Source organism: Klebsiella sp. R390 (assembly GCF_051131745.1).
Taxonomy (GTDB): Bacteria; Pseudomonadota; Gammaproteobacteria; order Enterobacterales; family Enterobacteriaceae; genus Klebsiella.
In genome coordinates this window covers 3,380,068-3,493,527 of record NZ_CP180445.1, presented here as the reverse complement: position 1 = coordinate 3,493,527, position 113,460 = coordinate 3,380,068, and the positions used below count along the sequence as shown (strand labels likewise).

The following is a 113,460-nucleotide window of genomic DNA, read 5'->3' as shown; positions in this document are numbered from 1 at the left end:
TGCTGGGCTCAATGATGCACATCGGGATCCACTCTGCGGCTGCACAGTACTTCTCCGTGCTGATGCTGCTGATGTTTATCGTTGGCTTCGCCATGAGCGCCGGTCCGCTGATCTGGGTGCTGTGCTCTGAAATTCAGCCGCTGAAAGGCCGCGATTTCGGTATCACCTGTTCAACGGCGACCAACTGGATTGCCAATATGATCGTCGGTGCGACCTTCCTGACCATGCTTAACTCGCTGGGCAGCGCGAACACCTTCTGGGTTTACGGTGGTCTGAACGTGCTGTTTATTTTCGTGACACTGTGGCTTATCCCGGAAACCAAAAGCGTTTCGCTGGAGCACATCGAACGTAACCTGATGAGCGGGCGTAAGCTGCGCGAAATCGGCGCTCGCAACTAACCTTCTACGCTTCCTCCCTCCCCCGGGAGGAAGCGTCTTTCCCTTGCTCTCCCCGCCACAGCGCACTATCCTCTGGCGCTATGAAAACACCCCGCATCCCCATCGCCATTCAACAGGCCGTCATGCGCAGCCTGCGGGAAAAACTTGCCCAGGCGAACCTCAAACTGGGCCGCCAGTACCCAGAACCAACGCTGGTCTATCAGCAGCGCGGAACCTCCGCCGGCACCGCCTGGCTGGAAAAAAACGAAATTCGCCTCAACCCGGTGCTGCTACTGGAAAACCAACAGGACTTTATTGACGAGGTAGTGCCCCATGAGCTGGCACATCTGCTGACGTGGAAACACTTCGGCCGCGTGGCGCCACACGGGAAAGAGTGGAAATGGATGATGGAAAGCGTCCTGGGCGTCGAAGCCAAACGCACCCATCGATTCGAACTCGACTCCGTTCGTCAGAACACCTTCCCCTATCGCTGTCAGTGCCAACAGCATCAGCTCACCGTTCGCCGCCACAATAGAGTGGTACGGGGCGAAGCGACCTACCGCTGCGTGCGCTGCGGCGATCTGCTGGTCGCTGAAGAGTAAATATCGGGTATAACTGGAAATTTTCTGATCTGGCTGATTGCATCTGACAATCGCATTCGCTACGTTGCGGGCTCGTTTTGACACGGAGTTTACGATGTCCCGTATTGATGTTATTGCCGCGGCGTTATTGACCGCGGCGTTCAGTGGCCAGGTTGCGGCCGAAGGAATCAACAGTTTTTCTCAGGCCAAATCCGCCGGTGTGAAAGTGAATGCCGACGCGCCCGGTGATTTTTACTGCGGCTGTAAAATTAACTGGCAGGGGAAAAAAGGTGTTATCGATCTGGAGTCTTGCGGTTATAAAGTGCGTAAAAATGAAAACCGCGCCAGCCGGGTAGAGTGGGAGCACGTTGTCCCCGCGTGGCAGTTTGGCCATCAGCGCCAGTGCTGGCAGGATGGCGGGCGTAAAAACTGCGCCAAAGACCCGGTGTATCGCAAAATAGAAAGCGATATGCACAACCTGCAGCCGGCGGTCGGTGAGGTGAACGGCGATCGTGCAAACTTTATGTATGGTCAATGGAACGGCGGCGAAGGCCAGTACGGCCAGTGCGCCATGAAAGTCGATTTCAAAGACAAAGTTGCCGAGCCACCAGCCCGCGCTCGTGGTGCTATCGCCCGCACCTACTTCTATATGCGTGATACCTATCAGCTGACTCTCTCGCGTCAGCAAACCCAGCTGTTTACCGCCTGGGATAAGATGTATCCGGTGACCTCCTGGGAGTGCGAACGCGACGAACGTATCGCTAAAGTTCAGGGCAACCACAATCCATATGTCCAGCAAGCTTGCCAGGCGCAAAAGAGCTAACCTACACTAGCGACAATTGTTAATTTGCAGGTTCATCCTCCGGCCTTTCGGCAACGGTGAGCCTGCGCGTAGAACGGAATATCAAGCATGCGCATCCCTCGCATCCACCACCCGGAGCCTATTACGGTAGGTAGCCAAATCGCCCTTTCTGATGATGCCGCCAACCACGTTGGTCGCGTATTACGTATGGGTAAAGGCCAGGAGATTCAGCTTTTTGACGGCAGCAATCAGGTGTTCAACGCGGTAATAGCTGAAGCGGGCAAAAAAAACGTGTTGGTTGAGGTGCTCAGCGCTGAGACCGACGATCGCGAGTCACCGCTGCATATCCACCTCGGCCAGGTGATGTCGCGCGGCGAAAAGATGGAATTCACCATTCAAAAATCGATTGAACTCGGTGTAAGCCTCATAACGCCACTGTTTTCCGAGCGCTGCGGCGTTAAACTGGATGCCGAACGTTTGCAGAAAAAGATCCAACAATGGCAAAAAATTGCCATTGCCGCCTGTGAGCAGAGCGGCCGCAACGTGGTGCCGGAGATTCGCCCGGCGATGCAGCTGGAAGCCTGGTGTGCCGAGCAGGATGATAGCCTGAAGCTCAACCTGCACCCGCGTGCCAGCGCCAGTATTAACACGCTGCCGCTGCCGGTCGAGCGCGTTCGTTTGCTGATTGGGCCGGAAGGTGGTCTGTCGGCGGAAGAGATCGCGATGACCGCTCGCTACCAGTTTACTGATATTCTGTTGGGACCGCGCGTTCTGCGTACAGAGACAACTGCGCTCACTGCCATCACCGCCCTGCAGGTGCGTTTTGGCGACTTAGGTTGAAGCGTTAACGGAGAATAACAATGATCAAGCTCGGCATCGTGATGGACCCCATCGCAACCATCAACATCAAGAAAGACACCAGCTTCGCCATGTTGCTGGAAGCGCAGCGTCGCGGCTATGAACTCCATTATATGGAGATGAACGACCTGTACTTAATCAACGGTGAAGCGCGCGCACGCACGCGTACGCTGAGCGTGGAGCAGAATTACGATAAGTGGTACGACTTCACCGGCGAGCAGGATCTGCCGCTGGCGGACCTCGACGTCATTCTGATGCGCAAGGATCCGCCGTTCGATACCGAGTTTATTTACGCCACCTACATTCTGGAGCGCGCCGAAGATAAAGGGACGCTGATCGTCAACAAGCCACAGAGCCTGCGCGATTGTAACGAGAAACTGTTCACCGCCTGGTTCGCCGACCTGACGCCGGAAACCCTGGTGACCCGCAATAAGGCCCAGTTGAAAGCCTTCTGGGACAAACACGGCGATATTATTCTTAAACCGCTGGACGGGATGGGCGGCACCTCCATTTTCCGCGTGAAAGAGGGCGATCCTAACCTGCCGGTCATTGCGGAAACGCTGACGGAGCTGGGTAGCCGTTATTGCATGGCGCAGAATTATCTGCCGGCAATCAAAGAGGGTGATAAGCGCGTGCTGGTTGTTGACGGCGAGCCGGTTCCTTACTGCCTGGCGCGTATCCCGCAGGGTGGTGAAACCCGCGGCAACCTGGCCGCCGGCGGTCGCGGTGAAGCGCGTCCGTTAAGCGAGAGCGACTGGGCTATTGCCCGCCGTGTCGGCCCGACGCTGAAGGCCAAAGGTTTGATTTTCGTCGGCCTGGATATCATCGGCGATCGCCTGACGGAAATTAACGTGACCAGCCCGACCTGCGTGCGTGAAATCGAAGCCGCCTTCCCGATCTCCATCACCGGTATGCTGATGGACGCTATCGAAAAGCGCCTCGGCAAATAGGGAATTTCAGGCTATATGTCCATATCTGTAGCCTGTAAGATCGCCAGATTCAACGAAAGATTTCAGCTGACAGAAAGGCGATGACGCAGCGAGAGACCGGGAGCATAGTTTACTATGTGACCGGTTCGAGCGAGGAAATCAACGCATCTGTCGGCTGAAAGATAATCGCCAGATTCAACGAAAGATTTCAGCTGACAGGAAGGCGATGACGCAGCGAGAGACCGGGAGCATAGTTTACTATGTGACCGGTTCGAGCGAGGAAATCAACGCATCTGTCGGCTGAAAGATAATCGCCAGATTCAACGAAAGATTTCAGCTGACAGGAAGGCGATGACGCAGCGAGAGACCGGGAGCATAGTTTACTATGTGACCAGTTCGAGCGAGGAAATCAACGCATCTGTCGGCTGAAAGATAATCGCCAGATTCAACGAAAGATTTCAGCTGACAGGAAGGCGATGACGCAGCGAGAGACCGGGAGCATAGTTTACTATGTGACCGGTTCGAGCGAGGAAATCAACGCATCTGTCGGCTGAAAGATAAAGTTGAATCGACAGGTCCAGGGTTTACCCGCATACTGGATGCTGCTTTTTGAACCAGGAACAGAACCTCTGACAATGAATTTACAGCATCACTTTCTGATTGCCATGCCTGCTCTTCAGGATCCTATGTTCCGCCGCTCCGTGGTCTATATCTGCGAATATAACGAGGATGGCGCCATGGGGATTATCATCAATAAGCCGCTGGAAAATCTGCAGATTGACGGAATTCTGGAGAAGTTAAAGATTGTCGCTGAGCCGCGTAACCCGGATATTCGCCTGGATAAGCCGGTGATGCTTGGTGGCCCTCTGGCAGAAGATCGCGGTTTTATTCTGCACTCACCACCGTCTGATTTTTCTTCCAGCATTCGCATTTCCGATAACACGGTGATTACCACTTCCCGTGACGTGCTGGAAACACTCGGTACGGATAAGCAGCCAGACAACGTGCTGGTCGCCCTCGGGTATTCCTCCTGGGAGAAAGGACAGCTTGAGCAGGAGATTCTGGATAATGCCTGGCTGACGGCCCCGGCTGATCAGAATATTTTGTTTAAAACCCCGATTGCCGACCGCTGGCGCGACGCGGCTAAGCTGATTGGTATCGATATTGTGACGATGTCTGGCGTAGCGGGGCACGCATAATGAGCGGAACATTACTGGGTTTTGATTTCGGCACCAAAAGCATCGGCGTCGCCGTCGGTCAGCGAATTACCGGGACTGCCCGCCCTCTTCCGGCCCTGAAAGCACAGGACGGCAAACCGGACTGGAACCTGATCGAAAAACTGCTTAAAGAGTGGCAACCAGAGGCCGTTATCGTTGGGCTGCCGCTCAATATGGACGGCACCGAGCAGCCACTGACCGCGCGGGCACGTAATTTTGCCAATAAAATTCATGGCCGTTTTGGGGTGAAAATCACCTTACACGACGAACGCCTGAGCACCGTGGAAGCCCGTGCCGGGCTCTTCGAGCACGGCGGATTCCGCGCCCTGAACAAAGGCAGTATTGATTCGGCCTCTGCGGTGATTATCCTCGAAAGCTACTTCGAGCAAGGTTTCTGAATCACCCCGGGGCGGATGGCGCCTTTTTCTGCACATTGCCTGGCGCCATCGCTTCCTGTGACCGTTCGAACACCTTAGTGACGCAAATGTTCATTTGCCCAGCTGACGGCCTGGGTACGGTTTTTCACGCTCAGCTTACGGAAAACGTTGTACAGATGCGTACGTACGGTGTTTTCGCTGATGAACAATGCCCGGGCAATGTCCATATTGGTGGCGCCACAGCGTAGCTCATTCAGAATTTCGCACTCACGCTCGGTCAACGGCGAGCTCTCCGCAGGGATCGATGCATGATCCGCGGCATACATCGCCGGGTGCATCACGCTCAATTCAGCCGTCTGTTCGCCATTTAGTACGGCCTTAACGCCCTCAATTAAGCGCGATTCATCATCGTCATGGCGGAAGACACCGTACAATGCCGGCCACTGCGCCATTTCATAGAGTTCATATTTTTGCGCGCTGTTGATAATCAGTAAACGCGGGCTGTCAGCATAAGATCGAATAATATCCCGCCACAGGCCATTCAGCTTTTTATTAGACACGGCAATATCAAACAATATTACAGCCTCTTTCGGCAAACGCTGAGTCAGCGGCTTATTGATATTATGAATCGTCACCATAACCGACAATGAATCTGTCAGATACGAGGCAAATGCCTTACTCTGAATTGACGGATGGGTAATAAAAACAACCTGACGAGAACCAGAATAATTACCTGATAAATTAATCACTTAAAACTCTCCTTAGCAAGCAACCCACCATCTTGGCGGTTAAGTTAATTAAACTTAAAATTACAAAAAATTAATAAATTTACAAATTAAAACAATATTTCATGGGAAAAGTCCTATTCCCACAAACAGCATAAGTCGAACCTACGAAAAGTGTCAAAAGATAATCTTATTTTTTTCCTGAATATGAGAGAACAATGCACTACGAGCATGACTATCATCATTCATTTGGCCTGGTCATTTACGCTGAGTAATATTCAAATACAATAGCCGCAAACATTAATAAAACATTGCGGTAACACTCAACTGGCATGACAACTGAATGATAAACAAACGCTTATAACAGACCGGATGCCGCACGCTGTTGAAAACTTTGAGTAAAAGTCTGCATTCCGGTTTGCTGCCCGGTTTGCATCACGCCAGGCAGTTGGTGAGTTTTCCCTTCACGGATCAAATTTGCCACCGCCTGGGTATTCACCAAAAGCTCGTATAGCGCAATTCTGTCGCCTGACACAGTAGGTAACAATTTCTGGGCAAGGACGGCACATAGGCTTCCCGCCAGCTGGCTGCGGACCTGCTCTTTCTCCTGTGCAGGAAAAACATCAACCAGGCGCTCGACGGCCTGCGCCGCACCACGGGTATGCAACGTCGCCATCACCAGATGGCCGGTCTCTGCGGCGGTCAATGCCAGACGAATAGTTTCGCTGTCGCGCAGCTCCCCCAGCAAAATAACGTCGGGATCCTGGCGCAGCGCTACCCGCAGAGCGGAAGTAAAGGAGGGGCAGTCACGTCCGATTTCTCGTTGCTGCACCAGGCACCGCTCGCTGCGGTGTATAAACTCCACCGGATCTTCGAGGGTCAGAATATGGCCATCACGCTGCTGATTAAGGTGATGAACCATCGCCGCCAGCGTGGTGGACTTCCCGCTGCCGGTGGCGCCGGTCACCAGAATCAAACCGCTCTCTTCATTCAGCAGTTCCGTCAGCGCATCCGGGACCCGAAGCGCGGGGAGCAGAGGACAGCTTTCCGGCAGCAGGCGCAGCGCCAGCGATACGCCACGGGTATGGCAAAAAGCGCTGGCGCGCAGCCGTGGTCCGCTGGCCAGCGTTAACGCAAAGTCGACCTGTCCGTTGACCTGCCAGTGCACGCGCTGCTTATCGTTGAGCCGCTCATGAAGCAGCTGCACGATATCCGGCGTATGAAATGGCGCGGGTTCCAGTTTTCCCTGGCGCCGCCAGCGGGGTGGTGACGCATTGCACAGGTGTAGATCGGAGACGTTATGCTTTACACTAAGGGCCACAATTTCTTCCAGCTCCATAACTCATCCTCGGAATATGAACGATATTGCGCATAACCTGGCACAGGTCCGGGACAAAATCTCAGACGCTGCCGCACGTTGCGGCCGCGATCCAGCAGAAGTGATGTTGCTTGCAGTGAGTAAAACAAAACCTGCGAGCGCGATTGAAGAGGCGATGGCAGCAGGCCAGGTGGCCTTTGGTGAAAACTATGTTCAGGAAGGAGTGGAGAAAATTCGCCACTTCCAACAGGCCGGAGCCAGCCATCTGCAATGGCACTTTATTGGGCCATTACAGTCCAACAAAAGTCGTCTGGTGGCGGAACATTTTGACTGGTGCCACACCGTCGATCGTCTGAAAATCGCCACGCGATTAAGTGAACAACGCCCTTCGCACCTGCCGCCGCTGAATGTATTGATTCAAATAAATATTAGCGACGAGCAGAGCAAATCTGGCATTCTTCCGGACGCGCTGGATGCCCTGGCGGCAGAGATTGCCGTGCTGCCAAACCTGCAGCTACGCGGGCTGATGGCAATTCCGGCACCAGAGTCAGAATATGTAAGGCAGTTTGCCGTGGCCCAACAAATGGCGGTAGCATTTGCGCGATTGAAAACGCAATACCCTACGGTCGATACATTATCTCTGGGCATGTCGGACGATATGGAAGCCGCAATCGCGGCGGGAAGCACCATGGTGCGCATCGGTACCGCAATTTTCGGTGCGCGCGACTATAGCAATAATTAAGGAATCTGAGGAACGCCATGAAGACGTTGACTTTCCTGCTGGCAACCGTCATTGAGCTTTACACAATGATTATGTTGCTACGCGTCTGGATGCAGTGGGCACGCTGCGACTTTTACAATCCCTTTTCGCAGTTTATCGTTAAGGTCACCCAGCCTGTCGTCGGGCCGCTGCGCCGCATTATCCCGGCGATGGGTCCCATCGACAGCTCATCGCTGCTGATCGCATTTATTCTCTGCGTGGTGAAAGCCATCGTGCTGTTTATGGTGGTCACCTTCCAGCCGATAATCTGGATCTCCGCGCTGCTGATTCTGCTTAAAACCATCGGCCTGCTGATTTTCTGGGTGCTGTTGCTGATGGCGATCATGAGCTGGGTGAGCCAGGGCCGCAGCCCGGTGGAGTTTGTATTGATGCAGTTGGCTGACCCATTGCTGCGCCCAATTCGCAAAATGTTGCCATCGATGGGCGGCATCGACTTCTCGCCGATGGTACTGGTTCTGCTGCTGTACGTTGTCAATATGGGCGTCGCTGAACTGCTGCAGGCAACCGGCAACGTTCTGCTTCCGGGGTTATGGATGGCGCTATGAGTGCCGTCGAACTCTGCGCTGACGGGCTGGTGTTGCGGCTGTATATTCAGCCCAAGGCCAGCCGTGATAGCATTGTTGGGTTACATGGCGACGAACTCAAAGTCGCCATTACCGCACCACCCGTTGATGGCCAGGCTAACGCTCATCTGGTTAAATTCCTCGCCAAACAGTTTCGTGTCGCGAAAAGCCAGGTACTTCTTGAAAAAGGGGAGCTTGGCCGCCATAAACAGATAAAAATCATCAACCCGCAACAGATCCCGACCGCGGTCGCGGCGCTGACAGAATAAACAGGATTAATGATGCAAAAAGTTGTTCTCGCCACCGGTAACGCCGGGAAGGTCCGCGAGCTGGCCTCGCTGCTGGAAGATTTTGGTCTGGATATCGTCGCTCAAACCGAGCTGGGCGTGGATTCCGCCGAGGAAACCGGGCTGACCTTTATCGAAAACGCGATACTGAAAGCCCGCCATGCCGCTCAGATCACCGGCTTACCGGCGATTGCTGACGACTCCGGTATTGCAGTCGATGCCCTGGGCGGCGCGCCGGGGATCTATTCGGCACGTTACAGCGGTGAAGACGCCAGTGACCAGCAGAATCTGGAAAAGCTGCTGGATGCCCTGCAGGACGTTCCGGACGACAAACGCCAGGCGCAGTTTCACTGCGTGCTGGTCTATCTGCGCCATGCGGCTGACCCGACGCCGATCGTGTGCCACGGCAGCTGGCCGGGCGTGATTACCCGTCAGGCGGCCGGTCAGGGTGGCTTCGGCTACGACCCGATCTTCTTTGTACCTACTGAGGGTAAAACCGCAGCGGAACTCAGCCGTGAAGAAAAAAGCGCGATCTCCCACCGTGGACGCGCGTTGAAACTGTTACTGGAAGCATTACGTAATGGCTAATTTGCCGCCTCTGAGCCTGTATATTCATATTCCCTGGTGCGTGCAGAAATGCCCGTACTGCGACTTCAACTCGCACGCGCTGAAAGGCGAGGTGCCGCACGACGATTACGTGCAGCATCTGCTGAGCGACCTGCGGGCCGATGCCGCCTACGCCCAGGGTCGTGAAATCGGCACTATTTTCATCGGCGGCGGCACGCCGAGCCTGCTTTCTGGCCCGGCAATGCAAACCCTGCTGGATGGTGTACGCGCCTGCCTGCCGCTGGCCGCCGATGCGGAGATCACCATGGAGGCCAACCCTGGCACCGTGGAGGCCGATCGCTTCGTTGAGTATCAGCGCGCAGGGGTCAATCGCATCTCCATCGGGGTACAAAGTTTTAGTGAACCTAAGCTGCAGCGCCTTGGCCGTATTCACGGCCCTGACGAGGCCAAACGAGCGGCACACCTGGCCCGCGGCCTCGGGCTGCGCAGTTTTAACCTCGACCTGATGCACGGCCTGCCGGATCAGTCACTGGAAGAGGCGCTGGACGATCTACGCCAGGCCATCGCGCTCAATCCGCCGCATCTCTCCTGGTATCAGCTGACCATTGAACCAAATACGCTGTTCGGCTCCCGTCCGCCGGTGCTGCCGGATGACGACGCGCTGTGGGACATCTACGAGCAGGGCCATGCTCTGCTAAGTGCTGCGGGCTACCAGCAGTACGAAACCTCAGCCTATGCCAAACCTGGCTACCAGTGTCAGCACAACCTGAACTACTGGCGCTTTGGTGACTACCTTGGCATCGGTTGCGGCGCGCACGGCAAAATCACCTTCCCGGACGGACGAATTCTGCGTACGGCGAAAACCCGCCACCCGCGCGGTTACATGGAGGGTCGTTACCTCGAACGCCAGCATGATGTGGAAGCCTGTGATAAGCCGTTCGAGTTCTTTATGAACCGTTTTCGTCTGCTGGAAGCGGCGCCGCGCGATGAGTTCAGCCGCTATACCGGCCTGGACGAGCGTACGATCCGCCCACAAATCGAGGCCGCCCTCGCGCAGGGTTATCTGACCGAAGATGCGCAATACTGGCAGATAACCGAGCACGGCAAGCTGTTTTTAAACTCGCTGCTGGAGCTGTTCCTCAGCGAAGCGTAACCCCTCGGGCGGTTCCCTACCGCCCGTTTTTTCGTACACTTTTCCGCCCTCACCCCACCGTTTTTGTCGCCCGCGTTTCGGTCAAATGAGTCGCTGTTTTTTTATTCAGTTCTTTGCGACCAGTCACAGATCTGCATCGACATTTTTCCATTTCTTGACTCCTTTTTTCGCCAATGGTAATCCTGCTTCATCGGTTGAGCAAATGTAAAACCGAAGTATCCTACATGTGAATTATTGGTAACTCTTATTAAAAAAGTCTGAGTGACGCCGGCTCAACCCCGGCGGGAACACGCCTATAAAAAAGAGGGTAATACAATGAATTACCGTAATATTTTTATCGCACTCGCAACAATCTCCGGCAGTCTGGCCGCCTCGGCGCAGGCGGCAGAATCCGCGACCGTGGCTTTTTTAATGCCCGATCAGGCCTCCACGCGATACGAGCAGCATGATTTCCCGGGCTTCAAAGCCGAAATGAGCAAGCTGTGCGCGGACTGTAAGGTTATTTATCAAAACGCCAACGCCAGCGCGACGCTGCAACAACAGCAGTTCAACTCGGTCATCGCTCAGGGGGCAAAGATTATCGTACTCGACCCGGTTGACTCTTCTGCCGCCGCTGCGCTGGTGGAAAATGCCCAGGCGCAGGATGTGAAAGTGATCGCCTATGACCGGCCGATCCCCGGTAAACCGGCGGATTTTTACGTCTCTTTTGATAACGAAGGTATCGGCTACGCCATTTCCCAATCGTTGGTTAACCATCTGAAAGAGAGCGGCGTGCCGAAAGGGGCCGGGGTTCTGCAGATTAACGGCTCGCCGACCGATGCCGCCGCGGGGCTTATCCGCGATGGTATTCATCGCGGGCTGAAAGAGTCGGGCTACGCTACGCTGGCGGAGTTTGATACCCCGGAGTGGGCGCCGCCGAAAGCGCAGGAGTGGGCTGCCGGACAGATAACCCGCTTTGGCGACAAGATTAAAGGCGTGGTTGCCGCCAATGACGGCACCGGTGGTGGCGCGATTGCCGCCTTCAAAGCCGCCGGCGTTCAGCCTGTCCCGCCGGTCACCGGTAACGACGCGACCATCGCCGCACTGCAGCTCATTATTGCCGGTGACCAGTACAACACCATTTCCAAACCGTCAGAAATCGTTGCCGCCGCCGCGGCAAAAGTGGCCGTGGAGTTAATCCAGGGTAAGAAACCACAGGCGAGCACCACGCTGTACAACACACCTTCACAGCTGTTTACCCCGGCGGTGATCACCGCCAAAAATATCAAAGCGGAAATCTTCGATAAAAAGATCCAGACCTACGCTCAGGTTTGCAGCGGCGACTATGCTGCAGCCTGCCAGAAATTAGGTATCGAGAAACAGTGATGTCCCTGCGCCCGCCTTCTGCGGCGGGCGTAGTTTCGCCATGATTGAGGTCTCTTTTATGTTGCAAGCACAGTCGCACGAACACACGCAAAAACAAGACAATGTCGCCAGCACCAGGCAACCCATTTTGAAACTGAGTCAGGTCTCGAAACACTTCGGCGCGGTCAGCGCATTGACCGATATCGAGCTGGAAGTCCACGCCGGAGAAGTGGTCGCGCTGGTCGGCGATAACGGCGCAGGTAAATCAACGCTGGTGAAAATCCTCGCTGGCGTCCACCAGCCCACCGCCGGAACCATTGAGTTCGACGGCAACATCATCACCCTCGACAGCCCCGGCAAAGCGCTGGAATACGGCATTGCCACGGTCTTCCAGGATTTAGCGCTGTGCGAAAATCTCGATGTGGTGGCCAACCTGTTTTTAGGCCACGAGATCTCGCCTTTCCAGCTTGATGAAGTCGCGATGGAGGTTCGGGCGTGGACCCTGCTGCAGGAGCTGGCGGCCAGGATCCCGTCGGTGCGCGAGCCAATCGCATCGCTCTCTGGCGGCCAACGTCAGACCGTGGCGATTGCGCGCTCGCTGCTGATGAACCCTAAAATCATCATGCTCGATGAGCCCACCGCTGCGCTCGGCGTCGCGCAAACCGCGGAGGTGCTGAACCTGATCGAGCGCGTTCGCGAGCGTGGGCTCGGGGTCATTATTATCAGCCACAACATGGAAGACGTGCGCGCGGTTGCCGATCGGATTGTGGTCCTGCGGCTGGGGCGCAACAAAGGCATTTTCACCCCCGATGCATCAAACCAGGATCTGGTGGCGGCGATTACCGGTGCCACCGAGAATGCCGTGTCACGCCGTGTCGAACGGAAATCACAGTTACGTTCTACAGAAGTGAGCTAACGTTATGAACAGCAAGATAGAATCTCGCCCTGCCCTGGATCGTAGCGATGAGCGCGTCAGGCACAACGATGGCCTGTTCGGCGTGGTGCGTGCGCAAATCAATCGCATCAGGACCGGCGATCTCGGCACCGCGCCGGTCATCGCCGGCCTGATCGTGATCTCATTGGTTTTCACTTATCTTAACCCGGTGTTTATCGCCCCCAATAACCTGGTCAACCTGCTGTTTGATTGCGCCACCGTGGGCTTTATCTCGCTGGGTATCGTCTGCGTGCTGATGCTCGGAGAGATCGACCTCTCCGTCGGTTCCATGAGCGGCCTCGCCTCGGCAATAGTCGGCGTACTGTGGGTGAATGCCGGTTGGCCGGTGGCCGCAGCGATTGCCGTCGCGCTGCTGTGCGGGCTCGGCGTCGGCCTTATTTACGCCCTGCTGTATACCCGCGTCGGGATGCCGAGCTTCGTGGCGACGCTCGCTGGCCTGCTGGCGCTGCTCGGGCTGCAGCTGTATATCCTCGGTCCCAGCGGCAGTATCAATCTGCCCTACGCCTCACCGCTGGTGCGTTTCGGTCAATTGATGGTGATGCCCGGCTGGTTCTCCCACCTGATGGCGCTGTTGCCCGGACTGGCAATGGTGGTTTTTGGCCTCAAAACGCGAACCCGCCGTCTGGCAGCGAATCTCTCGGCAGAAGCCGTCGGCTCGCTGTTGCTGCGCGCCATTGTGTTGACGGTGATTTTTGAAGCCGCCGTGTTCTATCTTAACCTTGGGCGCGGCGTGCCGTGGATTTTCGGCCTGTTCGTGGCGTTTGTGATGATACTCAACTATGCGCTCAAGCGTACTCAATGGGGGCGTTCGATGTTTGCCGTAGGCGGCAACCGCGAGGCCGCTCGCCGTTCGGGAATCAACGTGCGGACCATTTACGTCAGCGCCTTTATGCTCTGTACCACCCTGGCGACCTTCGGTGGGATTCTGGCGGCGTCTCGTCTCGCCTCCGCCAGCCAGCAGGCGGGGACCGGTGATGTGAACCTGAACGCGATTGCCGCCGCGGTCATCGGCGGCACCAGCCTGTTCGGCGGACGCGGTAGCGCCTGGTCCGCACTGCTGGGGATCATCGTGATTCAGGCAATTTCGAATGGTCTGACGTTATTGAATCTGCCGTCGTCGCTGCGCTATATCATTACCGGCTGCGTACTGGCGATTGCGGTGATTATTGACTCTCTGGCCCGCCGTTCTCGTGTTTCCCACGGGCGTGCCTGAGTGAACTGAATGCGGTGTGTCCCGGCGCAGGCCGGGGCACTCCGCGAAGATGTTATTTCAGGGTACTCACCAGCGCCTTGCGGCTGTCTTCCAGAGAGACCACCCGGCTGCACACGTCTTTACCAAACTTCTGGAAATCCGCTTCCTGGTTTTTCCACTCTTCCTGAATCGCCGTTTGCAGGCCGCCGAGACTGCCGAGGATCCCCTGTAACGGGTTGCCGCCGCCTTTCAGCACCGCTTTGGCACCCATCTCGTTAATGCTGTCCTGCAGGATGCCGCCCATCGCCTGGTTCACCAGCTGTTGGCCGTCGGCCCGCACCTGATCAATCGCTTTATAGTGGAAGGTCAGACCGTCGCTACGATGTTCGATAATCCGGTTCATCTGGGTTTTAAGCTGCGCGTCGAGTTTGGTCAGGCGGCCATGCATGCTGCTGCTGGCGCCCACCTGCTCGGTGATGATTTTATCCAACGCCTGACGCCCTTTTTCGACTCTGGTGCGTGCGCCTTCATCAATCCACGGCAGGCTGCTGCGCAACCCGGCCTGATAATCTTGTGCCTGCTCGCGTTGGGCCGCGGTCAGGGCATACGACTTTCCGTTCCAGGTGAGGTTACCGTCCGGCATTATCACCAGGTCGCCGTTCTCCCCTTTAACCTGTACTTTTTGCGGACTGAGGATCACATCGTCACGCGGCGTGACGCTACACTGGTAGTCCGCATGCGCGGACAGAGCGGTAACGGACAATGCCACCGCCAACAGCGTTTTGCGCATCATAAAGCTCCCTTAAGACAAAACGGGTCGGCAATTGCCGACCCTTGTCAAACTTAGTCCCACCAGACGTCAAAAAGTTCGCTGGTGCGTACATCGGCGAGCTGGCGATCTTCCAGCCACTTGCGCACGATAGCCTGATGCTCTTCCGTGCACTTGCCGATTTCCTGCATGCAGATCAGACCTTCCCAGGAGAGGTAGCCGCTGCCGTCAAACGCCAGCTTGTTCGGCTCGATCACTTCCTCGATCAGATCGTTAACGGTCTGGTCGATATGATCTTCAGTGCTCCCTTCCGGGAAACGCCATGCAACGGAAAAACCGATCTCCTGAAACTCATCGATATGCATTTTTTTACGCAGACGACGGCTACGATTTTTTGCCATTATTTTACCCTCTCGAACATTAAGTCCCATACGCCGTGGCCAAGACGATGACCACGCTGTTCAAATTTGGTTACCGGACGTGATTCCGGGCGCGGTACGTAATCGTTGCTTTCCGACTGGTTACGATAGCCATCAAGCGATGACATCACTTCCAGCATATGCTCTGCATAGGCTTCCCAGTCGGTCGCCATATGGAAGACGCCGCCCAGTTTCAGCTTACTTTTTACCAGCTCAGCGAAAGGTGCCTGGACGATACGGCGTTTATTATGACGCGCTTTATGCCACGGGTCAGGGAAAAACAGCTGCACCATATTCAGGGAGTTATCCGGGATCATGGTGTGCAGCACTTCCACCGCATCGTGACACATGACGCGCAGGTTCTGGACACCCTCTTCTTCTGCGGAGGCCAGGCATGCCCCGACGCCAGGCGAGTGGACTTCGATACCGAGGAAATTCTGCTCGGGCTTGGCCTTCGCCATGGTCACCAGCGAGGCGCCCATGCCGAAACCGATTTCCAGGGTCACCGGCGCTTCGCGGCCAAACAACGCGGAGAAGTCGAGTGGTGCTTCGTTGAATTCAACGCCCATCACCGGCCAAATGTTATCCAACGCGTGCTGTTGCCCTTTAGTCAGGCGCCCCTGGCGGCGGACGAAGCTACGAATGCGGCGCAGCGGGCGGCCGTTTTCATCGAATTCCGGAGATATGACGTCGTTTTTCATAAAAGTTAAGTCTGCTTGTGAAAGTGTTCGGAAAACGGGCATTATCCAAAGTTACCCGACGGATGCAAGGGTTTACAGCCTGTCGCCCTTATGCTGCAATCTGCCACCCTGTTCTCGCGATTCCGGAGCTGTACCTTTGACTTTTCTCGCCGCGCAATTTTCAACCCAGGTGTTGGACTGGTACGACAAATACGGCCGTAAAACCCTGCCGTGGCAAATCGGCAAAACGCCTTACAAAGTATGGCTCTCCGAAGTGATGTTGCAACAAACCCAGGTCACAACGGTTATCCCTTATTTTGAACGCTTTATGGCGCGCTTCCCGACGGTTACCGATCTGGCCGAGGCGCCGCTGGATGAAGTCCTGCACCTGTGGACCGGGCTGGGCTATTACGCCCGCGCGCGTAACTTACATAAGGCCGCACAGCAGGTGGCCAACCAGCACGGCGGTCAATTCCCACAAACCTTTGACGAAGTGGCCGCGCTGCCCGGCGTCGGGCGCTCGACGGCGGGTGCGATTTTATCGCTTTCTCTCGGCCAACATTTCCCCATTCTGGATGGTAACGTGAAGCGGGTACTGGCACGCTGCTACGCGGTCAGCGGCTGGCCGGGGAAAAAAGAGGTAGAGAAGCGCCTGTGGCAGATAAGCGAAGAGGTTACGCCAGCCAACGGGGTCGAGCGTTTTAACCAGGCGATGATGGATCTCGGAGCGATTGTCTGCACCCGATCGAAACCTAAATGCGAAATTTGCCCGCTGCATAATGGCTGCATTGCCTATGCAAACCATTCCTGGGCGCAATATCCAGGCAAAAAACCGAAACAGATTATTCCGGAACGTACCGGTTATTTACTGCTGATGCAGCACGGCAATGAAGTGTTCCTTGCTCAGCGTCCGCCGGTGGGATTATGGGGCGGATTATTCTGCTTTCCTCAGTTTGAGGAGGAGTCCGCACTGCGTGAATGGCTGGCTCAGCGGCAGATTAAGGCCGATAATCTGACGCAGATGACCGCGTTCCGCCATACTTTCAGCCATTTTCATCTGGATATCGTCCCGATGTGGCTTCAGGTAGATTCATCCGGGTCATGCATGGATGAAGGCAACGCACTCTGGTATAACTTAGCGCAGCCGCCGTCGGTCGGACTGGCCGCTCCCGTCGAGCGCCTGTTGCAACAACTAAAAGCCGGGGCACTGGCATAGTTTTCTGGCGAATAAAGAGGATCACTAATGAGCAGAACAATTTTTTGTACTTTCCTGCAGCGTGAAGCAGATGGCCAGGATTTCCAGCTGTATCCGGGCGAGCTAGGCAAACGTATCTATAACGAGATTTCTAAAGAAGCCTGGGCGCAATGGCAGCATAAGCAGACCATGTTAATCAACGAGCAGAAGCTCAACATGATGAACGTGGAACACCGCAAGCTGCTGGAACAAGAGATGATCAAGTTCCTGTTTGAAGGGAAAGATGTGCACATTGAAGGCTACACGCCGCCAGAAAAATAGTCGTCGTCAGATGACCCTTAAGCACAACAAACACAACGCACACTCCCGGAATGATGAAAAAATATTTAGCGCTAGCGCTCATCGCGCCTTTGCTCGTTTCGTGTTCCAGCTCTAATAAAAAGGGCGCCGGGTATAACGAAGCCTGGGTCAAGGACACCAACGGCTTCGATATTCTGATGGGTCAGTTCGCCCACAATATTGAAAATATTTGGGGTTATAACGAAGTTCTGCTCGCCGGGCCGAAGGACTACGTCAAATACACCGACCAGTATCAGACCCGTAGCCACATCAACTTTGATGAGGGGACCATTACCGTCGAGACCATTGCAGGTACCGATCCGACCGGCCGTTTACGCCAGACGATCATCAAGACCCTGCTGATGGGCGACGATCCGGGTTCCATCGATCTCTACTCCGATGCTGACGACATTCAGATCTCGAAAGAGCCGTTCCTGTACGGCCAGGTGGTCGATAACCACGGCGATCCGATCCGCTGGGAGTGGCGCGCGTCACGCTATGCTGACTATCTGCTACAGACGCGACTAAAAAGTCGCAGCAACGGCCTGCGCATTATCTACAGCATTACCATTAATCTGGTGCCCAATCACCTCGACAAACGTGCGCATAAGTACATCGGCTACGTTCGTCAGTCGGCGCGGAAATATGGCGTGGATGAGTCGCTGATTCTGGCGATTATGCAGACGGAATCGTCCTTTAACCCGTATGCCGTCAGCCATGCTGATGCGCTGGGCCTGATGCAGGTGGTTCAGCACAGCGCCGGGAAAGACGTCTATCGTTCGCAGGGTAAATCGGGGCTGCCAAGCCGCAGCTATCTGTTCGACCCGGCAAATAACATCGATACCGGCACCGCCTATCTGGCAATGCTGAATAACGTGTATCTGTCAGGCATCGATAACCCGACCTCGCGGCGCTATGCGGTGATCACCGCCTATAACGGGGGAGCGGGTAGCGTTCTGCGCATCTTCTCCAGCGATAAGGTTCAGGCAGCTAACATCATTAACAGCATGACGCCGGGTGATGTTTACTCCACCATCACCAACCGCCATCCGTCCGCAGAGTCTCGCCGTTACCTGTATAAGGTAAATACCGCGCAGAAGTCCTACCGCCGGAAATAAGCCTCGCCCTCACCCGCCCTTTCAAGACCAGAAAGGGCCGGGTATTCCATCGCCCTTGCCGGCACTTCATACGAAAATGTTATTTGCATCACAATTTAATCTGCAAGCTAATGTGGATTGCATTTTTTTGCGGAAGGTAACAAAACATAACCACCGGGACTGATAGAATCGCATCAAACAGCAACCCTGTATGTAATTAACAAAACAAGAACCCCGCCATTTTGTGAGGAAAATAACATGAACCTTAAGCTGCAGCTTAAAATTTTGTCGTTTCTGCAGTTCTGCCTGTGGGGTAGTTGGCTGACAACACTCGGCTCCTATATGTTTGTGACGCTCAAGTTCGATGGTGCGTCTATCGGTGCCGTGTACAGTTCACTCGGCATTGCGGCGGTCCTGATGCCGACGCTGCTTGGGATCGTGGCGGATAAATGGGTCAGCGCAAAGTGGGTGTATGCGCTGTGTCACCTGGTGGGAGCCGGTACGCTGTTTATGGCGGCCCAGGTCACTACGCCGGGAGAAATGTTCTTTGTCATCCTGCTTAACTCGCTGGCCTATATGCCAACGCTGGGCTTGATCAACACCATCTCCTACTACCGGTTGAAATCCGCCGGGCTGGATATCGTGACCGATTTCCCACCGATCCGTATCTGGGGCACCATCGGCTTTATCATCGCCATGTGGGGCGTGAGCTTTGCCGGCTTTGAACTGAGCCATATGCAGCTGTATATCGGCGCAGCGCTTTCCATTATCCTTGCGCTGTTCACCCTGACACTGCCGCATATTCCGGTCTCTAATCAGCAGAAAAACCAGAGCTGGAGCACCATGCTGGGCCTGGACGCTTTTGCCCTGTTCAAAAACAAGCGCATGGCGATTTTCTTTATCTTCTCCATGCTATTAGGCGCTGAACTGCAAATCACCAACATGTTCGGGAACACCTTCCTGCACAGCTTCGATAACAACCCGCTGTTCTCCGGCAGCTTTATCGTTGAACACGCGTCGGTGATGATGTCGATCTCGCAGATCTCCGAAACCCTGTTCATTCTGACCATCCCGTTCTTCCTTAGCCGCTACGGCATCAAGAATGTGATGATCATCAGTATCTTCGCCTGGATGCTGCGCTTTGGTCTGTTTGCCTATGGCGACCCGACACCGTTCGGTACCGTGCTGCTGGTGCTGTCGATGATTGTCTACGGCTGTGCTTTCGACTTCTTTAACATCTCGGGTTCGGTGTTTGTTGAGAAAGAAGTGCGTCCGGAAATCCGCGCTAGTGCCCAGGGGATGTTCCTGATGATGACCAACGGCTTCGGCTGTATCCTCGGCGGCGTGGTGAGCGGGAAAGTCGTGGAAATGTATACCACCAATGGTATCACCGACTGGCAGCCGGTATGGCTGATCTTTGCGGCATACTCACTGGTGCTGGCTATCGCCTTTATCGCCCTGTTTAAGTACAAACACGTACGAGCACCGGCAGGCGCGCAGGCTACCATCGCGCATTAATACGCCACCGGGTGGCAATACCAGAAAGCAACAACATGCAGCGCCCCGTCTTCCCGACGGGGCGTTTTTTTTAAGCCTTCAGCACGTAACCATATAGCCGTTTGATGCCATCAGAGTCCGTTTCACTGTAGACCCCCTGCAGCTCGGGTGAGAAACCGGGTAGCATATTGACGCCCTCTTCCAGTGCCAGGAAATAGCGCAGCACCGCACCGCCCCAGACTTCCCCCGGCACCACGCACAGCACGCCCGGCGGGTACGGCAGCGCCCCTTCTGCGGCAACGCGACCTTCGGCCTCGCTCAAACGCACCAGCTCAACGTTACCGCGGATAAACTCGCGGTTTGCATCCTGCGGGTTCATGACTACACGCGGGAAGCTGTGTTTGCGGAACATCTCTTTTTGCAGGTCTTTCACCTCAAAGCTGACGTACAGGTCGTGCATCTCCTGACACAGTTCACGGAGGGTATAGTCGCGATAGCGAACCGGATATTTGTTATAGATGGTCGGCAGTACGTCGGCCAGCGGGGTATCGGCTTCGATATGCTGCTCGAACTGCGCCAGCATCGCCACCAGCTGAGCCAGCTTTTCGGCGCTTTCGGCCGGGGTGAGCAGGAACAGTATCGAGTTGAGATCGCACTTCTCCGGCACGATGCCGTTCTCCCGCAGATAGTGCGCCAGAATCGTCGCCGGGATCCCAAAGTCGGTATATTCGCCGCTTTCAGCGTCGATGCCCGGCGTGGTCAGCAGCAGCTTGCAAGGGTCGACGAAGTACTGATCCTGGGCGTAGCCTTCAAAACCGTGCCAGCGGGCGCCGGGCTCAAAGCTGAAGAAATGGCGTTCAGCCGCGATCTCTTCGGTGGGATAGTCCTGCCACGGGCGTCCTGCCACCTGCGGCGGCACAAACGGCTGGATCATTTTGCATTGGGCGATAATCGCTTTACGCGCTTCAATCCCCAGCGCCACACACTCTGCCCACAGGCGACGGCCGCTCTCTCCTTCGTGGATTTTGGCGTTAACGTCCAGCGCTGCAAAGAGTGGGTAAAACGGGCTGGTAGAGGCGTGCAGCATAAAGGCGTTATTCAGCCGCTTGTGCGGGCAAAAGCGCGCCTGGCCACGCAGGTGGTTATCTTTCTTGTGGATCTGCGAGGTTTGCGAGAACCCGGCCTGCTGCTTATGCACCGACTGCGTGACGAAAATGCCCGGATCGTTTTCATTCAGATCGAGCAGCAGCGGTGAACAGTCCGCCATCATCGGGATAAATTGCTCATAGCCTACCCAAGCGGAATCAAACAGGATGTAATCGCACAGGCCACCGATCTTATCGACGACCTGACGCGCGTTGTAGACCGTGCCGTCGTAGGTGCCCAACTGAATTACCGCCAGGCGGAACGGGCGCGGCGCATCGGCTTTCTCTGGCGCAACTTCCTCAATCAGCTTACGCAGGTAGCTTTCGTCAAAGCAGTGGTCGTCGATACCGCCGATAAAACCAAACGGGTTGCGCGAGGCTTCGAGATAGACCGGCGTCGCCCCGGCCTGAATCAGCGCACCATGGTGGTTGGATTTATGGTTGTTGCGGTCAAACAGCACCAGGTCACCGCGCGTAAGCAGCGCGTTGCTCACCACTTTATTCGCCGCCGAGGTGCCGTTAAGGACAAAATAGGTTTTGTCGGCGTTGAAGACCTTCGCCGCGAATTTCTGCGCGTGCTTGGCCGACCCTTCATGGATCAGCAGGTCGCCGAGCTTAACATCGGCGTTGCACATATCGGCACGAAACACATTTTCGCCAAAGAAATCAAAGAACTGACGACCGGCTGGGTGCTTTTTAAAGAAAGCGCCATGCTGATGTCCCGGGCAGGCAAAGGTGCTGTTATCCATTTCAACGTACTGGGTCAGGGTGTCGAAAAACGGCGGCAACAGGCGTTCTTCGTAGCTGCAGGCGGAGGCTTCCAGCTCGAGCCACTCCTGCTCTTTACCGGTGATGACGGCGGTCACGCCCTGTGGCTTTGCCGGGCTGGCATCGCTCAGCAGATAGACGGGTAGATTAAAACCGCTGCGATTAAGCAGTGTAAGGATGCCGCTGCGGCTGTCCGCTTCGGTAATGACGACTGCCGCCACATCGGTAAAATCAGTACTGTCCAGCGCCACCACGCTGCGGTGGGTGGAAAGATGAGAAACCAGCGCGTGGCTGGCGGCAATGTGCATGGATTTCATTAGCGCGAATACCCGTTTCGGGAGAGTAAAAGGCTTCAGGCAAGGCGCTTACGCCTTGCCCAACGAACTGTCAGGGTCTGACTGGATCCCAGCTCCGACCGCCCGACATCAGTAAAAACAGACCTGGTCCGCTCTTACTGTTGTCCTGCAGTGAGCATGCGCTGCCGTCACCGCATGGGTGGCTGGTCATCAGAAGATAGCGTAGCAAGATGAGGCAGCTGATGCACCTGTGCGCTGCGGCAGTGGCGATCTACAGACGGTATTAGCATCCCAGCGGCCTCATGGTTGAAGAGAAGAAAATTCGCGCAATAATGTCACCTTTGACATACCCGCGCAAGATGAAATCTGTATGCGATGAGCGGGCATATTCGCAGGCCTTTGCCGCACTTTCGGGTCATAATAACGCGGTGATCGGGATGATGAACAGGAGCTTGAAAGTGGTTACAGGACCTTTTATTAACGCCGGCGCGGTCCTTTTGGGCGGCGTACTCGGTGCACTATTGAGCCAGAGACTGCCGGAGCGGATCCGCACGTCAATGACCTCTATTTTTGGTCTGGCCTCATTGGGGATTGGTATTCTGCTGGTGATCAAGTGTGCCAACCTGCCGGTGATGGTGCTGTCGACGCTGGTGGGAACGCTGCTTGGCGAAGCCTGTAACATGGAAAAAGGCGTCAATAGCCTGGTGAGCAAGCTCCAGCAATGGCTCACGCCGAAAGGCAAAACAAAGGCCCCGGTAAATACGTCGTTTATTCAGAGCTACGTCGCCATTATTGTGCTGTTTTGCGCCAGCGGTACCGGGATTTTCGGTGCCATGCGCGAGGGCATGACCGGCGATGCCAGCATTCTTATCGCTAAGGCCTTTCTCGACTTTTTCACCGCCACGATTTTCGCCTGCACCCTCGGGTTTGCTGTTTCCGCGATTAGCGTGCCGATGCTGCTTATTCAGCTGTCGCTGGCGGCCTGCGCCTCGTTGATTATGCCGCTGACGACGCCGATGATGATGGCAGATTTTACCGCCGTCGGCGGGATGCTGCTGCTGGCAACGGGCCTGCGAATCTGCGGAATTAAAATGTTTGCAGTGGTGAACATGCTGCCTGCCCTGCTGCTGGCAATGCCGATATCACTGGCCTGGACGACCTTTTTCGCCTGAAGATGCGTGCTTTTAATTCGAACTGGTGATAGATTGTGCAGTCTGCATCAAATTGAATAAATTTCGTTGACGCAGCGAGGCGAATCGGTTTTAATGCGCCCCGTTGCCCGGATAGCTCAGTCGGTAGAGCAGGGGATTGAAAATCCCCGTGTCCTTGGTTCGATTCCGAGTCCGGGCACCACTTATTTAAAGAAACCAGCCTAAGGGCTGGTTTTTTGCTTTCTGAGATACGGACTCTCCATCGAACTCCGTTCGATTATTCGCGGCAGGCCGCTCACCCCTTCGGGGCCAGCGCGACAAGCGCGCTGTTCAAACGCCTGCGGCGTTAGTCCGAGTCCGGGCACCACTATTTAGAAGAACCCGCCTATGGCGGGTTTTTTGCTTTCTGCGATACGGACTCTCCATCGAACTCCGTTCGATTATTCGCGGCAAGCCGCTCACCCCTTCGGGGCCAGCGCTGGTTTTACAGTTTTTTCAATGACGTCTGTTAACGCGCAATTTTCCAGACTCAGGTCGGCAAACAGCTGGCTGAAGAAAACACCTACGCGTAGATGTAGGTGTTTTCACTTTCATTGATTAATTTTCAAAGTTGAACACTCTGGCCCAGTCAAAATCACGTGATTTTTCGATGCTATCTGGCCAATCGACTCCATTTTGAGTGTGCTCATAATCCCTCGCTAAAAATTAACAATTTAATCAATAGGTTAGTTAAAAACAGCGCTGTAAAATTAGTGTAGGGAAACTTTATAAATGGTGGAAGGATTATTTTTATAAAAAGGCTAACTGAACCCATCTTTTAATAATGGCATACGCGTGATCTTACCCAGCAATAGTGAATACCGGCCGTGGCGGGTAGTACTGTTCTTCAGATTATCAGGCACGGCATAATCAGCGTGACAGCATAAGTGGCAAAGGGGAGTCAAAGCTGGGGTTAAGAAGGGAAAGTTCAAAGTGCTTAAATTGAGCCATGATGTTTAGTTATCTCAACTGGTGCATGACGACATCTCAAAATTATAGCAAAAATACCAATAGAATCTATGCATTAGAAAGAACACAAATTTTTATTATCTCAAAAACCTTTATTTCAACATATCAAATGTAAGTTTGAACGATGTTCAATGCGAAGAAAGGTGCACGGATAAAAAACCCGCCTGTCAGGCGGGTCTGTGCGTTCATGAATACAGGGCCAATAGCAAATGCCGTGCGACGATCTGCGGCACGCCACTTACCCCGCCCCCATTCTTAGCCGAACAGCTTACCTTTAAGCAGGTTCATGCCTTCTGACAGCAGGTCCTGCTGGGCAGGCTCCTCGCCGTTGGGTGATAAGCCATCGACGATTTTAGGCAGATACTCAGAAATCACCGACGATGCTGTTTGCGGATCGATCCCCAGCTTATCACTCAGATCCTGCAGCGCGGAGGATCCTAACGCCGACGACACCTGATCGCTGGAAACCGGCAAGTTGTTCTGCTGGCCGATCCACGATTCGACTATCTCTCCCAGCCCGCCACTGCGCAATTTCTCCAGTACGCCCTGAATACCGCCCTGCTGCTGGATCCAGCTCATAATGGCCTGCAGCTGCTCCGCTTTACCGGCCTGCCCACCCAGCATGCCGCCAATCTGATCAAGTAACCCCATGACAGACTCCGTGAACTGTGTCGTGAATGAATGACGGGATAAGCGTAGTTCATAAATCACGTTCCGACGCGGTCATCACGTGCTGCACAAAGCGGCTCAGCTTCGGCAACGGGCGCAGATCCTGACGCCACAGCAAATGGACCGGTCGTGACTGAGGCGTGTAGGCGTCCAGTACCCGCACCAGTTTACCACTGGCAAGCGCCTCGCTGAGCAGGACTTCCGGCTGTAATAGCAACCCGGCACCGGCGATGGCCGCCATTCGCAAGCCGTGCCCGTCATTGCAGCGCAGCACCGCATCACGCTTCCAGCGCACTGCGTCCTGTTCGCCCGGCAATATCCACTCGTTGCGCGCGGTCCATACCGTATGGGACAGACAGCGATGGCTGGCCAAATCCGCCGGGGTGAGCGGCGTACCGTAGCGGGCCAGATAATCGGGAGCGGCGCAGATCACCATGCGGTATGGACAGAGATATTTCGCCACCAGATCGCGGTTGTGAATATCGCCGATACGGATCGCCAGATCGATGCCTTCATCCACCAGATCGACCATCCGGTTGGTCAGATCCAGCTCGATGCGTACATCCGGCCAGCGCTGCAAAAAGCTGGCGGTGAGCGGCGCGATCACACAGGCGCCAAAGGAGGTTGGCGCGCTAATACGCAACGTCCCGGCGGGCGCCAGCCGCAACCGTTCGACCGAACGTTCGGCAATGGCGACCTGTTCCACGACCCGCCTGGCTTCCTCATAATAGACCCGTCCGGCATCGGTCAGGCTCTGACGGCGGGTATTGCGCTCAAGCAGTCGGGTGCCGAGCTGGCGCTCGATGTTGGCGATGTATTTCCCGACCATCACCGCCGACATCTCCAGCCGCGATGCCGCATCGGTGAAACTGCCGCATTCCACGACGGAGATAAAGATCTCCATGCCGCGCAGCTTATCCATATTGCAAACCCCTGGTTAGTAATCATCTAACTTTTAGCCAGTTTATCCGATTCCTGTTTCATTAAAGAATAGAGGCTCACCACAGATAAGGAGTCAGCCATGAAAATTATCGTTATCGGAGCCAGCGGTACCATCGGACAGGCGGTCAGTGAAGCACTGAGTCACCAACATGACGTGATTCGCGTGGGTCGTACCCACGGCGATTTCCTGGTTGATATCACCTCGCAGTCAAGCGTCGAGTCTTTGTTTGAAAACGTCGGCCAGGTCGATGGCATCGTCTCGGCCACCGGCAACCTGTTCTTTGGCCCACTGGCGACCATGACCGACCAGGATTTCAATCACGGTTTGCAGGATAAGCTGCTGGGGCAAATCCGCCTGGCGCTGACCGGACAACACTACCTGAATGATGGCGGATCGATTACCCTGGTCAGCGGAATTGTGGCCCACGAACCGATTGCCCAGGGCGTCAACGCCACCACGGTGAACGCCGGGCTGGAAGGATTTGTCCGCGCCGCCGCCTGCGAACTGCCTCGCGGGATCCGCATTAACCTGATAAGCCCCACCGTACTGACGGAATCGCTCTCGGCCTATGACAGTTTTTTCCCCGGCTTCGACAGCGTTCCCGCCACAACCGTCGCCCAGGCCTATCGCCGTAGCGTGGAAGGGGTGCAGACCGGGCGGATCTACACCGTCGGCTACTGATTCACACCATCACCGGGAGCGGCTGCCAGGCCGCTTTTACCCGCCGGGATAAACAGAACATGTTTAAATATTGATCCGCTGCACACTCTCACTAAATAGCGCGGAGTGTGAGCATCTTCGCATTCTTAATTTCCGCTGCCGCTTCCCGTTTCAATTCAACTCATACAAAAAACAAACTAATTCATTGATTTATTTGAAAATAATAATTTCACATTTAATAATTATGGTGCAGACACCTCGCCACAAATTCCCCACAAAATAATCAGGCCTTTTATACCGTGACTGACAATCAATCATTCCGGACAATTTTCACCCTGCCGGAGTTTTATCTGCCTGAAAATAACCTTCCAGCGAGTTAATTATTAAATCTCCGCTTACATAGCAGAAACCGCTAAAAAATGGTTTTACCGGTTTATTCGCCCCGTTGAATCAGGCGCCAGGACAGAGGTAAAGCATTTTTTTTATATCGACGTTAGACATTTTTAATAATTTCTTAAATGCTGCGAGATTGTGACAATAGTAAACGAAATGTTATGATGAGTAGATTAGCTGTACTCCTCATTGGAATATCCATCTATACCCTAAATATTTCGAGTTGCAGGACAAGAGGCGAAGCCGAATTGAACCACACTTGCGCTGGCCCCGAAGGGCTGAGGCCGAAGGATGGGCCGAGTATTGCCAACGCGCATGCAACTTGAAGTATGACGGGTATAACGCTGACTTAGCCTCGCAGTGATGAGAGAGCCCATGACTAAACATCAATCTGTGCCTGTTGAAAATCTTGAAAGTAATACCATAAGACCTATTCCCCTTAATATGCGACACGGTAAACCCAGCGATCTTTTTACCATTTGGTTTGGTTCTAATATCATGCTGCTCACCGTTATTACCGGTGCCATGTCCGTCACTATTTTCCATCTTTCCTTTTTCTGGTCAGTGATTGCATTACTTATCGGCAGTCTGGTTGGCGGCCTGTTTATGGCGCTGCATTCTGCTCAGGGGCCAAAACTGGGCGTGCCGCAAATGGTGCAAACCAAAGGGCAGTTCGGCTCCTATGGTTCCGTACTGGTGGTATCGATAGTCGTCTTAATGTATATCGGTTTTACCGCCTCCAGCCTGGTATTAGGCGGGCAGTCGATGCATGCTATTTATAAACCGATGAACTCAGATATCGGTATTATTGTGGTGGGTGCGCTCAGCTTATTCGCCACCATTTTTGGTTATAAAATCATCCACTCTTACGCCAGAATTATGTCGTGGATTTCAGGGATTGTGCTGGCGGCGACCTTTTTATGGATCGTCTTTGTGCACGGCCTGCCGGTCGATTTTCTCGATCGCGGAGGCTTTAACGGCGTCGGCTTCCTCGGGGCCGTCTCCATTGCCGCGCTGTGGCAGCTGGCCTACGCCCCGTATGTCTCTGACTACTCACGCTATATGCCCTACAGCACCAACGACAAGAGCGTGTTTTACGCCAGCTATTTTGGCTGTATTTTAGGCTCTTATCTGCCGATGATCCTCGGGGTACTGGTCGCCACCTGCATTGGTAATGATGATATTATTCAAGGCATTATCGACCTTACCGGCGGCATGGGTGCGGTGGTGATTGTGGTTCTGGCCTTAGGGATCGCCGCCACCAACTCAATGATGCTCTACTGCGGCGTGCTGTGTACGCTGACCCTCGGCCAGACCTTTATTGATGGCTGGTCGCCGATGGCGCGGGCCAGAATCATTACCGCCATTCTGACGATGCTCCTCGAAATCGCGCTGGCAATTTATGGTCAGGAAAACTTCTTATTAATCTATACCAACTTTATTACCGTGCTGTTGTATGTGCTGGTGCCGTGGACCGCCATTAACCTTGTGGATTATTACCTGGTGGCCCATGGTGAATATGATGTTGAATCGTTCTTCAAACGTGACGGCGGAGTTTATGGTTATTTTAATGCGACCGCCATCTTCTGTTATTTATTAGGTATTGCGGTGGAAGTGCCGTTTATGTCAACGGCGATTTATACCGGGCCGATTGCGCTGTCATTCGGCGGGGCTGATTTATCCTGGATTATTGGCCTGCTGGTGGTTTCTCCTGTCTATTACACGCTCTCGAAAGCGAAGACCGTCAAGAAGATGGCTTTTGCTAAAGAGAAAGCTTAAGCAATACATTCCCTCAGGTGATTATTTCGCTCCGGATAAATTCCGGAGCTTTTTTATTTTCAGCGTGGGAGATAATTAAAATGGCAGGATCTAATAACTACAGGAACGGGCAGCCAGAACATCAATAAGAGAAAAGATACGGGCAAGAAGTCGGTGAAAATGCGCCCGAACACGGGCGCCAAAGGTTCAGGAAGCGGCCATCCAGTGGCGCAGGTTATCCAGCATTGTCAGGCATTGTTCCAGCTGAGTCAGGGCAATAAACTCATCGGGCTTGTGCCCCTGATCCATACTTCCCGGACCACAGATCATCGTCGCTACGCCTGCCTCGTCAAACAGACCGCCTTCGGTACCAAATGCGACGGTAGCAAAGTCATCATTACCCGCCCACTGCGCCAGCCAACCGGCAAACGCCGACTGCGGGTCGCTCAACAGGCCAGGATACTGGCTGAGAGGATGAAAGCGAATGGTGGCGTCTTCCGCCACCGCACGCATCGCCGGCACCAGTTCTTCTTCAGCATAGGCCTGCAGCCCGGCAAGGGTATCGTCGAGGGAGACATCCGGCAAATGGCGAATTTCAAAATCGAACTGGCAGCGTTCAGGCACGATATTTAGCGCCGCGCCGCCGCTAATTACCCCCACCTGCACCGTGCTGTACGGCGGGTCGAAACGCGCATCCTGGCGCAGCGCCAGCTTTTCACCCAGCACGCCTAAACGGGTCATCAGCTTCGCCGCATACTCGATGGCATTCACCCCTTCCGGGGCATAGGCCGAATGGCAGGCCTTGCCGTGAATATGGCAGCGCATCGCTAACTTGCCTTTATGACCGTATACCGGACGCATTCCGGTGGGCTCGCCGATAATACACAGCGCGGGCTTCTCCGCTGATGCTTTCAGATGATTGACCAGGCTCCGGACGCCGAGACAACCCACCTCCTCATCATACGAGAAGGCGAGATGCAGCGGCATGGTTAATGGCTGGGCGAGAAAAGCAGGCACGGAGGCCAGAACGCAGGCAATAAAGCCCTTCATATCGCTGCTGCCGCGGCCGTAGCACAGGCCGTCGCGGAGGGTCAGTTCAAAAGGTGGGACCGTCCAGCGCTGCCCGTCAACCGGGACCACGTCGGTATGGCCGGAGAGCATCACCCCACCCGGCCCCGAGGGCCCCAGGCGGGCATAGAGATTCGCCTTTTTGCCCTCCTCGTCAAAAAACAGCCGGGATTCAATGCCAAAACCGCTCAGAAAGCGGTTTATGTAGTCGATCATTGCCAGATTAGATTCGCGACTGGTGGTATCAAAAGCCAGTAGCGTTGCCAGTATCGTAGTGGCCTGATTATTCATCGCCTGGAACTCCGTAACTGGGGGCCTCCCGCGGGTCGAGCGCGCGCGTGATATAAGCCTGCATCTGCGGTTCATACGCCTGCCAGAGCGCGGACAGCTCCCCGATGGGGTCATCATCGCTCCAGTCCACCCGCAGGTCGACCAGCGGCCATGAATAGTCGTCCACCACTTTAACCGCCGCAGAATGCACCGGGCCGGCTTCACCGCCGCAGGCCAGCCCGGCCTGCAGGGCGGCAACCAGCCGCGTCGCCATTTCGCCTTCGCTACGCTCGAACCCGCTCACCATCGCCTCAACAACCGACGGGCTGGCCAACATATTGCCCCCCGCGATGCAGCTCTGCCCTTCAGCAACATGGTAAATTCCGAGGGTTTTATCCCCGCTGAACGAGGCGGTCTTGCCGTTAGCATCAATGGCGATAATTTGCCGGTAGCGACTGAAATCATCCTCTGCCAGCGCACGGCGCAGCGCCTTTTCAGGCTCAACGCCCTGCTCCAGCTGGGCCAGGGCGATCTGACCCAGCGCCGGGAGGGTAATATTCTGACTGGACACCGCCCCTACGCCGGCCTGGAGCCACGGGCAACGCGCGCCGACGGCAATACTGGAGGAGCTGATGGCAATACCAAACTGCCCGCTCTCCGGGCAATAAGCAGCAATAGAAAAAGTCATGGCGGCTCCTTATTTCACGTAGTCATCGGGGATCACGGCAATCACATCGATCTCCATCAGCCATTGCGGCTGAGCCAGCGCGGAAATCACCAGTCCAGTGGAGATCGGGAAAACCCCCTTCAGCCACTTGCCCACTTCCTGATACACCGGCTCGCGGTAGCGCGGGTCAATAATATAGGTGGTGGTCTTCACAATGTGCGACAGCTCGCTCCCGGCCTCTTCCAGCAGCTGTTTAACGTTTTTCATCGCCTGCTCGGCCTGGGCCTGCGGATCGCCAAGCCCCACCAGATTCCCGGAGAAATCGGTCCCCACCTGACCACGAACATAAACGGTATTGCCGGCGCGAACCGCCTGGCATAAATCGTTATCCAGGCTCTGATTCGGGTAGGTCTCTTTGGTGTTAAACATGCGAATACGGGTATGTGTTGGCATCTTGTTTATCCTGTTCAATGGGCGAAGGTTTAGCGCTGACCGGCGGACTGGTACTGGCTGTATTTGCGTTGGGTGGCGATATGGTCCGCAATGTGTTTTGCGTCATGCCAGACGCCCCATATAAAGGTCGAGCCACGGCGTGACAGCCACGGCAATCCAAGGAAATAGACCCCTGGTTCACTGGAGACACCGCGCTGGTGCTGCGGACGACGCTGCTCATTGAAGGCGTTGACGTTCAGCCAGCTGTAATCCACCGCATAGCCGGTGGCCCAGATAATGGTAGTGATCCCGGCGTCTGCGAGATTCAGCGACAGAATCGGGGTAGTCATGCACACAGGGTCAGGTAAAAACTCGCGCGCCTGCGGCTCCGGTGGCAGATCAAGGCCGTTTGCCTCAACGTAGCGATCCGCAGCATCCAGCAACGCCAGGTAGTTTTCATCTCCGCGACGGATGTTGTCACACAGATCCGGCTGGAAGGTAGCCGTACCGTTTTCAAAAGCTTTGGTGAGCCCCACCAGGGTGATGCCGCGCTGCGCCAGCTGGCGGAAATCGACGGTGTGGCCGCCGTGGGCGCCGCTTACCGCAATGGTGACATGCTCTTTTCCCGGCGCGCTGGCAGGCGCATCCCACATGCCCAACACTCCCAGCCACCAGCAGAAATCCCGATCGCGGTAGGCGCGTGGTGGGCGATCGTGGGCGCCAACGGATAAATAGACCTGGCGGCCTGCGCGTTGCAGTTCGTCAGCAATCTGTACCCCGGAGGAACCCGCCCCCACGACCAGCACCCCACCAGCAGGCAGCTGTTCGGGGTTGTAGTAGCGGGCAGAGTGGATCTGATGGATCTCGCTCTCTTTCGGCGCAATCGCCGGGATCACCGGCTTCTGAAAAGGCCCGGTCGCGGCCACAATGCGCTGCGCTTCAATCACGCCGTCAGTGGTCTCGATGGTAAATCCAGGGCGCCCGCTGTTGCGTACCGCGCTCTTAACCTCTACCCCGGTACGCACCGGCAGCGCGAATTTCCTGACGTAATCTTCAAAGTATTCCGCGACGCCTTCCTTGGGAATGAAGCTGTCGGGATCCCCCCCCTTAAACTCCATGCCGGGAAAGCGGTCATGCCACGCCGGACCATTCGCCACCAGCGAGTCCCAACGCCCGGTACGCCAGGCTTCCGCAATGCGGTTTTTCTCGATCACCAGATGAGAAATGCCAAGCTTTGTCAGATGCTCGCTCATGGCAATACCGGCCTGGCCCCCGCCCACAATCAGCGTATCAATAGTTGTTTTTTCTACGGTCATAAAATGTGTCCTTCGAATGGTGTTCAATCGCCAGGAATAAACCACTGCGCAGGACCGAGGTTAATAAACCGTAACAAGCAGGTAAATTATTATAAATTTAGAACCTGAGAATAAAATAGTGATGCAGAACGCAGCACCTTGAATAGACAGGATAAACATAAAAAAACCGAGGTTATCGCGCCGGAAATCACGCAATAAAAGTCGTCAAATAAAAATAACGCGCTAACGTTCAGCCAATAAAAAATATATTAAGAGCCTCGCTTTTTTATATTTAAGCCGCCTGCTTAAAATAATCAGACGGCTGTCTGTTATTTGGCGGAATCAGGCTACCTTCGCCTCGACGTCCGGCGGGCTAAGCACCGCGTGACGGCAATACTCCATAAACAGCTGCGTCGGTTTGGTTGGTTCGCTGCTGCGCAAGTGCGCCATGACCAGCGTGGAGTTGGCCATCTCATCCTGAATCTCAACGCAGCGCACCCGCTGGCCATCATAGGTCAGGTCCGACACCGGGCGGGTCACCAGCACCGAAAAGCCCAGGCCCTGGCCGACCATACAGCGCACCATTTCAATCGACGGCGAGCTGTAGGCAACCTGCGGGTTGTAACCTTTGTCTTTGAAGATACTGATAAAATAGTTGCGGCTCGGCACCACATCCAGCAGCACCATCGGCAGAGTATGCAGATCGGCGAGCTTCACCGTCGCCCGCTGCGCCAGCGGATGGTTCGCTGGCAGCAGGGCATAGGGTTTCTGTGGTGCATTGAGGCTCTCCGTCTGGATGGAGGTATCCAGCTCCAGGTCGTACAGAAACGCCAGGTCGAAGCGACCGCGATGCAGGCCATGGGCGATTTCATGCTGCTCGCCGTCGTAAATCTTAATGGTGATATCCGGATAAATTTTTTTAAATCCTGCAATCAGCGCGGGCAAATAGAGCGGCGCCGCCGTTTCAAAACAGCCAAGCGAAATAATGCCAGAGACCAGTTCGTTATCCGCTTTCGAATTTTGCTCAAACTGATGCGCCAGGCGCAGCAGCTCTTTGGCCTTCTCATAAAAGCGCTGCCCGCTGGGGGTCATCGACACGCCCTGGGCGTGATGGCGAATAAAAAACTGCTGCTCAAACATATCCTCCAGCGTTTTTACCGCAATGGAGACGGACGGTTGCGCGATGTGCAGCTGGCGGGAGGCTTCCGCAATACTCTCGGCTTCGACAACGGCCACGAAGTATTTCAGCTGTTTCAGGGTGAAGTGGGGCATGAGGGGTTACCTTATTTTTTATTCTCAGAGAGATAAGCTCGTTAGCATTAAACGATGCTCCCCTGCCCCCGCAACCCCGCCAGTGGAAAAAGATCAACAATCCGACACGGGTCTTATTTTTACAAAAAATTAACAGACACCCCGTAAACCATGGCACGACGACGATCGTCGGGCGGTGCCCGGCCTGCCTGACATTAAGGCCATCACTTTTTTTTGTAATCTGCTCGCCTTATAAACAACATTAAATATTGCCAAAGCACACCGATGACAATAATTGCCTTGCTGAAGAAAAATAAAATAAAAACTTTAAATACAATTAATTACCTACCTTTCACGGCGATTATGGCGAAAACCATTCCTGTCACCGTCGTCCCGTGAATCGTCGGCTTTTTTCCCGCCTGCGGGACTAACACAGTTTTTTATGGAGGTTACCTAGATTTTTAGTCCTTTCTCGTCGTCCTCCCCTCCTGCATCATGAATCAACAGCAACAAATAAATAACAAACCAGCAACACACTAAGGGAGAGTCGGATGTCTGACAGAAACTTTTGGCAGCATAAACTGCGGGAGCAACGCTTTATCAGCCACGCGATCGTCGATGGCCGCCCCTGCTTCGCCCACAGTCGCGCAGTGTGCCCGGCGATCAACCCGGCGACCAATACCGTACTGGCAGACGTCACGGCGTTGCAGGCGGAAGATATTGATCTCGCGGTGAAATCGTCCCGCGATAGCTTTAACGCTGGGGTCTGGTCCGGACTGTCGCCACAGGATCGTAAAACCGTGCTGCTCAGACTCTCCGCGCTGATCCTCGAACACCGTGAAGAGCTGGCGCTGCTGGAGAGCGCCAGCATGGGTAAACCGGTCAACGATGCGCTGAATATTGATATTCCCGGTGCCGCGCACGTCATCGCCTGGTACGCCGAGAGCATCGACAAAATGTACGACGAGGTCGCCCCCACCCGCAAAGGTTCGCTGGCCACCCTCACCCGCGAGCCGGTAGGCGTCGTGGCAGCCATCGTCCCGTGGAACTTTCCGCTCGACCTGGCCTGCTGGAAACTGGGGCCTGCGCTGGCCGCCGGCAACAGCGTGATTCTGAAACCGTCCGAAAACTCGCCGTTCTCGGCGCTGCGCCTCGGCGAACTGGCCCTCGAAGCGGGCCTGCCGCCCGGGGTGCTGAACGTGGTCACCGGCCTCGGTACCGAAGCCGGCACCGCGCTTGGGCTGCATCACGACATCGACGTGATCACCTTTACCGGCTCGACCGCCGTCGGTAAGGCCTTTATGGCCTATTCCGCGCAATCCAATCTGAAACAGGTGTGGCTGGAGTGCGGCGGTAAAAGCGCCAATATCATCTTTGCCGACTGCCAGGATCTCGATCTGGCCGCCGAAAAAGCCGCGTTTGGCATCTGCTTTAACCAGGGCGAGGTTTGCTCCGCCAACTCGCGCCTGCTGGTTGAACGCGCGATCTACGCCGAATTCATCGCCCGACTGCAGGTGAAAATGCAGGCCTGGGCGCCGTCTCACCCGCTCGATCCCGAGGCCAAAATGGGCGCGATGGTCAGCGCTGCCCATGCGCAGAAGGTGATCGACGCTATCCGTTGTGCCGAAGAGGCGGGCGCTCGCGTGCTCACCGGTGGCCAGCAGGTTGAGATTGACGGGATTGCCAACTACGTGCAGCCCACCTTGCTGGAAACGGTCAGCGAAGAGATGGCGCTGTGGAAAGAGGAAATCTTCGGCCCGGTGCTGGCGGTCCTGCCTTTTGATGATGAGCAGCAGGCGGTCCATCTGGCCAACAACCATATTTACGCCCTCGCCGCCTCAGTCTGGACGGATGACCTGCACCGCGCGCACCGCGTGGCCGCGCGTCTAAACGCCGGAACGGTGTCGGTCAATACCGTCGATGCACTGGATGTCACGGTGCCATTTGGCGGCAATAAACAGTCAGGCTTCGGTCGGGATCTGTCGCTGCACGCCTTCGACAAATTCACCCAACTTAAAACCACCTGGTTCCAGTTTCGCTAGCAGGCAGCGGCCGTTGCCGCGCGCTGATTCCGCTTAAAGGAGAAAAAAATGATCGATTCTGTTCGCCCGACGCGCTCTACCACCGAGTATCAAAGCGCAGATGCCGCACACCATATCCATGCCTTCCTTGACCAGAAAGCGCTGAATGCCGAAGGGGCTCGCGTGATGGTGCGCGGTGAACGCCTGCATCTGTGGGACAACGACGGTAACAAATACCTCGATGGCATGTCCGGACTATGGTGTACCCAGTTGGGCTACAGCCGTCAGGATCTGGCGGATGCCGCAGCGGCACAGTTCGCCAAACTGCCCTATTACAATATGTTCTTTCACACCACCCATCCCACGGTCATCGAGCTGTCAGAACTGCTGTTCAGCCTGCTGCCCGGGCACTACAGCCATGCTATTTACACCAACTCCGGTTCCGAATCGAATGAAGTGCTGATCCGCACCGTACGTCGCTACTGGCAGATCCTCGATAAACCACAGAAAAAGGTGATGATTGGCCGCTGGAATGGTTATCACGGCTCAACTCTTGCCGCGACCGCCCTCGGCGGCATGAAAGCGATGCATACCATGGGCGGGATGATCCCCGACGTCGCCCACATCGATGAACCCTACTGGTATATGCACGGCGGCGACCTGACGCCGCAGGAATTCGGGCTGCGTTGCGCCCGCCAGCTGGAAGAGAAAATTCTGGAGCTGGGGGCGGAGAACGTCGCCGGCTTTATCGCCGAGCCGTTCCAGGGCGCAGGGGGAATGGTGTTCCCGCCGGAGAGCTACTGGCCTGAGATTCAACGAATTTGCCGGCAATATGACGTGCTGCTGTGTGCGGATGAAGTCATCGGCGGCTTTGGCCGAACCGGCGAATGGTTCGCCCATCAATATTTTGGCTTCGAACCGGATACCCTTTCCATTGCCAAAGGGCTCACCTCCGGCTACGTGCCAATGGGGGGCCTGGTGTTGAGCAAGCGCATGGCCGACGTGCTGGTCGAGAAAGGCGGCGTGTTCGCCCATGGACTGACCTACTCCGGCCATCCGGTGGCCGCCGCCGTCGCCATCGCCAACCTCAAAGCGCTGCGTGATGAGCAGTGGGTGACGACGGTACGTAACGACAGCGGTCCCTATTTGCAAAAGACGTTGCGCGAAGTGTTTAGCAACCACCCGCTAATCGGTGAAATCCAGGGAGCGGGCCTCGTCGCGGCCCTGCAGTTCGCCGAAGATAAGCAGACTCGCAAACGCTTTGCCAATGAAAACGATCTGGCCTGGCGCTGCCGGACCATCGGCTTCGAAGAAGGCGTGATTATCCGCTCTACCCTGGGGCGCATGATTATGGCACCGGCGCTTATCGCCAGCCACAGCGAGCTGGATGAGCTGGTTGAGAAGACCAAAAAAGCCGTCGACCGCACCGCCCGAGAGATCGGTCTGCTGTAACCCCTCTTCTGCTGTTCCATGAGCCCGCTTCACCGCGGGCTCATCGCTATTTCCACCGTCATTTCTCCCGCGCCCGGCGTTTATTTTTAAACAGCTAATAGCACTAGGTGCTTAGTTTATAATAAGCGTGCTAACTATATTATCCGTTATCAACGACCCCTTGCGGTAGCCGTTCGCCATTCATCCATTATCCCTGCAAGGCACAGATGGTTCACATCGCATGTCATCGCGTGCCATCAACATTCACATACCGGACAAACCGGAGCGTACACGTCGTACGTGAGGATTTGGAGCACTGCCCTGGACCAAAATGGCAAATAAAATAGTCTAGTGGGACAGGCTCTTATCGGTATCGCTATTAATGAAGAGATCTGCAATATGAATATTAAAAAGCTGCGTGTCATGCTGTTACTCGTTGTGCCTGCTCTGGGGCTGGCCGCGGGTGGCTGGTATTATTTAGCCAACGGTCGTTACGTCGAAACTGATAATGCGTATGTCAAAGCGGATAAAACCGGAATTAGTGCGGAGGTGGCTGGCCGGGTTGAAAATGTCGCGGTGAAAGAGAACCAGCACGTAAATAAAGGCGACCTGCTGTTTAGCGTCGATCCGAAGCCCTATCAACTGGCTGTCGCCCAGGCAGAATCCGATCTGAATACTACCGTCATCGATTTGAACACCATCAAATCGCAATACCAAAGCAAGCTGGCGAATATCGCGGTGTCGCAAAGTCAGCACCAGTATGCCCAGCGCGAAGAAGACCGCCTGCATCGTCTGAACGGGCCTGGCTATGTTTCGGCCTCGGATCTCGACGGCGCGCATCAAAAAACGCTGCTGATGGCGCTGGAAGTCAACATGCTTAAAAAACAGCTGCAGGAAGTCGCGGATAGTTTTGGCGGCGATATTTCGATGCCGGTTGAACAACACCCGCGTTATAAAAAGGCGCTGGCCGAGTTAAATACGGCCAAAAATAATCTGTCGCACGTGCAGGAATATGCCCCGGCCTCCGGCACCATTACCAAAGTGCTGCAGAAAGGCGAATATGTGCAGAACGGTACCACCACCATGTTATTAGTCTCCGATAAGAACTTATATATCGAAGCGAATTTCACGGAAAAAGATCTGGCGCATATCCGCAATAACCAGCAGGCGGAAATTAATGTCGATTACGCCCCTGGGGTGACCTGGCATGGCAAAGTGAGCAGCATTAGCCCAGCGACCGGCGCGGAATACTCGGTGATCCCGGCCGAAAACGCCACCGGCAATTGGGTGAAAGTCACCCAGCGTGTCCCGGTACGTATTCGTCTGCAAACCGACGCCCGACAGCCGCAGCTTCGTGCTGGCCTGAGCGCGGCGATCAAAATCGATACCCAATCTGACGTCAACAGCGCGTCGTAAGGGGGAGTTGTGTCCGATGTAATAGCGGCATCGCCGCCGAAAAACAGCGCCGTCGACCGTCGTCTGCTCATCACCTTTTCGGTGATGCTGGCGACGATCATGCAGGCGCTGGACACCACCATCGCCAACGTTGCCCTGCCCCATATGCAGGGCGCCATGGGAGCCACCCAGGACCAGACCTCGTGGGTATTGACCTCCTACATCGTCGCGGCGGCCATCGCCATGCCGTTGACCGGGTTTATCTCCGCACGTATTGGGCGTAAACGGTTGTTTGTCATTGCGGTGATTGGCTTTACGGTCGCCTCGATGCTGTGTGGTGCCGCGCAGACGCTCAATCAGATCGTGCTGTTCCGTCTGCTGCAGGGGATATTTGGCGCCAGCCTGGTGCCGCTGTCGCAATCGGTGATGCTCGACAGCTGGCCGCCTGAGAAACATGGTTCCGCCATGGCCATGTGGGGCATGGGGGTGATGGTCGGCCCGATCCTTGGCCCGGCGTTGGGCGGCTGGTTAACCGAGTATTACAGCTGGCGGTGGGTGTTTTATATCAACATTCCTTTTGGCGTCCTGGCCTGGCTGGGCATTAGCACCTTCGTCAGTGAAACGCCCGTCGACCGCACTCGGAAGTTTGACCTGCTGGGATTCTTTTTCCTCAGCGTCGCTATCGGCAGTCTGCAGCTGTTTCTTGACCGCGGCGAGTCAAAAGAGTGGTTTGCCAGCGGTGAAATTATTATCGAGGCGGTACTGGCGGCGCTGGCGCTCTATCTGTTCGTGGTGCATATCTTTACCATCAAAAAGCCGTTTATCGACCCGGGGATTTTCCACGATAAGAACTTTGTCGTCGGCCTGCTGTTTAGCTTTGTGGTGGGGACGATCCTGCTGGCAACGATGGCGCTGATGCCACCGCTGTTGCAAGGCATGATGGGCTATCCGGTGATTGACGTCGGGCTGCTGATGACGCCACGCGGGTTCGGCACCATGTTGAGCATGATGCTGGTCGGGCGTATCGCGGGCAAGGTCGACATGCGTTACGTGATTAGCGTCGGCATTATGATTATGGCGCTTTCCCTGTGGATGATGACGCGTTACGCCATGTGGATGAGCCCGTGGGATATAATCAGCTCTGGCGTGGTCCAGGGGATTGGGATGGGGTTAACCTTCGTGCCGCTTTCCACGCTGACCTTCTCGACGCTGCCCGCGCAGTATCGTACTGAAGGGACCTCGCTGTATTCGCTGATTCGTAATATCGGCAGCAGTATCGGGATTTCGGTGGTGACCACCTACCTGGCGCAGCAGGTCCAGCGTAACCACATGACCTTCTCCGGCTTTATTAACCCGTTCAACAAGGCGCTGCAACACGATATGCAGTCCGGCGCCTACAATATTCATCACCTGCCGGGGCTGCTGGCCATCAATGGCGAAGTCACGCGCCAGGCGACGGTGCTGGCTTACTATCAGGATTTCCGCCTGATGATGTTCTTATGTTTTCTGTTATTGCCGCTGGTGTTTTTATTTTCTCAGCCATCGGTTAAGAACAATTAATATATTTAGTACCGTTGGGAAAATTCAAAATTAAATGTAAATGCATGCCTTTAAATACCATACAACCTGTACAGTTATTGGTTGTTGTTTAATTAAGACATGACAATTGTCACCCTGGATATTAGTAATGCAAATGAAATACCTCCCCCTGTTAACCCTGTGCATCGGGCTGTTTTCCGGTGTTCCTTTCGCCAAAGCGGGAGAAGTTAAAACCAACGCTGAAAAATCAGCGGACGATCCGACCAAAGTCACCACCAAAGTCGGCGTCTCCTGGTCCGATAACTATGAGATGAACGACAGCAACGTCTCATTCTCAGGCTCGCTGGCCTTCGATCAGGTTAAGAAACTGAACGTCCGGGTCAATAGCGATGCGTCAGAGTGGCGCGTCGGTGGCTCATGGCTGTTTCCGATTGGGATTTTGAATTTCAACTTTGGTAAAAACGAGTTTCCCGATGATTCATCGCAAACCAACTATTCCGTCGGCACCTTTGTTCCTCTGAGTTTCTTTGGCATCGAGCCGGCCGGCTTCCAGATATTCCCGATGGCGGGGTATACCTATAACGATGGCGACCATATGGCGTGTAATACCGATAAACACAAAGCCTGTTCGCAGCCAGGCTTTAGCGGCATGCCGTCGCCGGATAACGGTTTTGAATCCACCAATGTGACCGGCAGTAGCGGCTACCTGGGGGTATTCACGCTGAAACCGCTCAGCGAAAATCTACGCCTGCTGGGTTTTGTCGCAGGATCCTACGGTTCGAAGAACGATGCCGGCGACAATTACAAAGGCTACTTTGCGGGTATCGGCCTCGGCTATAACCTGACGGAACATAACTCGGTCAAAGTCATGACCTATGTTCAGGATAACAATACCTATCTGGATGAGGCGGATAAGCGCATCCTGCTCGGCTGGCAATATCAGCTGTGATCCTGCGGTGGAGGCCACGACGGCCTCCTCTATTCCTCCGCAATAACTGCAACAACGAAGGATTAGCTGGCTAACGATTGGATAAAACAACATTCTGCTTTCCCGCCGCCAGGACCCCCGTGTAAAATAGCGAAAAATTAAAAAATAGCTCACTATTTTGTTTTTTAATATTCCGAACATTTCACATAACGGGTTGTTGCGAATCATAAAAACCTGAACAGAAATAATTCTGCAACAATTCACACCTATATTTCCAGGCCTCAACAAAAAGTCAGTTTCATCCATATATAACTGAGGCTCATTGTGAATCGCTATATTCCATTTTCTTTGTCTCTGGTCGCCAGCACCCTTTCAGGTGCGCTCTACGCTACGCCGATTAATACCCCAATACTTTCCAGCATTGATAATTTCCGCGATATCGCGGGGACCACCTCGATTTATACCACCAGCCACGATGGCACCATGCGCACCGGAGTGTTTTATCGCGCCAACGCGCTGACGCTCTCTGCCGCGGACCAGGCGACGCTCAGCTCGCTAGGCATCAGTGACGTTTATGATTTGCGTACTCCCAGCGAAATCGCCAGCGCCCCGGACGTGCTGCCGGATGGCGCCACCTATACCAATATCGACATCATCGGGAGCGGCACTTCCGGCAGCAACATCACCAGCGTGTCCGTCACCAGCGCCGCCGCCGCGAAAGCCATGATGCAGCAGGCTAACGTCTCGTTCGTCAGCGATGCGGGAATGCGCGCGCAGTTCACTACCCTGTTCAACGATTTAGCCAGCGCCGATGGCGCCGCCCTGTTCCACTGCACCGCCGGCAAGGACCGGACCGGCTGGACCGCGGCGATGCTGCTGAGCATTGCCGGCGTCGATAACGCCACCATCATGGAAAACTACCTGGCGACCAATGATTATACCCGCCAGCGTATTGCGGCGACCCTCGCGGCGATGCCACCGGCGATGGCGGCGATTTACGAGCCGCTGCTTGGCGTCGATGCCAGCTACCTGCAGGCCGGTCTCGATGAGATCACGCTGCAGTACGGCACGGTAGATAATTACCTCAAGGAAGGGCTGGGGCTGTCGCAGGAGACCATTTACGTGCTACGCGGCAAAATGGTCCACTACGCGCAGCTGCCGGGTCAGAGCGATCTGCGCGGCAACGCCGCCCAGGGCGCGGCGCTGCTGAATGCGCTGCAAAATAGCGAGCTGTCAGGCCACTACACCGCTTACAACAACTACCTGCAATCGGCGATCGATGCCGGGACGCTCGGGGGCGTGGAATCACAGGTTGGCGGGCAGATTTATGCCGATACCGCCAGCTATCTGCTGCGCAGCGGTTCGCGACTGGACAAGGCGCTGGCACCGAATACTGACAGCCGTCAGCTGCGGGATGGCGAAGGTAAGCTCTGGCTGACCGCACTGAACGGTTATCTGGGGACCGACGGTTCTGCCCGTGCCGCCAGCAGCAATGAACACTCCACCGGGACGTTGCTGGGCTATACCCAACGCGTAAACGCACAGCTCAGCGCTTACGGTACCGTAGGCTATAGCTGGGGCTCGCTGAGCAGTGCCAACGCTGAGGCCGACGCCAATACCACGCTGGTAGGAATTGGTACGCGTTACGCGTTTGAGGATCTTGCCCATGGTCCCTTTGCCGCCGCTGACCTTAACGCTGGCTGGGTCGATTACAGCAGCACCCGTCGGCTGAATGGCGGGTTAGGCACCGCCTCCGGCGATACCCACGGTCAGGTGGTGGGCGGTACGCTGCGCCTGGGTTATGTCAGCGCGTTTGAGGCGGTCAGCGTGGAATCCTCCATCGGTACCCGGCTTACCCATCTGCGCATGGATGCCTTCCACGAAAGCGGCAGCGAGCTGGCGCTGGACGTCGATAGCGTGAGTGAAAACAGCAGCAGCGGACTGGCCGGGATGAATCTCGCCTTTAACCCGCACAGCCTCGGCAGCTGGACGCTCTCACCGGCGGTCAATATCGGCTACGAGCACTTCTTCAGCGGCCCGTCGGTCAGCACCGGTGGACAAGTTTATCGTTATGAGGTGTGGCAGCACTCTGCCTATGATAGCCGCGATATTGTCAACGCCGGGGCCAATATTGGCCTCACCCGCGGGGCGCTCAGCCTGAATCTTGGCGGCCAGGCGGAAATCGCCAGCGGCGGCGACAGCCACGGCTACAGCGGAAATCTCAGCGTGGCTTACGCCTTTTAACGCGCCGGGGCAGAGCGTTAAATGACGTTTTGCCCCGTTCATTTCTCTCGCCGGCTGTTTTCCTTCGAAATAATAAGGAAATAATATATTTCCCACTGCTATCAAAAAAGAGTTGATCTGATATGCACAAGCTCTTACTTTGCTAACCAGTTTTCATACGAGATAAGACGATGCCGACAATAACAGCCAGTAGTATGCAAGAAGCAAAGGAATTAATTCACTGCGGGAATTACCGGGAAATTGTTCTGAACTTTGATATTGATGCTGATGATTTCTTCACCCTCGCGACGTCCCAGAATACGACTAAAGTGACCATGCGCAACACCAACCACCACTCACCGGTAACAGCAGAAAAATAATAAAACACCTCTGAGGGATTCTTTTATGTGGCTCTTCATTGGCACGCTTGCCGTGGCCTTTCTCTCTTCATTAATGCTGATTTGGCTTGATGATCGTATTGCCGAAAGCGATTAAACCGTATTAAAACTCTGCGCCGCCCGGCGGCGCGGAGTTAATTATTCAGACCTACAGCGACTTCGCCAGACGTTCGACGGCAGTCATCAGCCCTTCTTCCGACACCGTAGAGTAGGACAGACGCAGCGTGCGGGTGTCCGGATTGTCGTGATAAAACGCTTCACCCGGGACGTACACCACGCCGTTTTCCAGCGTTTTCTGCAGCCATGCCATGGTATCAAACGGGTAACGGAATCGGGCCCACAGGAACATACCGCCCTGGGGTCGGCTGAACTCGATGTGTTCTCCGAGACGCGATTCCAACGCATCCGCCAGCGCCACACACTTCTTACGATAATCTTCACGGATCAGCGCGATCTGGCTATCCAGCCGGTTCATCGCCAGGTATTCCGCGGTAATCACCTGCGACAGCATATTGGTGTGCAGATCCGCCGCCTGCTTGACGATCACCGTCTGGTGCGCCAGCCAGTCCGGCATGACGATCCAACCGATGCGCATCCCCGGCGCGAGGATTTTGGAGAATGTCGAGGTATAAACCACCTGATCTTCACAGCCCAGCTCCAGCGCGTGCTGATACAGCGGACGGCGAACTTCATCGGTAAAGCTGATTTCGCCGTAGGGGTCATCTTCGATGATGACAAAATCGTGCTGCTTCGCCAGCTCAACCAGACGGCGGCGGCGATCGTCGCTCAGGGTCTTTCCACCTGGGTTTCCGAAGGTAGGCACCAGATAGACCGCTTTCACCTGCGTGGTGGCCAGCAGGTCCGCCAGTTGCTCAACCAGCATCCCGTTATCGTCGGTATCCACGCTGAGAATATTGGCCTGCGCCAGCTGGAATACCTGCAGCGCCGCCAGATAGGTCGGGCGTTCCACCACGATTGCATCGCCCGGATCGAGCAACGTGCGGGCCACGATATCCAACGATTGCTGCGAACCGGAGGTGATATAGACGTGGCTGGCCTGGCAGGCAACACCGCGCGCCTGACACAGTTCGCTCACGGCCTGACGCAGCGGCGGGTAGCCTTCGGTCAGCCCATACTGGAATGCATCGTTGAAGCGCCCGCTCATCACCTGCTGCACCGCCAGATTCAGACCTTCGGTATCAAAAAGTTCCGGAGCCGGAATGCCGCCGCCCAGCGAGATGACGCCGGGGAGCTTACTGTGCTTGAGAAGTTCGCGGACGGCGGAGGGCTTGAGTTCACCCGCGCGAACGGCGAGTCGCCTATCGTGCATACTATTTTCCTTTTCTGTCTTGTTGTTGTGATGTGTTATCTGTTTCTTACTGCATATTCCCCGGCCGTGCGATGCTGGCCGGGGCTTCAGTACGTATCGTTCAGTCCGGGTTGAGGTTAACGGTTATCGTGGTCGCTCAGCACAATTAACGGCTCGATATCACTCTCTTTTTTGACCACCAGAGAATCATCGCCACGCAGGCAGGTCCCGCCGTAATTGCCACCCACGGTAAACGTACATACCTGAATGTATTTACCATCCACCTTCGGCAGGCACCAGAGTTGCTGGTAAATATTTTTACGATCGACAAACTGCCCGCTGGTTTTATCCAGCACCTCGTCTTTCGGGCCAATCAGGTCGATGTTATTACCGCAACGACCGGAGATCGGTTTTACCGCATAACCGGTTTTCGCCAGTTCGTCGTTGACCACAAAGTCAGTGTCCAGCAGATAGCGATGGTTCGGGAACAGCGACCACAGCACCGGCAAAATCGCCTTGTTGCCAGGGATAACCGTCCACAACGGCTCAAACACCAGCACTTCAGGACGCAGCAGGACGTCGATCAGCCGCACCTCGTTTTGCGGATGCCCGGTACGAATCGGCACGGCGGCGTACTCATCGGCGCTCACTTCGCGCACCTGTTCGATGGCGGTTTCCCAGGCCCAGGTTTTCCAGACGCAGTTCACCAGCCGTCCGTCGGCGTCGATCAGCTGCCCGGCGGCGTCCCAGTGCAATTCATCGAGGCCGAACAGGATCTTGCTTTCAAAGCCCGCCTGAGTCAGCGAACGCTGGATAAACTGGGCGTGATAGTTCTCTTCCAGATCCTTGTCCTGCATGATGTGCACGAAAGGACGGGCGCGGCTGTGCTTCCACGCCCCCGCCAGCTCATCCAGCAGATTTTCCGCCGGATTATGACCGGTGCCGTAGTAACCCTGCTTCAGCCACTGTTCAAGAATCAGCCCGCCTTCGGTATGGCAGGAGGCGGAGTCGGCATTGTATTCATAAACCTTCAGCCCGCGCTCATCCATACAGAAATCCATGCGGCCGGTAATCATATGATGACGACGACGCTGCCACGAGAGGCGCAAACGCGGCCAGAGGATTTTGGGGATATCAAACAACGCCAGCAGGTTGTCATCTTTCATCACTTTATCGGTGGCGTGCAGGTACATCAAATGCAGCTCGTTGGTGGCTTTGATCAGCTCCTGCTCGGCGCTTTCGGTGATGGTGAAATACTGGTAGGGATCTTTATTAATGACGTGGCCGTTGGCGGCGACGTAGGCTTTCTGCAGCGAGTCTTTCTCGTTCAGCCAGCGGCCGCGGAACTGGCCTTTGTTCGGCAGTCTTGCGCCGCGGATAGCCATCGCTTCACCCGGCAGCACCGGCTGCGGCAGGCTGTGCTCGGTGTCGGCGGTCTGGATCATCCAGCCTAATATTTCGGTATCGGCAAAGGTGTCTTTAATGGTGTAGAGGCCATTTTTCACCTCCAGCGTCAGTTCGCGGGTCCATTGCTGGCCCTGCGGCAGCGGCGTGTGGATGACGTTCTGCTCGGCGATTCTGACCTTATTCCCCACCAGCTGCGTGATCACCGCGACGTGGCCGGTATGTTTAAACTCACCGCCTTTTTGCCAGATCAGCAACGATCCGACCATCGGCGCGCGGCGAGAGCCGTTGGCGAAGGCCTGGAGCGGCAGAATATTGTCATTCACCACTTCGCGCAGGAAGCGCAGGGAGAAGATTTCATAGGCCATGCCGACATCGGTAAAGACAAAGCCGTAGGTGAGGAACAAAAAGCGACGCGCGAATTCAACGCACTGCCATTTGTGCCCCATATACTCGCTACCGATATAGCTGCGGAACGTCGCGTCATCCGGATAGTCTCGCGGATTTAAGCTACTGTAATTCGATGAATAGATTGCTACGCCGCCCGGCGCGTAGCCTAACAATGTACCAAAAGGGGCATCACTGCTTGTCGATCCTTTGCTCATTAGCCTGACCTCAAATTAATGCAGCCTGGGCAGTTGGCGGAACAAAACTCCCTCTTCTTATCCTGCCGCAGGCACTTACCAGACAGAGGTGGGATGATAATACCACTCATTGGATTCACCGATCGTGCCCTGCGGGAAAATAACCCTGCGCCCTCGGGTAAAAGTGATATCGTTATTGATAACCTCTCCCCGTCATACTTCAGGTTGCACGCCGTTGATAACAATCCGGGTTTTTCAGGGAAAAAACAACGAACAACAGAACAACATCAGGAGTTGAGTATGAGCACACAACCGCATCTGCAGGCTCAGCCGCTGGTCTGGGGCCACGGTCCACGGACATTTGAGGTATTCCTGGAGCCAACCTGCCCCTATTCTGTCAAGGCGTTCAGGAAACTGGACGACCTGCTGGACGAAGTCGGCGCCGATAATGTGACGATCAAAATTCGTCTGCAGTCCCAGCCCTGGCATCTGTTCTCGGGCGTGGTCGTGCGTTGCATTCTTGCTGCATCGACGCTGCCGCACGGCAGAGAGCAGGCGCTCAGAGTGCTAAGAGCGGTCGCCGACCATCGCGAAGAGTTTGAATTTACCGACCACTGCAGCGGGCCGAATATGGATACCACGCCGCAGCAGATTGTCCAGCGCATCGAACGCTACAGCCAGGTACTGCTGTCCACCGCCTTTGCCCGCCCTGAGCTGCAGACGGAAATCAAATGGCACTGCAAATATGCCCGGCAGAATGGTATCCATGTTTCGCCGACCTTTATGGTTAACGGTCTGGTACAGCCGGACCTCGGCAGTGGGGACGATATTAGCGTGTGGGCCGCGCGGATTATGGCCTGAGCCTATCTGTTCTGTTCCCCGGTGAGCGGCGCTTGCCGGGGCAATTAGAGCCTGATAAGACAGGCTCTAAGCCTCGCACGGTTAAACCCGGCATCTAACTCCTGCTACACTCCCTCAATCTCTCACTAAAAAGGCAGGTCATCATGTCAGAGAATAACTACCAACCACCCAAAGTGTGGGAATGGAAACAAGGTAACGGTGGAGCATTCGCCAATATCAACCGTCCCGTTTCCGGTGCTACCCACGAAAAAACGCTACCGGTAGGCACACATCCGCTACAGCTGTACTCGCTGGGCACGCCAAACGGCCAGAAAGTGACGATTTTGCTGGAAGAGCTGCTGGCACTGGGCGTGAGCGGTGCGGAATATGATGCATGGCTGATCCGCATCGGCGAAGGGGATCAGTTCTCCAGCGGTTTTGTTGAGGTGAACCCTAACTCAAAAATCCCGGCGCTGAGCGACCATTCCACCACCCCGCCAACCCGCGTGTTCGAATCCGGTAGCATCCTGCTCTATCTCGCCGAGAAGTTTGGTTTCTTCCTCCCAAAAGATCCCGCCGGGCGAACCGAAACGCTGAACTGGCTCTTCTGGCTACAGGGCGCAGCCCCGTTCCTCGGCGGCGGTTTTGGTCACTTCTATCATTATGCGCCGGTGAAAATCGAGTACGCGATCGACCGCTTCACGATGGAAGCCAAACGTCAGCTCGACGTGCTGGATAAACAGCTGGCCCGTACCCGCTATGTATCCGGGGAAGAGTACACCATCGCCGATATGGCTATCTGGCCGTGGTATGGCAATGTGGTGCTCGGTGGTGCCTATAACGCCGCGGAATTCCTCGATGCCGGCAGCTATAAAAACGTTCTGCGCTGGGCGCAGGATATCGGCAATCGCCCGGCAGTGAAGCGCGGACGCATCGTTAACCGTACCAACGGCCCGCTTAACGAGCAGCTGCATGAACGCCATGATGCCAGCGACTTCGATACCCTGACCGAAGACAAACGCCAGGCATAACCAAACGCCTACCGAAGGCTGTGGCCTTCGGTAGTTAACTCTCCAGCCGATATCCCGCCATAAAGTAACGCACCGCCGTACAGGATTGCCCCTCTTTGAAGAAGTCCATCACCATATTGCGGTCGAGTCCATAGCGACGAGTCAGGATCCCCGCTTCCCAGGCGCTAAGCTGGCGGTCGCCGGTTTTTTCAAACATGCGCTGCGAATAACCAAGAACAAACCCGCGTTTGTAATCCGCGCAAAAACCGGCTGCATTGCTGGCGCTTTCAGCCTGAGAGGCTTTTAGCCCCGCCATTAAACCTTTGCCAAAATGGTTATCCATCGCTTTCACCCTCAATCGTTATATACAAAATTATATAGCGATTTTTTGAACGAGTGCCAGCGCTATTTCACCCCTTTTTAGCTCAGATATTTGGCAAACCACGCCAGCGTACGCTGCCAGGCAAGTTCGGCAGCAGCCCGGTCGTAGCGCGGTGTCGAGTCATTGTGAAAACCGTGATTGGCCTGCGGATAGATGTAGGCCTCAAACACTTTATTGTGCGCCTTCAGCGCCTGCTCATAGGCGGGCCAGCCGTCGGTAATAGATTTATCCAGCTCAGCGTAGTGCAGCAGCAGCGGCGCATGGATTTTCGCGACATCCGCGACCGGCGGTTGACGGCCATAAAACGGTACCGCACAAGCCAGCTCCGGGATGGCCACGGCAGCCGCATTGCAGACGCCGCCGCCGTAGCAAAAACCGGTGATCCCCACCTTGCCGTTTGCCTGCGGATGCTTTTCCATAAAGGCGATGGCGGCAAAAAAATCGTTCATCAGCTTTAGCGGATCGACTTTTTTCTGCAGCTCGCGTCCCTCGTCATCGTTGCCGGGGTAGCCCCCCACGGAGCTCAGGCCATCCGGCGCCAGCGCGATATAGCCTGCTTTTGCCACCCGTCGGGCAACATCTTCAATATAGGGATTCAGGCCGCGATTCTCATGCACCACAATCACCGATGCCGGTTTCACGGTCACGGTGGTCGGCACCACCAGATAAGCGCGCACCTCGCCGTGGCCGTCGGGAGAGGGATAGCGAATATATTCCGCACGAATATCCGGGTCGGTAAACAGCACCTGCTCTGCCAGCGCATAGTTGGGTTTCAGCAGGTTAAACAGCGCCAGCGCGGTCATGCCGCCGACGGCATATTTACCGGCCCGCTGCAAAAACTCCCGCTTGGTGATTTTGCCGTGCGCGTAATAGTCGTAATACTCCAGTAACTCTTGCGGAAAATCTTTCGCCGTCAGTCGCGTCATCGTCTTTTCTCCGGAAATGAAGCCCTATTAAGCAAAGCATAAGCTCACTATGTCGCCAGCAATCTTACGCATTGTGATCCAGCAAACGTCACCAGAGTGCCATACCAGATAAAATAGAAACACCGTTTTAATTCATGAGGAGAGAACATGTCCTGGTTAGCCGCCCCTACCCGCTACGACCAGATGCAGTACCGCTACTGCGGTAAAAGCGGTCTGCAACTGCCCCTGCTGTCGCTAGGACTGTGGCACAACTTCAGTCACGGTCACGCGCTGGACGACCAGCGTGCTCTGTTACGCAAAGCGTTCGATCTGGGGATCACCCACTTCGATCTGGCCAACAACTACGGACCGCCGCCCGGCAGCGCTGAAGAAAACTTTGGCCGCCTGCTGCGCGAAGATTTCGCCGCCTACCGCGATGAGTTGATTATCGCGACGAAAGCCGGCTATTCCATGTGGCCCGGCCCTTACGGCAACGGTAGCTCACGCAAATACCTGCTTTCCAGCCTCGACCAGAGCCTGAAGCGGATGGGGCTGGATTACGTCGATATTTTCTATTCACATCGCGTCGATGAAAACACCCCGATGGAAGAGACCGCCGCCGCGCTGGCGCAGGCGGTACAGAGCGGTAAAGCGCTGTATGTCGGGATCTCTTCCTATTCACCGGAGCGTACCCGGGAGATGGCGGCGCTGCTGCGCGAATGGAAGATTCCGCTGCTGATTCACCAGCCCTCCTACAACCTGCTTAACCGTTGGGTCGACACCAGCGGGCTGTTGGATACGCTGGAGGAGAATGGCGTTGGCTGCATTGCCTTTACGCCGCTGGCGCAAGGTCTGCTGACCGGCAAATATCTCCAGCAGATCCCGGAAGGCTCGCGGATGTACTACGAAGGGAAACGCGCGCGTGGGCTGACGGAAAATATGCTTAGCGACGCCAACCTCAACAGCCTGCGGTTATTACAGGAGATGGCGAATAGTCGTGGCCAGAGTATGGCCCAGATGGCCCTCAGCTGGCTGCTGAAGGACTCGCGGGTGACCTCGGTCCTGATTGGCGCCAGTCGTGCTCAGCAGCTAGAGGAGAACGTTCAGGCGCTGCAAAACCTGACCTTCAGTGCAGAAGAGCTGGCGCGGATTGACCAACACGTTGCCGACGGGCAGCTCAATTTATGGCAAACATCGTCGGATCAATAAGTGACCGGCCCGGCGGTCACGCGCCGCCGGGCCTGACTATCAGTGCTTATCCTTAGTCAGACGATCAAGATAGCCCATCACAAACGCCGACAGTACAAAGGTCAGATGGATGATGACGTACCACATCAGTTTGTTGTCCGGTACGTTTTTGGCATCCATAAAGACCCGCAGCAGATGGATCGACGAGATAGCAACGATCGACGCCGCCACTTTGTTTTTCAGCGACGTCGCGTCCATTTTGCCCAGCCAGCTGAGCTTTTCCTTGCCTTCGTTGATATCCAGCTGAGAGACAAAGTTTTCGTAGCCGGAGAACATCACCATCACCAGCAGGCCGCCCACCAGCGTCATATCGACCAGCGATAGCAGCGTCAGAATCAGGTCCGACTCACCCACGCTGAAGATATGCGGCAGGATGTGGAATATCTCCTGAAAAAATTTGATCGACAGCGCAACCAGCCCGAGCGACAGGCCAAAATAAATCGGTGCCAGCAGCCAGCGTGAGGCATACATAGCATTTTCCAGAAAGCGTTCCATAGGATCCTGTAAGTTAATAAAAACGGGGGGCATTATATCGTAACCTGTCAGCGCCATGGCAATACAAGCACCGTGCGTCAGGCATAAAAAAGGCTGGCACAAGGCCAGCCTGAGAAGCGTTATCGGGAGGGTTACTGCGCTTTGACGGTTTCTTCGCCCACCAGACCAATCTTCAGATAACCCGCCTGGTGCAGGGTATCCATCACTTTCATCATCGTTTCGTAGTCCACGGTCTTATCGGCGCGGAAGAAAACGGTGGTGTCTTTCTTGCCTTCCGTCAGGGCATTCAGCGCGTTAATCATGCTCTCTTCCGTAATCGGATCGTTACCGAGGAACATGGTTTTGTCCGCTTTCACCGACAGATAAATCGGTTTTTCCGGACGCGGCTGCGGCTGACTGGAAGAGGCTGGAAGGTTAACCTTCACGTCAACGGTGGCCAGCGGTGCCGCCACCATAAAGATGATCAGCAGCACCAGCATAACGTCGATAAACGGCGTGACGTTGATGTCATGCATCTCGCCGTTATCATCAAGATTTTCGTTAAAATGCATCGCCATGGGGCATCAACCTACTCGTAATTTCTGCGCGGAACGGACCGGCTTAACGCCGCTGGCGCTCAGGTCAAGATCACGGCTTTGCAGCAGCAGCACCTGCGCGGCAACGTCGCCGAGAGAGGCTTTGTAGCTGCCGATCATACGGGCGAAAATGTTATAGATAACAACGGCAGGAATAGCCGCAAACAGGCCGATAGCCGTTGCCAGCAACGCTTCTGCGATACCCGGAGCCACGACCGCCAGGTTGGTGGTCTGGGTCTGTGCAATCCCGATAAAGCTGTTCATGATGCCCCAGACGGTACCGAACAGGCCGACGAACGGCGAGATTGCGCCGATGGTCGCCAGGTAGCCGTTACCACGGCCCATGTAACGGCCGACGAACGCCACGCGGCGCTCAAGACGGAAACCGGTACGTTCTTTAATGCCTTCGTTATCTTCGACACCTTCGGACAGCGTCAGCTCGTTCTGTGCTTCGTTGATAAGCTGCGTGCTCAGGCTCTTCGGGTGAAAATTATTTGCGATATCGCTGGCCTGGTCGAGGGAGCGAGCGTCAGCAAGCAGTTGCTGTTCACGCTTGAGGCGGCGTTTGCTGGAGAGAATTTCAGCCCCTTTGCCAAAAAAGATAGCCCATGTGACTACCGACGCCAGAATCAGGCCGATCATCACTACCTTAACGACAATATCGGCATGATGATACATACCCCAAACGGACAGGTCCGCCTGCATCAAATTATTACCCACGCTGAATCTCCAGGACGTAAATCACAAAATCTGAGCACAATAATATCAAAAAAGCATCGAATTGATAGTGGTTCTCATTAGTATTTACACTGTGCAGCAAATCACGTTTAGATTCTTTGCGCTTACGCAGTAAAAAAGCGGCCATCAGCGGATTTCGCGATATTTTTACCCGTATCAACCATTCATCAGTACACGATTGTCCATTCATGCTAGTTTAGACGTCCAGACGTATAAAAGCAGGTAATAAAAACATGGCGGACAAACATCTTGATACCGCGCTGGTGAATGCCGGGCGCAGCAAAAAATATACTCAGGGCTCGGTCAACAGCGTGATTCAGCGTGCCTCGTCGCTGGTTTTCGATACCGTTGAAGCCAAAAAACAGGCCACCCGCAATCGGGCAAAAGGCGAACTGTTTTACGGCCGCCGTGGCACCCTCACCCACTTCTCCCTACAGGAAGCAATGTGTGAACTGGAAGGCGGTGCCGGCTGCGCGCTGTTCCCCTGCGGGGCGGCGGCGGTTGCTAATACCATTCTGGCATTCGTCGAACAGGGCGATCATGTGCTGATGACCAACACCGCGTACGAACCAAGCCAGGACTTTTGCACCAAAATTCTTGCGAAGCTCGGCGTCACCACCAGTTGGTTTGACCCGTTAGTCGGCGCGGATATCGCCCGTCAGGTGCAGCCAAACACTCGTGTGGTGTTCCTGGAATCACCCGGCTCTATCACCATGGAAGTTCATGACGTTCCGGCTATCGTTGCCGCCGTGCGCCGCGTGGCACCAGAGGCGATCATCATGATCGACAACACCTGGGCGGCGGGCGTGCTGTTTAAGGCACTGGATTTTGGCGTTGATATCTCCATTCAGGCCGGGACGAAGTACCTGATCGGCCACTCCGATGCGATGGTCGGCACCGCGGTATCCAACGCGCGCTGCTGGGACCAGCTGCGGGAGAATGCCTACCTGATGGGGCAAATGGTCGATGCGGATACCGCCTACATGACCAGTCGCGGCCTGCGCACCCTCGGCGTTCGCCTGCGTCAGCACCATGAAAGCAGCCTGCAGATTGCCGAATGGCTGGCGCAACATCCGCAGGTCTCATGCGTCAATCACCCGGCACTTCCGGGAAGTAAGGGCCACGAGTTCTGGAAACGCGATTTCACCGGCAGCAGCGGGCTGTTCTCTTTTGTCCTCAACAAACGCCTGACCGACAGCGAGCTGTCAACCTATCTTGACAACTTTAGCCTGTTCAGCATGGCTTACTCCTGGGGCGGCTTTGAATCGCTGATTCTGGCGAACCAGCCGGAGCAGATTGCCGCCATCCGCCCGGAAGCGGAGGTCGATTTCAGCGGCACGCTGATTCGCCTTCATATTGGATTAGAAAATGTTGACGATCTGCGGGCGGATTTAGCGGCAGGCTTCTCTCGTATCGTGTAAAGTGACGGTGAGTGGCAATAATGGCGGACGCTCTGTATCGGCGGCCGCTTTTGTTGCGCCCGAGATCAAGGTGTTCGGGGCTCTTCAGGAGTACACTACTCGTAAATACGGTACCACTTAGGAAAGTCCATGGTTGTCATTCAAGAGATTGTCGCCGCCCTGTGGCAACATGATTTTGCCGCGTTGGCAAACCCCCAGGTTGTGGGCGTTGTTTATCTGGTCATGTTCACGACATTGTTTCTGGAAAACGGTCTGCTACCCGCTTCATTTTTACCCGGGGACAGCTTGCTGCTGCTCGCCGGGGCGCTCATTGCTAAAGGCGTCATGGACTTTGTGCCGACACTTGCCATTCTCACCGCGGCGGCCAGCCTCGGCTGCTGGTTGAGCTATCTGCAAGGGCGCTGGCTGGGCAATACCGCCACCGTGAAAGGCTGGCTGGCGCATCTGCCGCAAAAGTATCATCAACGTGCGACCTGCATGTTTGATAAGCATGGCCTGCTGGCGCTGCTCGCCGGGCGTTTTTTGGCATTCGTGCGCACCCTGCTCCCGACGATGGCCGGGATTTCCGGGCTCTCAAACCGCCGTTTCCAGTTCTTTAACTGGCTGAGCGCGCTGCTGTGGGTGAGCGTTGTTACCGGTCTGGGCTATGCGCTGAGCATGATCCCGTTCGTCAAGCGCCATGAAGACCAGGTGATGACCTGCCTGATGATTCTGCCGATTGCGCTGCTGGTAGCGGGTCTGGTCGGCACCCTGGCTGTGGTTATTAAGAAAAAATACTGCAGCGCCTCATAAATCATCAATAAGAGAGGATCTCCTCTCTTATTTCACCTCGGCCACGAGCCTGCCATTGCGCAGCATCAATTGCTTATCTGCAAGCGCCTCGGCCTCTTCTGGATCGTGCGTGACCATAACGATTGTTACCGCCTGACGGCGAAGCATGCGAACCACCTCCCACAGACGGCTACGTGTTTCCCGATCCAGGCTTGAGAATGGTTCGTCCAGCAGCAGGAGTCTCGGGTGAGAGATCATCGCCCTGGCGAGCGCCACCCGTTGCTGCTCGCCGCCAGAGATTTGCTGCGGATAACGCTGCGCCAGGTGAGCGATCCCCATATCTTCTAATAGTGCTATTTGCTGTTTTTTGTCCCGCGGCAGGCCTGCCGCATACTGTGCCAGCGCAAGATTTCCTCGCACCGTCAGGTAAGGAAACAAATAAAGCCGTTGATTCAGATAACGGCACGGTCTTTGCCATGGCGAAAGGCCATCAATCCGTTGCCCATCCAGATAAATGGAACCCTGATCAAGTGCTCCCCCAGCGATAGCATTCAGCAAAGTGGTTTTCCCGCTACCAGAAGGCCCGACAATTGCCGCACAGCCTCCCTTCCGAACGTGGAAACTTATCTCCTGCAAAATCTGCGTAGCAATTTGTTCAACGCGTAACATATTCCCTCGTTTTATGCAGGCGCTGTATCCGATGCAGAGCCACAAGCAGCAACCCCGCCAACAACATCAGCAGCAACGCACAACCTATTGCTAACGAGAAATCGCCACTGGCGATATTCAAGTACACGGCCATCGGTAAAGTTTCCGTTTTGAAGCGGATAGCTCCCGCCAGCATCAGGGTTGCACCAAACTCTCCCAAAGCTCTGGCTAACGCCAGCACACTGCCGCTAAGCAGAGAGGGCCAGCAAAGCGGAATTTCCACCAACAGTAGTGTACGAACCGGCGTCAGGCCGAGGTTATGCGCCGTGGCAATATATGCCGGATCGAGTGATGCAAACGCAGCGCTCGCAGAACGCACAACTATCGCGCTGGCGACATAGGTCTGACCGATAATGACCCCCACCGGAGAAAAGAGCAGTGTGGGCAGTTGCGGAAATATCCCGCTCATCGGTCCACGCTGTCCCAGAAGCAGTAGCAAGCCAATTCCGACGATCAGCGGGGGCGTCACCAACGGAATATCCAGCAGCGCGTCAATAAAACCCTTTCCTCTGAAATTTGTTCTCGCCATCATCCACGCGGCAGGCACCCCGATAAACAGCGACAACAGCAGTGACAGCGATGCCGTAACCACTGACATTACTACGGCAAAATGCAGTTCCGGCTCCCGCAGAACCTGGACGAACGTGGAAAAATCCAGCTCGACTATCAGCGACAGCAGCGAGCCAACAACCAACATTAACAGCAGACAGAGCGGTGCAAACATCAGCCAGGACAGCGAGTTCCCCTTTCGATTACACATCCTGATTTATTTTCCCAGCGGCAGATAACCGAGGTCGGTAAACGTTTTAATCCCCTGCGGGGAGGTAAACGCCTTAGCCAACTCGCGGGCAGCTTCCGGATGCCTGCTGGTTTTCAAAACCGCCAACGTAGCGACTTCATCGGGCGTATTCGCCGGTACTGGCAGCAGCATCAGGCGCTGCTGATTTTTCACCGCATCCGTCCTGCCGATAACCGCAGCATCTACATCACCATTCAGTAAATAGAGCACCAGCTGTTTTATCGTCGCGGTACGGACAACCACCTTCTGACGCAACGCGTCGCCATATCCGGTGGCTTCCAGCAGTTTTTCACCGCTTTTACCCAGTGCGATACTTTGAGGATCTCCCATTCCTAGTTTTAGTGAACTTTTAGCCAGTGCCTCATAGGAATTAATACCCGCAGCCCTGTCCTTGCGCACGGCCATTACCGGCGTGTGATGGACGAGTGGAAAAGCAGACGTGACTTTGCCCTGCTGCTGTAATTTGTCGACATAATCGGCCGAGCCGGGGAGGAAAAGATCGCCCTGCTGCGTTAGCTGGTAACGAGTCAGAATTTGTCCGGAACCACCGTACTCGACCGTCACACTGTTTCCGCTCTCTTTTTCATATTGAGCAACGATGAGGTCGACCGGAACACGCAACCCGGCCCCAGCATACAGATGCAATTCCGTGGCGGCGGACAACTGACAGCCAGATAGCGCCAAACTGATAAGTAGCCATTTTATTATTTTCATATCGTGTTCTTCCTGCTTATTGTTATTGTGCTGACTGAGGCAGGCCGCATTTCGCCCGATGGACGCCATGCGACAAAGAAGGTTTGCTGGTGGTATTGTGCAGAACAGGTATATCCCCGTCATACCTCAAGTTGCATGTGCATTTGGCAGCTCTGCAACTTAAATTACTTAAGGTATAAAACTGCATAAAAAACCACCGGTATATAATCATGTATATATCGATATAAATATGGGTTGAAATCAAAAGAGAAGTAAAAAATGCTCGCGGGTAGAAAAGAACGCTGGGGATATCGTGCCGATGGCAGCGAGAAGGGGTCTCGGTACGTCAGGAAAACCATGAATACAGGAAGGGGATAAAATGCCCTTCCCGGTTCTGACAATTAAATCCCCTGAATCATACGGATCCGCGCTGCGTCTTCCCCCGGCGTCATGCCAAAATAGCGCTTAAACTCCCGGCTGAACTGCGACGCGCTTTCGTACCCCACGCGCATCGCCGCGGCGCTGGCTTTCATGCCGTCATGGATCATCAGCATCCGCGCTTTATGCAGTCGATAGCTTTTCAGGTATTGCAGCGGCGATGTGCTGGTCACCGATTTGAAATTATGGTGAAAGGCCGAGACGCTCATATTCGCTTCCGCCGCCAGCTGGTCGACGCTCAGGTTTTCGGTGTACTGGCTTTCGATGCGCTTCAGAACCCGGCTAATCAAACTGAAATGGGTCTGCCGGCTCACCAGCGCCAGCAGTGCGCCGCCGCACGGCCCGGTGAGCACGTAATAGAGCATCTCGCGGATAATCTGTTTCCCGAGGATACGTGCATCCAGCGGGCGCTCCATCACGTCCAACAGCCGCTCCGCCGCGCAGAGGATCTCCTCTGATAATGCCGCCGAGTTGATACCGCTTGAGGCCATCGCTGGCTGAAACTGCTCGTCCTCGCCGATATCCATCAGCAGCTCCTGCAGTTGCAGAATGTCCACATTCAGACGTAGCCCCGCCAGCGGCACCTCCGGCGTGGCGAAGGTCTCGCACTCAAACGGCAGCGGTACGGTCAGCAGCAGGTATTCATTGGTGTCATAACGAAAAGTTCGTTCATTGATGTAACCTATTTTATGGCCGGAAAAGAGAAAAACGATGCCGGACTGGTACATCACCGGAGTGCGGGTGCCCGGCTGCGTGCCGTACAGCAGACGGATATCTGGCAGTAGCACATTGAGAATTTCTTCTTTGTTTTTCAGCATATTAACTTTATCAGTCAGCAGCTGACATATCTCGGCACGGTTCATTTTCGGTGACTCTCCAGCGGTTTTCTCACCACTGCATTGTGCGCACATTCCTGTCTTTTCTCCAGCACCATGGAGAAATGGGCAAGACAACGGCAGGAATGTGCATTGAGAGGAACAGGCGACAGGACCACAATGACCGTCATCTGGCCGAGGCATTATCTCTGTCGGCAGTTTTTATTTTTTGAGGACACGCATAATGAACAATTTCGATCTATATACCCCAACCCGCATCCTGTTTGGCAAAGGCGCTATCGACAACCTGCGCGATCAGCTCCCGGCAGATGCCCGTATTCTGGTGACCTACGGCGGCGGTAGCGTGAAGAAAACCGGCGTGCTCGATCAGGTGCTCAGCGCCCTGAATGGTTTTGACGTGCTGGAGTTTGGCGGTATTGAGCCTAACCCTTCCTATGAAACCCTGATGAACGCCGTCAAAATCGCCCGTGAACAAAAAGTCACCTTCCTGCTGGCCGTTGGCGGTGGTTCGGTACTGGATGGCACGAAGTTCATCGCCGCTGCGGCGCACTATGACGAAAACGTCGACCCGTGGGAAATCCTCGAAACCTACGGCAGCAACGTCAAAAGCGCGATCCCGATGGGTTCCGTGCTGACGCTGCCAGCCACCGGTTCCGAATCTAACAAAGGTGCCGTGGTTTCCCGTAAAACCACCGGCGACAAACGCGCCTTTATGTCTTCTCACGTGCAGCCGGTGTTTGCGATCCTCGACCCGGTTTACACCTACACCCTGCCGCCGCGCCAGGTGGCTAACGGGGTGGTTGACGCCTTTGTCCATACCGTTGAACAGTACGTCACCTATCCGGTTGATGGCAAAATTCAGGATCGCTTTGCCGAAGGCATTCTGCTGACCCTGATTGAAGATGGCCCGAAAGCGTTGCAGGAGCCGGAAAACTACGATGTGCGTGCCAATATCATGTGGGCGGCTACCCAGGCATTAAACGGCCTGATTGGCGCTGGCGTGCCGCAGGACTGGGCAACCCATATGCTGGGACACGAACTGACGGCAATGCATGGTCTTGACCACGCGCAGACTCTGGCCATCGTGCTGCCGGTGCTGTGGAATGAAAAACGCGATACCAAACGCGCCAAACTGCTGCAGTATGCCGCGCGCGTCTGGAATATCACCGAGGGTTCTGAAGACCAGCGCATCGATGCAGCTATCGCGGCGACGCGTCAGTTCTTCGAACAGATGGGCGTCCCAACCCGTCTTTCTGATTACGGCCTGGACGGGAGCTCCATTCCGGCGTTACTGGCTAAACTGGAAGAACATGGTATGACTCAGTTGGGTGAAAATCAGGATATCACCCTCGACGTCAGCCGCCGGATTTACGAGGCTGCACGCTAAGTTTGTCCGCGTTCGTCGCGTCTCCATCGCCTGAACCGGGGCGATGGAGAAGAGTTTAACTACCGTTTTGAGCTATTTCGTCCAGACTTAATGCTACCCCCTGGCGGAATGAATACCGCCAGGTTTCATTAACAGGAGGAAGGCATGACACATCCCACCGTTATAAAACTGCACGACGGCAATCTGATGCCACAGTTGGGTCTCGGCGTGTGGAAAGCAGGCAACGAGGAAGTCGTCTCCGCCATTCATAAGGCGCTGGAAGTCGGTTATCGCTCCATTGATACCGCCGCAGCCTACCAGAATGAAAGCGGCGTCGGCACGGCGTTAAGCAGTGCAGGCGTCCCACGCGATGAGCTGTTCATTACCACCAAATTGTGGAATGACGATCAAAAACATCCGCGTGAAGCACTGCAGGAGAGCCTGCGTAAACTGCAGCTCGACTATGTCGATTTATACCTTATTCACTGGCCCGTTCCGGCCGTAGACCACTACGTTGACGCCTGGAAAAACCTGATCGCGTTGCAACAAGAGGGGCTAATCAAGAGCATCGGCGTCTGTAATTTCCAGGTCCACCATCTGCAGCGGCTGCTCGATGAAACCGGCGTAGCGCCGGTGATCAATCAGGTGGAACTCCATCCCTTGTTACAACAGCGTCAGCTCCATTCCTGGAACGCTACCCATAAGATCCAGACTGAATCCTGGAGCCCGCTGGCACAGGGTGGTGAAGGGGTGTTTGATCAGAAGATCATCCACCATCTGGCAGATAAGTACGGGAAAACGCCGGCGCAAATTGTCATTCGCTGGCATCTGGACAACGGTCTGGTGGTCATTCCTAAATCCGTAACCCCGGCGCGTATCGCTGAGAACTTTAACGTCTGGGACTTCCGTCTCGATAAAGACGAGCTGAGTGAAATGGCAAAACTGGACCAGAACAAACGTCTGGGTCCGGAGCCGGATCAGTTTGGCGGGTAGAAACCTGGCGAATCAAAAGTAAAAAAGCCGGACTGGCATTCACGCCAGTCCGGCTTTTTTTCAGCTTTTTCAGCTTTTTCAGCTTTTTCAGCTTTTTCAGCGTATCGCCTGCCCGGCAAGCAACACGCCGCCGGGCAATACCGCCGTCTTAGCGACTGGCGATCTTAGCGCGTTTTACCGGCTTCTTCGCCGTCGCCTCACCGTTCGAACGCTGATGCACAATTGGCGTATGTTTGGTTAACGCCGGGCGTGTATGGCGGTTCTGACGGCGTGCTTCACGCATTTCATCGAGGGTCGGTGCCGGCACCAGGCACTCGCGGCGTGAGCCAATCAGGTGTTTCTTGCCCATCGTCTCCAGTGCCTGGCGAATCAGCGGCCAGTTTGCCGGATCGTGGTAACGCAGCAAGGCTTTATGCAGGCGGCGCTGTTTGTCCCCTTTCGGTACCACAACCTCTTCACTCTTATAGCCAATTTTACCCAGCGGGTTCTTGCCGGTGTAATACATGGTGGTCGAGTTGGCCAGCGGCGACGGATAGAAGTTCTGAACCTGGTCGAGACGGAAACGGTTTTTCTTCAGCCACAGCGCCAGGTTCACCATATCTTCGTCGCGGGTGCCAGGGTGCGCGGAGATAAAGTACGGGATCAAGTACTGCTCTTTACCCGCCTGTTTCGAATAGGTATCGAACAGCTCTTTAAAGCGGTCGTAGCTCCCCATTCCCGGCTTCATCATTTTCGACAGCGGGCCTTCTTCGGTATGTTCCGGCGCGATCTTCAGATAGCCGCCCACGTGGTGGGTCGCCAGCTCTTTGATATAACGCGGATCCTCAACGGCGATGTCATAGCGCACACCTGACGCGATCAGGATTTTTTTGATCCCTTTAAGATCGCGAGCGCGGCGATACAGATTGATCGTTGGCTCATGGTTGGTGTCCATGTGCGGGCAGATATCAGGATAGACGCAGGACAAGCGGCGGCAGGTTTGCTCGGCACGCGGCGACTTGCAGCGCAGCATATACATGTTGGCCGTCGGGCCACCAAGATCGGAGATAATACCGGTAAAGCCCGGCACCGTGTCGCGAATAGCTTCGATTTCGTTAATGATCGAATCTTCGGAACGGCTCTGAATAATGCGCCCTTCATGCTCGGTGATCGAACAGAACGAACAGCCACCGAAACAGCCGCGCATGATGTTGATCGAGAAGCGGATCATCTCGTAAGCCGGGATGCGTTGATTGCCATATACCGGATGCGGAACGCGCTTATATGGTAGTGCAAACACGCTATCCATCTCTTCCGTCGACAGCGGGATCGCCGGTGGGTTAACCCAGATATAACGCTCACCGTGCTTTTGCATCAGCGCACGCGCACAGCCAGGGTTGGTCTCATGATGCAGAATACGTGATGCATGGGCGTAAAGTACCTTGTCTCCTTTGACCTTCTCGAAGGAAGGCAGCAGAACGTAGGTCTTTTCCCATGGTTTCGGGCGCGGCGGTTGAACCGTCACCTGTTTGGCTTCTTGTTTTGGCGGCGCCACGGTTTTGTTGTCGGCACACGGCAGATCTTCACCGTAAGGGTGCGGAATCGGGTCGATTCTGCCCGGCGTGTCCAGACGCGTGGAGTCCACGCCGCTCCAGCCAGGTAGCGCCTCTTTGACCATAATGGCGGTGTTGCGCACATCGCGAATGTGGCCAATCGGCTCACCGGCGGCAAGACGATGCGCCACTTCAACCAGCGGACGTTCGCCGTTGCCAAACATCAGCATATCGGCCTTCGAGTCCACCAGCACCGAGCGGCGTACGGTATCAGACCAGTAATCGTAATGCGCGGTGCGGCGCAGGCTGGCTTCGATGCCGCCGAGGATCACCGGGACATCTTTCCACGCCTCTTTGCAGCGCTGAGTGTAAACCAGGGTGGCACGGTCCGGGCGTTTGCCGGCAACGTTGCCCGCGGTGTAGGCATCGTCATGACGCAGTTTACGGTCGGCGGTGTAGCGGTTGATCATCGAATCCATGTTGCCGGCGGTGACGCCGAAGAACAGGTTCGGTTTACCCAAACGCATAAAGTCATTTTTATTGTTCCAGTCCGGCTGGGAAATAATCCCGACGCGGAATCCCTGCGCTTCCAGCATGCGCCCGCAGATAGCCATACCAAAGCTCGGATGGTCAACATACGCATCGCCGGTCACCAGGATAATGTCGCAGCTATCCCAGCCGAGTTGATCCATTTCTTCGCGTGACATTGGTAAAAACGGCGCGGGGCCAAAGCAGGCGGCCCAGTACTGCGGCCAGGAAAAAAGGTCACGATCCGGTTGGATCAGGGATATTGCGCTCATATTGCTTCCGGAAAAATGATAAAAAAATAATCAAAGGCCGGCGATTATAAGCCGGATCGATGATAGAAATGAAGGGAGATTTTCTTTTACCCCAACCATGATGCGGTTGGGGTAAGAGGCATTACGGTGCCGGATTTACCAGGATCTGACCGATGGATCCACGGTCGGCAAGTTCCAGCGTCTGGCTTAGGTACTGGAACGGGAAGTGTGGCCAGGAAGGCTGCGCGTAGTACACCAGCAGCTCCACCTGCCCGTCGATCCACACGGTATCTTTCCAGCCGCGATCTTCCGGGAACGGAACAGAACCGTTAACGTTGCGCACCTGGAACATCACGCCTTCAATGTGGAACGACTGTGGCCGATCGGCACGTACCGTCCAGCGCTCCCATGTTCCCTGCTGCGCGGTAATATCAATACGCTGCGGATCCCACAGATTGCCATTAATACCCGGATCGTCACCCAGCGTAATATCGCGGGTGCGGGTCGGCGTCCCGCTGAGAATCTCCGTCGGCAGCAGGCGCACCGGCAGGCTATCGGTCACCAGCGGCAGCAGGCCCGTCGGGCGCAGCGTTAATAACAGGGTGGAAATCAGGATGCTTGAAGGTTCGAAGAAGCCCCGAATACGGTCAACGATGCTGGCCGCTTCCCCGCAGGTGATCGACACTTCATCGCCGTTGGTCATATCGACCAGAATTTCGCGCCGTTCGCCGGGAGCCAGCGACAGCTGCTTCAACGATACCGGGGCCGGTAAAAAGCCCTGGTCGCCAGAGATAACGTGTATCAGCCGGCCATCGCTCATTTGCAGCTGATAGCGACGGGAGTTAGAGGCATTCAGCAGGCGCAGTCGCACCCAACCGCGTGATACTTCCACATACGGGCTCTGCGCGCCGTTCACCAGCAGCGTATCGCCAACAAAACCACCGCTGCCCGGCTCGCTATATTCCGGCGTACCGAAGTTATCCAGCCGCTTATCCTGAATGATCACCGGGAAATCATCGACGCCGTAGTGGTTCGGCACGGGGAGATTTTTGCTGACCTCATCTTCTATCAGCCACATCCCGGCAAGACCGTTGTAGACCTGTTTGGCCATATGGTTGGGGGTGTTCGCCTGATACCAAAGAGTGGAAGCACTCTGGCGAATCGGCAGCACCGGCGCCCAATCGGCGTTTGGCGACATCATGCGTGCTGCACCGCCAATCAGCGGGCCGGGAACCTGCAGGCCGCGAACGGTCATGGCGACGTTTTCCGTCAGACGGTTGCTGTAGATCAGCTTAACATCATCACCATTCCACACGCGGATCGTCGGCCCAAGATAGCGACCATTCACACCCCATACCGACGCACGCGTGCCGGGAGTAAATGACCAGTGCGCCCGCTGCAGGGTTAAAAACAGCGGCTGGCCGCGGCGCGACTCCAGCAGCGGCGGCACCGGCAGTGCAGGCTGTTGGCCGGCGGCATGTGCGTTCAGCGGCACGGCTCCCGCGCATAGCGCTACGCCTGAAGCCTTAATAAACTGACGCCGACTGAATGACATATTAACTCCATGAAATACAAACAAATCAAAATGGGAATTCGTTTCCCGCTAGCCACGTGCACGCGTTATCGCGGCAGTTCCTGTTTTATTTCTTTGCCGCCGCTTCACGCTCGGCAACTTCACGATCTAACTCTTCAATCTTTGCGGCCATCAGCTCGCGGCAGTGCGTTGCCAGAGCGCGAACGTTCTCTTTGCCATACTGGCTGGTATCGACAGGCGGCAACATTTCAACAATCACCAGGCCGTTGTTCAGGCGATTGAGGTTAATTTTATTCGAAGTATTAGAAACGCATACCGGAATAATCGGCACGCCAGCAGCGATTGCCGCATGGAAAGCGCCCGTTTTAAACGGCAGCAGACCACGGCCACGGCTTCGGGTACCTTCCGGGAACATCCAGAAAGAGATGTTGCGCTTTTTAAACGTATCGGCGACCTGCGAAATCGTTCCGTGCGCTTTCGCCCGGTTATTTCGGTCAATCAGCAGATTGCCCGTCAACCAGTACAGCAGGCCAAAGAACGGGATCCACACCAGGCTCTTTTTACCCACGGTGACGGTCGGCGGCTGCACGATATTGGATGCCGTCACCATATCATAGTTGTTCTGATGGTTAGCGATGTAGATCGCATTACCATACTGCTCAGCATCGGCTGGTTTGCGCGTTTCTACTTTCAGGCCAAATACCGGGGACAGTCGGCCAAACAGATGCCCGAAGGTGGCAACATGTTTTGGATTCCGTGGGCTGAACAAGCAGTAAATACAGCCAAATATGCACACAAAGATACAATAAATAACAACAACAATTAGTCGAAAAATAAATAGCATAGCTACCTCTAAAACCCAAACCGCCTGGAATGATACCCGTCAATCTTCAGCGTATATGCGTGCGAACGGCAACATCATCCGGCCCCGCAGGACCGCCACGTGCGCAACACGCCCGGCACGCTCATCGTCGCTCTGGTACACGACTCAAATGTATAGGGTACTGACTCGTTGTTTAGCAGATTGCTGGCGCCGGGGTCATGCCGTGGTCATGTGCTGGGCACCCCGGCGTATCTTGAATGATTTTGCGCCTATTGTTAATCGCAACACCTGAATAAACAACGATTTTGCGGCAAATTTTAGCATCCCCTGTTTTGCGCCAGGAGATGCTCATCTTACTCTTCGCTATCGCCTGCCGATGCACGACGCGGGGAATCAATCTCCACGCGGTCGATTTTCTGCAATCCGCGCATCAATGAGCCACGACGACCGCGTTCACCGGTGACTTTTTGCAGCTCTTCCGGACGAAGTTTGATCTTACGTTTGCCGACATGAATCGTCAGCGTGCTCTGCGGCGGCAGCACAAACAGGTGCGCCAGACCATCCTGCCCGGAGGCGGCTTCCGCCGAAGGGATATTGATAATCTTATTCCCTTTACCTTTGGACAGTTGCGGCAGGTCGCTGACCGGGAACATCAGCATGCGTCCGGCCATGGTTATCGCCAGCAGCATATCGGACTCATCCTCAATGACCAGCGGCGCCATTACCCGGGCATTATCCGGCAGCGTAATCAGCGCCTTGCCCGCACGGTTACGTGCGACCAGGTCGTTGAAGGTGCAGACGAAGCCGTAGCCGGCATCGGAAGCCATCAGCAACTTACGATCGTCGTTTTCCATCAGCATGTGTTCCACGCTGGCGCCCGGCGGTAGCGTCAGCTTACCGGTAATCGGCTCGCCCTGACCGCGCGCCGAAGGCAGCGTAATCGGATCGATGGCATAACTACGCCCGGTCGTATCAATGAACACCACCGGCTGGTTGCTCTTGCCTTTCGACGAGGCTTTCCAGCTGTCACCGGCTTTATAGCTCAGGCCCTGCGCGTCGATGTCATGGCCCTTGGCGCTACGCACCCAGCCCATTTGCGACAGCACGATAGTCACCGGCTCGGACGGCAACATGTCGTGCTCGCTCATTGCTTTCGCTTCTTCACGCTCGCGCAGCGGTGAACGACGATCGTCACCAAAAGTGTCGGCGTCGGCCTGCAGCTCTTTCTTCAGCAGGTTATTCATTTTGCGTTCTGACGCCAGGATCGCCTGCAGCTGATCGCGTTCTTTTTCCAGCTCGTTCTGCTCGCCGCGGATCTTCATCTCTTCCAGTTTGGCGAGATGGCGCAGTTTTAACTCGAGGATCGCTTCCGCCTGGGTTTCGCTGATGCCAAAGCGTGACATCAGCGCCGGCTTCGGTTCATCCTCGTGGCGGATAATTTCAATGACTTCATCGATGTTCAGGAAGGCGACCAGCAAACCTTCGAGGATATGCAGACGCTTGAGCACTTTTTCCAGACGATAGCTCAGACGACGACGCACGGTATCGCGACGGAAGGTCAGCCACTCCGACAGGATCTCCAGTAGGTTTTTCACCGCCGGGCGATTGTCGAGGCCGATCATGTTCAGGTTAATGCGATAGCTTTTTTCGAGGTCGGTGGTGGCGAACAGGTGATTCATCACCTGCTCCATATCCACGCGGTTGGAGCGCGGGACAATCACCAGACGGGTCGGGTTTTCGTGATCCGATTCGTCGCGCAGATCGTCAACCATCGGCAGCTTTTTATTGCGCATCTGGGCGGCGATTTGCTCCAGCACACGCGCACCGGATACCTGATGCGGCAGCGCGCTGATCACCACCGCGCCGTCTTCTTTCTTCCATACCGCACGCATGCGTACCGAACCGCGACCATTCTGGTAGATTTTGCGGATTTCAGCGCGCGGAGTAATGATCTCCGCTTCGGTCGGGTAGTCCGGCCCGTGGACGATATCCAGCAGCTCGTCGAGCGAGGTCTGCGGCTTTTCGATCAGGGTGATGGCCGCCTGCGCCACTTCACGCAGGTTGTGCGGAGGAATATCGGTTGCCATCCCTACGGCGATGCCGGTGGTGCCATTGAGCAAAATATTTGGCAGGCGCGCAGGCAGCATTTTCGGCTCCTGCATCGTCCCGTCAAAGTTCGGCACCCAGTCGACGGTTCCCTGGCCCAGTTCGCTTAGCAGCAGTTCTGCATACTTCGATAAACGGGATTCGGTATAACGCATCGCGGCGAAGGATTTAGGATCGTCCGGGGCACCCCAGTTTCCCTGTCCATCCACCAGCGGATAACGATAGGAGAACGGCTGCGCCATCAGCACCATGGCTTCATAGCAGGCGCTATCGCCGTGCGGGTGATATTTACCCAGCACGTCACCAACGGTGCGGGCGGATTTTTTGAACTTAGCACTGGCGTTCAGTCCCAGCTCGGACATCGCATAAACGATGCGACGCTGGACCGGCTTCAGACCATCGCCAATAAACGGTAATGCCCTGTCCATGATGACGTACATGGAATAGTTCAGGTAGGCATTTTCCGTAAATTCATGCAGCGCAAGGCGCTCTGCCATATCGCTCATTAATCGTGAATCCTCAATCTGCGTACCGACCGTGCGGGCGGCAAAACTACCGGCGATAATACCCGATCTCACGCCCTGAGTCACAGGCCGTGAGATCGGCTGAGGATTCCGTTAGGGCTAATCAGCGCAGCGGCAGATAAATATCGGTCTGCAGCTCGTGTTCGCCGACGTCATGCACGAAGTTGAGGTAACGGAAAAACACGGGAAAATCGCGTAGCGTCTCGCCCGACGTCGGTAGCCAGTCACGGTAAAGCGACCAGATACTTTGCGCGAGCGTATCCAGAGAACCGTGATGGCGTGCCACAGCACATCGTCCGCCCGGAATATTGCCATTCACAACGCCAAAGGTGTTTTCCGCTATCGGTTCACTGACGGACCCGCAGATATCGAAGCGGAATTCGTCCGCGGGAGTGGTCGCGGGATCGTCCCACGAGACGCCCCAGGTCGCGCAGGTGACGACCGGCGATAACCCGCTCGCTTTGCGCCAGGCGATAAACTGCGCCGCCGTCGCATTGACCAAATCAGGACTGCCGCGGTGACGTAACATCGCCACCAGCGTGTCGGGGAACTGGACTATTTTAACCATCATAGGATGTTGCTCCTGTAACCTGTGTTTCGGTACGCGTCGATGCCACTCCTGCCAGTCCGGTTGTTGACGGAACTGGCTGGGGCTTTGAGCGAACGCGGTACGGAAGGCACGACTGAACGATTCCGGATTCTGAAATCCGGCATCCAGGGCAATATCGATAATTTTATCCTGTGGCTTGAACGCCAGGCGCCAGCAAGCGCGGCGCAGACGTAGCCACTGGATATAGCGATACAGCGGTACGCCGCTATAGGCAGTGAATTGCCGGTGAAAGTGGTACGGCGAGCTATGCGCGATCGCGCTCAGCGTCTCCAGCGACAGGGATTCATCCAGATGGCGCTCTATGTATAAACACACGCGTTGAAAACGCCCGGCGTACACCGGGCTCGTCCTGGTTTCGTTCATCGTATCCTCCTCCCGACATACTCTGGCAGAGCGAGAATAGCGATTCCTGACCGATCTTGCGCGATGTCGCGGTTACGGAGCGACTTTCGTGATTTGCTTGACGTCGATCTCCACCGAGTTCCAGTCTTTATCGACCTCTCCCTGAATTTCAACGGTGTCCTGCGGCGTCACGGTCAGGCCGTTCCAGCGTTTATGATCGATATCCACATTCACGGTTCCGGAAGCATCCTGGAATTTATACAAATCGTCGGAGATACGCTGAACGATTTTACCGCGCAAGGTAACCCAGGTGTCATCGCGCAAAGATTTGGCATTCTCTACCGTCGTGACGCTGCCGTTGGGGCCAATGAAGCCGCCATTTTGCGTTGACGTCTGGCTGGATTGCGTGGCAGCAGGTCCGTTGAAACCACCCTGCTCCGCCGCCAGTACCGGCATGGAAATTAAGGCCACGATAGCGGTCATTGCAGCAATTTTCTTCATGATAGGTTCTCCCTTTATGTTTATATCGTCACGATTACATCAGGCAAAACTTAACAACTTCTTAAGCGGTAAAAAGAAATTTTATTGCTGTACAGCGGCGGTTGCAACGCGGTTTACTGCGCGTATTGATGATAGCCACAGGAGTGACCAATGCGCATTTTACTGGTGGAAGACGATAAGCTCATCGGTGATGGCATTAAGGCCGGGCTGGCAAAAATGGGCTTTAGCGTCGACTGGTTTACCGGCGGCGAAGCGGGACAAACCGCGCTCTATACCGCCCCTTACGATGCGGTGATCCTCGACCTGACGCTCCCCGGTATCGACGGATTAGATATCCTGCGCGAGTGGCGTAATCAGGGCCATCATGAGCCAGTGCTGATCCTCACCGCCCGTGATGCGCTCAATCAGCGGGTAGAAGGGTTGCGTCTCGGCGCCGATGATTATCTGTGTAAACCCTTTGCGCTGATTGAAGTTGCCGCCCGTCTGGAAGCCCTGGTCCGCCGCGCGCACGGCCAGAGCAGTAGTCAACTGTGCCATGGAGGCGTTACGCTCGATCCCAGTGGCCTGACGGCGACGGTGAACGGCGAAAATCTGCCACTAAAACCCAAGGAGTTCGCCTTGTTGGAACTGCTGATGCGCAATGCCGGACGCGTCCTGCCGCGTAAGCTGATTGAAGAGAAGCTTTATAACTGGGACGACGAAGTTTCCAGCAATGCGATCGAGGTACACGTACATCACCTGCGGCGTAAGCTCGGCAGCGAATTTATCCGTACCGTGCACGGTATTGGCTATACCCTCGGTGATGCATGAAACGTCTGAGCCTACGTCTGCGCCTGACGCTGCTCTTTTTCCTGTTGACCAGCGTCGCCTGGGGCATCGCCAGCTTTATTGCCTGGCAACAAACCACGGAAAAGCTGGATAAGCTGTTTGATACCCAGCAGCTACTGTTTGCCCGCCGCCTGAGCACCATCAATTTTGACGAACTGCATACCTTGCCTGCGCAGATCAGGGCCAAAAAGAAGGTCAAACACGGTCATCTTGATGATGATGCGCTGGCGTTCGCAATTTTTACCGCCGATGGCAAGAACATCATGCACGATGGCGAAAACGGCCAGGATATCCCGTGGAATAACCGCCGGGAAGGGTTCAGCGATGGCCATCTGAATAACGATGACGACGAATGGCGCTTTCTCCAGTTGACCACCCACGATGGTCGCTACCGCATTGTCGTCGGGCAAGAGTGGGACTACCGCCGGGAAATGGCGCTGGATATCGTCACCTCGCAGCTGACGCCGTGGCTGGTGGCGCTGCCGCTGATGTTCCTGCTGTTGATTGTGCTGTTAAGCCGCGAGCTGGCGCCGCTGAAACGGCTGGCCCACACCCTGCGCCTGCGTGCACCAGACTCAGCCGAATCGCTGGACGTCGACAAGGTGCACAGCGAAGTCAGGCCGCTGGTCGAGGCGCTGAATCAACTGTTTACCCGCACCCATGACACCATGATGCGCGAGCGGCGGTTTACCTCCGATGCCGCACACGAGTTGCGCAGCCCGCTGGCGGCACTGAAGGTCCAGACCGAAGTCGCACAGCTGTCAACGGATGACCCGCAAGGGCGCGACCGGGCGCTGGCGCAGTTACATGAAGGGATTGACCGTGCAACCCGGTTGGTAGACCAGCTCCTGACGCTGTCGCGTCTGGATTCACTGGCCCAGCTTGATGACGTGCAGACCCTTGCCATAGATGAGCTGCTGCAATCGTCGGTAATGGAGATGTACCACATTGCGCAGCAGGCCGGGACTGAGCTGCGCCTGCATCTGCACACCAGCCATGTCACCCGCCAGGGGCAGCCGCTGTTGCTGAGCCTGCTGGTGCGTAACCTGCTGGATAATGCGGTACGCTACAGTCCGCGCGGCAGCCAGGTGGATATCACCCTCGATGCCCGCCAGTTTACCGTCCGTGATAACGGCCCTGGCATTAGCCCTGAGGCGCTGGCGCGCATCGGCGAGCGCTTCTATCGTCCTCCGGGCCAGGATGCTCCCGGCAGCGGGCTGGGGCTCTCCATCGTCCGCCGCATCGCCGCGCTGCATCAGATGACGGTGGATTTCAACGCCGTCCACGAAGGCGGTTTCGAGGCGCGGGTACGCTGGTAGCCGTTATTATTGCGAATACAGCAAAAGACTTTGCACATTTTGCTCATTTTACCGCTTCGCCCTACGGGGTAAAATTGACGACAAAATCGAACATTGAAGGATAAAAAATGAGCAACATCCTGATTATCAACGGCGCGAAAAAATTCGGCCACTCCAACGGCCAGTTGAATGACACCATGACCGAGGTCGCGGATGGCTATCTGCGCGACGCCGGGCATGATGTTAAAATTGTACGTGCCGATAGCGATTACGACGTCAAACAAGAAGTGCAGAATTTCCTGTGGGCGGACGTGGTTATCTGGCAGATGCCGGGCTGGTGGATGGGCGCGCCGTGGACCGTGAAGAAATACATTGATGATGTCTTCACCGAAGGCCACAGCTCGCTGTATGCCAGCGATGGACGTACCCGCTCCGACGCCAGCAAGAAATATGGTTCCGGCGGTTTAATCCAGGGCAAACAGTACATGCTCTCCCTGACGTGGAACGCGCCGATGGAGGCCTTTACCGATAAAGACCAGTTCTTCCATGGCGTGGGCGTTGATGGCGTTTATCTGCCGTTCCATAAAGCCAACCAGTTCCTCGGCATGACCGCCCTGCCGACGTTTATCGCCAACGACGTGATTAAACTGCCTGATGTTCCGCATTACATCGCAGAATATCGCAAGCATCTGGCGCAAATTTTTGGTTAACTAAAGACCTACATACAGAAGGAGTTGAGTTAATCATGTTGACAGTGATCGCAGAAATTCGCACCCGCCCTGGCCAGCACCATCGTCAGGCGGTACTTGATCAGTTCGCTAAACTTGTTCCTGTGGTTTTACAGGAAGAAGGCTGCCACGGCTATGCGCCGCTGGTTGACCACGCCGCAGGCGTTAGTTTCCAGAGCACCTCTCCGGATTCCATCGTCATGGTTGAACAGTGGGAAAGCGTTGCCCATCTCGAAGCACATCTGCAAACGCCGCATATGAAAGCGTACGGTGAAGCGGTAAAAGGCGACGTGCTGGAAACCAGCATCCGTATTCTGCAGTCCGGCATTTAAGCCAGCGCGCAGGAAAAGACAAAAAGAAGTGAATCAGAACTGGCGGCAGCGCCAGTTCTGCTTAAGCAACAGGTCAGGCTTCCAGATCCGCCATATCCCCTTTCTCCTGCAGCCAGTTACGGCGATCTTCCGAACGCTTCTTGGCTAACAGCATATCCATCATCGCCGTGGTCTGCTGCTCATCTTCATCGCTGATAATAAGCTGCACCAGGCGGCGGGTATTCGGATCAAGCGTGGTTTCGCGCAGCTGCATCGGGTTCATTTCACCCAGCCCTTTAAACCGCTGGACGTTAGGTTTGCCCTTCTTGCGTTTCAGCTGCTCCAGCACTCCGGCTTTTTCTTCCTCGGTCAAGGCGTAGTACACCTCTTTGCCGAGATCGATACGGTATAACGGCGGCAAGGCAACATGCACGTGGCCGTGTTTCACCAGCGTACGGAAGTGCTTCACAAACAGGGCGCACAGCAGCGTGGCAATGTGCAGACCATCAGAGTCGGCATCCGCCAGGATGCAGATTTTGCCGTAACGCAGCTGGCTTAAATCGTCGCTATCCGGATCGATACCGATCGCCACCGAAATATCGTGGACTTCCTGCGATGCCAGAACCTCATCGGAAGAGACTTCCCAGGTATTCAGAATTTTGCCTTTCAGCGGCATGATCGCCTGGTATTCACGATCGCGTGCCTGCTTGGCTGAGCCGCCTGCCGAGTCCCCTTCGACGAGGAACAGTTCGGTACGATTCAGATCCTGAGCGGTACAGTCCGCCAGCTTGCCCGGCAGCGCAGGGCCGCTGGTCAGCTTTTTACGCACCACTTTTTTCGCCGCGCGCATCCGGCGCTGGGCGCTGGAAATGGCCATTTCGGCCAGTAGCTCTGCCGCCTGGACGTTTTGATTGAGCCACAGGCTGAAGGCATCTTTCACCACGCCGGAGACAAAAGCCGCGCACTGGCGCGAAGAGAGACGCTCTTTGGTCTGGCCGGCGAACTGGGGATCCTGCATTTTCACCGACAGCACGTAGGCGCAACGATCCCAGATATCTTCCGCCGACAGCTTCACGCCACGCGGCAGGATATTGCGATATTCGCAGAACTCACGCATGGCTTCGAGCAGCCCCTGACGCAGGCCGTTCACATGGGTTCCGCCCTGCATGGTTGGGATCAGGTTGACGTAGCTTTCCGTCAGCAGCTCGCCGCCTTCCGGCAGCCACAACAGCGCCCAGTCTACCGCTTCGGTTTCCCCTGAGAAGTTGCCAACGAACGGTTTTTCCGGCAGCAACGGCAGGCCGTTCACCGCTTCGCACAGATAGTCCGTCAGACCATCCTGGTAACACCAGCGCTGCTCGCTGTTATTGACCTGGTCGCGGAACACAATCTCAACGCCCGGGCAGAGTACCGCCTTGGCTTTCAGCACATGCGTCAAGCGCGTGACGGAGAAACGCGGGCTATCAAAGAAGCTTTCATCAGGCCAGAAATGCACGCTGGTCCCGGTGTTGCGTTTGCCGCAGGTGCCGGTGACGTGGAGATCTTCGACTTTATCGCCGTTCTCGAAGGCAATGCTGTAGACCTGACCATCACGACGCACGTTCACTTCAACGCGTTTCGACAAGGCGTTGACCACCGAAATCCCCACCCCATGCAAACCACCGGAAAACTGGTAGCTCTTATTGGAGAATTTGCCGCCCGCATGCAGCCGACAGAGGATCAGTTCAACGGCCGGAACCCCTTCTTCCGGATGGATATCAACCGGCATTCCGCGCCCGTCGTCGATCACTTCCAGCGATTGATCGGCATGAAGAATGACCTCCACGCGTTTCGCGTGGCCAGCCAGTGCTTCATCCACACTGTTATCAATAACTTCCTGACCGAGATGGTTAGGACGTGTTGTGTCAGTGTACATCCCCGGACGGCGGCGAACCGGCTCAAGCCCGGTGAGGACCTCAATGGCATCAGCGTTATATGAAGATTGCGTCATGGTGTGTATTCGTAGGTGATCCAGGGCTGCTTAACGCAGACCCAGAAAATCGATAATCTGAGTGAAATGATCTTCAAAGCCGACAAATGCGTGGTTGCCGCCCTCTTCGACCGTCTGCCGGCATAAAGCGTAATAAGCAACGGCCTGGCGGTAATCAAGCACCTCATCGCCCGTTTGCTGTAGCAGCCAGAGTAAATCGGGCGCTTCCAGTGGGTCGATTTGCATGACTTTGAGATCGTAAATATGGCGAGACTCTAGCACATATTGCTGCCCGGTGTACGGATTCTCATTGAGGCCAAGGAAATTGTTCAGCAGTTCAAACGGGCGTACCGCCGGGTTAACCACCACGGTTGGCAGCATAAAACACTGCGATAGCCAGGTGGCGTAGTAGCCCCCGAGGGAAGAGCCGACAACCCCCAGCGGTTCCCCGCCGTGTTCCAGCACTATCGCCTCAAGTAACTCTGCGGCTTCGGCCGGATAGGCAGGCAGTTCTGGCACCACCATGTTTATTTCAGGAAAGGTCTGCGCCAGCCACTCCTTCAGCGCCGTCGCTTTTGCCGACCGCGGTGAACTGTTAAAACCGTGCAGATAAAGGAGCGTAGCCATCAGTATCCTTCTGAAGCAATATCCGGGTGAAACTTCACGCCCTTAAGGCGGCAGACTTCGGTGGTCAACGTCCCATCAGCATGGAGATCCAGCCAGCGCCAACCGGGGGAAATCGTGTCCAGCGTAAAATTGGCGCAGTGGGGCTTGAACTGTACGCAGGTTGATGGGGTCGCCATCATCCGCCGTCCGTTCCAGTTGAGGTCCAGTTCCTGATGAATATGGCCGCAGAGCAGATGCTTCACCCGTGGAAAAGCGGTCAGTGCGCGGTCCAGCGCGCCGGCGTTGCGCAGGCTGTGTTGATCCAGCCAGCTGCAGCCCGAAGGAAGCGGGTGGTGATGCAACAACAGTAGCGTGTATCGCTCAGGTTCTTCTGACAGGCGCTGCTCCAGCCATTCCAGCTGAAAGTCGCTCAGTTCGCCGTGCGGCACGCCGAAGACCTGGCTATCCAGCAATAATATCTGCCAGTGTTCGCCCAACAGAACCCGTTTGGCGGGGGAGATACCGGACTCCTGCAGCGTACTGTACATCGCTGGCTGGAAGTCATGATTGCCCGGCAGCCAGACGCAGGGCACGGCAAAACTCGCGATACCTTCAGCAAAGTGCTGATAGGCCGCGGCTGAATGATCCTGCGCCAAATCGCCTGTTGCCACAATCAGATCGCATTCACGCTGTGAAGCATGGATGGCATCCAGCACGGCCTGGTAGCTTTCCCAGGTATTGATGCCTAACAGCGTTTCATGTTTTTCAGCAAACAGGTGAGTATCAGTAATTTGTAATATCCTGACTCTGGTCTCACCAGCCAGAGGCAGATTTAACAGGCTTTCCAAATGGTGTCCTTAGGTTTCACGACGCTAACAAACCGGAATCGCCATCGCTCCATGTGCTAAACAGTATCTCAGCCAGTCCGCCAGGAACTGATTAATTTGATGCTTTTCGTCGCGTTGATGCAACTTTTTATTAGGATAATCATACTTTGCTTTGAAGCGAAAGATCTGCTGAGTCGAACACACTTCAGCCACCATCGCATCATGATAAAGACGCACCGTCATCGACGGTAAACTCCAGTAGCTTACCGCTGGCGCCGTCTGTTCAATCGTGACTAATGTAGTGTAGCGAGTCGATTCGATGATAGTGAGTCGATACTGCGCATTACCCACCTGATAACCCGCGACATCGCCAGCCGTATCGGTTCGAGGCAACAGGCGGCGCAGCTGAGCAAAATTGGTTTCGCACAGGCGCATCATTTCCGGGAAGTCAGGTGTATAACGCTTCATTTTGTCCACTCGTTACGTAAATGGTGATAATGCAATTGCAGCCATTGCAAGGCGATGACAGAGGCCGCGTTGTCGATTTTCCCCTCTTCTACCCACTGATAAGCCTGTTCCCGGCTTACCACATGCACCCGGATGTCTTCGTTTTCTTCCGCCAGGCCGTGGATCCCTTTTGCTGTCGTCGCATCGACTTCGCCAACCAGAATCGACAGTCTTTCGCTGGTGCCGCCAGGGCTGGCCAGATAGCTCAGCACCGGTTTTGTCCGCCCGACTTCCAGCCCGGCTTCTTCTACCGCTTCACGCCGGGCAACATCTTCAGGGGATTCGCCCTCTTCAATCATACCGGCGACCATCTCAAGCAACCACGGGCTTTTACTGGTATCATACGCCGCGATGCGAATCTGCTCGACCAGCACAACCTCATCACGTATCGGGTCAAAGGGTAGCAAGACTGCAGCATGCCCGCGCTCAAAAATTTCGCGCGTCACCTCTCCGCTCATCTCGCCGTTAAACAGACGATGGCGAAAACGGTACAAATCCAGCGAAAAAAAACCACGATAAAGCGTTTCGCGTGCAATAATTTCTACATCGTTTTTAGAGAAGGTATTTCCTTGCTGATTGGGCTTGCTCATTGTCTCTGTCCTGCGAATCCGAAATGAAGGATTTATAAGCCGTTTGGCTACCGTTTTACAGTCTGTATGTTAGATTGGTGCAAATTACCGCCCGATGGCACGTAACGCCAACTTTTTACCGCGGCAGAGTCGATACAATCAGCAGATAACTTTAAAATTTGGGCTGCACTTTATGCTTCACAACAAGGAATGCAAATGAAGAAACTTCTCCCCATCCTCATCGGCCTTGGCCTGACTGGCTTCAGCGCCATGAGCCAGGCAGAGAACCTGATGCAGGTTTATCAGCAGGCGCGCGTCAGCAACCCTGACCTGCGTAAATCAGCAGCCGATCGTGATGCTGCATTCGAAAAGATCAACGAAGCACGTAGCCCGTTACTGCCTCAGCTCGGTCTGGGTGCTGATTATACCTATACCAATGGCTACCGCGACAGCAACGGCGTGAACTCTAATGTCACCAGTGGTTCGCTGCAGTTAACACAAACGTTGTTTGATATGTCGAAATGGCGTGCCCTGACGCTGCAGGAAAAAGCAGCCGGTATTCAGGATGTGACCTATCAGACCGATCAGCAAACGCTGATTCTGAACACCGCGACAGCCTATTTTAACGTCCTGAGCGCGATTGATACGCTGTCCTACACCGAAGCGCAGAAACAGGCTATCTACCGTCAGTTAGATCAAACCACCCAGCGCTTTAACGTGGGCCTGGTGGCGATCACCGACGTGCAGAACGCCCGTTCACAGTACGACTCTGTACTGGCTAACGAAGTCACCGCGCGTAACGACCTCGATAACGCGGTAGAAGCGCTGCGTCAGGTTACCGGCAACTACTATCCGGAACTGGCATCGCTGAACGTTGACGGCTTTAAGACCAACAAGCCGCAGACCGTGAACGCGCTGCTGAAGGAAGCGGAAAACCGCAACCTGTCGCTGTTGCAGGCACGTCTGAACCAGGATCTTGCGCGCGAACAAATTCGCCAGGCGCAAGACGGCCATATGCCGACGCTGGATTTGACCGCATCGACCGGGGTATCCAACACCTCCTACAGCGGTTCCAAAACCCACAACAGCCAGTATGACGACAACGACGCCGGGCAGAACAAAGTCGGCCTGAGCTTCTCGCTGCCGCTGTATCAGGGCGGGATGGTGAACTCGCAGGTCAAACAGGCGCAGTACAACTTTGTTGGCGCCAGCGAACAGCTGGAAAGCTCGCATCGTAGCGTTGTACAGACCGTTCGCTCTTCCTTTAACAACATCAATGCCTCTATCAGCAGCATCAACGCCTATAAACAGGCGGTGGTCTCTGCTCAGAGCTCCCTTGATGCCATGGAAGCAGGGTATTCGGTCGGTACGCGTACCATTGTCGACGTGTTGGATGCAACCACCACGCTGTATAACGCGAAGCAACAGCTCTCCAGCGCGCGTTATAACTACCTGATTAACCAGCTGAACATTAAGTCTGCGCTCGGTACGCTGAACGAGCAAGACCTGGTGGCACTGAACAACACGCTGGGCAAACCGGTAGCAACATCGCCAGACAGCGTGGCACCGGAAACTCCGCAGCAGGATGCCAACGCAGACGGTTACAGCAGCAATGCGGCACCGGCGGCGACCCCGGCATCAACCACTCGCACGACAAAAACCAGCGGCACCAATCCTTTCCGTCAGTAATCGCCGCGGTATGATAGCGCTTCGCTTAACGAATTCAGCTAAGCGAAGCGCTAAACGTAAGACAACGTAAAGATCCCCTGCTTTCCCCTCCTTTCCGTCCCTATTCGCTTCATTTTCCACCACTCATCCTCTATCCTGAGCGTTAACAAAATGCCATACCACTGGGTCCTGGAAGACAAATATGAAACGGACAAAAAATATCAATCATGCCTCGTTCCGTAAAAGCTGGAGCGCACGTCATTTGACGCCGGTCGCCCTTGCCGTTACGGCCGTATTTATGCTTGCCGGTTGTGAAAAAACCGACGAGACGGTTTCTCTGTATCAAAACGCCGATGACTGCTCTACCGCCAACCCGGGCAAGAGCGCAGAGTGCACCACCGCGTTCAACAACGCGCAGCAGGAAGCGGTACGTACCGCGCCGAAATACGCCACGCGTGAAGATTGCGTCGCGGAGTTCGGTGAAGGCCAGTGCCAGCAGACGCCAGCTCAGGCGGGCGTAGCACCGGAAAACCAGGCTCAGGCGCAAAGCAGCGGCAGCTTCTGGATGCCGTTGATGGCCGGCTACATGATGGGCCGAATGATGGGCGGCGGTATGGGCGCACAGCAACCGCTGTTCAGCTCGAAAAACCCGGCCAGCCCGGCCTACGGTCAATATACCGATGCCGGTGGTAAGAGCTACGGTGCCGCGCAACCGGGCCGGACAATGAACGTGCCGAAGACGGCAATGGCGCCAAAACCGGCGACCACCAGCACCGTTACGCGCGGTGGGTTTGGTGAGTCGGTGGCAAAACAATCCACCATGCAGCGCAGCGCTGCGGGCACTACCTCGACTAAACGCTCAATGGGCGGCTAAATACCATGGAAAGAATCAGCATCACGGAGCGCCCGGACTGGCGTGAAAAGGCGACGGAATACGGCTTTAACTTTCATACCATGTATGGCGAGCCCTACTGGAGCGAAGAAGCCTATTACAAACTGACGCTGGCCCAGGTTGAAACGCTCGAAGAGGTCACCGCCGAGCTGCATCAAATGTGCCTGCAGGCAGTGGAAAAAGTCATCGCCAGCGATGAGCTGATGGCGAAATTCCGTATCCCGAAACATACCTGGGGATTCGTGCGCCAGTCGTGGAAAACCAACCAGCCGTCACTGTACTCGCGTCTCGATCTGGCGTGGGACGGTATCGGTGCGCCTAAGCTGCTGGAGAACAACGCCGATACGCCGACTTCACTGTATGAAGCCGCATTCTTTCAGTGGATCTGGCTGGAAGATCAGATCAACGCCGGGCAGTTGCCGGAAGGCAGCGATCAGTTCAACAGCCTGCAGGAAAAGCTGATTGAGCGTTTCGGCCAGCTGCGCGAGCAGTTTGGCTTCCAGCTGCTGCATATGGCCTGCTGCCGCGATACCGAAGAAGATCGCGGCACCGTCCAGTATCTGCAGGACTGCGCGGCGGAAGCCGGCGTTGCCACCGAGTTTCTGTATATCGAAGATATCGGCCTGGGTGAAAAAGGGCAGTTTACCGACCTGCAGGATCAGGTGATTGGCAATCTGTTCAAGCTCTACCCGTGGGAATACATGCTGCGCGAAATGTTCTCCACCAAGCTGGAAGATGCTGGCGTACGCTGGCTGGAACCGGCCTGGAAGAGCATCATCTCCAACAAAGCCCTGCTCCCGCTGCTGTGGGAGATGTTCCCTAACCACCCGAATCTGCTGGCGGCCTACTTCAGCGAAGATGCGCACCCGGAGATGGAGAAGTACGTCATCAAACCGATCTTCTCCCGCGAAGGCGCCAACGTGTCGATCGTCGAGAACGGCAAAGTGCTGGAGGCCGTTGAAGGCCCGTACGGTGAAGAAGGTACGATCGTGCAGGAGTTCTATCCGCTGCCGAAGTTTGGCGACAGCTATACGCTGATCGGCAGCTGGCTGATCAACGACCAGCCCGCCGGGATCGGCGTGCGCGAGGATCGGGCGCTGATCACTCAGGATCTGTCACGCTTTTACCCGCACATTTTCGTCGAATAAGCATCACCCCGGCAGCGCAGATGCCTGCCGGGGTGATGTATTGCCGCCATCGTTACGCCCCAATCAACACTGACAGCATACTCAGCGAACCCATCTCAATACCGTCTACCGGGATAGAAATCGGCTCTTCGCCGTCCCAGGTGCCCAGCACATACAGCAGCGGCAGGAAGTGTTCCGCCGTCGGGTTTGAAAGCGAGCCACCTTCATTCGCCAGATAGTTCACCAGCGGATGTTCGGCCACCGGCCCTTTCCAGCTGAGGTTGGTTTTCACGTAATCGTTAAAGGACTCCGCCCACGGATATGGCGTGTTTTCGCCGTGCCAGCGTGCGGTTCTCAGGTTATGGACCACGTTACCGCTCGCCACCAACATGATGCCTTCATCACGCAGCGCCGTCAGCTTGCGTCCCATCTCCAGATGCCATGCCGCCGGTTTGGTGCTGTCGATACTCAGCTGCACCATCGGGATATCCGCATCGGGGTACATTTTAATCAGGACACCCCATGAACCGTGATCGAAGCCCCAGGCTTCTTTATCCAGCGTGACGGGAACCGGCGCCAGCAGCTCAACCAGGCGCTGCGCCAGCGCCGGGGAACCGGGAGCCGGATAATGCGTATCGTAAAGCGCCTGCGGGAAACCGCCAAAATCGTGGATCGTCTTCGGCGTTTCCATGGCCGTCACCCCGGTGCCACGCGTAAACCAGTGCGCAGAAACCACTACGATCGCTTTTGGACGCGGTAATGTGTCGCCCAACTGGCGCCAGGTACGGGTATAAATATTGTCTTCCAGCACGTTCATCGGGCTGCCGTGGCCTAAAAACAACGCTGGCATTCGGGTACGGGACATGGTGATATCCTTAATAACTAGAGAGGAATTGTGATGCCTTCACATTACGCGTTTTTGCGTCAGGAATAACTCAGATAAGCATGATGATGATCGTCAGAAAATTTGAATGTAATTCGCTGTAAAGGGGCACTTCACCCTCTCGCCGTTATCGAACAATCTCGATATTATTAATGATAATCATTATCAAAGGAGGGGAATGATGTCGTCACCCTTAATATTGACGCTACTCGCCGGGAGCGCGACGTTCATCGGTGCTGTTTTTGGCGTCCTGGGTCAGAAACCGTCCAATCGCCTGCTGGGATTCTCCCTTGGATTTGCCGCCGGGATCATGTTGCTGATCTCACTGATGGAGATGTTACCCGCAGCGCTGAACGCCGAAGGGATGTCGCCGCTGCTCGGCTACGGTATGTTTGTCATCGGCCTGCTGGGCTACTTTGCACTCGACCATCTGCTGCCGCACGCCCATCCGCAGGACCTGATGTCTCCCGGAATTGCACGCCCGCGTAATCTACGCCGTACCGCGATTTTGTTGACCCTCGGTATCAGCCTGCATAACTTCCCGGAAGGGATCGCCACCTTTGTGACCGCCAGCAATAACCTCGAGCTGGGGATGGGCATCGCGCTGGCCGTCGCGTTACATAATATTCCTGAGGGGCTGGCGGTTGCCGGCCCGGTGTATGCCGCAACCGGCTCGCGCTCGAAAGCCGTGCTCTGGGCTGGGCTTTCCGGACTGGCGGAAATCCTCGGCGGCGTGCTGGCGTGGCTGGTTCTTGGCAGTCTGGTGTCGCCGGTGATCATGGGCGCCATTATGGCCGCCGTTGCCGGCATTATGGTGGCGCTCTCGGTCGATGAGCTGATGCCGCTGGCAAAAGAGATCGATCCCCAGAGCAACCCCAGCTATGGCGTGCTGTGCGGGATGTCGGTGATGGGATTAAGCCTGGTTGCCCTGCAGGCAATGGGAATAGGCTGACCTGAAAACAACAAAGCCCACGCTGGCGTGGGCTTTGAGATGACGTCGGTCGTTATTAGCTGGCTTTACGCTCATGCTCACGACGGTAGGCCACCAGGTCTTCGATGGTGACAACGGCCATATTGTGCTTCTGAGCAAAGGTAATGCACTCTGGCGCACGCGCCATGGAGCCATCGTCGTTTGTCAGTTCACACAGGACGCCAGCCGGCTTGAAGCCCGCCAGGGTCACCAGATCGATGGTCGCTTCAGTATGACCGCCACGGGTCAATACGCCACCAGGCTGCGCGCGCAGCGGGAAAACGTGGCCCGGACGATTCAGGTCGGAAGGTTTTGCGCCGTCGGCAATGGCCGCACGTACGGTGGTCACACGGTCAGCGGCGGACACGCCGGTGGTGACGCCTTCAGCGGCTTCAATGGTCACGGTAAAGCCGGTGCCATAGGCGCTGGTGTTGTTTTCCACCATCATCGGCAGATCAAGCTGCTTGCGGCGTTCGTCGGTCAGGCACAGGCAGACAATGCCGCTGCCGTGACGAATGGTCAGCGCCATCTGCTCAACGGTCATGGTTTCGGCGGCGAAAATCATGTCGCCTTCGTTTTCACGGTCTTCATCATCAAGCACCATCACACCGCGGCCTTCGCGCAGTGCATTCAAAGCGTGTTCCACACGTTCAAAAGCGGTACCAAAAGAGGAAAGGAGCGTCTGATTCATGGTAAAAAAACCTCATTAAAATTATGGTTACCAGAATCAGGGCAGTCTTAGGAGTGCCGGTTAAGCGGCAAAAGTCAACGCAAGCGGATCGCAATCCGGCTGAGCCGTTACTCTCTCCCATCCGGACTCTAACCGTCGGCCCCGGAATTACACCGGATCTGCTGACCTTTCTGCTTTCGCAGAAAGCGCTCGCGGGCTTTCAACGCATGGTTGATTTACCGCCGGTGGGGAATTTCGCCCCGCCCTGAGAATAAGCGAAGTAACTATAACGCTATTGATTATCATCGGCAACGTATAAGCTTCAAACATTTCTGGTTTATAGCGCACGCCGTTCGCACTACAATAAGCGACAAATCGACCAGAGCAGGAAACCACCATGATTGACCCGAAAAAAATTGAACAAATCGCCCGCCAGGTCCATGAGTCAATGCCGAAAGGCCTGCGCGATCTTGGGGACGATGTGGAGAAAAAAATCCGCCAGATCCTCCAGTCGCAGCTGACCCGCCTGGATTTGGTTGGTCGCGAAGAGTTTGATGTACAGACTCAGGTGCTGCTGCGTACCCGCGAGAAACTGGCTCTACTGGAACAGCGTATCAGCGATCTGGAAAGCCGCTCGGCGGCCCCGGATGTCGAAGAGAAGCCGTAAAAAATAACGGGCCCGCTGCGGCCCGTTATTGCTTCAAAGCCTATCCAGGTAGGCGTAGATTGTTGCAACCAGTTTGCCCACGGACAGCGCGGAACCACCGAAGCTTACACGCAGTACGTGAGGATGGTGAGCACTGCCCAGGGCCAAAATGGCAAATAAAATAGCCTAATGGGTCAGGCGCTTAGTGTTCCAGTTCCGACGCTACCTCTTCATCGACCTGACGGCAGTAGAGTTCATACCGTTGACAAAACCATTCACGATGTTCCTCGTCCATATTGCCGACAATGGCCTGGAGATCCACGCTATGGCCTTGTGCGCGCATTCTGGCAAAACTCAGCGCCAGAAAATCAAAGTTATTCATTGAATACAGTTCGTGATGATTCATCCGCATACTCCTTCAACCGTGAGTGTTCTGTTAGGTCATATGCTTTTACTGACTTCAGTATTTATTCTTACGCTACCGCTTTTTGTACGAAAAATGCGCCTGAATAGCTTATTTATTGCGCTGAATCATTTCTCTCATGATTAAATAAAAAAAAGCCCACGATCTCGCGATCGCAGGCCTTTTTAACGGGCTTAATCCTTACGTCGTCGACCGTTTCACTGGCCTTTCAACGTCAGTCATTACTTGCCGCTATCTTTCTGAATCTTCTTGATGATATTGGTTGTTGAGCAGCCATCTTCAAAGTTGAGCACCAGTACTTCGCCGCCGTTGGCCCAGACTTCCTCGCTGCCCGCAATCTCATCCGGCTTATAATCACCGCCTTTCACCAGCAGATCCGGCAGGATCCCGGCGATCAGGCGCTGCGGGGTATCCTCTTCAAACGAGACCACCCAGTCGACGGCCTCCAGCGCGCCCAGCACGATCATGCGCTGCTCCAGCGGGTTAACCGGTCGGGTCTCGCCCTTCAGACGTTTGGTCGATGCATCGCTGTTAACCGCCACAATCAGGCGATCGCCCAGCTTGCGCGCATTGGCCAGATACGACACGTGACCGGCATGCAGAATGTCAAACACGCCGTTGGTCATCACCACTTTCTCGCCGCGCTTACGCGCCGCCGCCACCGCCAGCTTCAGCTCGTCTTCGTTCATCACACCGAATCCGGTCTCGGCACGCCCGCGGACCGCGTTTTCCAGCTCGATAGGCGATACGGTGGAGGTCCCCAGTTTGCCGACCACCACGCCCGCAGCAGCGTTGGCGAAGTAGCAGGCCTCTTCCAGGGTGTTGCCGGAAGCAAGCGTCGCCGCCAGCACGCCGATCACCGTGTCACCGGCACCGGTAACGTCATACACTTCCTGCGCCTGAGTCGGCATATGCAGCGGCGGACGGCCCGGCTGCAGCAGCGTCATCCCCTGCTCAGAACGGGTCACCAGCAAGGCGGACAGCTCGAAATCAGCAATAATTTTCAGGCCACGTTCGACAATCTCCGCTTCGTCTTTGCATTTGCCCGCCACCGCTTCAAATTCAGACAGGTTCGGCGTCAGCAGCGTCGCGCCGCGATAACGTTCAAAATCGGTGCCTTTCGGATCGATCAGCACCGGCACGCCGGCATCGCGTGCCAGTTTAATCATGGTCTGAACGCTGGTCAGAGCGCCTTTGGCATAGTCAGACAGCACCAGCGCCCCGATGGAACCCAACGCCTGTTGAATACGTTCATGCATCGGCTGCGGATCAACGCCGGAGAAACCCTCTTCGAAATCAAGACGGATCAGCTGTTGGTTGCGCGACAGCACGCGCAGCTTGGTGATGGTCGGGTGCGTCGGCACGGAGACGAAATCACACTTCACATTGACGTCAGCCAGCGCTTTGCTCAGCGCCCGCGCAGCATCATCAATGCCGGTGAGCCCGACCAGGCGGGAGGTCGCGCCGAGGGAGGCGATATTCATTGCCACGTTTGCTGCGCCGCCAGGACGTTCCTCAATATTTTCCACTTTCACCACCGGTACCGGGGCTTCAGGGGAAATACGGCTGGTGGGACCATACCAGTAGCGGTCCAGCATCACATCACCAACCACCAACACTCCTGCACGTTCAAACTCCGGCAGCGTTACTTTCATGACTCTCTCCTGCGAGATGCAAACTTTGCGCGCGATAATAGCACACCCGGTTTTTTAGTTAATCCATCAACCACTTCTGCCAGCTGGCGCTCACCAGCTCGCGCTCATGGGTAAAGGCATCAGGGGCGACATTGCCCGGCAGTTCTTGCAGAGCCAGATGATGCAGCGCATCACGTAGCGTGGTGTAGGCATGGGTCAATGCCCGCGCTTCGCCTTCATCCATAATGTCGTTTTGTGCCAGCAGTTCCAGAATGCGCACGTTATCCGACCAGCGCGTCAGCTTCGGTTTTTCATGCGCATAGCGTAGGACCAGATACTGGGTGATAAATTCAATGTCGGTAATGCCTCCGGCATCGGCTTTAATATCAAAGCGGTCGCGTTGCTTATTCCCGAGGTGAGCGCGCATCTTCTCGCGCATCTCCCGCACTTCAGTCTGCAGCGTCGCCCCGTCACGCAGCGTGCTGAGGATATCGCGACGGATGGTATCAAACTGCACCTGGAGTGCCGGGTCGCCATAGACCACACGAGCGCGCACCAGCGCCTGATGTTCCCAGGTCCAGGCTTCATTTTTCTGATAGTCGGCAAAAGAATCGGCGGTGGTAACCAGCATGCCCGCAGCGCCGGATGGGCGTAAGCGAGCGTCCACTTCATAGAGAATGCCCGACGATGTGCGGGTGCTGAACAAGTGCATGATGCGCTGAGCCAGGCGTAAATAGAACTGGCGACCATCAATCTCACGCTCGCCATCGGTCATCACCTCAACCGGGCAGTCATGCAGGAATACCAGATCGAGGTCAGAACTGTAACCCAGCTCCCAACCCCCCAGTTTGCCATAGCCGACAACGGCAAAACCGCGCCCCTGGCGATCATGCAGATGGGTTGGCTGACCATAACGCGCCACCATCTGCATCCAGGCCTGTTGTACCACCGCATCAATCATCGCTTCAGCCAGCCAGGTTAAGTGATCGCTCACTTTCATCACCGGCAGCGTTCCGGCGATATCGGCAGCGGCAATATGCAGCAATTGCGCCTGCTTAAACTGGCGCAGTGCTTCCAGTTGTTGCTCCTCATCCTCTTCCGGCACGCGCAGTAGATACTGGCGCAGCTCATCGCGGTAGGCATCGGTTGCCGTCGGTTGATAGAGGGTGTGAGGATCCAGCAGCTCATCCAACAGCAACGGGTGACGTGCCAGTTGGTTGGCCACCATCGGTGAGGCGGCACAGAGGCTAATCAGGTGTTTCAGTGCACCGGGGAATTCACTCAGCAGCTCGAGGTAGGTCGTACGGGTGACGATGCCGGTCAACAGCGGGGTAATACGCGCTAGCGGTACCGGCGCATCGGCGCGGGAACACACTTCGCTGAGCAGATGCGGCATCAGCTGATCCAGCACCTGACGCCCGCGCGGGCCGATGGTACGCTTATCCAGCTCTTTGCGGAAATCGGCAATTAGCGCCAGCACGCTGCGGCGATCGCTATCCTCAAGATGGGCCAGCGCCGGGCTGGTGTCATCTTCATCCAGCGCATCCTGCCACAGCTCGCGCCAGTACTCTTCCAGTTGTTCATCCGGTGACTGAGCTTCGTCATCGCCAATCAGCTCGTTAAAGACCTGACGCACGTTGGCCATTTTTTCCGCCAGCCGCGTAGTCAGCATCTCCCAGTCATCAGTCTGCATCCCCCATGCCAGACGGGCGCGGTTGAGATCGTCCTGTGGCAGCGTTTGTGTCTGCTCGTCGTTGATGCTCTGCAGCAGGTTTTCCAGGCGTCGCAGGAACAGATAGGCCTCGCGCAGCCGGGTGGCGTCGCCTTCCGGCAGCAAATGCAGCTCTTCGATGGCGGCCAGTGTCGGAAGCAAGGCCCGGAGCTGCAGCGCCGGTTCGCGTCCGCCGCGGATCAGCTGGAAGACCTGGACGATAAATTCGATTTCGCGGATGCCGCCGGCGCCGAGCTTAATATTGTCCTTCAGCCCACGGCGGCGAACTTCACGAGCAATCATCCCTTTCATATTGCGCAGAGACTGGATCACGCTGAAGTCGATATAGCGACGGAAGACAAACGGCCGCAGCATGGCACGCAGCTCGTTGGCGTAAGTCCCTTCGTTATCGCCCATGATCCGCGCTTTGACCATCGCATAGCGCTCCCAGTCGCGCCCCTGCTCCTGATAATAATCTTCCAGCGCGGCAAAGCTCAGCACCAGCGGCCCGCTGTCGCCAAAGGGACGCAGGCGCATATCGACGCGGTAGACAAAACCATCCTGCGTCGGCTGATCGAGCACTTTAATCAATCGCTGTCCCAGGCGGGTAAAGAACTGCGCATTATCCAGCTCCCGACGACCGCCGAGAGTAGCGCCATGCTCCGGCCAGGCAAAAATCAGGTCAATATCCGAGGAGAAGTTAAGCTCGCCGCCGCCCAGTTTACCCATCCCGAGTATCAGTAACGGTTGAGGCTTCCCTTGGGCATTCGACGGCGTCCCCCACTCTTTGCAGCAGGCACGATACAACCAGTCGCGGGCAGCGACGATTAACGTCTCCGCCAGGGCGCTTAGCTGCTGCAAACTGCTCTCTTCGCTGACTAACAGCAGCGCCTGGGCCCAGGCGATACGCACCATAATACGGCGGCGGAACAGACGCAGCTCGCGCATCAGCGCCGCTTCGTCGTTGACCTCAGCCAGCGCCGCCTGTAGCCAGTCGGCATAGTGTTGCCACTCGTCCGCGCTCGGCGGGGAGCTTTCCAGCTCCGCCAGCCATTGCGGCTGGGCCACCAGGCTTTGCTCGACGAAATCGCTGAACGCCATCACCGACTGCGCCTGTGGGCTTAATGTCGATAATGGAAAATCCGCTGGCAGGCGGTCCACAACCGTCTGCCAGTGCTGCTGTAACTGCGAAGAAAGCGGCATTATAGGGGTCTCCCTGGCCTGAAATTATCGTTTGCCACTATGCAGCCAGAATGGCTCTGCGGCCAGCGCCTGGCGGCGGAAATAATCGATGACGCTGCGATCCCGGTGTTCTATGGCACGACGCACTTCCAGCCAGTTTTCCAGCCAGGCGGTGGCAGCGTCAGCATAGGCGCCGGCCAGCAGTTGAATGCTGTCGATGTCACGGGTGAGACGCGGCAGCTGGCCTTCATAGTCGTCCCCCAGAGTTTGCTGGAACGCATTTTTTAATTCGGCAGCCGCGCGCGATAGCTGGATATCGGCAAAGCGTTTAAACGAGCCGGCGATTTTCTTCTGCGCGCTCTCATTTAATGATTCACGCCAGCCGCGGTTCACCAGCCATTCGGTCAGCGTGAGTTTGGCGCTGACCGTGGCAATGCTAAACACCGCCGATGGGTCTTTTCCGGCCTCTACCAGCGCCGCTTCTGCCACGTTGAGCGCTTCGCGCAGCGAGGCGGTAGCCTTACGCGGCACAATTCCGCCAAACAGCACCAGCGCGTGACGAACCCGCGCGATGGCGCGCAGAATTTCCACTTTGGCCGCCGGGTTGCCGCGACTCCAGACCTCATCATGATAGAGCCAGTGGGCCAGCGCGTTTTCCAGCGCCGCCTCCAGCCCCTGCTCAACGCTGGCTTTTGGCGCGACCTGCACAATCCCGAACGCCGTGACCGGGCGTTCAGAATTGCCCTGCGCCAGATTGTAGCCGCGGGCAGCTTTGCTCAGGCTTCCCTGGCGCAATACGCCGGTTTCCAGCAGCCGACGAGCCAACGTCAGCACATCTTCCGTCTTGCCGGAGAGCAGTTCCAGCTCCAGTTCGCCGATCGTTTCCTGATGGTCAGCGGTCTTTACTTCCCCACGATCGAGGGCGATTTCAATCTGGCTTTCACCTTCGCTGACCACCCATTTTTCACGCTCAAAATCGGTGCTGAACAGCGGCTGCACGCCTTGTACAAGCTCAGCAGGCAGCTCCCCTTGCGGCCAGACTTCGGCTGGAAGACGCTCCAGCGCCAGCTCGGGGCCATCCAGCGGAATGTTGTATTCCGGGCGCTGATGCAACCCCCCCACCACTCGCCCGGCAATTTTCAGGGTCATTTCGTATCGACCGCCGTCGCCACGAACCCGCAGCCCCATATCATGGCGACGCAGCCAGTTATCCGCGGTTTCATAATAAATATTGAGCAACTGGCCCGCAGGCGTATGTTGGGCATTGAGCGTGTTAAGGTGCTGACGCAATGCTTCTGCGCCATTGTCGGAGACGATAAATTTTAATTCGATTTCTTGAGTCATGACTGAATTCTTCCGCTTCTGTGCTCTGCCGGGAAAATACGGCGAACTAATGCCGATATTTTTTGTCAGTAGATAGTATTTTGCGGCGATTCGCCATGCAATGCACATTGCGCATTTTGCCGGGCCACCCTTTGGATGTTTCCGATTGTGGCAGAAAACTTTGCGTCGCTTTGGCGATGCCACTACTATCGTTCACCTTTTTATGACTTAACGATGACCTGATGCCAAAATTACGCCTTATTACTTTTGTTGTGCTGGCGCTTAGCGCCGCGACGGCGGTTCATGCAGAAGAAAAACGCTATGTTTCTGATGAACTGAACACCTGGGTTCGTACGGGTCCTGGCGATAATTATCGTCTTCAGGGCACCATCAACGCTGGGGAAGAAGTCTCTCTACTGCAAACTAATGACAGCACCAATTATGCACAGATCCGCGACGGCAATGGCCGTACCGCCTGGATTCCGCTGAAAGAGCTGAGCACCGAGCCCAGCCTGCGTACCCGCGTGCCGGATCTGGAAAATCAGGTGAAAACCCTGACCGACAAGCTGAATAACATCGACACCACCTGGAACCAGCGCACTGCAGACATGCAGAAAAAAGTCGCGGGCAGCGATAACGTCATCAACGCGCTGAAAAACGAGAACCAAAAGCTGAAAAATGAGCTGGTTGTCGCCCAGAAGAAAGTCAATGCCGCCAATCTCCAGCTGGATGACAAGCAGCGCACCATTATTATGCAGTGGTTTATGTACGGCGGTGGTGTGCTGGGTATCGGCCTGCTGCTCGGCCTCGTGCTGCCTCATCTGGTCCCGAGCCGTAAACGTAAAGACCGGTGGATGAACTAATTCGTCTTCTCTGCCAGACTTACGTATCATCTTGCACAAAGCAGATACGGGAGAGCAGGGCGTGAAGATTTATTTGGTCGGCGGTGCGGTTCGGGATGCGTTATTAGGGCTACCGGTCAAAGATAAAGATTGGGTTGTCGTGGGTGCGACGCCTGAGCAACTGCTTGACGCGGGCTACCAGCAGGTAGGCCGCGATTTTCCCGTGTTTCTGCATCCGCAAAGCCGGGAAGAGTACGCGCTGGCACGTACCGAGCGGAAATCCGGCTCAGGCTACACCGGCTTCACCTGCTATGCCGCCCCTGATGTCACTCTCGAACAGGATCTGCTGCGCCGCGACCTCACGGTCAATGCGCTGGCCCAGGACGCTGACGGCCAGATTATCGACCCCTACGGCGGTCAGTCCGACCTGCGCCTGCGCCTGCTGCGCCACGTATCTCCGGCATTCAGTGAAGATCCGCTGCGCGTTTTGCGTGTCGCGCGCTTTGCGGCGCGTTATGCCCACCTCGGTTTTCGCATTGCTGATGAAACGCTGACGCTTATGCGCGAGATGGCCGACGCTGGGGAACTGGCGCACCTGACGCCAGAACGCGTCTGGAAAGAGACAGAAAACGCCCTCAGTACCCGCAATCCCCAGGTCTTTTTCCAGACGCTACGCGATTGCCATGCGCTCGGCGTGCTGTTCCCGGAGATCGACGCGCTGTACGGCGTACCCGCCCCGGCGAAATGGCACCCGGAAATCGACACCGGTCTGCATACCCTGATGACCCTGACGATGGCGGCAATGCTGTCGCCGGACATTGACGTGCGTTTTGCGACCCTGTGCCACGACCTTGGTAAAGGACTGACGCCGAAAGCGCTCTGGCCACGCCACCATGGCCACGGCCCGGCGGGCGTTAAGCTGGTTGAACAACTCTGTGCCCGTCTGCGTGTACCAAATGATATTCGCGATCTGGCGAAGCTGGTCGCTGAGTTCCATGACCTGATCCACACCCTGCCGATCCTGCAGCCCAAAACGCTGATCAAGCTGTTCGACAATATCGATGCCTGGCGTAAACCGCAGCGCGTCAGGCAAATCGCGCTAACCAGCGAGGCCGATGTTCGCGGACGCACCGGGTTTGAAGCCTGCGATTACCCGCAGGGGCGTTTGCTGCTTGAAGCCTGGGATGTCGCCCAGTCAGTGTCGACCAAAGAGGTAGTCGCACTGGGGCTTAAAGGGCCGGAGATTCGTGAAGAACTGACGCGACGCCGGATTCTGGCCGTCGCGCAGTGGAAGGAACAACGCTGCCCTCAGCCGCAAGACTGAGGGCCAGGTTTATCCTGTGCTTAGCGCTTAGAAGAATACAACGTAAACCACTGCCGCGACGATAAAGCGGTAGATGGCAAACGGGATAAACGAGATACGTTTAATCAACTGCAGGAAGGTTTTAATCGCGATCAACGCCACGATGAACGCCATGATGAACCCAACGGCAAACATCGGAATGTCGCTCACGCTGAGGAAACCGATGCTCTTATACAGATCCAGCACGGTGGCGCCCATCATCATCGGCACGGCCAGCAGGAAAGAGAACTCTGACGCTGCATAGCGACTGACGCCCATCAGCATGCCACCGGAAATGGTCGCACCTGAACGGGAGAAGCCGGGCCACAACGCCAGACACTGGAAACAGCCAATCGCAAACGCCTGACGATAGGTCATATCATCAATGCCCACGGCGCGCGGTTGCTTCGGCTTCAGCACTTCTGCTGCGATCAGCAGTACGCCACCCACCACCAGCGCATACATCACGTTGATCGGGTTAAACAGCGATTTGATCATATCGTGGAAGACCAGCCCCAGCACCACCGCCGGAATCATCCCCAACAAAATATGAATCAGCGATAAACGCCCACTCCCCTGCCCTTCATGCACCGGCGGTTTGCCGAAATGAATACCGATCAAGCCGAACAGGCGACGCCAGAACATCACGACAACCGCCAGGATAGAACCTAACTGAATGACCACCTCAAAAGTATTCGCGGTATCACCTTCAAAACCCAGAAGATGACCGACGATAATCATATGCCCGGTACTGGATACCGGTAAAAACTCCGTCAACCCTTCAACCACACCCAATATTGCCGCCACCAGCAGCGAGTGTATATCGCTCATCCCATAAACCCTTAACAGTAAAATGAAAAAACCAGATACGCTGAACCCTTCCATCAGGTGATATTGATGCGGCCAGTTTGGACACGGACGGCGCGGGAAATCGGAGCGTACACGGAGTCCGCTCAAATTTCGAGTCCTCTCCTGTAGTCCATAACAATAATGTATCCCGATAACCGCCAGCTATGACCGGTATAAACACCCTTTGTTTAATCAATATGACCTGAAAAGTTTTATTTCAGATTAAGGCCATGTTCGATTATGCCCGGCTGCGCTCGATAATCACGCCGACATTGGCCGCCCGGGCCACCGCACCTGGTTTGCTGACTTTGATCCGCACCCACGGCGACGGGAATTTTTCCAGCAGCAGATCGGCAATTTCTTCCGCCACACGTTCGACCAGTGCAAAGCGCCCTCCTTCAACGTGACCGACTACCAGCTCGCTGATGTCAGCATAGCTGAGGCAATCGCTAACATCGTCGCTGCTCGCCGCTTTGCGGTTGTCCCAGGCCATTTCGATATCGAACACCAGTTTCTGTTCAATAGTCTGTTCCCAGTCATAAACCCCGATAGTGGTGATTACCGAAAGTTGCTCTATAAATACAATATCCATCACGACCTGCCTGCTTTTTGGCTAAACCGGATACCACTTCCGGCGAATTATGCGTATTATCCACAGATGCAAAGACATCCCCAAAATAATTCGTATTGCAGGAACACCGCGGCGGTACACGCGGTCTGGCTCGATGTTTCAGGCGTCCTCCACCTGAACGAGAACCATCGGTGCGCCGGCAACGCGAAGGGTAAAGGGGACAAAATGACATTTTCAAAATGGAACAGCTGATGAGTGCAATCGCGCCTGGACTGGTTATCCTTGCCTACCTCTGCGGCTCAATTTCCAGCGCCATTCTGGTGTGTCGTCTCGCTGGCCTGCCCGACCCTCGTGATAGCGGTTCCGGCAATCCAGGGGCGACTAACGTACTACGAATTGGCGGCAAAGGAGCAGCCGTAACGGTTCTTATTTTTGACGTGCTCAAAGGCATGTTACCCGTCTGGGGTGCCTGGGCGCTCGGCCTGACGCCGTTCTGGCTGGGCCTCGTCGCGATTGCGGCCTGCGTGGGCCATATCTGGCCGGTATTCTTCAATTTCCGCGGCGGTAAAGGTGTCGCCACCGCTTTCGGTGCCATTGCACCAATTGGCTGGGATCTGACGGGCGTCATGGCCGGCACCTGGCTGCTGACCATCCTGCTGAGCGGCTACTCGTCCCTCGGGGCTATCGTCAGCGCGCTGATTGCCCCCTTCTATGTCTGGTGGTTCAAACCGCAATATACCTTCCCGGTATCGATGCTCTCGTGCCTGATTCTGCTGCGTCACCATGACAACATTCAGCGTTTATGGCGCCGCCAGGAAAGCAAAATCTGGGGCCGCCTGAAGAAGAACAAAAAAAAGCCAGAGCAGAAATAATCTCGCCCCCGGTAACCGTTGCCGGGTGGCGTTAGCCCCGACAATCTCACAGAATTGCCTTGTTTTACCGCCAATCATCCTGATTCGCCACCTCGCCGAAGATAATCCTTTCACAACAATCCGTTAGTTATGTCTTATAACCAAATGTGATTTATTCCCGCCTGTAGCGCTGTTTACTCTGATCCTCCTGAACAGACATCACAGAACACCATCATGACAGACGTAATTAATGCCGCTCCGGTCACAGCAGCCGGTTCGCCTGGCGGGGAAGTCCAATGGATACGCGGCGCCGCCGACGTATCACGGTTAATCAATGAAGGTAGCAGCGGGCGCAACAATGCGCGTATTGTCATCGGTATCGCCCTCGGCGGGATTTTCCTTGATGCCTACGATCTTGGCTCCCTCGCCTTCGGCCTGAAAGATATTACCCGCGAGTTCAACCTGACCCCGGCGGGGACCGGGATGGTGGCATCCGCCATCACCTTCGGGGCTATCGTTGGCGCGTTGATCGGGGGTTATCTGACCGATAAAATCGGCCGCTATCGGGTCTTTATGGCCGACATGCTGTTCTTTGTGGTGGCCGCTATCGCCTGTGCGCTGGCACCCAATGAATATGTCCTGACCGCCGCCCGCTTTGTGATGGGCCTGGGAGTCGGGATTGACCTGCCGGTGGCGATGGCCTTCCTCAGCGAGTTCGCGAAGCTCAAAGGGCCGGGCAACAAAGCCTCCAGCGTCGCCATGTGGTGTCCGACCTGGTATGCCGCCATCAGCATCTCGTATCTGCTGGTGCTTTTTTTCTACGCCGTACTGCCGGACAGCCACAGCGACTGGCTATGGCGCATCATTCTCGGCTTCGGCGCCGTCCCCGCGCTGGTGATCATCGCGATTCGCAGTCGCTACATGAGCGAATCCCCGGTATGGGCCGCCAATCAGGGCAACCTGCGCGAAGCGGCCTCCATTTTGCGCCAGGCCTATAACATCAATGCCCACGTGGCGCAGGAGGCGCTGGATAACCCCGCGCCAGTGGTGAAAAAGGCGCAGTGGAGTAACTATCTACGCCTGTTCCAGGGCGTCTACCTGCGGCGCACTACCCTGGCAACGCTGCTGTCGGTGGTTTCCTCATTTGCCTATAACGCCGTGGCTTTTGGCTTGCCGGTCATTATTTCCAGCTTCTTTGTCCAGTCGATGCTGACCACCATTCTGATCTCGCTGGCGCTGAATCTGCTGTTTGCGTTCGTCGGTGGCCTGCTGGCCGTGCGGCTGGTCCCGCGCTTAGGCGCGTGGAAGATGTCGCTGGCCGGTTACAGCTGCCAGCTGACGGCGCTGCTCGGCCTGGCGCTGGTTGGCCGCCCGGAAGGTGTTGGTGAAGGGCTCGCGGCGGTCGCCATGCTGGCCTTGTTCCTGTTTGGCCAGGGCTTTGGCCCCGGCGCCCACACCATGACCTTTGCATCATTGAGCTATCCGACCTCGTTACGCGGCGTCGGCGTTGGCCTCAACCAGACCCTAATGCGCAGCAGCTCCACCCTGTCGCTGTTCCTGTTCCCGCTGCTGGTTGCGGCGCTGGATACCCGGGTATTCTGGGTTATCGCCGCCGCGCCGTTGATTGGCCTGCTGTCGCTGCTTGCCATCCGCTGGGAGCCTTCAGGCTACGACATTGACGCCGAGGATTATCAGGCGCCATAACCAGCCACCGAACAGCCGTCGCGCTGGCGGCTGTTTTCCCGTATCTCATTCATAAGCTTTTCATATGATCGCGATACTTTCTCTCCGATCAATACTCATCGTTGCTGTTTTATCTTGATTTTTGCAGGGGCGCTACATTGCACAGCACCGTGTTACCAGAACATAAAAAAGGCTGGCAGGCCACGCTGGATCTTCACTTTCACCATCGCAGCGGCAAAACGGTGCTGACCTCCGCCCGCCATGTCGGTCCACTTACCGTCCAGCGTCCCTTTTACCCGGAAGAAGATACCTGCCATCTCTATTTGCTCCATCCTCCCGGCGGCATCGTCGGCGGTGATGAGCTGACGATTACCGCCACGCTCGATAATGGCTGCCACACGTTGATTACCATGCCCGGCGCCAGCAAGTTTTATCGCAGCAGCGGCGCGCAGGCCCGACTGCAACAAACGCTGAAGCTGGCGGAAAACGCCACGCTGGAGTGGCTGCCGCAGGACGCGATTTTCTTTCCCGGCGCGCAGGCCACGCTGCACACCGCTTTTCACCTGAGCGCCACCAGCACGCTGCTGGCCTGGGATCTGCTGTGCCTCGGCCGTCCGGTCATCGGCGAATCCTTTAGCCACGGCAGCCTCAACAACCGCCTTGAAGTGTGGATGGACGACTCGCCGCTGTTAATTGAGCGCCTGAGTCTGGCCGATGGACGGCTGGCCAGCGTGGCCGAGCAGCCGTGGGTCGGCACCCTGTTGTTCTATCCCGCCAGTGAAACCCTGCTCGAGGGCGTACGCGATCGGCTGACACCGCTGGCGAACTATGCCGGCGCCACCCTGACAGATGGCCTGCTGACGGTACGTTTTTTAAGTGACGATAACTTACTTTGCCAGCGGGCAATGCGTGATATCTGGCAGTTTATGCGCCCGCATTTGACCGGAAAATCCCCGGTTCTTCCCCGAATCTGGTTGACCTAAGAGAACGCTATGGAACTGACCCCCAGAGAAAAAGACAAGCTGTTGCTGTTTACCGCCGCCTTAGTCGCCGAGCGTCGTCTGGCCCGTGGCCTCAAGCTGAACTATCCGGAAGCCGTGGCCCTGATCAGCGCCTTTATTATGGAAGGGGCGCGCGACGGTACCAGCGTGGCAACGCTGATGGAAACCGGCCGTCATGTGTTAAGCCGTGAGCAGGTCATGGAGGGTGTGCCCGAAATGATCCCCGACATCCAGGTCGAAGCCACCTTCCCGGACGGCTCGAAGCTGGTCACCGTCCATAACCCGATAATCTGAGGTATCACGATGATCCCAGGTGAATACAAGGTGCAGCCGGGGCACATCGCCCTGAACGTAGGGCGCGCCACCCGCAGCGTAATCGTTGAAAATCATGGCGACCGGCCGATTCAGGTCGGGTCGCATTACCATTTTGCCGAAGTTAACCCGGCGCTGAAGTTCGACCGGGCGCAGGCCACCGGCTATCGCCTGAATATTGCCGCCGGTACCGCAGTCCGTTTTGAACCAGGGCAAAAACGCGAAGTAGAGCTGGTGGCGCTTGCCGGTAGCCGTGCAGTGTACGGCTTTCGTGGCGATGTGATGGGGAATCTGGAGGCACACGATGAGTGATATTTCACGCCAGGCCTATGCCGATATGTTTGGCCCCACCACCGGCGACAAAGTTCGGCTGGCGGATACCGAACTGTGGATCGAGGTCGAAGACGATCTCACCACCTACGGCGAAGAGGTGAAATTCGGCGGCGGTAAAGTGATCCGCGATGGAATGGGTCAGGGGCAAATGCTGGCTGACGAGTGCGTCGATCTGGTGCTGACCAATGCCCTGATTATCGATCACTGGGGGATCATCAAGGCGGATATCGGGGTCAAAGCGGGGCGGATCTTTGCCATCGGTAAAGCCGGTAACCCCGATATCCAGCCCAACGTGACGATCCCGATCGGCGCCGCAACAGAAGTGATTGCCGCCGAAGGGAAGATCGTCACCGCAGGCGGCGTGGACACCCATATCCACTGGATCTGCCCGCAGCAGGCGGAAGAAGCGCTGGTCTCCGGGGTCACCACCATGGTTGGCGGCGGCACCGGCCCGGCAGCCGGGACTCATGCCACTACCTGTACCCCCGGCCCGTGGTACATCTCACGGATGCTGCAGGCGGCAGACAGCCTGCCGGTGAATATCGGCCTGCTGGGGAAAGGTAACGGCTCCAACCCGCAAGCGCTGCGCGAGCAGGTGGCGGCCGGAGTGATTGGCCTGAAGATCCATGAGGACTGGGGCGCGACGCCGGCGACCATCAACTGCGCGCTGACCGTGGCCGACGAAATGGATATCCAGGTGGCGTTACACAGCGACACTCTGAATGAATCTGGCTTTGTCGAGGATACCCTGGCGGCGATTGGCGGACGGACCATCCACACCTTCCATACCGAAGGGGCGGGCGGCGGCCATGCGCCGGATATTATCACCGCCTGCGCGCACCCCAATATTCTGCCTTCCTCTACCAACCCGACGCTGCCCTACACCGTCAATACCATCGACGAACATCTCGATATGCTGATGGTCTGCCATCATCTCGACCCGGATATCGCCGAAGATGTCGCCTTTGCCGAATCGCGTATACGCCGGGAAACCATTGCCGCAGAGGATGTCCTGCACGACCTCGGTGCCTTTTCGCTAACCTCGTCTGATTCGCAGGCAATGGGACGCGTGGGCGAAGTGGTGTTACGCACCTGGCAAGTGGCGCACCGGATGAAAGTTCAGCGCGGGCCGCTGGCAGAAGAGCGCGGCGATAACGACAACTTCCGCGTGAAGCGCTATATCGCCAAGTACACCATTAACCCGGCGCTGACCCACGGTATTGCTCACGAAGTGGGGTCGGTGGAAGTCGGGAAACTGGCGGACCTGGTACTGTGGTCACCGGCATTTTTCGGTGTCAAGCCAGCGACGGTGATCAAAGGCGGCATGATTGCCATCGCGCCGATGGGCGACATCAACGCCTCGATCCCGACACCACAGCCGGTGCACTATCGCCCGATGTTCGGCGCCCTGGGCAGCGCCCGCCATCATTGCCGCCTCACCTTCCTGCCGCAGGCGGCGGTAGACAGCGGTGTGGCGCAACGCCTGAATCTGCACAGCGCGACGGCGGTGGTCAAAGGCTGCCGGACGGTGCAGAAGGCCGATATGATCCACAACAGTCTGCAGCCGAATATCACCGTCGATGCCCAGACCTATGAGGTCCGGATCGACGGCGAGTTGATTACCAGCGAACCGGCAGACGTTCTGCCGATGGCGCAACGTTATTTTCTGTTTTAAGGAGTCCGGATGCTCTATCTGACCCAACGAGTTGATTCCCCCACGACGGCGCTGACCGCCAGCGTCACGCTGCCGATTGATGTACGGGTAAAAAGCCGTATCAAAGTGACCCTCAACGATGGCCGTGACGCAGGCCTGCTGCTGCCGCGCGGGCTATTGTTGCGCGGTGGCGATGTGCTCAGTAATGAAGAAGGTAGCGAGTTCGTCGAAGTGATCGCCGCCGATGAAGGGGTATCGGTGGTGCGCTGCGACGATCCGTTCATGCTGGCAAAAGCCTGCTATCACCTCGGCAACCGCCACGTCCCACTGCAAATCATGCCCGGCGAACTGCGTTTTCATCACGACCACGTGCTGGACGATATGCTGCGTCAGTTTGGCCTGGCGGTGACGTTTGCCCAACTGCCGTTTGAGCCGGAAGCAGGCGCCTACGCCAGCGAAAGCCACGGCCATAGCCATGGTCATGACCACGAACATCACCATCACGAGCACAACCACTAAATGCCGACGCCGGAAAAACGCCTGCGGCTGATGCAGCTGGCCAGCAGCAGCCTGCCGGTCGGCGGCTACAGCTGGTCACAAGGGCTGGAATGGGCTGTGGAAGCGGGCTGGGTGCCTGATACCCCGGCCTTTGAACGCTGGCAGCTACAGCAGATGGAACAGAGCTTCTTCACTGTCGATCTGCCGCTGTTCGCCCGCCTGTATCGCGCCTGCGAACAGGATGATTTACCGTCCGCGCAGCGCTGGACCGCCTGGCTGCTGGCCTGCCGTGAAACCCGCGAACTGCGCGAGGAAGAGCGCAACCGCGGTGCGGCATTTACCCGACTGCTGGCTGACTGGCAGCCAGATTGCCCGCCCCCCTGGCGCAAGCTGTGCCAGCAAAGCCAGCTCGCCGGCATGGCCTGGCTGGGCGTGCGCTGGCAAATCGCTATTCCCGATCTGGCCCTGAGCCTTGGCTACAGCTGGATCGAAAGCGCGGTGATGGCAGGCGTTAAGCTGGTCCCCTTCGGCCAGCAGGCGGCACAACAGCTGATTTTACGCCTGTGCGATCGCTACGCGGCGGATATGGCCAGCGCCCTTGCGGCACCGGACAGCGCCATCGGTTCCTCTACGCCGCTGGCGGCGATCGCTTCCGCCCGGCATGAAACCCAGTATTCCCGATTATTCCGTTCCTAGGAGACAGCATGAACAACTACAAACACCCGCTGCGCGTTGGCGTCGGCGGCCCGGTCGGTTCCGGGAAAACGGCCCTGCTGGAAGCGCTGTGTAAAGCGATGCGTGACAGCTATCAACTGGCGGTCGTCACTAACGATATCTACACCAAAGAAGATCAGCGTATCCTCACCGAAGCCGGCGCACTGGAGCCGGAGCGTATCGTCGGCGTCGAAACCGGCGGCTGTCCGCATACCGCGATCCGTGAAGACGCGTCGATGAACCTGGCGGCGGTTGAAGCACTGAGCGAAAAGTTCGGCAACCTCGACCTGATCTTCGTTGAGAGCGGCGGCGACAACCTGAGCGCCACTTTTAGCCCCGAACTGGCGGATCTGACCATCTACGTTATCGATGTCGCGGAAGGCGAAAAAATCCCACGTAAAGGTGGGCCAGGGATCACCAAATCTGACTTCCTGGTGATCAACAAAACCGACCTTGCACCGTATGTGGGCGCGTCGTTGGAAGTGATGGAACGCGACACCATGCGCATGCGCGGCGAGCGCCCGTGGACCTTCACCAACCTGAAAAGCGGCGATGGGCTGAACAACATCATCGCCTTCCTCGAAGACAAAGGCATGCTGCGATAATCCTCCTCTGCACCATGCGGACGCGCCTGCGCCCGCATGGTGCATGCCCTGCCCTCTCTTTACGCTCGCTCACGTCACCAGGCCCGCTGCTGCTGCGCCACAATGTGCCATCAGGATGTGGCATAAGGTTTGCTAATCATAGTCATGCCTAACCATTAAGGAATGACGATGTCATCACTGGATATTAAAACTGAGTTGCCTGCACAGACCGATACATCAGGCTCCCGGGAAACCCTGGAAGATTATACCCTTCGCTACGCCCCGCTGAGTTTCCGTCGCTGGGGACCTGGCGTCGTCGCGGTAACCGCGCTGGGCGGCATCGCCTATCTGGCGGACTTTTCTATCGGCGCCAGCATCGGCATGGCATGGGGTACCACCAACGCCATTTACGCTATCTTGCTGGCGGCATTGGTCATTTTTCTGACCGGGATCCCGCTGGCCATTACCGCCGCCCGCTACAACATCGACCTCGACCTCATCACCCGTAGCGCCGGCTTCGGTTATTTTGGCTCGGTCATCACCAGCATTATCTTCGCCGGCTTTACCTTTATCTTTTTCGCTCTTGAAGGCTCGATCATGGCCCAGGGGCTGCTGGTTGGCCTTGGGATCCCGCTGTGGATGGGCTATCTCATCGCCACCCTGATGGTGCTGCCGCTGGTTATCTATGGCATGAAAGCGCTGACCCGCCTGCAGGTGTGGACGACGCCGCTGTGGTTAGTGCTGATGGTGGTGCCGGTGGCCTGGCTAATTGCCAAAGACCCGGCTCTGGTGGACGGTTTCATGAACTTCAGCGGCAAAAACAACGCCGCGCACGTCGACTTAACCGCCATTATGCTCGGCGCCGGCGTGTGCCTGTCGCTGATTATGCAGATTGGCGAACAGATCGATTATCTGCGCTTTATGCCGCCAAAAACCGCGGAGAACAGCAAAAGCTGGTGGCTGGCGGTCTTTTCCGCCGGGCCTGGCTGGGTAGTATTAGGGGCGATTAAACAGATTATCGGTGCCTTCCTCGGCTTCTATCTGCTGACCCGCTTCCCGGCGGTACACAACACCGAACCGGTACAGCAGTTCGTCAGCGTCTTTGATAACCTGGTGCCCGGCTGGCTGGCGCTGACCCTGGCCGTGGTGCTGGTGGTGATTTCGCAGATTAAGATCAACGTCACTAACGCCTATTCCGGCTCGCTGGCGTGGACCAGCGCCTGGACGCGGACCACCAAACGCTATCCGGGACGGATTATCTTCGTGATCGTCAATCTGGCAATTGCGCTGGCGCTGATGGAAGGCGATATGTTCAGCGCCCTGTCGTGGATCCTCGGCTTCTACTCAAACTTTGCGATTGCCTGGGTTGTGGTGGTAGCCACCGATATCACCGTGAATAAGGGCCTGCTGAAGCTCGCCCCGGCGCAACCAGAATATCGCCGCGGGATGATTCACAACGTCAACCCGGTCGGCGTAGTCTCTTTCGCCCTGGCCGCTGGCCTGTCGATTTGCGCCTTCTTCGGCCTGCTGGGCGCCACGCTGGCACCGTTCTCTCCGCTGATTGCGCTGGTTGTGGCGCTGGTGATGACCCCGCTGATGGGGATCCTTACCGGTGGCCGTTACTACATCAAACAGCATGACGACGGTATCAGTGAGCCGCGCTACGACGCGCAAGGCAATGCTTCCACCACCGTTTACCAATGTCTCAGCTGTGATGAAGAGTATGAACGTCCAGATGTGATGCACTCGCACAAGCATCAGGGCGCGATTTGCTCGCTGTGTAAAAGTATGGAGTAACGCAGGAAAGCGGGAAGGAAAACAGGCCGACGCAGCGTCGGCCTGTGAGTGGCTTACGCCGCAGGCAGTTCAGCAAGCGGCCAGCGCGGGCGTACGGTCACCCCGAGGTCAGGCTTCGCGCCGGTGCGCAGACGCACCATCCCGGCATAGGCGATCATTGCGCCGTTATCGGTACAAAATTCCGGACGCGCATAGAAAACTTCACCGCCGCGTTTGGTCATCATCTGCGCCAGCTTCGCTCGCAGCGTGCGGTTCGCGCTCACGCCGCCGGCCATCACCAGGCGTTTAAAGCCGGTCTGCTCCAGCGCTCGCTTGCACTTGATCATCAGCGTATCCACCACCGCATCCTCAAACGCCCGGGCGATATCGGCACGGGTTTGCTCGTCGTCTGTATTATTGCGAATGGTGTTAGCCGCGAAGGTTTTCAGGCCAGAGAAGCTAAAATCCAGCCCCGGGCGGTCGGTCATCGGACGCGGGAAGACAAATCGTCCCTCGGTGCCCTGCGCCGCCATTTTAGACAGCATCGGCCCGCCAGGATAATCCAGTCCCAGCAGCTTCGCCGTTTTATCGAAGGCTTCGCCTGCGGCATCATCGATAGACTCACCCAGCAGCGTGTACTGGCCAATGCCGGTAACGCTGATCAACTGGGTATGACCACCGGAAACCAGCAGCGCAACAAAAGGATAATCCGGCGGATTATCTTCCAGCATCGGTGCCAGCAGGTGGCCTTCCATATGGTGTACCGGGATGGCCGGTACGTTCCAGGCAAACGCCAGCGAACGCCCGACCGTGGCGCCAACCAGCAGCGCACCAACCAGACCCGGTCCGGCGGTATAGGCCACTGCATCAATCTCTTTTGCCATCAGTCCGGCTTCTTTTAATGCTGCCTGGATCAGCGGTACGGTTTTGCGCACGTGATCGCGTGAAGCCAGCTCAGGCACAACGCCGCCGTAGTCAGCATGTAATTTCACCTGACTATACAGTTGGTTGGCTAGCAGCCCTTTTTCGTCGTCATAAATGGCGATGCCGGTTTCATCGCAGGATGTTTCAATACCCAGTACACGCATGTCTTTTTTACCTCACTCTAATACCGCGCAGTTTAGGACCAATGCCGGTTGATGTATACCCTCAGCGTGTCGCGGTAAAACTTTGTTCGCCCCAGGAAGAAGCCTCGTGTATACTCCTCACCCTTATAAAAGTCCTTTCAAAAAGGGCGCAGGTGCTTTACAAAGCAGCAGTAGTTGCAGTAAAATTCCGCACCATTTTGAAATAAGCTGGCGTTGATGCCAGCAGCAAACCGAATTAATAAAGGTGAGAGGCACATGCCGGTAATTAAAGTACGTGAAAACGAGCCGTTCGACGTAGCTCTGCGTCGCTTCAAGCGTTCCTGTGAAAAAGCAGGTGTTCTGGCGGAAGTTCGTCGTCGTGAGTTCTATGAAAAACCGACTACCGAACGTAAGCGCGCTAAAGCTTCTGCAGTGAAACGTCACGCGAAGAAACTGGCTCGCGAAAACGCACGCCGCACTCGTCTGTACTAATCTGTTGAGGGCACAGCCCTCAATTCAGACCGAGTTGTAGTTGTAAGGCCGTGCTTCCGGAAGGAATGCGCGGCTTATTTTCGTTTATGCATTAGCATATACATAGCATCCGGTAATAACGCCCGCAGCCAACGCTGAGGCCGTCTACAGGATCGTGTGTATAGTTTACGGGGCCTATGGCTGGACGAATTCCACGCGTATTTATCAATGACCTGCTGGCTCGAACCGACATCGTCGATCTTATCGACGCGCGGGTAAAGCTCAAAAAACAGGGCAAGAACTACCACGCGTGCTGTCCTTTCCATAACGAAAAAACCCCCTCTTTTACCGTCAACGGTGAAAAACAGTTTTACCACTGCTTTGGTTGCGGTGCGCACGGCAACGCCGTCGACTTCCTGATGAACTACGACAAGCTCGAGTTCGTGGAAACGGTCGAAGAACTTGCCGCTATGCACAACCTCGAAGTGCCATATGAAGCAGGCAACGGACCGAGTCAGATAGAGCGCCATCAACGGCAAAGCCTCTATCAGTTAATGGACGGTCTGAATGCGTTTTACCAACAGTCTCTGATACACCCCGCCGCCGACCCTGCGCGCCAGTATCTGGCAAAACGCGGTTTAAGCAGCGAGGTCATTGCGCGCTTCGCGATTGGCTACGCGCCGCCCGGTTGGGATAACGTCTTAAAACGGTTTGGCGGCAATCAAGAAAACCGCCAGTCGCTTATCGATGCCGGCATGCTGGTGACGAACGATAAGGGACGCAGTTACGACCGCTTCCGCGAACGGGTGATGTTCCCCATCCGCGATAAGCGAGGCCGGGTCATTGGTTTTGGTGGACGCGTGCTGGGCGATGCCCTGCCGAAATACCTGAACTCCCCGGAAACCGATATTTTCCATAAAGGTCGCCAGCTGTATGGCCTTTATGAGGCGCAGCAGGATAACGCCGAACCACCCCGTCTGCTGGTTGTCGAAGGCTATATGGACGTTGTGGCGCTGGCGCAGTACGGCATCAATTATGCGGTTGCGTCGTTAGGTACCTCGACCACAGCTGACCATATTCAGCTTTTGTTCCGGGCGACCAATCAGGTCATCTGCTGTTACGACGGCGACCGGGCTGGCCGCGATGCCGCCTGGCGAGCGCTGGAAACGGCGCTACCGTACATGACCGACGGTCGTCAGCTACGCTTTATGTTTCTACCTGACGGTGAAGACCCGGATACGCTGGTGCGTAAAGAGGGTAAAGAGGCGTTCGAAGCGCGGATGGAGCAGGCTCAGCCGCTCTCCACGTTTTTGTTTAACAGCCTGATGCCGCAGGTCGACTTAAGCACCCCGGATGGGCGCGCGCAGCTCAGTACGCTGTCGCTGCCGCTGATAACCCAGGTGCCGGGTGAAACGCTGCGCATTTATTTACGTCAGGAATTAGGCAACAAGTTAGGGATTTTAGATGACGCCCAGCTTGAACGTTTAATGCCAAAACAGACAGAAAGTGGCGCCCCGCGTCCCGCGCCGCAGCTAAAACGCACGACCATGCGTATACTTATAGGGTTGCTGGTGCAAAACCCGGATCTGGCCCCGCTGGTTCCACCTTTAGAAGGTCTGGATCAGCGCAAAATGCCGGGACTGGGCTTGTTCAGCGAACTGGTGAAAACCTGTTTATCTCAGCCTGGTCTGACGACCGGGCAACTTTTAGAGCAGTATCGCGGCACAAATGAGGCCGCCACCCTTGAAAAACTGTCGATGTGGGACGATATAGCAGATAAAGATATCGCAGAAAAAACCTTCACCGACTCGCTCAACCATATGTTTGATTCACTGCTGGAACTGCGGCAAGAAGAGTTGATAGCTCGTGACCGCACACACGGTTTAAGCAGTGAAGAACGCCGGGAACTCTGGACCATCAGTCAGGAACTGGCAAAGAAATGAATTGCACGGCTTAAGTGCCGAATATCGTTCGGGAAGCCCCCGACAGCCGCGCTGAGGCGCAGCGGCAATAATATAAGTACGCCCTCGCTTTAAATGTTGGCAGTTTGTTGTCGACACCAATCAAACGAAATAAGTGTGGATACCGTCTTATGGAGCAAAACCCGCAGTCACAGCTGAAGCTTCTTGTCCAACGTGGTAAGGAGCAAGGCTATCTGACCTATGCCGAGGTCAATGACCATCTGCCGGAAGATATCGTCGACTCCGATCAGATCGAAGACATCATCCAAATGATCAATGACATGGGCATTCAGGTGATGGAAGAAGCACCGGATGCCGATGATCTACTGCTGGCTGAAAACAGCAACAACACTGACGAAGATGCAGAAGAAGCAGCTGCACAAGTGCTGTCCAGTGTTGAATCTGAAATCGGACGGACAACCGATCCGGTGCGCATGTATATGCGCGAAATGGGTACCGTTGAACTGCTGACGCGTGAAGGCGAAATTGACATCGCCAAACGTATTGAAGATGGGATTAACCAGGTTCAGTGCTCCGTTGCTGAATATCCGGAAGCCATCACCTATCTGCTCGAGCAGTACGATCGCGTTGAAGCGGAAGAAGCCCGTCTGTCTGACCTGATCACCGGCTTTGTCGATCCTAACGCTGAAGAAGATCTGGCGCCGACGGCAACGCACGTCGGGTCTGAACTGTCTCAGGAAGAGATGGATGACGACGAAGACGAAGATGAAGACGACGATGACGACAGCAGCGATGACGATAACAGCATCGACCCTGAGCTGGCACGCGCGAAATTCGCTGAACTGCGTACGCAGTACGAACTGACCCGCGACACCATTAAAGCAAAAGGTCGTAGCCACGCCGCCGCGCAGGAAGAAATTCTTAAGCTGTCCGAAGTGTTCAAACAGTTCCGTCTGGTACCGAAACAGTTCGATTACCTGGTTGGCAGCATGCGTAGCATGATGGATCGCGTCCGTACTCAGGAACGCATCATCATGAAACTGTGCGTTGAACAGTGCAAAATGCCGAAGAAAAACTTCATCACGCTGTTCACCGGCAACGAAACCAGCGAAACCTGGTTCAACGCCGCTGTCGCCATGAACAAGCCGTGGTCTGAAAAGCTGCATGACGTCAAAGAAGACGTTCAGCGCGGCCTGATGAAACTGCAGCAGATTGAAGAAGAAACCGGCCTGACTATCGAGCAGGTTAAAGATATCAACCGTCGCATGTCCATCGGTGAAGCGAAAGCCCGCCGTGCGAAGAAAGAGATGGTTGAAGCAAACTTACGTCTGGTTATTTCTATCGCCAAGAAATACACCAACCGTGGTCTGCAGTTCCTGGATCTGATTCAGGAAGGTAACATCGGTCTGATGAAGGCGGTTGATAAGTTCGAATACCGTCGCGGCTACAAGTTCTCCACCTACGCTACCTGGTGGATCCGTCAGGCAATCACCCGCTCTATCGCGGATCAGGCGCGCACCATCCGTATTCCGGTGCATATGATTGAGACCATCAACAAGCTCAACCGTATCTCCCGCCAGATGCTGCAGGAAATGGGTCGTGAGCCGACGCCGGAAGAGCTGGCTGAACGCATGCTGATGCCGGAAGATAAAATTCGCAAAGTGCTGAAAATTGCTAAAGAGCCTATCTCCATGGAAACGCCGATCGGCGACGATGAAGATTCGCATCTGGGTGATTTCATCGAGGATACCACCCTCGAGCTCCCGCTGGATTCCGCGACCACGGAAAGCCTGCGCGCCGCCACTCACGACGTTCTGGCTGGCCTGACCGCCCGTGAAGCGAAAGTTCTGCGTATGCGTTTCGGTATCGATATGAACACCGACCACACGCTGGAAGAAGTCGGCAAACAGTTTGACGTTACCCGCGAACGTATCCGTCAGATCGAAGCGAAAGCGCTGCGTAAGCTGCGTCACCCGAGCCGTTCTGAAGTACTGCGTAGCTTCCTCGACGATTAATCGTTGCTGGATATAAAAAGCTCCCTGCGGGGAGCTTTTTTTTGCCCTCAATTCACCGCAAGAGCCGCAGTGGTTCGCGCCCGCAACGTGCGGATTATCGACCTCGTGCAGTCAGCGCCTCTTCCAGCTCACGATAGGCCGCCACCAGCGCCTCCAGCGTCGCCCGGTTCAATCCGCTGGGATTAGGCAATACCCACACCTCCGTCGCGCCGATGGTCACCTGCTGCTTTCCCCAGCGCGCGCCGCGCACCTGAAAGGCTTTCTCAAAAGCCTGTTTGCCGAGGATCGCCAGCGCTCGCGGCTGATACTGTTCCATTTTCAGGGTAAGCTCCCGCCCGCCGCTGCGCAGCTCCTGCAACGCCACTTCGCTGGCCTGCACCGTCGGACGCTCCACCAGCATCGTGATGCCGCAGCCGGTATCAAGCAGATGCTGTTCCTCTTCCGGCGCCAGCAGGCGGTCGGTAAACCCGGCCTGGTGAATCACCTTCCAGAAGCGATTACCCGGATGGGCAAAATGAAAACCGGTATGTGCGGAGGACTTCCCAGGGTTGATGCCGCAAAAAACCACCCGCAGGTCCGGAGCCAGAATATCGTTGATCATCTTTTCACCCATTCAATACCGAAAAGGTGATTATAAAGGATTGAAAATGCATTGTTTATAAAATCAGCAGCCGTGCGTTTTACGCTGGATTGCGCTTGCCAGTTACTTTATAATCCCTCGCCACGGCCCCTTAGCTCAGTGGTTAGAGCAGGCGACTCATAATCGCTTGGTCGCTGGTTCAAGTCCAGCAGGGGCCACCAAATTTTAGCCTTAAAATCATATAATTAAGCCACTCTAACGAGTGGCTTTTTTGTTGTTTCATTTTAAAGTGGCGATGAAATTGCAAATTGATACTACATACTTACCGCGCGCAAAGAACAGATAATATAGAGTGGGCTTGTGGGCGATCTCCGCTCGAACTAGAATACGAGCATAAACGACGAGGTTCTTCCCATGACAAAGAAAACTGCACATCCCTTGGTCACGAAATCACAACTTTTCCGCACCGTTGCCAGTTCCACGGCAATCGAAACCGGCGTTTCTGTAGAAAAAATCGAGCAGCAGCTCAAACGTGTTCAGGCACAGGCTAAAGCTGTTGGTCTGGCTCGTTAATCAGGAAGAATATCGCCAACCAGTCGTACCATCGGTGCAAAGTTGCCAGATACACCGGCCTGAATCGCCTTGAAGTAAAATTCTTTGTGCTCATCCCATAAGCTGTAATCCAGCACGCCGACACCCGCCTTAACCGCCAGCATATCAAAAAGTAAACGCGACAAACGTCCATTACCTTCCCGAAAGGGATGAATCAAAATAAATTCCACATGAGATTCAGCCAGGTAGACGATCAGCTCTCCACGAGAAAGCGCCCTCAATTCAGTAAAGCGCGAGAGGAATTGTTTCTCAAACTCCGTAACCAACAGCGGTATTCTGTTTGCTGCGGCAAACTGAAAACCATTTTTAGCCAGATTGCCATTACGGAGCCTACCAGCCCAATCGTAGACATTGCCTAACCATTTGCGATGCCACTCGCAGATATGCTCAAAACTCAACGTGGAAGGTATCTGATGACTGATAAATAGCTGCTCATACAACATGAGCAGCAGACCTGACTCTAACGCATCCATTTCAGCAGCATTGATAATCTCTAGCTTGTTCGCTAATACCAAATCACCTGATCCTGGCTGATACCGCTCTTCGGCTGAATTAAGCTCATATTTTGACAAGCGATTACCTCCGCCCAAACAAGTTCACAACGTTGTTGTCCTTCTTTCGCTGATAGTTGTTGACCCGACCTCAAGCACCCTGCGTTCTTCAGCCAGGCCATCGTAACGGTCATAGCGTCTCGAACTAACTTAGTTCAAAGCATGGTTCTGCATAGAAGTCATAATCACCTGGTCGCAGGTTCTAGTCCAGCAGGGGCCACCAGACACCGCAAGGGCTGGCGAGAAACCGCCGGCCCTTGTGCTTTTTAGCATTTCGTACTTACACCACACCAGTTAACGCCCGCCAACAGGCCATTAAAGGACTGTCGCTGTCCACGGAACACCATGCTGGCGGTGAAGACAGGCAAAAATAAAAGGAGCGCCGTTAATAACGGTTCGCTCCTTTTTTATACCTTATACGCTGAACAGCACGGCCATGAATGGTCGGTTGAAACGCTCAACTCACACCAGTTCCCGCAGCTGCTCCCGCATGTAGGAAGAGAAGAACTCAGGGTTTTTGATAATGAGACGGTCACCAGATGCGATCTTATCTGCCCATCCGGCCACTTTTTCCGTGAACCCGGCGTTCCATCCCTCCTGCTGACCTCGCGCCATCACGTCGTCGGCACTTGCCGGAACACCTAACTCATTCAAATACTTTAAAATGCCTTTAGCTGTGCTTTCATCCATTGAAGGCGGAGCCGGTTCTGATGTGTTCATACCACCAATAAAATCTAACGCTTTATCTATCGCTGTTGGCATGCTCTTATCCTTAAAATTAACCATGTGATGAACATGTTTATACTATGGACCCAAGTTCGCCGGGATATCAAAGAGAACGTTGCCTTTATTTGATTCAGCCCTCATTCAAACGTTTGCATGGCGGTTTTCTGCGCACTTAAGACGCTCGTTTCCGCACTAACTGGCGCGCCGCACGGGCTTCAGCCCACTGATGAGTCCTGGTTTTTGCGCTTAAACTGGCTGGCGTCGATATCGTACTGCTTCATCTTGCGCCACAATGTTGTGCGCCCAATATTGAGCAGGCTGGACATCTCCTGCACCCGGCCACTGGTGACGCGGGCGGCATGAATAATCGCCTCTTTTTCGATGGCGCTGAAGGTCAGGCTGGCGGGTAAGAGCGGCGATGCGCTGTCGCTGCTGCCCAGGCGCTCGGAGAAGAGATATTCCGGCAGATTGCTCAAGCGGATATGGCCGTTATCGCTGCTGATGGCGATATTTTCGATAATGCTGTTGAGCTCAAAATCATTGCCCGGCCAGGAGTAGTTCACCAGCTGCGCCAGCGCGTCGTCGTCCACTTTCAGGCGCGACGAAAAGCGCCGCTCGAGGCTGCGCAGACGGTTATGCACCAACGCAGCAATACTGCTGCGCCGCGACCTCAGAGGCGGGATGGCAATCTCAAACGAGTGCAGCGCATAGTAGAGCTGGCGGCTAAAGCGGTTCTGCTCCACCAGGTTCGCGAGATCGACGGTGGTGGTGGCGATCACTTTCACATCCACCGGGATCAGCCGGCGGGCATCAAGCCGGGTTAATACCCCCTGCTTAATCACCTGCAACAGCACGGACTGCAGTTCAGGCGCCAGGTACTCGATTTTTTCCAGGAATAAGGTCCCGCCGCTGGCCAGCTCCAGGCGGCTCAGACGACCGTTTTGATCATCGGTCGGCGCGCTGCCCATAAAATCCTGCCCCAATACGTTATCGGCATACAGCTGGCAGTTGACCGCAATATACGGGCCGCCCGCCCGCTCACTTTCATTATGAATCGCCTGGGCGATCAGCTCTTTCCCGACGCCCTCTTCGCCGCATAGCAGAACCGGGAAAGCGCCGCGCGCGGCCTGCCGGCCAAAATGCATCAGCCGCCGCGTTTGCGGATCGTCCGCAGACATCTGCTCAAACGTATGGCTCACTTTGCCCAACTGGCTGGTCATCAGCTGACGCAGCTGCTCAACCGGATGCAGCAGCAGAATAAAGCTGTTGCCCTGCGCTTCGACAATCGGCTTGAGGGTAATGACGGCGTCGATAAACTGATGCTGACTCTCAAACGTCACTTCCGCATGGTTCAACGCTCGTGCGTGCTTAATAGCCCGACGCAGCAACGCCGGTAGCATCACCAGATCGTGAATATTTTTCCCCTGGCTGGCCTGCGCATCCAGGTGCAGGAGCCTCGCGGCCTGGACGTTAATAAACTGCAACACCCCCTGCTCATTCCACGCCATCACCCCGTCGTCCATGCTTTCCAGCAGGCCGTACATCTGATTGAGGTGGCGATTAGATTCGGCGAGCAGGCTGTCGGTGAGCAGTGAATTCCCCACCTCCCGGGCAATCGCGAGAGTCAGAGACAAATCAGAAGCCGCCTGCTGTTCGCTCAGGCAGCACAGCGAAATGGAACCAAACAGGCGCCCGTGGTTATCAAACACCGGCGTCGAGCTAAATGACCACCCGTG

108 protein-coding genes, 2 tRNA genes, 3 pseudogenes and 1 riboswitch (2 of these 114 cut by a window edge) are annotated in these 113,460 nt (G+C 55.7%); of the genes and pseudogenes, 63 read left to right on the top strand and 50 right to left on the bottom strand.

Annotated features, from left to right (window positions below; translation table 11 throughout):
- From ACMYSP_RS16350 to ruvX, 7 genes are all read left to right on the top strand, one after another.
- Positions 1-398, top strand: the 3' end of a protein-coding gene (locus ACMYSP_RS16350; protein WP_434583111.1) for a sugar porter family MFS transporter. It extends 997 nt beyond the left edge of the window; the window shows 398 of its 1,395 coding nt (coding positions 998-1,395); its start codon lies beyond the left edge, outside the window; it ends in the stop codon at positions 396-398.
- Between the two features lie 80 nt (positions 399-478).
- Positions 479-979, top strand: a complete 501-nt coding sequence (locus ACMYSP_RS16345; RefSeq protein WP_434583110.1) for a SprT family zinc-dependent metalloprotease — start codon at positions 479-481, stop codon at positions 977-979.
- Positions 980-1,073: 94 nt separating this feature from the next.
- Entirely contained in the window at positions 1,074-1,781 is a 708-nt protein-coding gene (gene endA / locus ACMYSP_RS16340) for a deoxyribonuclease I (protein ID WP_434583108.1), read from the top strand.
- An 87-nt stretch (positions 1,782-1,868) separates the two neighbouring features.
- On the top strand, positions 1,869-2,600 hold the full coding sequence (gene rsmE / locus ACMYSP_RS16335; protein WP_434583107.1) for a 16S rRNA (uracil(1498)-N(3))-methyltransferase: 732 nt from the start codon (positions 1,869-1,871) through the stop codon (positions 2,598-2,600).
- 20 nt (positions 2,601-2,620) lie between these two features.
- Entirely contained in the window at positions 2,621-3,568 is a 948-nt protein-coding gene (gshB, locus tag ACMYSP_RS16330; protein WP_434583106.1) for a glutathione synthase, read from the top strand.
- A 614-nt stretch (positions 3,569-4,182) separates the two neighbouring features.
- Positions 4,183-4,746, top strand: a complete 564-nt coding sequence (locus tag ACMYSP_RS16325) for a YqgE/AlgH family protein (RefSeq protein WP_123756509.1) — start codon at positions 4,183-4,185, stop codon at positions 4,744-4,746.
- Positions 4,746-5,162 carry a Holliday junction resolvase RuvX gene (gene ruvX, locus ACMYSP_RS16320; RefSeq protein ID WP_123756508.1) on the top strand — a complete coding sequence of 139 codons (417 nt, stop codon included), beginning with the start codon at positions 4,746-4,748 and terminating at the stop codon, positions 5,160-5,162. The genes ACMYSP_RS16325 and ruvX overlap by 1 nt, the downstream gene beginning before the upstream one ends.
- Positions 5,163-5,236: 74 nt before the next feature.
- On the opposite strand, the gene ACMYSP_RS16315 is transcribed toward ruvX, so the two are convergent.
- Entirely contained in the window at positions 5,237-5,890 is a 654-nt protein-coding gene (locus tag ACMYSP_RS16315) for a LuxR C-terminal-related transcriptional regulator (RefSeq protein ID WP_434583105.1), read from the bottom strand.
- 334 nt (positions 5,891-6,224) lie between these two features.
- A complete protein-coding gene (locus ACMYSP_RS16310) occupies positions 6,225-7,205 on the bottom strand; it encodes a type IV pilus twitching motility protein PilT (protein WP_434583104.1) in 981 nt (326 codons plus the stop codon).
- Between the two features lie 16 nt (positions 7,206-7,221).
- Between ACMYSP_RS16310 and ACMYSP_RS16305 the strand changes: the two genes are divergently transcribed.
- The 8 genes from ACMYSP_RS16305 to ACMYSP_RS16270 all read left to right on the top strand — a co-directional run bounded on the left by ACMYSP_RS16305 (position 7,222) and on the right by ACMYSP_RS16270 (position 14,047).
- Positions 7,222-7,926: a YggS family pyridoxal phosphate-dependent enzyme gene (locus tag ACMYSP_RS16305; protein ID WP_434583103.1), complete on the top strand. Its 705-nt coding sequence runs from the start codon at positions 7,222-7,224 to the stop codon at positions 7,924-7,926.
- Between the two features lie 17 nt (positions 7,927-7,943).
- On the top strand, positions 7,944-8,510 hold the full coding sequence (locus tag ACMYSP_RS16300) for a YggT family protein (RefSeq protein WP_123756504.1): 567 nt from the start codon (positions 7,944-7,946) through the stop codon (positions 8,508-8,510).
- Positions 8,507-8,797, top strand: a complete 291-nt coding sequence (gene yggU, locus ACMYSP_RS16295; RefSeq protein WP_123756503.1) for a DUF167 family protein YggU — start codon at positions 8,507-8,509, stop codon at positions 8,795-8,797. Before ACMYSP_RS16300 ends, yggU begins: the two co-directional genes overlap by 4 nt.
- 12 nt (positions 8,798-8,809) lie before the next feature.
- On the top strand, positions 8,810-9,403 hold the full coding sequence (locus ACMYSP_RS16290; protein WP_434587123.1) for an XTP/dITP diphosphatase: 594 nt from the start codon (positions 8,810-8,812) through the stop codon (positions 9,401-9,403).
- Positions 9,396-10,535, top strand: a complete 1,140-nt coding sequence (gene hemW, locus ACMYSP_RS16285; RefSeq protein ID WP_434583102.1) for a radical SAM family heme chaperone HemW — start codon at positions 9,396-9,398, stop codon at positions 10,533-10,535. Before ACMYSP_RS16290 ends, hemW begins: the two co-directional genes overlap by 8 nt.
- A 315-nt stretch (positions 10,536-10,850) precedes the next feature.
- The gene (locus ACMYSP_RS16280; RefSeq protein ID WP_434583101.1) at positions 10,851-11,900 is read left to right on the top strand and encodes an ABC transporter substrate-binding protein; all 1,050 of its coding nucleotides are present in this window, start codon (positions 10,851-10,853) and stop codon (positions 11,898-11,900) included.
- 58 nt (positions 11,901-11,958) lie between these two features.
- Positions 11,959-12,795 (top strand): ATP-binding cassette domain-containing protein, encoded by an 837-nt coding sequence (locus tag ACMYSP_RS16275; protein ID WP_434583100.1) that lies wholly within the window; start codon positions 11,959-11,961, stop codon positions 12,793-12,795.
- Between the two features lie 4 nt (positions 12,796-12,799).
- On the top strand, positions 12,800-14,047 hold the full coding sequence (locus ACMYSP_RS16270; RefSeq protein ID WP_434583099.1) for a sugar ABC transporter permease: 1,248 nt from the start codon (positions 12,800-12,802) through the stop codon (positions 14,045-14,047).
- Positions 14,048-14,099: 52 nt separating this feature from the next.
- Here ACMYSP_RS16270 and ACMYSP_RS16265 read toward each other — a convergent pair whose 3' ends face one another.
- From ACMYSP_RS16265 to trmB, 3 genes are read right to left on the bottom strand one after another with little or no spacing between them, the layout of a single operon-like run.
- Positions 14,100-14,819 carry a DUF2884 domain-containing protein gene (locus tag ACMYSP_RS16265; protein WP_434583098.1) on the bottom strand — a complete coding sequence of 240 codons (720 nt, stop codon included), beginning with the start codon at positions 14,817-14,819 and terminating at the stop codon, positions 14,100-14,102.
- A gap of 50 nt (positions 14,820-14,869) precedes the next feature.
- Positions 14,870-15,196, bottom strand: coding sequence for a YggL family protein (locus ACMYSP_RS16260; protein ID WP_434583097.1), 327 nt, complete (start codon positions 15,194-15,196; stop codon positions 14,870-14,872).
- Positions 15,196-15,915 carry a tRNA (guanosine(46)-N7)-methyltransferase TrmB gene (gene trmB, locus ACMYSP_RS16255; RefSeq protein WP_434583095.1) on the bottom strand — a complete coding sequence of 240 codons (720 nt, stop codon included), beginning with the start codon at positions 15,913-15,915 and terminating at the stop codon, positions 15,196-15,198. Before trmB ends, ACMYSP_RS16260 begins: the two co-directional genes overlap by 1 nt.
- Before the next feature lie 136 nt (positions 15,916-16,051).
- Here trmB and mutY point away from each other — a divergent pair, with 136 nt between their 5' ends.
- The 4 genes from mutY (at position 16,052) to ACMYSP_RS16235 (ending at position 20,043) form a co-directional block, all read left to right on the top strand.
- On the top strand, positions 16,052-17,110 hold the full coding sequence (gene mutY / locus ACMYSP_RS16250) for an A/G-specific adenine glycosylase (RefSeq protein ID WP_434583094.1): 1,059 nt from the start codon (positions 16,052-16,054) through the stop codon (positions 17,108-17,110).
- Between the two features lie 27 nt (positions 17,111-17,137).
- Entirely contained in the window at positions 17,138-17,410 is a 273-nt protein-coding gene (locus tag ACMYSP_RS16245; protein ID WP_123756494.1) for an oxidative damage protection protein, read from the top strand.
- 53 nt (positions 17,411-17,463) lie between these two features.
- On the top strand, positions 17,464-18,546 hold the full coding sequence (gene mltC, locus ACMYSP_RS16240) for a membrane-bound lytic murein transglycosylase MltC (protein WP_434587121.1): 1,083 nt from the start codon (positions 17,464-17,466) through the stop codon (positions 18,544-18,546).
- 237 nt (positions 18,547-18,783) lie between these two features.
- Positions 18,784-20,043 (top strand): nucleoside permease, encoded by a 1,260-nt coding sequence (locus ACMYSP_RS16235; protein WP_434583092.1) that lies wholly within the window; start codon positions 18,784-18,786, stop codon positions 20,041-20,043.
- Positions 20,044-20,113: 70 nt separating this feature from the next.
- On the opposite strand, the gene ACMYSP_RS16230 is transcribed toward ACMYSP_RS16235, so the two are convergent.
- Positions 20,114-22,252, bottom strand: a complete 2,139-nt coding sequence (locus ACMYSP_RS16230) for an ornithine decarboxylase (RefSeq protein WP_434583091.1) — start codon at positions 22,250-22,252, stop codon at positions 20,114-20,116.
- Between the two features lie 437 nt (positions 22,253-22,689).
- On the opposite strand from ACMYSP_RS16230, the gene ACMYSP_RS16225 reads away from it, so the two are divergent.
- Positions 22,690-23,403, top strand: a complete 714-nt coding sequence (locus tag ACMYSP_RS16225) for a DUF554 domain-containing protein (RefSeq protein WP_434583090.1) — start codon at positions 22,690-22,692, stop codon at positions 23,401-23,403.
- A gap of 105 nt (positions 23,404-23,508) precedes the next feature.
- A tRNA-Phe gene (locus tag ACMYSP_RS16220) sits at positions 23,509-23,584 on the top strand.
- Positions 23,585-24,645: 1,061 nt separating this feature from the next.
- On the opposite strand, the gene ACMYSP_RS16215 is transcribed toward ACMYSP_RS16220, so the two are convergent.
- On the bottom strand, positions 24,646-25,041 hold the full coding sequence (locus tag ACMYSP_RS16215) for a YidB family protein (RefSeq protein WP_434583089.1): 396 nt from the start codon (positions 25,039-25,041) through the stop codon (positions 24,646-24,648).
- Positions 25,042-25,090: 49 nt separating this feature from the next.
- Positions 25,091-25,981 (bottom strand): LysR substrate-binding domain-containing protein, encoded by an 891-nt coding sequence (locus ACMYSP_RS16210; RefSeq protein ID WP_434583088.1) that lies wholly within the window; start codon positions 25,979-25,981, stop codon positions 25,091-25,093.
- Positions 25,982-26,080: 99 nt separating this feature from the next.
- Between ACMYSP_RS16210 and ACMYSP_RS16205 the strand changes: the two genes are divergently transcribed.
- Positions 26,081-26,683: a short chain dehydrogenase gene (locus ACMYSP_RS16205; RefSeq protein WP_434583087.1), complete on the top strand. Its 603-nt coding sequence runs from the start codon at positions 26,081-26,083 to the stop codon at positions 26,681-26,683.
- Between the two features lie 735 nt (positions 26,684-27,418).
- Positions 27,419-28,834 carry a purine-cytosine permease family protein gene (locus ACMYSP_RS16200; RefSeq protein ID WP_434587119.1) on the top strand — a complete coding sequence of 472 codons (1,416 nt, stop codon included), beginning with the start codon at positions 27,419-27,421 and terminating at the stop codon, positions 28,832-28,834.
- 186 nt (positions 28,835-29,020) lie between these two features.
- On the opposite strand, the gene argE is transcribed toward ACMYSP_RS16200, so the two are convergent.
- The 5 genes from argE to ACMYSP_RS16175 all read right to left on the bottom strand — a co-directional run bounded on the left by argE (position 29,021) and on the right by ACMYSP_RS16175 (position 33,817).
- Positions 29,021-30,172: an acetylornithine deacetylase gene (argE, locus tag ACMYSP_RS16195; RefSeq protein WP_434583086.1), complete on the bottom strand. Its 1,152-nt coding sequence runs from the start codon at positions 30,170-30,172 to the stop codon at positions 29,021-29,023.
- On the bottom strand, positions 30,165-30,839 hold the full coding sequence (locus tag ACMYSP_RS16190) for a DUF1028 domain-containing protein (RefSeq protein WP_434583084.1): 675 nt from the start codon (positions 30,837-30,839) through the stop codon (positions 30,165-30,167). The genes argE and ACMYSP_RS16190 overlap by 8 nt, the downstream gene beginning before the upstream one ends.
- Before the next feature lie 9 nt (positions 30,840-30,848).
- Positions 30,849-31,271, bottom strand: coding sequence for a RidA family protein (locus ACMYSP_RS16185; protein WP_123756482.1), 423 nt, complete (start codon positions 31,269-31,271; stop codon positions 30,849-30,851).
- A gap of 29 nt (positions 31,272-31,300) precedes the next feature.
- On the bottom strand, positions 31,301-32,566 hold the full coding sequence (locus ACMYSP_RS16180) for a flavin-containing monooxygenase (RefSeq protein ID WP_434583083.1): 1,266 nt from the start codon (positions 32,564-32,566) through the stop codon (positions 31,301-31,303).
- 321 nt (positions 32,567-32,887) lie between these two features.
- Positions 32,888-33,817, bottom strand: a complete 930-nt coding sequence (locus tag ACMYSP_RS16175; protein ID WP_434583081.1) for a LysR substrate-binding domain-containing protein — start codon at positions 33,815-33,817, stop codon at positions 32,888-32,890.
- A 530-nt stretch (positions 33,818-34,347) separates the two neighbouring features.
- Here ACMYSP_RS16175 and ACMYSP_RS16170 point away from each other — a divergent pair.
- The 7 genes from ACMYSP_RS16170 to ACMYSP_RS16140 all read left to right on the top strand — a co-directional run bounded on the left by ACMYSP_RS16170 (position 34,348) and on the right by ACMYSP_RS16140 (position 43,713).
- Entirely contained in the window at positions 34,348-35,838 is a 1,491-nt protein-coding gene (locus tag ACMYSP_RS16170; protein WP_434583080.1) for an aldehyde dehydrogenase, read from the top strand.
- 48 nt (positions 35,839-35,886) lie between these two features.
- Complete coding sequence (locus tag ACMYSP_RS16165) at positions 35,887-37,269, top strand: aspartate aminotransferase family protein (RefSeq protein ID WP_434583079.1); 1,383 nt, start codon at positions 35,887-35,889, stop codon at positions 37,267-37,269.
- A 378-nt stretch (positions 37,270-37,647) separates the two neighbouring features.
- The gene (locus tag ACMYSP_RS16160) at positions 37,648-38,664 is read left to right on the top strand and encodes an HlyD family secretion protein (RefSeq protein WP_434583078.1); all 1,017 of its coding nucleotides are present in this window, start codon (positions 37,648-37,650) and stop codon (positions 38,662-38,664) included.
- 9 nt (positions 38,665-38,673) lie between these two features.
- Positions 38,674-40,203, top strand: a complete 1,530-nt coding sequence (locus ACMYSP_RS16155) for a DHA2 family efflux MFS transporter permease subunit (RefSeq protein ID WP_434583076.1) — start codon at positions 38,674-38,676, stop codon at positions 40,201-40,203.
- 127 nt (positions 40,204-40,330) lie between these two features.
- On the top strand, positions 40,331-41,131 hold the full coding sequence (locus tag ACMYSP_RS16150) for a hypothetical protein (protein ID WP_434583075.1): 801 nt from the start codon (positions 40,331-40,333) through the stop codon (positions 41,129-41,131).
- 303 nt (positions 41,132-41,434) lie between these two features.
- The gene (locus ACMYSP_RS16145) at positions 41,435-43,354 is read left to right on the top strand and encodes a tyrosine-protein phosphatase (protein WP_434583074.1); all 1,920 of its coding nucleotides are present in this window, start codon (positions 41,435-41,437) and stop codon (positions 43,352-43,354) included.
- 170 nt (positions 43,355-43,524) lie between these two features.
- The gene (locus ACMYSP_RS16140; RefSeq protein WP_123756473.1) at positions 43,525-43,713 is read left to right on the top strand and encodes a hypothetical protein; all 189 of its coding nucleotides are present in this window, start codon (positions 43,525-43,527) and stop codon (positions 43,711-43,713) included.
- Between the two features lie 166 nt (positions 43,714-43,879).
- Here ACMYSP_RS16140 and ACMYSP_RS16135 read toward each other — a convergent pair whose 3' ends face one another.
- Together ACMYSP_RS16135 and gss are read right to left on the bottom strand one after the other, a co-directional pair.
- Positions 43,880-45,061 (bottom strand): PLP-dependent aminotransferase family protein, encoded by a 1,182-nt coding sequence (locus tag ACMYSP_RS16135; protein WP_434583073.1) that lies wholly within the window; start codon positions 45,059-45,061, stop codon positions 43,880-43,882.
- 116 nt (positions 45,062-45,177) lie between these two features.
- Positions 45,178-47,049 carry a bifunctional glutathionylspermidine amidase/synthase gene (gene gss / locus ACMYSP_RS16130; protein WP_434583072.1) on the bottom strand — a complete coding sequence of 624 codons (1,872 nt, stop codon included), beginning with the start codon at positions 47,047-47,049 and terminating at the stop codon, positions 45,178-45,180.
- 279 nt (positions 47,050-47,328) lie between these two features.
- On the opposite strand from gss, the gene ACMYSP_RS16125 reads away from it, so the two are divergent.
- Both ACMYSP_RS16125 and yghU read left to right on the top strand, forming a co-directional pair.
- On the top strand, positions 47,329-47,889 hold the full coding sequence (locus ACMYSP_RS16125; RefSeq protein WP_434583071.1) for a DsbA family protein: 561 nt from the start codon (positions 47,329-47,331) through the stop codon (positions 47,887-47,889).
- Positions 47,890-48,032: 143 nt separating this feature from the next.
- Positions 48,033-48,899, top strand: a complete 867-nt coding sequence (yghU, locus tag ACMYSP_RS16120) for a glutathione-dependent disulfide-bond oxidoreductase (RefSeq protein WP_434583070.1) — start codon at positions 48,033-48,035, stop codon at positions 48,897-48,899.
- 34 nt (positions 48,900-48,933) lie between these two features.
- Here yghU and ACMYSP_RS16115 read toward each other — a convergent pair whose 3' ends face one another.
- Both ACMYSP_RS16115 and yghX read right to left on the bottom strand, forming a co-directional pair.
- Complete coding sequence (locus tag ACMYSP_RS16115) at positions 48,934-49,221, bottom strand: DUF2623 family protein (RefSeq protein ID WP_434583069.1); 288 nt, start codon at positions 49,219-49,221, stop codon at positions 48,934-48,936.
- A gap of 77 nt (positions 49,222-49,298) precedes the next feature.
- Complete coding sequence (yghX, locus tag ACMYSP_RS16110) at positions 49,299-50,186, bottom strand: YghX family hydrolase (RefSeq protein WP_434583068.1); 888 nt, start codon at positions 50,184-50,186, stop codon at positions 49,299-49,301.
- A gap of 147 nt (positions 50,187-50,333) precedes the next feature.
- Between yghX and mgrA the strand changes: the two genes are divergently transcribed.
- Positions 50,334-51,374 carry an L-glyceraldehyde 3-phosphate reductase gene (gene mgrA / locus ACMYSP_RS16105; protein WP_434583067.1) on the top strand — a complete coding sequence of 347 codons (1,041 nt, stop codon included), beginning with the start codon at positions 50,334-50,336 and terminating at the stop codon, positions 51,372-51,374.
- Between the two features lie 39 nt (positions 51,375-51,413).
- Here mgrA and ACMYSP_RS16100 read toward each other — a convergent pair whose 3' ends face one another.
- The 3 genes from ACMYSP_RS16100 to exbB form a co-directional block, all read right to left on the bottom strand.
- The gene (locus ACMYSP_RS16100; protein ID WP_123756466.1) at positions 51,414-51,908 is read right to left on the bottom strand and encodes a TIGR00645 family protein; all 495 of its coding nucleotides are present in this window, start codon (positions 51,906-51,908) and stop codon (positions 51,414-51,416) included.
- A 131-nt stretch (positions 51,909-52,039) separates the two neighbouring features.
- Complete coding sequence (gene exbD / locus ACMYSP_RS16095) at positions 52,040-52,465, bottom strand: TonB system transport protein ExbD (protein ID WP_434583066.1); 426 nt, start codon at positions 52,463-52,465, stop codon at positions 52,040-52,042.
- A 6-nt stretch (positions 52,466-52,471) separates the two neighbouring features.
- Positions 52,472-53,203, bottom strand: a complete 732-nt coding sequence (gene exbB / locus ACMYSP_RS16090; protein WP_434583065.1) for a tol-pal system-associated acyl-CoA thioesterase — start codon at positions 53,201-53,203, stop codon at positions 52,472-52,474.
- 251 nt (positions 53,204-53,454) lie between these two features.
- Between exbB and metC the strand changes: the two genes are divergently transcribed.
- Together metC and yghB are read left to right on the top strand one after the other, a co-directional pair.
- Positions 53,455-54,642: a cystathionine beta-lyase gene (gene metC / locus ACMYSP_RS16085; RefSeq protein ID WP_434583063.1), complete on the top strand. Its 1,188-nt coding sequence runs from the start codon at positions 53,455-53,457 to the stop codon at positions 54,640-54,642.
- 129 nt (positions 54,643-54,771) lie between these two features.
- The gene (yghB, locus tag ACMYSP_RS16080; protein ID WP_123756462.1) at positions 54,772-55,434 is read left to right on the top strand and encodes a DedA family general envelope maintenance protein YghB; all 663 of its coding nucleotides are present in this window, start codon (positions 54,772-54,774) and stop codon (positions 55,432-55,434) included.
- A gap of 27 nt (positions 55,435-55,461) precedes the next feature.
- Here the strand turns inward: yghB and ACMYSP_RS16075 are convergent, their stop codons facing one another.
- The 4 genes from ACMYSP_RS16075 to ACMYSP_RS16060 form a co-directional block, all read right to left on the bottom strand.
- On the bottom strand, positions 55,462-56,082 hold the full coding sequence (locus tag ACMYSP_RS16075) for an ABC transporter ATP-binding protein (RefSeq protein WP_434583061.1): 621 nt from the start codon (positions 56,080-56,082) through the stop codon (positions 55,462-55,464).
- On the bottom strand, positions 56,069-56,881 hold the full coding sequence (locus tag ACMYSP_RS16070; protein ID WP_434583059.1) for an ABC transporter permease: 813 nt from the start codon (positions 56,879-56,881) through the stop codon (positions 56,069-56,071). The genes ACMYSP_RS16075 and ACMYSP_RS16070 overlap by 14 nt, the downstream gene beginning before the upstream one ends.
- Before the next feature lie 6 nt (positions 56,882-56,887).
- Positions 56,888-57,634 carry a molybdate ABC transporter substrate-binding protein gene (gene modA / locus ACMYSP_RS16065; protein WP_434583058.1) on the bottom strand — a complete coding sequence of 249 codons (747 nt, stop codon included), beginning with the start codon at positions 57,632-57,634 and terminating at the stop codon, positions 56,888-56,890.
- 380 nt (positions 57,635-58,014) lie between these two features.
- Positions 58,015-58,914, bottom strand: coding sequence for an AraC family transcriptional regulator (locus tag ACMYSP_RS16060; protein ID WP_434583057.1), 900 nt, complete (start codon positions 58,912-58,914; stop codon positions 58,015-58,017).
- A gap of 196 nt (positions 58,915-59,110) precedes the next feature.
- Here ACMYSP_RS16060 and yqhD point away from each other — a divergent pair, with 196 nt between their 5' ends.
- Together yqhD and dkgA are read left to right on the top strand one after the other, a co-directional pair.
- On the top strand, positions 59,111-60,274 hold the full coding sequence (gene yqhD / locus ACMYSP_RS16055) for an alcohol dehydrogenase (protein WP_154144083.1): 1,164 nt from the start codon (positions 59,111-59,113) through the stop codon (positions 60,272-60,274).
- Positions 60,275-60,418: 144 nt separating this feature from the next.
- Positions 60,419-61,246 carry a 2,5-didehydrogluconate reductase DkgA gene (gene dkgA, locus ACMYSP_RS16050; protein ID WP_434583056.1) on the top strand — a complete coding sequence of 276 codons (828 nt, stop codon included), beginning with the start codon at positions 60,419-60,421 and terminating at the stop codon, positions 61,244-61,246.
- Positions 61,247-61,427: 181 nt separating this feature from the next.
- Here the strand turns inward: dkgA and ACMYSP_RS16045 are convergent.
- The 6 genes and pseudogenes from ACMYSP_RS16045 to ACMYSP_RS16020 all read right to left on the bottom strand — a co-directional run.
- Positions 61,428-63,648: pseudogene (locus ACMYSP_RS16045) on the bottom strand (YgiQ family radical SAM protein); the annotation flags it as partial.
- A 51-nt stretch (positions 63,649-63,699) separates the two neighbouring features.
- Positions 63,700-65,112: a cell division protein FtsP gene (ftsP, locus tag ACMYSP_RS16040; protein ID WP_434583055.1), complete on the bottom strand. Its 1,413-nt coding sequence runs from the start codon at positions 65,110-65,112 to the stop codon at positions 63,700-63,702.
- Positions 65,113-65,197: 85 nt separating this feature from the next.
- Positions 65,198-65,935 (bottom strand): 1-acylglycerol-3-phosphate O-acyltransferase, encoded by a 738-nt coding sequence (gene plsC, locus ACMYSP_RS16035; RefSeq protein ID WP_434583054.1) that lies wholly within the window; start codon positions 65,933-65,935, stop codon positions 65,198-65,200.
- A gap of 332 nt (positions 65,936-66,267) precedes the next feature.
- The gene (gene parC / locus ACMYSP_RS16030; RefSeq protein WP_434587117.1) at positions 66,268-68,526 is read right to left on the bottom strand and encodes a DNA topoisomerase IV subunit A; all 2,259 of its coding nucleotides are present in this window, start codon (positions 68,524-68,526) and stop codon (positions 66,268-66,270) included.
- 121 nt (positions 68,527-68,647) lie between these two features.
- Complete coding sequence (locus ACMYSP_RS16025; protein ID WP_434583053.1) at positions 68,648-69,517, bottom strand: AraC family transcriptional regulator; 870 nt, start codon at positions 69,515-69,517, stop codon at positions 68,648-68,650.
- A gap of 72 nt (positions 69,518-69,589) precedes the next feature.
- Entirely contained in the window at positions 69,590-69,997 is a 408-nt protein-coding gene (locus ACMYSP_RS16020) for a YgiW/YdeI family stress tolerance OB fold protein (RefSeq protein WP_123756450.1), read from the bottom strand.
- Positions 69,998-70,147: 150 nt separating this feature from the next.
- On the opposite strand from ACMYSP_RS16020, the gene qseB reads away from it, so the two are divergent.
- From qseB to ACMYSP_RS16000, 4 genes are all read left to right on the top strand, one after another.
- Positions 70,148-70,807 (top strand): quorum sensing response regulator transcription factor QseB, encoded by a 660-nt coding sequence (qseB, locus tag ACMYSP_RS16015; protein ID WP_434583052.1) that lies wholly within the window; start codon positions 70,148-70,150, stop codon positions 70,805-70,807.
- Positions 70,804-72,144, top strand: a complete 1,341-nt coding sequence (gene qseC, locus ACMYSP_RS16010) for a quorum sensing histidine kinase QseC (protein ID WP_434583051.1) — start codon at positions 70,804-70,806, stop codon at positions 72,142-72,144. Before qseB ends, qseC begins: the two co-directional genes overlap by 4 nt.
- A 107-nt stretch (positions 72,145-72,251) precedes the next feature.
- Positions 72,252-72,833, top strand: coding sequence for an NAD(P)H-dependent oxidoreductase (locus ACMYSP_RS16005; RefSeq protein ID WP_434583050.1), 582 nt, complete (start codon positions 72,252-72,254; stop codon positions 72,831-72,833).
- A gap of 35 nt (positions 72,834-72,868) precedes the next feature.
- Positions 72,869-73,183: a putative quinol monooxygenase gene (locus tag ACMYSP_RS16000; RefSeq protein ID WP_434583049.1), complete on the top strand. Its 315-nt coding sequence runs from the start codon at positions 72,869-72,871 to the stop codon at positions 73,181-73,183.
- 73 nt (positions 73,184-73,256) lie between these two features.
- On the opposite strand, the gene parE is transcribed toward ACMYSP_RS16000, so the two are convergent.
- The 5 genes from parE to nudF are packed head-to-tail and all read right to left on the bottom strand — an operon-like array spanning position 73,257 to position 77,661.
- On the bottom strand, positions 73,257-75,152 hold the full coding sequence (parE, locus tag ACMYSP_RS15995; RefSeq protein WP_123756445.1) for a DNA topoisomerase IV subunit B: 1,896 nt from the start codon (positions 75,150-75,152) through the stop codon (positions 73,257-73,259).
- 30 nt (positions 75,153-75,182) lie between these two features.
- Positions 75,183-75,758: an esterase YqiA gene (yqiA, locus tag ACMYSP_RS15990; RefSeq protein ID WP_123756444.1), complete on the bottom strand. Its 576-nt coding sequence runs from the start codon at positions 75,756-75,758 to the stop codon at positions 75,183-75,185.
- Positions 75,758-76,585 (bottom strand): 3',5'-cyclic-AMP phosphodiesterase, encoded by an 828-nt coding sequence (gene cpdA, locus ACMYSP_RS15985; protein WP_434583047.1) that lies wholly within the window; start codon positions 76,583-76,585, stop codon positions 75,758-75,760. The genes yqiA and cpdA overlap by 1 nt, the downstream gene beginning before the upstream one ends.
- Before the next feature lie 24 nt (positions 76,586-76,609).
- Positions 76,610-77,032, bottom strand: a complete 423-nt coding sequence (locus ACMYSP_RS15980; RefSeq protein ID WP_123756442.1) for a DUF1249 family protein — start codon at positions 77,030-77,032, stop codon at positions 76,610-76,612.
- Positions 77,029-77,661, bottom strand: a complete 633-nt coding sequence (gene nudF / locus ACMYSP_RS15975; protein ID WP_187042374.1) for an ADP-ribose diphosphatase — start codon at positions 77,659-77,661, stop codon at positions 77,029-77,031. The genes ACMYSP_RS15980 and nudF overlap by 4 nt, the downstream gene beginning before the upstream one ends.
- A gap of 195 nt (positions 77,662-77,856) precedes the next feature.
- Between nudF and tolC the strand changes: the two genes are divergently transcribed.
- The 3 genes from tolC (at position 77,857) to ACMYSP_RS15960 (ending at position 81,348) form a co-directional block, all read left to right on the top strand.
- Entirely contained in the window at positions 77,857-79,329 is a 1,473-nt protein-coding gene (gene tolC, locus ACMYSP_RS15970; protein ID WP_434583046.1) for an outer membrane channel protein TolC, read from the top strand.
- A gap of 181 nt (positions 79,330-79,510) precedes the next feature.
- Positions 79,511-80,182, top strand: a complete 672-nt coding sequence (locus tag ACMYSP_RS15965) for a DUF1190 family protein (protein WP_123756439.1) — start codon at positions 79,511-79,513, stop codon at positions 80,180-80,182.
- A 5-nt stretch (positions 80,183-80,187) separates the two neighbouring features.
- Positions 80,188-81,348 carry a glutathionylspermidine synthase family protein gene (locus tag ACMYSP_RS15960; RefSeq protein ID WP_434583045.1) on the top strand — a complete coding sequence of 387 codons (1,161 nt, stop codon included), beginning with the start codon at positions 80,188-80,190 and terminating at the stop codon, positions 81,346-81,348.
- Positions 81,349-81,400: 52 nt separating this feature from the next.
- On the opposite strand, the gene ygiD is transcribed toward ACMYSP_RS15960, so the two are convergent.
- Positions 81,401-82,192 carry a 4,5-DOPA dioxygenase extradiol gene (gene ygiD, locus ACMYSP_RS15955; RefSeq protein WP_434583044.1) on the bottom strand — a complete coding sequence of 264 codons (792 nt, stop codon included), beginning with the start codon at positions 82,190-82,192 and terminating at the stop codon, positions 81,401-81,403.
- A gap of 199 nt (positions 82,193-82,391) precedes the next feature.
- Between ygiD and zupT the strand changes: the two genes are divergently transcribed.
- Positions 82,392-83,162: a zinc transporter ZupT gene (gene zupT, locus ACMYSP_RS15950; protein ID WP_434587115.1), complete on the top strand. Its 771-nt coding sequence runs from the start codon at positions 82,392-82,394 to the stop codon at positions 83,160-83,162.
- Between the two features lie 55 nt (positions 83,163-83,217).
- Here the strand turns inward: zupT and ribB are convergent, their stop codons facing one another.
- Positions 83,218-83,871 (bottom strand): 3,4-dihydroxy-2-butanone-4-phosphate synthase, encoded by a 654-nt coding sequence (ribB, locus tag ACMYSP_RS15945; RefSeq protein WP_434583043.1) that lies wholly within the window; start codon positions 83,869-83,871, stop codon positions 83,218-83,220.
- A gap of 105 nt (positions 83,872-83,976) precedes the next feature.
- A riboswitch (FMN riboswitch) is annotated at positions 83,977-84,127 on the bottom strand.
- A 120-nt stretch (positions 84,128-84,247) separates the two neighbouring features.
- Between ribB and ubiK the strand changes: the two genes are divergently transcribed.
- Positions 84,248-84,517, top strand: coding sequence for a ubiquinone biosynthesis accessory factor UbiK (ubiK, locus tag ACMYSP_RS15940; protein ID WP_434583041.1), 270 nt, complete (start codon positions 84,248-84,250; stop codon positions 84,515-84,517).
- 181 nt (positions 84,518-84,698) lie between these two features.
- Here the strand turns inward: ubiK and glgS are convergent, their stop codons facing one another.
- The 4 genes from glgS to ACMYSP_RS15920 all read right to left on the bottom strand — a co-directional run bounded on the left by glgS (position 84,699) and on the right by ACMYSP_RS15920 (position 90,791).
- Positions 84,699-84,902 carry a cell surface composition regulator GlgS gene (glgS, locus tag ACMYSP_RS15935; protein ID WP_434583040.1) on the bottom strand — a complete coding sequence of 68 codons (204 nt, stop codon included), beginning with the start codon at positions 84,900-84,902 and terminating at the stop codon, positions 84,699-84,701.
- A gap of 239 nt (positions 84,903-85,141) precedes the next feature.
- On the bottom strand, positions 85,142-86,575 hold the full coding sequence (hldE, locus tag ACMYSP_RS15930; protein ID WP_434583039.1) for a bifunctional D-glycero-beta-D-manno-heptose-7-phosphate kinase/D-glycero-beta-D-manno-heptose 1-phosphate adenylyltransferase HldE: 1,434 nt from the start codon (positions 86,573-86,575) through the stop codon (positions 85,142-85,144).
- 58 nt (positions 86,576-86,633) lie between these two features.
- Positions 86,634-89,471: a bifunctional [glutamate--ammonia ligase]-adenylyl-L-tyrosine phosphorylase/[glutamate--ammonia-ligase] adenylyltransferase gene (gene glnE / locus ACMYSP_RS15925; protein ID WP_434587113.1), complete on the bottom strand. Its 2,838-nt coding sequence runs from the start codon at positions 89,469-89,471 to the stop codon at positions 86,634-86,636.
- A gap of 21 nt (positions 89,472-89,492) precedes the next feature.
- Positions 89,493-90,791, bottom strand: coding sequence for an inorganic triphosphatase (locus ACMYSP_RS15920; protein ID WP_434583038.1), 1,299 nt, complete (start codon positions 90,789-90,791; stop codon positions 89,493-89,495).
- 221 nt (positions 90,792-91,012) lie between these two features.
- On the opposite strand from ACMYSP_RS15920, the gene ACMYSP_RS15915 reads away from it, so the two are divergent.
- Together ACMYSP_RS15915 and ACMYSP_RS15910 are read left to right on the top strand one after the other, a co-directional pair.
- Positions 91,013-91,633, top strand: coding sequence for a TIGR04211 family SH3 domain-containing protein (locus tag ACMYSP_RS15915; protein WP_434583037.1), 621 nt, complete (start codon positions 91,013-91,015; stop codon positions 91,631-91,633).
- Positions 91,634-91,694: 61 nt separating this feature from the next.
- Positions 91,695-92,936, top strand: coding sequence for a multifunctional CCA addition/repair protein (locus ACMYSP_RS15910; RefSeq protein ID WP_434583036.1), 1,242 nt, complete (start codon positions 91,695-91,697; stop codon positions 92,934-92,936).
- Positions 92,937-92,963: 27 nt separating this feature from the next.
- Here the strand turns inward: ACMYSP_RS15910 and bacA are convergent, their stop codons facing one another.
- Together bacA and folB are read right to left on the bottom strand one after the other, a co-directional pair.
- Positions 92,964-93,785: an undecaprenyl-diphosphate phosphatase gene (gene bacA / locus ACMYSP_RS15905; protein ID WP_434583035.1), complete on the bottom strand. Its 822-nt coding sequence runs from the start codon at positions 93,783-93,785 to the stop codon at positions 92,964-92,966.
- A gap of 256 nt (positions 93,786-94,041) precedes the next feature.
- On the bottom strand, positions 94,042-94,395 hold the full coding sequence (gene folB / locus ACMYSP_RS15900; RefSeq protein WP_123756426.1) for a bifunctional dihydroneopterin aldolase/7,8-dihydroneopterin epimerase: 354 nt from the start codon (positions 94,393-94,395) through the stop codon (positions 94,042-94,044).
- 230 nt (positions 94,396-94,625) lie between these two features.
- Here folB and plsY point away from each other — a divergent pair, with 230 nt between their 5' ends.
- Positions 94,626-95,246 carry a glycerol-3-phosphate 1-O-acyltransferase PlsY gene (gene plsY, locus ACMYSP_RS15895; RefSeq protein WP_434583034.1) on the top strand — a complete coding sequence of 207 codons (621 nt, stop codon included), beginning with the start codon at positions 94,626-94,628 and terminating at the stop codon, positions 95,244-95,246.
- Between the two features lie 213 nt (positions 95,247-95,459).
- Positions 95,460-96,929 carry an MFS transporter gene (locus tag ACMYSP_RS15890; RefSeq protein WP_434583033.1) on the top strand — a complete coding sequence of 490 codons (1,470 nt, stop codon included), beginning with the start codon at positions 95,460-95,462 and terminating at the stop codon, positions 96,927-96,929.
- A gap of 63 nt (positions 96,930-96,992) precedes the next feature.
- Here ACMYSP_RS15890 and ACMYSP_RS15885 read toward each other — a convergent pair.
- Positions 96,993-97,077: pseudogene (locus ACMYSP_RS15885) on the bottom strand (short-chain dehydrogenase); the annotation flags it as partial.
- Here ACMYSP_RS15885 and ACMYSP_RS15880 point away from each other — a divergent pair.
- The 8 genes from ACMYSP_RS15880 to ACMYSP_RS15845 all read left to right on the top strand — a co-directional run bounded on the left by ACMYSP_RS15880 (position 97,067) and on the right by ACMYSP_RS15845 (position 103,801).
- Positions 97,067-97,891 carry an urease accessory protein UreD gene (locus ACMYSP_RS15880; RefSeq protein WP_434583032.1) on the top strand — a complete coding sequence of 275 codons (825 nt, stop codon included), beginning with the start codon at positions 97,067-97,069 and terminating at the stop codon, positions 97,889-97,891. The pseudogene ACMYSP_RS15885 and the gene ACMYSP_RS15880 overlap by 11 nt on opposite strands.
- A 9-nt stretch (positions 97,892-97,900) precedes the next feature.
- Positions 97,901-98,203, top strand: a complete 303-nt coding sequence (locus ACMYSP_RS15875; RefSeq protein WP_123756423.1) for an urease subunit gamma — start codon at positions 97,901-97,903, stop codon at positions 98,201-98,203.
- 9 nt (positions 98,204-98,212) lie between these two features.
- A complete protein-coding gene (locus ACMYSP_RS15870; protein ID WP_123756422.1) occupies positions 98,213-98,533 on the top strand; it encodes an urease subunit beta in 321 nt (106 codons plus the stop codon).
- A complete protein-coding gene (gene ureC / locus ACMYSP_RS15865; RefSeq protein WP_434583031.1) occupies positions 98,526-100,229 on the top strand; it encodes an urease subunit alpha in 1,704 nt (567 codons plus the stop codon). The genes ACMYSP_RS15870 and ureC overlap by 8 nt, the downstream gene beginning before the upstream one ends.
- Positions 100,230-100,238: 9 nt before the next feature.
- Complete coding sequence (ureE, locus tag ACMYSP_RS15860; protein WP_434583030.1) at positions 100,239-100,727, top strand: urease accessory protein UreE; 489 nt, start codon at positions 100,239-100,241, stop codon at positions 100,725-100,727.
- Positions 100,728-101,402 carry an urease accessory protein UreF gene (locus ACMYSP_RS15855; protein WP_434583029.1) on the top strand — a complete coding sequence of 225 codons (675 nt, stop codon included), beginning with the start codon at positions 100,728-100,730 and terminating at the stop codon, positions 101,400-101,402.
- A gap of 8 nt (positions 101,403-101,410) precedes the next feature.
- A complete protein-coding gene (ureG, locus tag ACMYSP_RS15850) occupies positions 101,411-102,025 on the top strand; it encodes an urease accessory protein UreG (RefSeq protein ID WP_154144093.1) in 615 nt (204 codons plus the stop codon).
- 168 nt (positions 102,026-102,193) lie between these two features.
- Positions 102,194-103,801, top strand: coding sequence for a purine-cytosine permease family protein (locus tag ACMYSP_RS15845; protein ID WP_434583028.1), 1,608 nt, complete (start codon positions 102,194-102,196; stop codon positions 103,799-103,801).
- Positions 103,802-103,854: 53 nt separating this feature from the next.
- On the opposite strand, the gene tsaD is transcribed toward ACMYSP_RS15845, so the two are convergent.
- Entirely contained in the window at positions 103,855-104,868 is a 1,014-nt protein-coding gene (tsaD, locus tag ACMYSP_RS15840) for a tRNA (adenosine(37)-N6)-threonylcarbamoyltransferase complex transferase subunit TsaD (protein ID WP_434583027.1), read from the bottom strand.
- A 255-nt stretch (positions 104,869-105,123) separates the two neighbouring features.
- On the opposite strand from tsaD, the gene rpsU reads away from it, so the two are divergent.
- The 3 genes from rpsU (at position 105,124) to rpoD (ending at position 109,255) form a co-directional block, all read left to right on the top strand.
- Complete coding sequence (rpsU, locus tag ACMYSP_RS15835; RefSeq protein WP_001144069.1) at positions 105,124-105,339, top strand: 30S ribosomal protein S21; 216 nt, start codon at positions 105,124-105,126, stop codon at positions 105,337-105,339.
- Between the two features lie 176 nt (positions 105,340-105,515).
- Entirely contained in the window at positions 105,516-107,261 is a 1,746-nt protein-coding gene (gene dnaG, locus ACMYSP_RS15830; protein WP_434583020.1) for a DNA primase, read from the top strand.
- Positions 107,262-107,410: 149 nt separating this feature from the next.
- Entirely contained in the window at positions 107,411-109,255 is a 1,845-nt protein-coding gene (gene rpoD, locus ACMYSP_RS15825; RefSeq protein WP_434583019.1) for an RNA polymerase sigma factor RpoD, read from the top strand.
- 94 nt (positions 109,256-109,349) lie between these two features.
- Here rpoD and mug read toward each other — a convergent pair whose 3' ends face one another.
- Positions 109,350-109,856 carry a G/U mismatch-specific DNA glycosylase gene (mug, locus tag ACMYSP_RS15820; protein WP_434583017.1) on the bottom strand — a complete coding sequence of 169 codons (507 nt, stop codon included), beginning with the start codon at positions 109,854-109,856 and terminating at the stop codon, positions 109,350-109,352.
- Between the two features lie 124 nt (positions 109,857-109,980).
- Here mug and ACMYSP_RS15815 point away from each other — a divergent pair.
- Positions 109,981-110,056, top strand: a tRNA-Ile gene (locus ACMYSP_RS15815).
- A 193-nt stretch (positions 110,057-110,249) separates the two neighbouring features.
- Positions 110,250-110,408: a hypothetical protein gene (locus tag ACMYSP_RS15810; protein ID WP_434583016.1), complete on the top strand. Its 159-nt coding sequence runs from the start codon at positions 110,250-110,252 to the stop codon at positions 110,406-110,408.
- Here the strand turns inward: ACMYSP_RS15810 and ACMYSP_RS15805 are convergent.
- From ACMYSP_RS15805 to dhaR, 4 genes and pseudogenes are all read right to left on the bottom strand, one after another.
- A complete protein-coding gene (locus ACMYSP_RS15805; RefSeq protein ID WP_434583015.1) occupies positions 110,405-111,019 on the bottom strand; it encodes a Fic/DOC family protein in 615 nt (204 codons plus the stop codon). The genes ACMYSP_RS15810 and ACMYSP_RS15805 overlap by 4 nt on opposite strands.
- A 4-nt stretch (positions 111,020-111,023) precedes the next feature.
- Positions 111,024-111,184: pseudogene (locus ACMYSP_RS15800) on the bottom strand (tyrosine-type recombinase/integrase); the annotation flags it as partial.
- A gap of 276 nt (positions 111,185-111,460) precedes the next feature.
- Positions 111,461-111,760, bottom strand: a complete 300-nt coding sequence (locus ACMYSP_RS15795; protein ID WP_217426887.1) for a DUF1889 family protein — start codon at positions 111,758-111,760, stop codon at positions 111,461-111,463.
- A gap of 179 nt (positions 111,761-111,939) precedes the next feature.
- Positions 111,940-113,460, bottom strand: the 3' portion of a protein-coding gene (gene dhaR, locus ACMYSP_RS15790) for a dihydroxyacetone kinase operon transcriptional regulator DhaR (RefSeq protein ID WP_434583014.1). It continues 420 nt past the right edge of the window; 1,521 of the gene's 1,941 nt are visible here — the last part of the coding sequence; the start codon falls outside the window, past its right edge; it ends in the stop codon at positions 111,940-111,942.

What these genes read in the sequence shown, in the direction of transcription:
- ACMYSP_RS16200 (WP_434587119.1), top strand. Translation starts at nt 27,419, where the DNA reads ATGAGAGAGCCCATGACTAAACATCAATCTGTGCCTGTTGAAAATCTT.
- folB (WP_123756426.1), bottom strand. Translation starts at nt 94,395, where the DNA reads ATGGATATTGTATTTATAGAGCAACTTTCGGTAATCACCACTATCGGG.
- metC (WP_434583063.1), top strand. Translation starts at nt 53,455, where the DNA reads ATGGCGGACAAACATCTTGATACCGCGCTGGTGAATGCCGGGCGCAGC.
- ACMYSP_RS15810 (WP_434583016.1), top strand. Translation starts at nt 110,250, where the DNA reads ATGACAAAGAAAACTGCACATCCCTTGGTCACGAAATCACAACTTTTC.
- ACMYSP_RS15960 (WP_434583045.1), top strand. Translation starts at nt 80,188, where the DNA reads ATGGAAAGAATCAGCATCACGGAGCGCCCGGACTGGCGTGAAAAGGCG.
- ygiD (WP_434583044.1), bottom strand. Translation starts at nt 82,192, where the DNA reads ATGTCCCGTACCCGAATGCCAGCGTTGTTTTTAGGCCACGGCAGCCCG.
- rsmE (WP_434583107.1), top strand. Translation starts at nt 1,869, where the DNA reads ATGCGCATCCCTCGCATCCACCACCCGGAGCCTATTACGGTAGGTAGC.
- ACMYSP_RS16005 (WP_434583050.1), top strand. Translation starts at nt 72,252, where the DNA reads ATGAGCAACATCCTGATTATCAACGGCGCGAAAAAATTCGGCCACTCC.
- endA (WP_434583108.1), top strand. Translation starts at nt 1,074, where the DNA reads ATGTCCCGTATTGATGTTATTGCCGCGGCGTTATTGACCGCGGCGTTC.
- yghU (WP_434583070.1), top strand. Translation starts at nt 48,033, where the DNA reads ATGTCAGAGAATAACTACCAACCACCCAAAGTGTGGGAATGGAAACAA.
- ACMYSP_RS16115 (WP_434583069.1), bottom strand. Translation starts at nt 49,221, where the DNA reads ATGGATAACCATTTTGGCAAAGGTTTAATGGCGGGGCTAAAAGCCTCT.
- nudF (WP_187042374.1), bottom strand. Translation starts at nt 77,661, where the DNA reads ATGAGCAAGCCCAATCAGCAAGGAAATACCTTCTCTAAAAACGATGTA.
- ACMYSP_RS16280 (WP_434583101.1), top strand. Translation starts at nt 10,851, where the DNA reads ATGAATTACCGTAATATTTTTATCGCACTCGCAACAATCTCCGGCAGT.
- ACMYSP_RS15915 (WP_434583037.1), top strand. Translation starts at nt 91,013, where the DNA reads ATGCCAAAATTACGCCTTATTACTTTTGTTGTGCTGGCGCTTAGCGCC.
- ACMYSP_RS16345 (WP_434583110.1), top strand. Translation starts at nt 479, where the DNA reads ATGAAAACACCCCGCATCCCCATCGCCATTCAACAGGCCGTCATGCGC.
- tsaD (WP_434583027.1), bottom strand. Translation starts at nt 104,868, where the DNA reads ATGCGTGTACTGGGTATTGAAACATCCTGCGATGAAACCGGCATCGCC.
- ACMYSP_RS16230 (WP_434583091.1), bottom strand. Translation starts at nt 22,252, where the DNA reads ATGAAATCCATGCACATTGCCGCCAGCCACGCGCTGGTTTCTCATCTT.
- ACMYSP_RS15965 (WP_123756439.1), top strand. Translation starts at nt 79,511, where the DNA reads ATGAAACGGACAAAAAATATCAATCATGCCTCGTTCCGTAAAAGCTGG.
- ureG (WP_154144093.1), top strand. Translation starts at nt 101,411, where the DNA reads ATGAACAACTACAAACACCCGCTGCGCGTTGGCGTCGGCGGCCCGGTC.
- ACMYSP_RS16020 (WP_123756450.1), bottom strand. Translation starts at nt 69,997, where the DNA reads ATGAAGAAAATTGCTGCAATGACCGCTATCGTGGCCTTAATTTCCATG.
- qseC (WP_434583051.1), top strand. Translation starts at nt 70,804, where the DNA reads ATGAAACGTCTGAGCCTACGTCTGCGCCTGACGCTGCTCTTTTTCCTG.
- ftsP (WP_434583055.1), bottom strand. Translation starts at nt 65,112, where the DNA reads ATGTCATTCAGTCGGCGTCAGTTTATTAAGGCTTCAGGCGTAGCGCTA.
- ACMYSP_RS16185 (WP_123756482.1), bottom strand. Translation starts at nt 31,271, where the DNA reads ATGCCAACACATACCCGTATTCGCATGTTTAACACCAAAGAGACCTAC.
- ACMYSP_RS16310 (WP_434583104.1), bottom strand. Translation starts at nt 7,205, where the DNA reads ATGGAGCTGGAAGAAATTGTGGCCCTTAGTGTAAAGCATAACGTCTCC.
- glgS (WP_434583040.1), bottom strand. Translation starts at nt 84,902, where the DNA reads ATGAATCATCACGAACTGTATTCAATGAATAACTTTGATTTTCTGGCG.
- ribB (WP_434583043.1), bottom strand. Translation starts at nt 83,871, where the DNA reads ATGAATCAGACGCTCCTTTCCTCTTTTGGTACCGCTTTTGAACGTGTG.
- ACMYSP_RS15875 (WP_123756423.1), top strand. Translation starts at nt 97,901, where the DNA reads ATGGAACTGACCCCCAGAGAAAAAGACAAGCTGTTGCTGTTTACCGCC.
- ACMYSP_RS15845 (WP_434583028.1), top strand. Translation starts at nt 102,194, where the DNA reads ATGTCATCACTGGATATTAAAACTGAGTTGCCTGCACAGACCGATACA.
- ACMYSP_RS16260 (WP_434583097.1), bottom strand. Translation starts at nt 15,196, where the DNA reads ATGGCAAAAAATCGTAGCCGTCGTCTGCGTAAAAAAATGCATATCGAT.
- ACMYSP_RS16245 (WP_123756494.1), top strand. Translation starts at nt 17,138, where the DNA reads ATGAGCAGAACAATTTTTTGTACTTTCCTGCAGCGTGAAGCAGATGGC.
- ACMYSP_RS16075 (WP_434583061.1), bottom strand. Translation starts at nt 56,082, where the DNA reads ATGTTACGCGTTGAACAAATTGCTACGCAGATTTTGCAGGAGATAAGT.
- ACMYSP_RS16100 (WP_123756466.1), bottom strand. Translation starts at nt 51,908, where the DNA reads ATGGAACGCTTTCTGGAAAATGCTATGTATGCCTCACGCTGGCTGCTG.
- ACMYSP_RS15870 (WP_123756422.1), top strand. Translation starts at nt 98,213, where the DNA reads ATGATCCCAGGTGAATACAAGGTGCAGCCGGGGCACATCGCCCTGAAC.
- rpoD (WP_434583019.1), top strand. Translation starts at nt 107,411, where the DNA reads ATGGAGCAAAACCCGCAGTCACAGCTGAAGCTTCTTGTCCAACGTGGT.
- trmB (WP_434583095.1), bottom strand. Translation starts at nt 15,915, where the DNA reads ATGAAAAACGACGTCATATCTCCGGAATTCGATGAAAACGGCCGCCCG.
- gshB (WP_434583106.1), top strand. Translation starts at nt 2,621, where the DNA reads ATGATCAAGCTCGGCATCGTGATGGACCCCATCGCAACCATCAACATC.
- modA (WP_434583058.1), bottom strand. Translation starts at nt 57,634, where the DNA reads ATGAAAATAATAAAATGGCTACTTATCAGTTTGGCGCTATCTGGCTGT.
- ACMYSP_RS16175 (WP_434583081.1), bottom strand. Translation starts at nt 33,817, where the DNA reads ATGCCCCACTTCACCCTGAAACAGCTGAAATACTTCGTGGCCGTTGTC.
- ruvX (WP_123756508.1), top strand. Translation starts at nt 4,746, where the DNA reads ATGAGCGGAACATTACTGGGTTTTGATTTCGGCACCAAAAGCATCGGC.
- ACMYSP_RS16290 (WP_434587123.1), top strand. Translation starts at nt 8,810, where the DNA reads ATGCAAAAAGTTGTTCTCGCCACCGGTAACGCCGGGAAGGTCCGCGAG.
- ACMYSP_RS16275 (WP_434583100.1), top strand. Translation starts at nt 11,959, where the DNA reads ATGTTGCAAGCACAGTCGCACGAACACACGCAAAAACAAGACAATGTC.
- mltC (WP_434587121.1), top strand. Translation starts at nt 17,464, where the DNA reads ATGAAAAAATATTTAGCGCTAGCGCTCATCGCGCCTTTGCTCGTTTCG.
- ACMYSP_RS16150 (WP_434583075.1), top strand. Translation starts at nt 40,331, where the DNA reads ATGCAAATGAAATACCTCCCCCTGTTAACCCTGTGCATCGGGCTGTTT.
- ACMYSP_RS15890 (WP_434583033.1), top strand. Translation starts at nt 95,460, where the DNA reads ATGACAGACGTAATTAATGCCGCTCCGGTCACAGCAGCCGGTTCGCCT.
- yghX (WP_434583068.1), bottom strand. Translation starts at nt 50,186, where the DNA reads ATGACGCGACTGACGGCGAAAGATTTTCCGCAAGAGTTACTGGAGTAT.
- ACMYSP_RS16210 (WP_434583088.1), bottom strand. Translation starts at nt 25,981, where the DNA reads ATGGATAAGCTGCGCGGCATGGAGATCTTTATCTCCGTCGTGGAATGC.
- ACMYSP_RS16205 (WP_434583087.1), top strand. Translation starts at nt 26,081, where the DNA reads ATGAAAATTATCGTTATCGGAGCCAGCGGTACCATCGGACAGGCGGTC.
- ureE (WP_434583030.1), top strand. Translation starts at nt 100,239, where the DNA reads ATGCTCTATCTGACCCAACGAGTTGATTCCCCCACGACGGCGCTGACC.
- ACMYSP_RS15795 (WP_217426887.1), bottom strand. Translation starts at nt 111,760, where the DNA reads ATGCCAACAGCGATAGATAAAGCGTTAGATTTTATTGGTGGTATGAAC.
- dnaG (WP_434583020.1), top strand. Translation starts at nt 105,516, where the DNA reads ATGGCTGGACGAATTCCACGCGTATTTATCAATGACCTGCTGGCTCGA.
- ACMYSP_RS15980 (WP_123756442.1), bottom strand. Translation starts at nt 77,032, where the DNA reads ATGAAGCGTTATACACCTGACTTCCCGGAAATGATGCGCCTGTGCGAA.
- ACMYSP_RS15855 (WP_434583029.1), top strand. Translation starts at nt 100,728, where the DNA reads ATGCCGACGCCGGAAAAACGCCTGCGGCTGATGCAGCTGGCCAGCAGC.
- ACMYSP_RS15920 (WP_434583038.1), bottom strand. Translation starts at nt 90,791, where the DNA reads ATGACTCAAGAAATCGAATTAAAATTTATCGTCTCCGACAATGGCGCA.
- ubiK (WP_434583041.1), top strand. Translation starts at nt 84,248, where the DNA reads ATGATTGACCCGAAAAAAATTGAACAAATCGCCCGCCAGGTCCATGAG.
- bacA (WP_434583035.1), bottom strand. Translation starts at nt 93,785, where the DNA reads ATGAGCGATATACACTCGCTGCTGGTGGCGGCAATATTGGGTGTGGTT.
- ACMYSP_RS16160 (WP_434583078.1), top strand. Translation starts at nt 37,648, where the DNA reads ATGAATATTAAAAAGCTGCGTGTCATGCTGTTACTCGTTGTGCCTGCT.
- ACMYSP_RS16215 (WP_434583089.1), bottom strand. Translation starts at nt 25,041, where the DNA reads ATGGGGTTACTTGATCAGATTGGCGGCATGCTGGGTGGGCAGGCCGGT.
- ACMYSP_RS16270 (WP_434583099.1), top strand. Translation starts at nt 12,800, where the DNA reads ATGAACAGCAAGATAGAATCTCGCCCTGCCCTGGATCGTAGCGATGAG.
- gss (WP_434583072.1), bottom strand. Translation starts at nt 47,049, where the DNA reads ATGAGCAAAGGATCGACAAGCAGTGATGCCCCTTTTGGTACATTGTTA.
- ACMYSP_RS16170 (WP_434583080.1), top strand. Translation starts at nt 34,348, where the DNA reads ATGTCTGACAGAAACTTTTGGCAGCATAAACTGCGGGAGCAACGCTTT.
- exbD (WP_434583066.1), bottom strand. Translation starts at nt 52,465, where the DNA reads ATGGCGATGCATTTTAACGAAAATCTTGATGATAACGGCGAGATGCAT.
- mug (WP_434583017.1), bottom strand. Translation starts at nt 109,856, where the DNA reads ATGATCAACGATATTCTGGCTCCGGACCTGCGGGTGGTTTTTTGCGGC.
- qseB (WP_434583052.1), top strand. Translation starts at nt 70,148, where the DNA reads ATGCGCATTTTACTGGTGGAAGACGATAAGCTCATCGGTGATGGCATT.
- parC (WP_434587117.1), bottom strand. Translation starts at nt 68,526, where the DNA reads ATGAGCGATATGGCAGAGCGCCTTGCGCTGCATGAATTTACGGAAAAT.
- ACMYSP_RS16325 (WP_123756509.1), top strand. Translation starts at nt 4,183, where the DNA reads ATGAATTTACAGCATCACTTTCTGATTGCCATGCCTGCTCTTCAGGAT.
- ACMYSP_RS16000 (WP_434583049.1), top strand. Translation starts at nt 72,869, where the DNA reads ATGTTGACAGTGATCGCAGAAATTCGCACCCGCCCTGGCCAGCACCAT.
- ACMYSP_RS16060 (WP_434583057.1), bottom strand. Translation starts at nt 58,914, where the DNA reads ATGAACCGTGCCGAGATATGTCAGCTGCTGACTGATAAAGTTAATATG.
- plsY (WP_434583034.1), top strand. Translation starts at nt 94,626, where the DNA reads ATGAGTGCAATCGCGCCTGGACTGGTTATCCTTGCCTACCTCTGCGGC.
- ACMYSP_RS16025 (WP_434583053.1), bottom strand. Translation starts at nt 69,517, where the DNA reads ATGAACGAAACCAGGACGAGCCCGGTGTACGCCGGGCGTTTTCAACGC.
- plsC (WP_434583054.1), bottom strand. Translation starts at nt 65,935, where the DNA reads ATGCTATTTATTTTTCGACTAATTGTTGTTGTTATTTATTGTATCTTT.
- yghB (WP_123756462.1), top strand. Translation starts at nt 54,772, where the DNA reads ATGGTTGTCATTCAAGAGATTGTCGCCGCCCTGTGGCAACATGATTTT.
- ACMYSP_RS16300 (WP_123756504.1), top strand. Translation starts at nt 7,944, where the DNA reads ATGAAGACGTTGACTTTCCTGCTGGCAACCGTCATTGAGCTTTACACA.
- ACMYSP_RS16265 (WP_434583098.1), bottom strand. Translation starts at nt 14,819, where the DNA reads ATGATGCGCAAAACGCTGTTGGCGGTGGCATTGTCCGTTACCGCTCTG.
- ACMYSP_RS16165 (WP_434583079.1), top strand. Translation starts at nt 35,887, where the DNA reads ATGATCGATTCTGTTCGCCCGACGCGCTCTACCACCGAGTATCAAAGC.
- ACMYSP_RS16125 (WP_434583071.1), top strand. Translation starts at nt 47,329, where the DNA reads ATGAGCACACAACCGCATCTGCAGGCTCAGCCGCTGGTCTGGGGCCAC.
- ACMYSP_RS16190 (WP_434583084.1), bottom strand. Translation starts at nt 30,839, where the DNA reads ATGACTTTTTCTATTGCTGCTTATTGCCCGGAGAGCGGGCAGTTTGGT.
- argE (WP_434583086.1), bottom strand. Translation starts at nt 30,172, where the DNA reads ATGAATAATCAGGCCACTACGATACTGGCAACGCTACTGGCTTTTGAT.
- ureC (WP_434583031.1), top strand. Translation starts at nt 98,526, where the DNA reads ATGAGTGATATTTCACGCCAGGCCTATGCCGATATGTTTGGCCCCACC.
- hldE (WP_434583039.1), bottom strand. Translation starts at nt 86,575, where the DNA reads ATGAAAGTAACGCTGCCGGAGTTTGAACGTGCAGGAGTGTTGGTGGTT.
- ACMYSP_RS16070 (WP_434583059.1), bottom strand. Translation starts at nt 56,881, where the DNA reads ATGTGTAATCGAAAGGGGAACTCGCTGTCCTGGCTGATGTTTGCACCG.
- dkgA (WP_434583056.1), top strand. Translation starts at nt 60,419, where the DNA reads ATGACACATCCCACCGTTATAAAACTGCACGACGGCAATCTGATGCCA.
- ACMYSP_RS16135 (WP_434583073.1), bottom strand. Translation starts at nt 45,061, where the DNA reads ATGCACGATAGGCGACTCGCCGTTCGCGCGGGTGAACTCAAGCCCTCC.
- tolC (WP_434583046.1), top strand. Translation starts at nt 77,857, where the DNA reads ATGAAGAAACTTCTCCCCATCCTCATCGGCCTTGGCCTGACTGGCTTC.
- yqiA (WP_123756444.1), bottom strand. Translation starts at nt 75,758, where the DNA reads ATGGCTACGCTCCTTTATCTGCACGGTTTTAACAGTTCACCGCGGTCG.
- ACMYSP_RS16235 (WP_434583092.1), top strand. Translation starts at nt 18,784, where the DNA reads ATGAACCTTAAGCTGCAGCTTAAAATTTTGTCGTTTCTGCAGTTCTGC.
- rpsU (WP_001144069.1), top strand. Translation starts at nt 105,124, where the DNA reads ATGCCGGTAATTAAAGTACGTGAAAACGAGCCGTTCGACGTAGCTCTG.
- yqhD (WP_154144083.1), top strand. Translation starts at nt 59,111, where the DNA reads ATGAACAATTTCGATCTATATACCCCAACCCGCATCCTGTTTGGCAAA.
- ACMYSP_RS16180 (WP_434583083.1), bottom strand. Translation starts at nt 32,566, where the DNA reads ATGACCGTAGAAAAAACAACTATTGATACGCTGATTGTGGGCGGGGGC.
- parE (WP_123756445.1), bottom strand. Translation starts at nt 75,152, where the DNA reads ATGACGCAATCTTCATATAACGCTGATGCCATTGAGGTCCTCACCGGG.
- mgrA (WP_434583067.1), top strand. Translation starts at nt 50,334, where the DNA reads ATGTCCTGGTTAGCCGCCCCTACCCGCTACGACCAGATGCAGTACCGC.
- ACMYSP_RS16305 (WP_434583103.1), top strand. Translation starts at nt 7,222, where the DNA reads ATGAACGATATTGCGCATAACCTGGCACAGGTCCGGGACAAAATCTCA.
- zupT (WP_434587115.1), top strand. Translation starts at nt 82,392, where the DNA reads ATGTCGTCACCCTTAATATTGACGCTACTCGCCGGGAGCGCGACGTTC.
- ACMYSP_RS16140 (WP_123756473.1), top strand. Translation starts at nt 43,525, where the DNA reads ATGCCGACAATAACAGCCAGTAGTATGCAAGAAGCAAAGGAATTAATT.
- hemW (WP_434583102.1), top strand. Translation starts at nt 9,396, where the DNA reads ATGGCTAATTTGCCGCCTCTGAGCCTGTATATTCATATTCCCTGGTGC.
- yggU (WP_123756503.1), top strand. Translation starts at nt 8,507, where the DNA reads ATGAGTGCCGTCGAACTCTGCGCTGACGGGCTGGTGTTGCGGCTGTAT.